The 115,037-nt window shown below is 59.4% G+C and carries 96 protein-coding genes, 4 tRNA genes and 3 pseudogenes (2 of these 103 running past the window's edge); 53 read left to right on the forward strand and 50 right to left on the reverse strand.

Annotated features, from left to right (window positions below; all coding sequences use genetic code 11):
- Positions 1–1,461, reverse strand: the 5' portion of a protein-coding gene (locus ACZRJ6_RS16805; RefSeq protein WP_463969446.1) for a glutamine--tRNA ligase/YqeY domain fusion protein. It extends 237 nt beyond the left edge of the window; the window shows 1,461 of its 1,698 coding nt (coding positions 1–1,461); its start codon is at positions 1,459–1,461; the stop codon falls past the left edge of the window.
- 247 nt (positions 1,462–1,708) lie between these two features.
- Between ACZRJ6_RS16805 and ACZRJ6_RS16810 the strand changes: the two genes are divergently transcribed.
- Entirely contained in the window at positions 1,709–2,215 is a 507-nt protein-coding gene (locus ACZRJ6_RS16810; RefSeq protein WP_149413975.1) for a peptidylprolyl isomerase, read from the forward strand.
- Positions 2,212–2,961: a UDP-2,3-diacylglucosamine diphosphatase gene (lpxH, locus tag ACZRJ6_RS16815; protein ID WP_463969445.1), complete on the forward strand. Its 750-nt coding sequence runs from the start codon at positions 2,212–2,214 to the stop codon at positions 2,959–2,961. The genes ACZRJ6_RS16810 and lpxH overlap by 4 nt, the downstream gene beginning before the upstream one ends.
- A gap of 72 nt (positions 2,962–3,033) precedes the next feature.
- On the opposite strand, the gene ACZRJ6_RS16820 is transcribed toward lpxH, so the two are convergent.
- From ACZRJ6_RS16820 to ACZRJ6_RS16850, 7 genes are all read right to left on the reverse strand, one after another.
- Complete coding sequence (locus ACZRJ6_RS16820) at positions 3,034–4,563, reverse strand: DHA2 family efflux MFS transporter permease subunit (protein ID WP_149413977.1); 1,530 nt, start codon at positions 4,561–4,563, stop codon at positions 3,034–3,036.
- On the reverse strand, positions 4,563–5,762 hold the full coding sequence (locus ACZRJ6_RS16825; protein ID WP_463969444.1) for an EmrA/EmrK family multidrug efflux transporter periplasmic adaptor subunit: 1,200 nt from the start codon (positions 5,760–5,762) through the stop codon (positions 4,563–4,565). Before ACZRJ6_RS16825 ends, ACZRJ6_RS16820 begins: the two co-directional genes overlap by 1 nt.
- A gap of 15 nt (positions 5,763–5,777) precedes the next feature.
- On the reverse strand, positions 5,778–7,229 hold the full coding sequence (locus ACZRJ6_RS16830) for an efflux transporter outer membrane subunit (protein WP_463969443.1): 1,452 nt from the start codon (positions 7,227–7,229) through the stop codon (positions 5,778–5,780).
- Positions 7,226–7,699 carry a MarR family winged helix-turn-helix transcriptional regulator gene (locus tag ACZRJ6_RS16835; protein ID WP_463969442.1) on the reverse strand — a complete coding sequence of 158 codons (474 nt, stop codon included), beginning with the start codon at positions 7,697–7,699 and terminating at the stop codon, positions 7,226–7,228. The genes ACZRJ6_RS16830 and ACZRJ6_RS16835 overlap by 4 nt, the downstream gene beginning before the upstream one ends.
- A gap of 154 nt (positions 7,700–7,853) precedes the next feature.
- A complete protein-coding gene (locus ACZRJ6_RS16840) occupies positions 7,854–11,525 on the reverse strand; it encodes a translocation/assembly module TamB domain-containing protein (RefSeq protein WP_463969441.1) in 3,672 nt (1,223 codons plus the stop codon).
- Positions 11,525–13,252: an autotransporter assembly complex protein TamA gene (locus ACZRJ6_RS16845; RefSeq protein ID WP_463969440.1), complete on the reverse strand. Its 1,728-nt coding sequence runs from the start codon at positions 13,250–13,252 to the stop codon at positions 11,525–11,527. The genes ACZRJ6_RS16840 and ACZRJ6_RS16845 overlap by 1 nt, the downstream gene beginning before the upstream one ends.
- Before the next feature lie 64 nt (positions 13,253–13,316).
- A complete protein-coding gene (locus ACZRJ6_RS16850) occupies positions 13,317–13,967 on the reverse strand; it encodes a GNAT family N-acetyltransferase (protein ID WP_463969439.1) in 651 nt (216 codons plus the stop codon).
- Between the two features lie 198 nt (positions 13,968–14,165).
- Here ACZRJ6_RS16850 and xthA point away from each other — a divergent pair, with 198 nt between their 5' ends.
- Both xthA and ACZRJ6_RS16860 read left to right on the forward strand, forming a co-directional pair.
- On the forward strand, positions 14,166–14,978 hold the full coding sequence (gene xthA, locus ACZRJ6_RS16855) for an exodeoxyribonuclease III (protein ID WP_149413984.1): 813 nt from the start codon (positions 14,166–14,168) through the stop codon (positions 14,976–14,978).
- Positions 14,979–15,082: 104 nt separating this feature from the next.
- Entirely contained in the window at positions 15,083–16,423 is a 1,341-nt protein-coding gene (locus ACZRJ6_RS16860) for a substrate-binding domain-containing protein (RefSeq protein WP_463969438.1), read from the forward strand.
- A gap of 66 nt (positions 16,424–16,489) precedes the next feature.
- Here the strand turns inward: ACZRJ6_RS16860 and ACZRJ6_RS16865 are convergent, their stop codons facing one another.
- Positions 16,490–17,719, reverse strand: coding sequence for an acyl-CoA dehydrogenase (locus ACZRJ6_RS16865; RefSeq protein WP_463969437.1), 1,230 nt, complete (start codon positions 17,717–17,719; stop codon positions 16,490–16,492).
- Positions 17,720–17,881: 162 nt separating this feature from the next.
- Here ACZRJ6_RS16865 and ACZRJ6_RS16870 point away from each other — a divergent pair, with 162 nt between their 5' ends.
- The 3 genes from ACZRJ6_RS16870 (at position 17,882) to ACZRJ6_RS16880 (ending at position 20,285) form a co-directional block, all read left to right on the forward strand.
- Positions 17,882–18,817, forward strand: coding sequence for a LysR family transcriptional regulator (locus tag ACZRJ6_RS16870; protein ID WP_463969436.1), 936 nt, complete (start codon positions 17,882–17,884; stop codon positions 18,815–18,817).
- Between the two features lie 154 nt (positions 18,818–18,971).
- Complete coding sequence (locus ACZRJ6_RS16875) at positions 18,972–19,373, forward strand: MerR family transcriptional regulator (protein WP_463969435.1); 402 nt, start codon at positions 18,972–18,974, stop codon at positions 19,371–19,373.
- Positions 19,374–19,385: 12 nt separating this feature from the next.
- Positions 19,386–20,285 carry a hydroxymethylglutaryl-CoA lyase gene (locus ACZRJ6_RS16880; RefSeq protein WP_463969434.1) on the forward strand — a complete coding sequence of 300 codons (900 nt, stop codon included), beginning with the start codon at positions 19,386–19,388 and terminating at the stop codon, positions 20,283–20,285.
- 569 nt (positions 20,286–20,854) lie between these two features.
- Here ACZRJ6_RS16880 and ACZRJ6_RS16885 read toward each other — a convergent pair.
- Positions 20,855–22,537, reverse strand: coding sequence for an AMP-binding protein (locus ACZRJ6_RS16885; RefSeq protein WP_463969433.1), 1,683 nt, complete (start codon positions 22,535–22,537; stop codon positions 20,855–20,857).
- A 172-nt stretch (positions 22,538–22,709) separates the two neighbouring features.
- On the opposite strand from ACZRJ6_RS16885, the gene ACZRJ6_RS16890 reads away from it, so the two are divergent.
- The 4 genes from ACZRJ6_RS16890 to ACZRJ6_RS16905 are packed head-to-tail and all read left to right on the forward strand — an operon-like array spanning position 22,710 to position 28,269.
- Positions 22,710–23,873 carry an isovaleryl-CoA dehydrogenase gene (locus ACZRJ6_RS16890; protein ID WP_463969432.1) on the forward strand — a complete coding sequence of 388 codons (1,164 nt, stop codon included), beginning with the start codon at positions 22,710–22,712 and terminating at the stop codon, positions 23,871–23,873.
- Between the two features lie 13 nt (positions 23,874–23,886).
- Positions 23,887–25,494 (forward strand): carboxyl transferase domain-containing protein, encoded by a 1,608-nt coding sequence (locus ACZRJ6_RS16895; RefSeq protein WP_463969431.1) that lies wholly within the window; start codon positions 23,887–23,889, stop codon positions 25,492–25,494.
- Positions 25,495–25,510: 16 nt separating this feature from the next.
- The gene (locus ACZRJ6_RS16900) at positions 25,511–26,317 is read left to right on the forward strand and encodes a gamma-carboxygeranoyl-CoA hydratase (RefSeq protein WP_463969430.1); all 807 of its coding nucleotides are present in this window, start codon (positions 25,511–25,513) and stop codon (positions 26,315–26,317) included.
- Positions 26,314–28,269 carry an acetyl/propionyl/methylcrotonyl-CoA carboxylase subunit alpha gene (locus ACZRJ6_RS16905; protein ID WP_463969429.1) on the forward strand — a complete coding sequence of 652 codons (1,956 nt, stop codon included), beginning with the start codon at positions 26,314–26,316 and terminating at the stop codon, positions 28,267–28,269. Before ACZRJ6_RS16900 ends, ACZRJ6_RS16905 begins: the two co-directional genes overlap by 4 nt.
- Here the strand turns inward: ACZRJ6_RS16905 and ACZRJ6_RS16910 are convergent.
- Positions 28,266–28,913 (reverse strand): LexA family protein, encoded by a 648-nt coding sequence (locus ACZRJ6_RS16910; RefSeq protein ID WP_463969428.1) that lies wholly within the window; start codon positions 28,911–28,913, stop codon positions 28,266–28,268. The two genes, ACZRJ6_RS16905 and ACZRJ6_RS16910, sit on opposite strands and share 4 nt — an antisense overlap.
- Positions 28,914–29,042: 129 nt before the next feature.
- Between ACZRJ6_RS16910 and ACZRJ6_RS16915 the strand changes: the two genes are divergently transcribed.
- Together ACZRJ6_RS16915 and ACZRJ6_RS16920 are read left to right on the forward strand one after the other, a co-directional pair.
- Positions 29,043–29,405, forward strand: coding sequence for a DUF6124 family protein (locus ACZRJ6_RS16915; protein ID WP_463969427.1), 363 nt, complete (start codon positions 29,043–29,045; stop codon positions 29,403–29,405).
- A 466-nt stretch (positions 29,406–29,871) separates the two neighbouring features.
- Entirely contained in the window at positions 29,872–31,023 is a 1,152-nt protein-coding gene (locus ACZRJ6_RS16920) for a M14 family metallopeptidase (RefSeq protein ID WP_463969426.1), read from the forward strand.
- A gap of 34 nt (positions 31,024–31,057) precedes the next feature.
- Here ACZRJ6_RS16920 and ACZRJ6_RS16925 read toward each other — a convergent pair whose 3' ends face one another.
- The gene (locus tag ACZRJ6_RS16925; RefSeq protein WP_463969425.1) at positions 31,058–31,504 is read right to left on the reverse strand and encodes a winged helix-turn-helix transcriptional regulator; all 447 of its coding nucleotides are present in this window, start codon (positions 31,502–31,504) and stop codon (positions 31,058–31,060) included.
- Between the two features lie 99 nt (positions 31,505–31,603).
- Here ACZRJ6_RS16925 and ACZRJ6_RS16930 point away from each other — a divergent pair, with 99 nt between their 5' ends.
- Positions 31,604–32,803, forward strand: a complete 1,200-nt coding sequence (locus ACZRJ6_RS16930) for an MFS transporter (protein ID WP_463969424.1) — start codon at positions 31,604–31,606, stop codon at positions 32,801–32,803.
- A gap of 6 nt (positions 32,804–32,809) precedes the next feature.
- Here the strand turns inward: ACZRJ6_RS16930 and ACZRJ6_RS16935 are convergent, their stop codons facing one another.
- Positions 32,810–33,349, reverse strand: coding sequence for a cytochrome b (locus ACZRJ6_RS16935; protein ID WP_463969423.1), 540 nt, complete (start codon positions 33,347–33,349; stop codon positions 32,810–32,812).
- The gene (locus tag ACZRJ6_RS16940) at positions 33,346–34,428 is read right to left on the reverse strand and encodes a catalase family peroxidase (protein WP_463969422.1); all 1,083 of its coding nucleotides are present in this window, start codon (positions 34,426–34,428) and stop codon (positions 33,346–33,348) included. The genes ACZRJ6_RS16935 and ACZRJ6_RS16940 overlap by 4 nt, the downstream gene beginning before the upstream one ends.
- 169 nt (positions 34,429–34,597) lie before the next feature.
- On the opposite strand from ACZRJ6_RS16940, the gene ACZRJ6_RS16945 reads away from it, so the two are divergent.
- The 3 genes from ACZRJ6_RS16945 (at position 34,598) to ACZRJ6_RS16955 (ending at position 37,289) form a co-directional block, all read left to right on the forward strand.
- A complete protein-coding gene (locus ACZRJ6_RS16945) occupies positions 34,598–35,104 on the forward strand; it encodes a sigma-70 family RNA polymerase sigma factor (protein ID WP_463969421.1) in 507 nt (168 codons plus the stop codon).
- Positions 35,101–35,856, forward strand: coding sequence for an anti-sigma factor family protein (locus ACZRJ6_RS16950; RefSeq protein ID WP_463969420.1), 756 nt, complete (start codon positions 35,101–35,103; stop codon positions 35,854–35,856). Before ACZRJ6_RS16945 ends, ACZRJ6_RS16950 begins: the two co-directional genes overlap by 4 nt.
- Before the next feature lie 125 nt (positions 35,857–35,981).
- Positions 35,982–37,289, forward strand: a complete 1,308-nt coding sequence (locus tag ACZRJ6_RS16955; RefSeq protein ID WP_463969419.1) for a leucine-rich repeat-containing protein kinase family protein — start codon at positions 35,982–35,984, stop codon at positions 37,287–37,289.
- A 45-nt stretch (positions 37,290–37,334) separates the two neighbouring features.
- Here ACZRJ6_RS16955 and ACZRJ6_RS16960 read toward each other — a convergent pair whose 3' ends face one another.
- Entirely contained in the window at positions 37,335–38,039 is a 705-nt protein-coding gene (locus ACZRJ6_RS16960) for a YebC/PmpR family DNA-binding transcriptional regulator (protein ID WP_463969418.1), read from the reverse strand.
- Between the two features lie 184 nt (positions 38,040–38,223).
- Entirely contained in the window at positions 38,224–39,084 is an 861-nt protein-coding gene (locus tag ACZRJ6_RS16965) for a LysR substrate-binding domain-containing protein (protein WP_463969417.1), read from the reverse strand.
- A gap of 112 nt (positions 39,085–39,196) precedes the next feature.
- On the opposite strand from ACZRJ6_RS16965, the gene ACZRJ6_RS16970 reads away from it, so the two are divergent.
- The 3 genes from ACZRJ6_RS16970 (at position 39,197) to ACZRJ6_RS16980 (ending at position 41,838) form a co-directional block, all read left to right on the forward strand.
- Positions 39,197–40,306 (forward strand): 2-aminoethylphosphonate--pyruvate transaminase, encoded by a 1,110-nt coding sequence (locus ACZRJ6_RS16970; RefSeq protein WP_463969416.1) that lies wholly within the window; start codon positions 39,197–39,199, stop codon positions 40,304–40,306.
- Positions 40,307–40,342: 36 nt separating this feature from the next.
- Complete coding sequence (gene phnX / locus ACZRJ6_RS16975; RefSeq protein ID WP_463969415.1) at positions 40,343–41,170, forward strand: phosphonoacetaldehyde hydrolase; 828 nt, start codon at positions 40,343–40,345, stop codon at positions 41,168–41,170.
- A 122-nt stretch (positions 41,171–41,292) separates the two neighbouring features.
- On the forward strand, positions 41,293–41,838 hold the full coding sequence (locus ACZRJ6_RS16980) for a cytochrome b (RefSeq protein WP_463969414.1): 546 nt from the start codon (positions 41,293–41,295) through the stop codon (positions 41,836–41,838).
- A 2-nt stretch (positions 41,839–41,840) separates the two neighbouring features.
- Here ACZRJ6_RS16980 and ACZRJ6_RS16985 read toward each other — a convergent pair whose 3' ends face one another.
- Both ACZRJ6_RS16985 and ACZRJ6_RS16990 read right to left on the reverse strand, forming a co-directional pair.
- Positions 41,841–42,734: a 1-aminocyclopropane-1-carboxylate deaminase/D-cysteine desulfhydrase gene (locus tag ACZRJ6_RS16985; protein WP_463969413.1), complete on the reverse strand. Its 894-nt coding sequence runs from the start codon at positions 42,732–42,734 to the stop codon at positions 41,841–41,843.
- Positions 42,735–42,791: 57 nt separating this feature from the next.
- Positions 42,792–44,831, reverse strand: coding sequence for an oxidoreductase (locus ACZRJ6_RS16990; RefSeq protein WP_463969412.1), 2,040 nt, complete (start codon positions 44,829–44,831; stop codon positions 42,792–42,794).
- Between the two features lie 316 nt (positions 44,832–45,147).
- Between ACZRJ6_RS16990 and ACZRJ6_RS16995 the strand changes: the two genes are divergently transcribed.
- The 3 genes from ACZRJ6_RS16995 to ACZRJ6_RS17005 all read left to right on the forward strand — a co-directional run bounded on the left by ACZRJ6_RS16995 (position 45,148) and on the right by ACZRJ6_RS17005 (position 50,270).
- A complete protein-coding gene (locus ACZRJ6_RS16995) occupies positions 45,148–47,814 on the forward strand; it encodes an autotransporter family protein (RefSeq protein ID WP_463969411.1) in 2,667 nt (888 codons plus the stop codon).
- Positions 47,815–48,095: 281 nt separating this feature from the next.
- On the forward strand, positions 48,096–49,226 hold the full coding sequence (locus ACZRJ6_RS17000; protein ID WP_463969410.1) for a carbon-nitrogen hydrolase family protein: 1,131 nt from the start codon (positions 48,096–48,098) through the stop codon (positions 49,224–49,226).
- 3 nt (positions 49,227–49,229) lie between these two features.
- Positions 49,230–50,270, forward strand: coding sequence for an AraC family transcriptional regulator (locus tag ACZRJ6_RS17005; protein ID WP_463969409.1), 1,041 nt, complete (start codon positions 49,230–49,232; stop codon positions 50,268–50,270).
- Between the two features lie 7 nt (positions 50,271–50,277).
- Here the strand turns inward: ACZRJ6_RS17005 and ACZRJ6_RS17010 are convergent, their stop codons facing one another.
- Entirely contained in the window at positions 50,278–50,415 is a 138-nt protein-coding gene (locus tag ACZRJ6_RS17010; protein WP_463969601.1) for a hypothetical protein, read from the reverse strand.
- 184 nt (positions 50,416–50,599) lie between these two features.
- Between ACZRJ6_RS17010 and ACZRJ6_RS17015 the strand changes: the two genes are divergently transcribed.
- Complete coding sequence (locus tag ACZRJ6_RS17015) at positions 50,600–51,631, forward strand: transketolase-like TK C-terminal-containing protein (RefSeq protein WP_463969408.1); 1,032 nt, start codon at positions 50,600–50,602, stop codon at positions 51,629–51,631.
- A gap of 1 nt (position 51,632) precedes the next feature.
- On the opposite strand, the gene ACZRJ6_RS17020 is transcribed toward ACZRJ6_RS17015, so the two are convergent.
- Positions 51,633–52,103: a MarR family winged helix-turn-helix transcriptional regulator gene (locus ACZRJ6_RS17020; protein ID WP_463969407.1), complete on the reverse strand. Its 471-nt coding sequence runs from the start codon at positions 52,101–52,103 to the stop codon at positions 51,633–51,635.
- Between the two features lie 155 nt (positions 52,104–52,258).
- On the opposite strand from ACZRJ6_RS17020, the gene aceE reads away from it, so the two are divergent.
- A complete protein-coding gene (gene aceE, locus ACZRJ6_RS17025) occupies positions 52,259–54,928 on the forward strand; it encodes a pyruvate dehydrogenase (acetyl-transferring), homodimeric type (protein WP_463969406.1) in 2,670 nt (889 codons plus the stop codon).
- Positions 54,929–54,934: 6 nt separating this feature from the next.
- Here aceE and ACZRJ6_RS17030 read toward each other — a convergent pair whose 3' ends face one another.
- Complete coding sequence (locus ACZRJ6_RS17030) at positions 54,935–55,765, reverse strand: DUF2242 domain-containing protein (protein WP_463969405.1); 831 nt, start codon at positions 55,763–55,765, stop codon at positions 54,935–54,937.
- Between the two features lie 327 nt (positions 55,766–56,092).
- On the opposite strand from ACZRJ6_RS17030, the gene nhaA reads away from it, so the two are divergent.
- A complete protein-coding gene (nhaA, locus tag ACZRJ6_RS17035) occupies positions 56,093–57,448 on the forward strand; it encodes a Na+/H+ antiporter NhaA (RefSeq protein WP_463969404.1) in 1,356 nt (451 codons plus the stop codon).
- Between the two features lie 63 nt (positions 57,449–57,511).
- Here the strand turns inward: nhaA and ACZRJ6_RS17040 are convergent, their stop codons facing one another.
- From ACZRJ6_RS17040 to ACZRJ6_RS17085, 10 genes and pseudogenes are all read right to left on the reverse strand, one after another.
- Positions 57,512–59,383, reverse strand: coding sequence for a SurA N-terminal domain-containing protein (locus ACZRJ6_RS17040; RefSeq protein ID WP_463993550.1), 1,872 nt, complete (start codon positions 59,381–59,383; stop codon positions 57,512–57,514).
- A 230-nt stretch (positions 59,384–59,613) separates the two neighbouring features.
- A complete protein-coding gene (locus ACZRJ6_RS17045) occupies positions 59,614–59,886 on the reverse strand; it encodes an HU family DNA-binding protein (RefSeq protein WP_074759350.1) in 273 nt (90 codons plus the stop codon).
- Between the two features lie 146 nt (positions 59,887–60,032).
- Positions 60,033–62,429, reverse strand: coding sequence for an endopeptidase La (gene lon, locus ACZRJ6_RS17050; protein WP_463969402.1), 2,397 nt, complete (start codon positions 62,427–62,429; stop codon positions 60,033–60,035).
- A 177-nt stretch (positions 62,430–62,606) separates the two neighbouring features.
- The gene (gene clpX / locus ACZRJ6_RS17055) at positions 62,607–63,890 is read right to left on the reverse strand and encodes an ATP-dependent Clp protease ATP-binding subunit ClpX (RefSeq protein ID WP_133100315.1); all 1,284 of its coding nucleotides are present in this window, start codon (positions 63,888–63,890) and stop codon (positions 62,607–62,609) included.
- 106 nt (positions 63,891–63,996) lie between these two features.
- Entirely contained in the window at positions 63,997–64,638 is a 642-nt protein-coding gene (clpP, locus tag ACZRJ6_RS17060) for an ATP-dependent Clp endopeptidase proteolytic subunit ClpP (RefSeq protein ID WP_133100316.1), read from the reverse strand.
- 92 nt (positions 64,639–64,730) lie between these two features.
- Positions 64,731–66,041, reverse strand: a pseudogene (tig, locus tag ACZRJ6_RS17065) (trigger factor).
- Between the two features lie 588 nt (positions 66,042–66,629).
- Positions 66,630–66,705, reverse strand: a tRNA-His gene (locus tag ACZRJ6_RS17070).
- Between the two features lie 85 nt (positions 66,706–66,790).
- Positions 66,791–66,875, reverse strand: a tRNA-Leu gene (locus ACZRJ6_RS17075).
- 55 nt (positions 66,876–66,930) lie between these two features.
- Positions 66,931–67,006: transfer RNA gene (locus ACZRJ6_RS17080), tRNA-His, on the reverse strand.
- Positions 67,007–67,038: 32 nt separating this feature from the next.
- Positions 67,039–67,115: transfer RNA gene (locus tag ACZRJ6_RS17085), tRNA-Arg, on the reverse strand.
- A gap of 275 nt (positions 67,116–67,390) precedes the next feature.
- On the opposite strand from ACZRJ6_RS17085, the gene folD reads away from it, so the two are divergent.
- Positions 67,391–68,245, forward strand: a complete 855-nt coding sequence (gene folD, locus ACZRJ6_RS17090; RefSeq protein WP_463969401.1) for a bifunctional methylenetetrahydrofolate dehydrogenase/methenyltetrahydrofolate cyclohydrolase FolD — start codon at positions 67,391–67,393, stop codon at positions 68,243–68,245.
- A 208-nt stretch (positions 68,246–68,453) separates the two neighbouring features.
- Positions 68,454–69,389, forward strand: coding sequence for a D-alanyl-D-alanine endopeptidase (gene pbpG, locus ACZRJ6_RS17095; protein ID WP_463969400.1), 936 nt, complete (start codon positions 68,454–68,456; stop codon positions 69,387–69,389).
- A 53-nt stretch (positions 69,390–69,442) separates the two neighbouring features.
- On the opposite strand, the gene ACZRJ6_RS17100 is transcribed toward pbpG, so the two are convergent.
- Positions 69,443–70,120, reverse strand: a complete 678-nt coding sequence (locus ACZRJ6_RS17100; protein ID WP_463969597.1) for a peptidase C39 family protein — start codon at positions 70,118–70,120, stop codon at positions 69,443–69,445.
- A gap of 210 nt (positions 70,121–70,330) precedes the next feature.
- Here ACZRJ6_RS17100 and ACZRJ6_RS17105 point away from each other — a divergent pair, with 210 nt between their 5' ends.
- Positions 70,331–70,492 (forward strand): hypothetical protein, encoded by a 162-nt coding sequence (locus tag ACZRJ6_RS17105; protein ID WP_463969399.1) that lies wholly within the window; start codon positions 70,331–70,333, stop codon positions 70,490–70,492.
- 149 nt (positions 70,493–70,641) lie between these two features.
- Here the strand turns inward: ACZRJ6_RS17105 and ACZRJ6_RS17110 are convergent, their stop codons facing one another.
- Together ACZRJ6_RS17110 and ACZRJ6_RS17115 are read right to left on the reverse strand one after the other, a co-directional pair.
- Positions 70,642–71,925 (reverse strand): Zn-dependent hydrolase, encoded by a 1,284-nt coding sequence (locus ACZRJ6_RS17110; RefSeq protein ID WP_463969398.1) that lies wholly within the window; start codon positions 71,923–71,925, stop codon positions 70,642–70,644.
- A gap of 32 nt (positions 71,926–71,957) precedes the next feature.
- The gene (locus ACZRJ6_RS17115) at positions 71,958–73,442 is read right to left on the reverse strand and encodes an NCS1 family nucleobase:cation symporter-1 (RefSeq protein WP_463969397.1); all 1,485 of its coding nucleotides are present in this window, start codon (positions 73,440–73,442) and stop codon (positions 71,958–71,960) included.
- 602 nt (positions 73,443–74,044) lie between these two features.
- On the opposite strand from ACZRJ6_RS17115, the gene hydA reads away from it, so the two are divergent.
- The 3 genes from hydA (at position 74,045) to preA (ending at position 78,220) form a co-directional block, all read left to right on the forward strand.
- A complete protein-coding gene (gene hydA, locus ACZRJ6_RS17120; protein WP_463969396.1) occupies positions 74,045–75,484 on the forward strand; it encodes a dihydropyrimidinase in 1,440 nt (479 codons plus the stop codon).
- 93 nt (positions 75,485–75,577) lie between these two features.
- Positions 75,578–76,945 carry an NAD(P)-dependent oxidoreductase gene (locus tag ACZRJ6_RS17125; RefSeq protein WP_463969395.1) on the forward strand — a complete coding sequence of 456 codons (1,368 nt, stop codon included), beginning with the start codon at positions 75,578–75,580 and terminating at the stop codon, positions 76,943–76,945.
- Positions 76,946–78,220, forward strand: a complete 1,275-nt coding sequence (gene preA, locus ACZRJ6_RS17130; RefSeq protein WP_463969394.1) for an NAD-dependent dihydropyrimidine dehydrogenase subunit PreA — start codon at positions 76,946–76,948, stop codon at positions 78,218–78,220. It abuts the gene before it with no gap.
- Between the two features lie 81 nt (positions 78,221–78,301).
- Here the strand turns inward: preA and ACZRJ6_RS17135 are convergent, their stop codons facing one another.
- On the reverse strand, positions 78,302–78,922 hold the full coding sequence (locus ACZRJ6_RS17135) for a TetR/AcrR family transcriptional regulator (protein WP_149415041.1): 621 nt from the start codon (positions 78,920–78,922) through the stop codon (positions 78,302–78,304).
- A 116-nt stretch (positions 78,923–79,038) separates the two neighbouring features.
- Here ACZRJ6_RS17135 and copC point away from each other — a divergent pair, with 116 nt between their 5' ends.
- Positions 79,039–79,404, forward strand: a complete 366-nt coding sequence (gene copC / locus ACZRJ6_RS17140) for a copper homeostasis periplasmic binding protein CopC (RefSeq protein ID WP_463969393.1) — start codon at positions 79,039–79,041, stop codon at positions 79,402–79,404.
- A 3-nt stretch (positions 79,405–79,407) separates the two neighbouring features.
- Entirely contained in the window at positions 79,408–80,265 is an 858-nt protein-coding gene (gene copD / locus ACZRJ6_RS17145) for a copper homeostasis membrane protein CopD (protein WP_463969392.1), read from the forward strand.
- 52 nt (positions 80,266–80,317) lie between these two features.
- Here copD and ACZRJ6_RS17150 read toward each other — a convergent pair whose 3' ends face one another.
- From ACZRJ6_RS17150 to ACZRJ6_RS17175, 6 genes are all read right to left on the reverse strand, one after another.
- Positions 80,318–81,463: an HlyD family secretion protein gene (locus ACZRJ6_RS17150; RefSeq protein WP_463969391.1), complete on the reverse strand. Its 1,146-nt coding sequence runs from the start codon at positions 81,461–81,463 to the stop codon at positions 80,318–80,320.
- Positions 81,460–83,118, reverse strand: coding sequence for an MFS transporter (locus tag ACZRJ6_RS17155; RefSeq protein WP_463969390.1), 1,659 nt, complete (start codon positions 83,116–83,118; stop codon positions 81,460–81,462). The genes ACZRJ6_RS17150 and ACZRJ6_RS17155 overlap by 4 nt, the downstream gene beginning before the upstream one ends.
- Before the next feature lie 142 nt (positions 83,119–83,260).
- Positions 83,261–83,773, reverse strand: a complete 513-nt coding sequence (locus tag ACZRJ6_RS17160) for a ClbS/DfsB family four-helix bundle protein (RefSeq protein ID WP_463969389.1) — start codon at positions 83,771–83,773, stop codon at positions 83,261–83,263.
- A gap of 18 nt (positions 83,774–83,791) precedes the next feature.
- The gene (locus ACZRJ6_RS17165) at positions 83,792–85,270 is read right to left on the reverse strand and encodes a DASS family sodium-coupled anion symporter (protein ID WP_463969388.1); all 1,479 of its coding nucleotides are present in this window, start codon (positions 85,268–85,270) and stop codon (positions 83,792–83,794) included.
- A 242-nt stretch (positions 85,271–85,512) separates the two neighbouring features.
- Complete coding sequence (locus ACZRJ6_RS17170) at positions 85,513–86,319, reverse strand: sulfite exporter TauE/SafE family protein (protein WP_463969387.1); 807 nt, start codon at positions 86,317–86,319, stop codon at positions 85,513–85,515.
- Positions 86,320–86,328: 9 nt separating this feature from the next.
- Positions 86,329–87,573 (reverse strand): NAD(P)/FAD-dependent oxidoreductase, encoded by a 1,245-nt coding sequence (locus ACZRJ6_RS17175; protein ID WP_463969386.1) that lies wholly within the window; start codon positions 87,571–87,573, stop codon positions 86,329–86,331.
- 189 nt (positions 87,574–87,762) lie between these two features.
- On the opposite strand from ACZRJ6_RS17175, the gene ACZRJ6_RS17180 reads away from it, so the two are divergent.
- Positions 87,763–88,626 (forward strand): MBL fold metallo-hydrolase, encoded by an 864-nt coding sequence (locus tag ACZRJ6_RS17180; RefSeq protein WP_463969385.1) that lies wholly within the window; start codon positions 87,763–87,765, stop codon positions 88,624–88,626.
- A 15-nt stretch (positions 88,627–88,641) separates the two neighbouring features.
- Here ACZRJ6_RS17180 and ACZRJ6_RS17185 read toward each other — a convergent pair whose 3' ends face one another.
- The 3 genes from ACZRJ6_RS17185 to ACZRJ6_RS17195 all read right to left on the reverse strand — a co-directional run bounded on the left by ACZRJ6_RS17185 (position 88,642) and on the right by ACZRJ6_RS17195 (position 92,423).
- Complete coding sequence (locus ACZRJ6_RS17185; RefSeq protein ID WP_463969384.1) at positions 88,642–89,853, reverse strand: HD-GYP domain-containing protein; 1,212 nt, start codon at positions 89,851–89,853, stop codon at positions 88,642–88,644.
- A gap of 18 nt (positions 89,854–89,871) precedes the next feature.
- Complete coding sequence (locus ACZRJ6_RS17190) at positions 89,872–91,497, reverse strand: methyl-accepting chemotaxis protein (RefSeq protein ID WP_463993551.1); 1,626 nt, start codon at positions 91,495–91,497, stop codon at positions 89,872–89,874.
- Between the two features lie 434 nt (positions 91,498–91,931).
- Complete coding sequence (locus ACZRJ6_RS17195; protein WP_133100380.1) at positions 91,932–92,423, reverse strand: Lrp/AsnC family transcriptional regulator; 492 nt, start codon at positions 92,421–92,423, stop codon at positions 91,932–91,934.
- Positions 92,424–92,619: 196 nt separating this feature from the next.
- Between ACZRJ6_RS17195 and ACZRJ6_RS17200 the strand changes: the two genes are divergently transcribed.
- The 5 genes from ACZRJ6_RS17200 to ACZRJ6_RS17220 all read left to right on the forward strand — a co-directional run bounded on the left by ACZRJ6_RS17200 (position 92,620) and on the right by ACZRJ6_RS17220 (position 98,690).
- Complete coding sequence (locus tag ACZRJ6_RS17200) at positions 92,620–93,855, forward strand: thiamine pyrophosphate-dependent enzyme (RefSeq protein WP_463969383.1); 1,236 nt, start codon at positions 92,620–92,622, stop codon at positions 93,853–93,855.
- A 1-nt stretch (position 93,856) separates the two neighbouring features.
- The gene (locus tag ACZRJ6_RS17205) at positions 93,857–94,915 is read left to right on the forward strand and encodes an alpha-ketoacid dehydrogenase subunit beta (protein WP_133100382.1); all 1,059 of its coding nucleotides are present in this window, start codon (positions 93,857–93,859) and stop codon (positions 94,913–94,915) included.
- The gene (locus tag ACZRJ6_RS17210; protein WP_463969382.1) at positions 94,916–96,184 is read left to right on the forward strand and encodes a dihydrolipoamide acetyltransferase family protein; all 1,269 of its coding nucleotides are present in this window, start codon (positions 94,916–94,918) and stop codon (positions 96,182–96,184) included.
- A 3-nt stretch (positions 96,185–96,187) separates the two neighbouring features.
- Positions 96,188–97,567, forward strand: coding sequence for a dihydrolipoyl dehydrogenase (gene lpdA, locus ACZRJ6_RS17215; RefSeq protein WP_463969381.1), 1,380 nt, complete (start codon positions 96,188–96,190; stop codon positions 97,565–97,567).
- Positions 97,568–97,670: 103 nt separating this feature from the next.
- Positions 97,671–98,690 (forward strand): branched-chain amino acid aminotransferase, encoded by a 1,020-nt coding sequence (locus ACZRJ6_RS17220; protein WP_133100385.1) that lies wholly within the window; start codon positions 97,671–97,673, stop codon positions 98,688–98,690.
- A gap of 50 nt (positions 98,691–98,740) precedes the next feature.
- Here ACZRJ6_RS17220 and ACZRJ6_RS17225 read toward each other — a convergent pair whose 3' ends face one another.
- Positions 98,741–99,628 (reverse strand): GNAT family acetyltransferase, encoded by an 888-nt coding sequence (locus ACZRJ6_RS17225; protein ID WP_463969380.1) that lies wholly within the window; start codon positions 99,626–99,628, stop codon positions 98,741–98,743.
- 209 nt (positions 99,629–99,837) lie between these two features.
- Here ACZRJ6_RS17225 and ctlX point away from each other — a divergent pair, with 209 nt between their 5' ends.
- From ctlX to ACZRJ6_RS17250, 5 genes and pseudogenes are all read left to right on the forward strand, one after another.
- A complete protein-coding gene (gene ctlX, locus ACZRJ6_RS17230; RefSeq protein ID WP_463969379.1) occupies positions 99,838–100,779 on the forward strand; it encodes a citrulline utilization hydrolase CtlX in 942 nt (313 codons plus the stop codon).
- Positions 100,776–101,822: an ornithine cyclodeaminase gene (locus ACZRJ6_RS17235; protein WP_463969378.1), complete on the forward strand. Its 1,047-nt coding sequence runs from the start codon at positions 100,776–100,778 to the stop codon at positions 101,820–101,822. Before ctlX ends, ACZRJ6_RS17235 begins: the two co-directional genes overlap by 4 nt.
- A gap of 277 nt (positions 101,823–102,099) precedes the next feature.
- A pseudogene (locus ACZRJ6_RS17240) lies at positions 102,100–102,390 on the forward strand (ABC transporter substrate-binding protein); the annotation flags it as partial.
- A 47-nt stretch (positions 102,391–102,437) separates the two neighbouring features.
- Positions 102,438–102,940 (forward strand): annotated as a pseudogene (locus ACZRJ6_RS17245) (ATP-binding cassette domain-containing protein).
- A 12-nt stretch (positions 102,941–102,952) separates the two neighbouring features.
- Positions 102,953–103,450 carry an Lrp/AsnC family transcriptional regulator gene (locus ACZRJ6_RS17250; RefSeq protein WP_463969377.1) on the forward strand — a complete coding sequence of 166 codons (498 nt, stop codon included), beginning with the start codon at positions 102,953–102,955 and terminating at the stop codon, positions 103,448–103,450.
- 133 nt (positions 103,451–103,583) lie between these two features.
- Here ACZRJ6_RS17250 and ACZRJ6_RS17255 read toward each other — a convergent pair whose 3' ends face one another.
- The 3 genes from ACZRJ6_RS17255 to ACZRJ6_RS17265 all read right to left on the reverse strand — a co-directional run bounded on the left by ACZRJ6_RS17255 (position 103,584) and on the right by ACZRJ6_RS17265 (position 106,111).
- A complete protein-coding gene (locus ACZRJ6_RS17255; RefSeq protein ID WP_463969376.1) occupies positions 103,584–104,417 on the reverse strand; it encodes a TIGR03915 family putative DNA repair protein in 834 nt (277 codons plus the stop codon).
- Positions 104,414–105,634, reverse strand: a complete 1,221-nt coding sequence (locus tag ACZRJ6_RS17260) for a putative DNA modification/repair radical SAM protein (protein ID WP_463969375.1) — start codon at positions 105,632–105,634, stop codon at positions 104,414–104,416. The genes ACZRJ6_RS17255 and ACZRJ6_RS17260 overlap by 4 nt, the downstream gene beginning before the upstream one ends.
- Positions 105,635–105,766: 132 nt before the next feature.
- Positions 105,767–106,111, reverse strand: a complete 345-nt coding sequence (locus ACZRJ6_RS17265; protein ID WP_463969374.1) for an FKBP-type peptidyl-prolyl cis-trans isomerase — start codon at positions 106,109–106,111, stop codon at positions 105,767–105,769.
- A 243-nt stretch (positions 106,112–106,354) separates the two neighbouring features.
- On the opposite strand from ACZRJ6_RS17265, the gene ACZRJ6_RS17270 reads away from it, so the two are divergent.
- The 3 genes from ACZRJ6_RS17270 (at position 106,355) to ACZRJ6_RS17280 (ending at position 108,508) form a co-directional block, all read left to right on the forward strand.
- Positions 106,355–107,851, forward strand: coding sequence for a PAS domain S-box protein (locus ACZRJ6_RS17270; RefSeq protein WP_463969373.1), 1,497 nt, complete (start codon positions 106,355–106,357; stop codon positions 107,849–107,851).
- Positions 107,852–107,973: 122 nt separating this feature from the next.
- Positions 107,974–108,225 carry a CsbD family protein gene (locus ACZRJ6_RS17275; protein WP_463969372.1) on the forward strand — a complete coding sequence of 84 codons (252 nt, stop codon included), beginning with the start codon at positions 107,974–107,976 and terminating at the stop codon, positions 108,223–108,225.
- A gap of 10 nt (positions 108,226–108,235) precedes the next feature.
- Complete coding sequence (locus ACZRJ6_RS17280; RefSeq protein WP_463969371.1) at positions 108,236–108,508, forward strand: DUF1652 domain-containing protein; 273 nt, start codon at positions 108,236–108,238, stop codon at positions 108,506–108,508.
- Here ACZRJ6_RS17280 and ACZRJ6_RS17285 read toward each other — a convergent pair.
- A complete protein-coding gene (locus ACZRJ6_RS17285) occupies positions 108,471–109,664 on the reverse strand; it encodes an MFS transporter (protein ID WP_463969370.1) in 1,194 nt (397 codons plus the stop codon). The genes ACZRJ6_RS17280 and ACZRJ6_RS17285 overlap by 38 nt on opposite strands.
- Positions 109,665–109,751: 87 nt before the next feature.
- Between ACZRJ6_RS17285 and ACZRJ6_RS17290 the strand changes: the two genes are divergently transcribed.
- The 4 genes from ACZRJ6_RS17290 to ACZRJ6_RS17305 are packed head-to-tail and all read left to right on the forward strand — an operon-like array spanning position 109,752 to position 113,042.
- Positions 109,752–109,898: a hypothetical protein gene (locus tag ACZRJ6_RS17290; protein ID WP_463993552.1), complete on the forward strand. Its 147-nt coding sequence runs from the start codon at positions 109,752–109,754 to the stop codon at positions 109,896–109,898.
- Between the two features lie 58 nt (positions 109,899–109,956).
- Positions 109,957–110,514 (forward strand): cupin domain-containing protein, encoded by a 558-nt coding sequence (locus ACZRJ6_RS17295; RefSeq protein WP_133100401.1) that lies wholly within the window; start codon positions 109,957–109,959, stop codon positions 110,512–110,514.
- Positions 110,515–110,547: 33 nt separating this feature from the next.
- A complete protein-coding gene (locus tag ACZRJ6_RS17300) occupies positions 110,548–111,894 on the forward strand; it encodes a glutamine synthetase family protein (RefSeq protein ID WP_463969369.1) in 1,347 nt (448 codons plus the stop codon).
- Between the two features lie 50 nt (positions 111,895–111,944).
- On the forward strand, positions 111,945–113,042 hold the full coding sequence (locus tag ACZRJ6_RS17305; RefSeq protein WP_463969368.1) for a DNA alkylation repair protein: 1,098 nt from the start codon (positions 111,945–111,947) through the stop codon (positions 113,040–113,042).
- 2 nt (positions 113,043–113,044) lie between these two features.
- On the opposite strand, the gene ACZRJ6_RS17310 is transcribed toward ACZRJ6_RS17305, so the two are convergent.
- Positions 113,045–113,932 (reverse strand): LysR family transcriptional regulator, encoded by an 888-nt coding sequence (locus tag ACZRJ6_RS17310; RefSeq protein ID WP_463969367.1) that lies wholly within the window; start codon positions 113,930–113,932, stop codon positions 113,045–113,047.
- Positions 113,933–114,062: 130 nt separating this feature from the next.
- Here ACZRJ6_RS17310 and ACZRJ6_RS17315 point away from each other — a divergent pair, with 130 nt between their 5' ends.
- Positions 114,063–115,037: the 5' portion of a GMC family oxidoreductase gene (locus ACZRJ6_RS17315; RefSeq protein WP_463969366.1), read on the forward strand. It continues 672 nt past the right edge of the window; only the first 975 of its 1,647 coding nucleotides appear in the window; the start codon lies at positions 114,063–114,065; its stop codon lies off the right edge, out of view.

Raw genomic sequence — 115,037 nt, forward strand, 5'->3', positions numbered from 1 at the left:
GAACAGACGATCGTACAGGCGCACTTCGCATTCGATGCTGGCCGCAGCCGGCACCCAGTGCACCACGCCCTTGACCTTGCGGCCTTCAGGGTTCTTGCCCAGGGTTTGCGGATCGTAGGAGCAACGCAACTCGACGATGTTGCCATCGGCGTCCTTGATCGCTTCGTCGGCACGGATCACGTAGCTGCCGCGCAGGCGCACTTCGCCGTTGGGCTCCAGGCGCTTGAAGCCTTTTGGCGGCTCTTCCATGAAGTCTGCACGGTCGATGTAGATTTCACGGGCAAACGGCAATACACGCACGCCCATGTCTTCTTTCGGGTGGCACGGCAGTTCGAGGTTCTCGACTTGGCCTTCCGGGTAGTTGGTGATCACAACTTTCAGCGGATGCAGCACGCACATGGCGCGTGGTGCGCTGTGGTCGAGATCGTCACGGATGCTGAATTCCAGCATGCCGAAGTCCACCACACCGTCGGAACGGTTGGTGCCGACCATGTCACAGAAGTTGCGGATCGATTTTGGCGTGTAGCCACGGCGGCGGAAACCCGACAGCGTGGACATGCGTGGGTCGTCCCAACCGAAGACGTGCTTTTCATCGACCAGTTGCTTGAGCTTGCGCTTGCTGGTGATGGTGTAGTTCAGGTTCAGGCGGCTGAACTCGTACTGACGCGGGTGCGCCGGTACGGGCAGGCTGTTGAGGAACCATTCGTACAGCGGGCGGTGGCTTTCGAACTCCAGGGTGCAGATGGAGTGGGTGATGCCTTCGATGGCGTCCGACTGACCGTGGGTGAAATCGTAGTTGGGATAGATGCACCACTTGTCACCGGTCTGGTGGTGGTGAGCGTGACGGATGCGGTACATGATCGGGTCGCGCAGGTTCATGTTCGGCGAGGCCATGTCGATCTTGGCCCGCAGTACACGATCGCCGTCCTTGAACTCGCCGGCTTTCATGCGGGCGAACCAGTCCAGGTTTTCTTCAACCGAACGGTCGCGGAACGGGCTGTTCTTGCCAGGCTCGGTCAGGCTGCCACGGTATTCCTTGGCTTGCTCCGGGCTCAGGTCGTCAACGTAGGCCTTGCCGGCCTTGATCAACTCGACGGCCCATGTGTACAGCTGGTCGAAATACTGCGAGGCATAGCGCACTTCACCGGACCATTCAAAGCCCAGCCACTTGATGTCGCTTTCAATGGCGTCGATGTATTCCTGGTCTTCCTTGGCCGGGTTGGTGTCGTCGAAACGCAGGTGCGTGACGCCACCGAACTCCTGGGCCAGGCCGAAGTTGACACAGATCGCCTTGGCGTGACCGATGTGCAGGTAGCCGTTGGGCTCTGGCGGGAAGCGGGTGACGATCTGCGTGTGCTTGCCCGAATCCAGGTCCGCCTGGATGATCGGGCGCAGGAAATTGACCGGGACGGCAGGTCCGGCCTTGGAATTCGAGGTAGGGTCGACAGTGGGCTTGCTCATAGGATCCTTGAACAGACGAAGTACGTGGCCGGGGTAGGCCTAAAACAAAGGGCTTATCATAGCCGATGCTGTCAATCACCTGACAGAGCGCGGCCAAAAACTGCTTCATTTATTGTATGGGCGGTAAAAAACCACCTCGAAATTCCTGCAGGTCACGCTAAACTGCGCACCTTGGCCGTCGTTTGGCCAAACAGGTAGCGGCGCCAAAAACGCCCGAACCCACGAATTCCTTGAAAGAGTAGCGAACATGACTCAAGTCAAACTGACCACCAACCATGGCGACATCGTTCTGGAACTGAACGCTGAAAAAGCACCGATTACCGTTGCCAACTTCATCGAATACGTTAAAGCAGGCCACTACGAAAACACTGTTTTCCACCGTGTCATCGGCAACTTCATGGTCCAGGGCGGCGGTTTCGAGCCGGGCATGAAAGAAAAGAAAGACAAGCGCCCAAGCATCCAGAACGAAGCGGACAACGGTCTGCCCAACGTGAAGTACTCTGTCGCCATGGCTCGTACCATGGAGCCGCATTCGGCCTCCGCTCAGTTCTTCATCAACGTGGCAGACAACAGCTTCCTCAACCACAGCGCCAAGACTACTCAGGGCTGGGGCTACGCGGTATTTGCCAAAGTAGTTGAAGGCACCGACGTCGTGGACAAGATCAAGGGTGTTTCCACCACCATGAAATCCGGCCACCAGGACGTACCCGCAGAAGACGTGATCGTCGAGAAAGCCGAGATCATCGAAGCGTGATACTGCTGATTTCAGATTTGCATCTGGAAGAGGAGCGCCCGGACATTACCCGGGCGTTTCTGGATTTACTGAAAGGCCGCGCTCGCTCCGCGCAGGCGTTGTACATTCTGGGGGACTTCTTCGAAGCCTGGATTGGCGACGATGCGATGACGCCCTTCCAGCGCTCCATTTGCACGGCTCTGCGTGAGCTGAGCGACAGCGGCACCCCGATTTTTCTGATGCACGGCAACCGTGATTTCCTGCTGGGCAAGGTGTTCTGTAAAGCTGCAGGCGCCACCTTGCTCAAGGACCCCACTGTCGTGCAGCTTTATGGCGAGCCAGTGCTATTGATGCACGGCGACAGCCTCTGCACCCGCGACATCGGCTATATGAAGCTGCGGCGCATCCTGCGCAACCCCATTACCCTGTTTATCCTGCGTCACCTGCCCTTGGGGGCCCGACACAAACTGGCGCGCAAGCTGCGCAGTGAAAGTCGTGCCCAGACGCGGATGAAAGCCAACGACATTGTCGATGTGACGCCCGAGGAAGTGCCGCGGGTGATGCAGGCGTTTGGCGTGCACACGCTGGTGCATGGGCATACCCATCGCCCGGCCATTCACAAGTTGCAGATTGGCGATCAAGCGGCCAAGCGCATTGTGCTGGGGGATTGGGACAAGCAGGGTTGGGCGTTGCAGGTGGATGAGCAAGGATTTCAGTTGGCGGCGTTTGATTTTGTGAATCCGCAGTTGGCGTTGCCTGGAAGCTGAATATCCCTGTGATGAGCGGGCTTGTTGTGGCGAGCAGGCAAGCCCGCTCGCCACAGTGTTAAAACACCGAACCTAGTGTCCGCTCGCCGCCGGCCCCGCCTTCGCGGTAAACGGTGGTTTGGCCAACCACACCAGCAGAATCAATCCCATGAACATCCACCCCATCAACGTGAAGTAATCCACGGTAGACATCATGTACGCCTGGCTGGTCAGTATCTGATCCAACTGCGCATACGCTTGGTGACTGGCACCGCCCAAAGTATTCAGGGCATCTCGTGTCGCAGAGTCGTAGGTACTCATGCTCTCGCTCATGTAGGCATGATGCTGATCCGCCCGGCGAATCCAGATCCAGGTAGTCAGCGACGCCGCAAAGCTGCCGCCCAAGGTCCGCAGGAAGGTCGCCAGGCCCGCGCCATCGGCGATCTGGTGCGGCGGCAGGTCGGACATCAGAATGCTCAAGGTCGGCATAAAAAACAGCGCCACACCGATGCCCATGAACAGCTGCACCAGAGCGATGTGCTGGAAGTCCACTTCATTGGTGAAGCCTGCGCGCATAAAGCAGCTCAGGCCAATCGCCAGGAATGCCAGCCCGGCCAACAGCCGCAGGTCGAACTTGTGGGCGTACTTGCCGACAAACGGCGACATCAACACCGGCAAAATGCCGATCGGTGCCACGGCCAGGCCTGCCCAGGTAGCGGTGTAGCCCATCTGGGTCTGCAACCATTGCGGCAGGATCAGGTTGATCCCGAAGAACCCCGCGTAGCCAAACACCAATACGATAGTGCCGATGCGGAAGTTGCGATGAGCAAACAGCCGCAGGTTGACCACCGGGTGTTTGTCGGTCATTTCCCAGATCACGAACACCGCCAGGGCAACCACCGAGATCACCGCGCCGATGATGATGAAGTTCGACTCGAACCAGTCCAGATCGTTGCCCTTGTCGAGGATGATCTGCAAAGCGCCGACCCCGACAATCAGGCTCAACAGCCCGACATAGTCCATCGGCTGGTAACTGGTGACCACCGGCCGCTTCCTTAACTGCGAGCGCACCACCATTACCGCAAAGATGCCGATGGGCACGTTGATAAAGAAGATCCACGGCCAGCTGTAGCTGTCGGTAATCCAGCCGCCGAGGATAGGCCCGGCAATCGGCGCCACCACCGTGACCATCGCCAGCAACGCCAGGGCCATACCGCGCCTGGCCGGCGGATAGACCGCGATCAACAACGTCTGGGTCATCGGGTACAAGGGCCCTGCAACCAGACCTTGCAGCACGCGAAAACCGATCAGCTCGGGCATCGACGTGGAGATGCCGCAGAGAAACGAGGCCAGCACGAACAGGATGGTGGCCCACAAAAACAGCTTAACCTCACCGAAGCGGCGGCTCAGCCAGCCGGTCAACGGCAAGGCAATAGCGTTGCTGACGGCGAACGAGGTGATGACCCAGGTGCCCTGCTCCGAACTCACCCCAAGGTTGCCGGAAATGGTCGGCAACGCCACGTTGGCGATGGTGGTGTCGAGCACCTGCATGAAGGTCGCCAGGGACAGGCCGATGGTGGCCATCAGCAAGCTGGGCGGCGTGAAGGAGGCGTTATTGCTCATTAGCGCTGCGCGGCCTTGGGAGCCGCCACACTGTTGTCATGAATCAGTTGGGTGATCATCGCGTCGGCTTCGACCAACTGCCGGTCGTACACGTTGGTGCTGAACGAGGCTTTTTGCGGCGGTTGTTGCGCCAGTACCGGGCCGCTCTGGTCGTGCAGATCGACATTGACCAGGGTCGACAAGCCGACTCGCAAAGGATTCCTGGCCAACTCTTCGGCATTGATATGGATCCGTACCGGCACCCGTTGCACAATCTTGATCCAGTTGCCGGTGGCGTTCTGCGCCGGCAGCAAGGCGAAGGCACTGCCGGTCCCGGCGCCGAGGCTGTCGATGGTGCCGCTGTACTTCACATCGCTGCCGTAGATATCAGCTTCGATGTCCACAGGCTGGCCAATGCGCATTTGGCGCAGTTGGGTTTCCTTGAAATTGGCGTCGATCCACAACTGGTCCAGCGGGATGACCGCCATCAGCGCGGTACCCGGCTGCACACGCTGGCCCAGTTGCACAGTGCGCTTGGCGACATAACCGGTGACCGGCGCGATCAAGGTACTGCGGGCGTTGCTCAGGTAGGCCTGACGCAGTTGCGCAGCGGCGGCCTGCACGTCTGGATGGGAGGAAATCACCGTATCATCCACCAGCGCACTGGAGGTCTTGAACTGCTGCTGAACGTTGGCCAGGGCATTCTGCGCCGAGGTCAGGTCGTCACGGGCATGGGACAGTTCTTCGAGGGAAATCGCCCCGCCCTGGGCCAGGTTTTTCCGACGGTTGTAGTTGTCCTGGGCCTTTTGCACTTCGGCTTTCTGCGCCAGGACCTGGGCTTTCATGCCGTCGACATTGCTGTACAAGCCCCGCACCTGGCGCACGGTGCGCGCCAGGTTGGCCTGGGCACTTTGCAGGCCGACGGCGGCATCGTTGGGGTCGAAGTTGATCAACACCTGGCCTTCATGAACCAGGTCGCCATCGTCGGCGCCGATGCTGACCACGGTGCCGGTGACCAGCGGGGTGATTTCCACCACGTTGCCGTTGACGTAGGCGTCGTCGGTGCTTTCGCTCCAGCGCCCGTAAAGTTCATGCCAGCCCCAGACGCCCACGATGCCGAGGATGACGATCAGCGCCAGGCCCAACAGCATGATTTTGCGCTTGCGCGGATTGCTGTCGTTGGGTTGTTCTGTGGTGTTGGTTGTTTGGGCAGTGGCCATGACAAGTACCTTGAATTATTCAGTGCGCGTGGCAGGAGTGGTCGACGCCACGTTATCGGTGTGAAAACCACCACCCAGGGCCTGCATCAATTGAATCGAAAGATCGATTTGCTCGGCATTCAGGCTGGCCAACTGGCGCTGGGCCTGCAGCAGTTGCTGTTCGATGCTGAGCACGTCCAGGTAATTACCGATACCTGAGCCGTAACGCTGAACCACGGTGTTGTAGGAATCCTGAGCAATGTCCGTGGCGTGTTGCTGAGCCTGGATCTGCCGACCGATGTCCCGCAGTTGCGAGAGGCTGTCGCTGACATCCCCCAACGCTTTCACCAGGCTTTTGTTGTACTGGGCCACCGCCAGGTCGTAGTCGGCGTCTCGGGAATCGAGATCGGCGCGCAGACGGCCACCGTCGAAAATCGGCAGGGACACAGTGGGGGCGATGTTGAAGAAGCGGCTGGCGGAACCGAACATGGCATCTCCCAGTAACGACTCAGCCCCGGCGCTCGCGCTCAGGTTGAGGTTGGGATAGAAGTTGGCCTTGCCGGCGACGATATTCTTGCTCGCCGCTTCGACTCGCCAACGGGCGGCCACCAGGTCAGGACGCCGGCCCAGCAGTTCGGCTGGCAGCACCGAAGGCACGGCGACTGCGCTGGGTGTCAGTACATTCGGGCGGGTCAACTCGTTGCCACGGTCCGGGCCTTTGCCGAGCAGTACCGCCAGGGCGATTTTCGCGCTCTGCAGTTGTTTCTCGGCGTCGATCAATTGCGACTCGGAGCTGGCTTGCAGGCTTTCGGTTTGCTGGTATTGATACTGGCTGTCGATCCCGGAACTCAGGCGGCGCTTGCTCAGGTTGAGCATCTGCCGCGTACGCTTGAGGTCGTCGTTGGCCAGGTCATGGAGAATATGGGCCTGACCAAGATCGCTGTAGGCCCGCGCCACGTCGGCGGCCAGGGTCAACTGCGCAGCCTGCTGGTCGACTTCGGCGGCGCGAGCCTGGCCGAGTGCCGCTTCCCAGGCAGCACGCTGGCCACCCCACAGGTCGAAGTTGTAATTGAAGCTGGCACCGACGTTACGCACGGTGGCGTAGGCATCACCCTGGCCCAACGGGTCCTGATCCTTGGCCAGGCGCGAGCGGCTAATACCAGCGCTGGCATCCAGGGTCGGCATGCGTGCGGCGTCTGCGGCGTAGGCCGCTGCTTCGGCCTGATGGGCTCGGGCGCTGGCCACTTGCATATCAGGGCTGTCGCGCAGGGCCTCCTGGATCAGGCCGTCGAGCTGTGGGTCGCCGAGGCTTTTCCACCAGTCGTTTTTTGGCCAGGCGGCTGGCGACAGGGGCACGCCACTGAGGGATTTACCCGCTTGCAGGTTATTGGCTTCGAGCGTTTTGCCTTGGGTGTCCAGGCCGCTGAAGTTGGCACAACCGGCAACACTCATGGCCACCAATATAAGGCAGAGGGCACGACTGTTCATTTATCACCTAAGCGCTGGATGGTGATGGGATCGCCCGCAGCTATCAGAATCTTCTTCAAAATATGTTCCAGGGTTTTCAATTCCCCCGGTTCCAAGGCCCCCGCCAGCTGGTTCAAGGCCTGCGCCCCGATGTGCGGGAGCATGTCCGCCAGATGCTGGCCTTCCACCGTCAGCACCAGTTGCACCTGACGCCGGTCCTGCTCGGAACGCTTGCGCGCCAGCAGGTCTTTTTGCTCCAGGCGGTCGAGCATGCGAGTCATGGAGCCGCTGTCCAGGGACAGGTGCGCGCATAGCTGCGCCGGGGTATCGACGCCAAACTGGGCCATGATGATCAACACCTTGAACTGCGCGGCGGTGATGCCGTGGGGTTCCATATGGGTGTCGATGATGCGGTCCTTGAGCAAGGCGGCGCGACCCAACAGGAGGCCGAGGTGGCAGTTGTGGAAGTTTTCGGGGGTGAAGTGTTTCATCGAGACCTACCTATTAACTGCCTAGGCAGTGAATGTATGACAAGATATTACTGCCTAAGCAGCCAATGTCAAACAAATAGTTAGGGTGCTTGGTATTCGACGGATAGAGGGTTATCCCTTATAGGAGCAAGCTCGCTCCTATAAGGGGCAGGGTTTAGAAATCCCGCTTGTAGAAGATATCCAGCGAACTGGCCACACCGCTGGCCACTTCCAGGTAAACCTTTTTACTCAGCAAGTAACGCAGCGCAATGGTACTGGCCGGTTCAAACACCCCGACGCCATAGCGCAAGCTGAGCTTTTCCGAGATCTTGCCGCTGGCCACCACGGCGGTGTTGTTGCCACTGCCCTGAGTGTCGAGTTCAAAGTCCTGGATTCCCAGGTTCTTGGCAATGTCCGAAGTCACCCCGGCGCTACCCATCAACCCCAGGCCCAGCGCCGCCTGGGCCAGCATGTTGTTGTCTTCGCCGGTGGTAGTCAGCGGGCGCCCCAGCACCAGGTAGGACAGCGCCTGCTCCTGGCTCATGGCCGGCTCCGAGAATATTTGCGTAGTGGGTTGTTCGGCGCTGCCGCTCAGGCGGATACCGGCGATTACGTCGTCGGTCTGGCGGATGGCTTCGATGTCCAGGTACGGCTGATCAAGGGGACCGGCAAACAACAGCCGCGCACGGCGCACGGTGAGGCGCTGGCCGTAGGCGCGGTAACGGCCATCGTTGAGCCACAGTTCGCCACGGGTGTCCATGTTATCGCCGATGTGTACATGGCCTTGCAGGTTGGCCGTCAAGCCGAACCCGGCAAAGCTCAATTTGTCCTCGCCCACTACCACGTCGATGTCCATGGCCATCGCCAACGGCGGCTTGCCCTCCTCGGTCTGGCTGCCGACGATCACCGTGTCATCGGAGACCTTGACCGTCGACGGCGGTAGCTCACGCACGGTGATCTCGCCCTTGGGAACCTGCACTTTGCCGGAGATGGTCAGCTTATCGTTGTTCATGGTGATCTTCAGATCGGGTGCCACTTCCAGGGCCGCATAGGGCTCGACGGTGACCGGCAGGTGCGTGCCTTGCAGGTTGATGTCCACGGCCAGGGTGTGGCCCCAGTCGATCTGGCCTTTGACCGTGCCCTGCCCGGCCTTGCCACTGCGCCAGCCGCCGTTGAGTTGCACGCTTTCGCCGGCGATCAAGGCCTGGATGTTCAGGCCCTCGAAGCTGGTGGGCAATTCAGGGCCGGAGATTTCGCCGCCGATCAGGTTGACGCTGCCGTTGACCTGAGGCGCCAAGAGGCTGCCGGAGATTCGCCCGTTACCATTGAGTTTGCCGTTGAGCTTCTCGACCATAGGCACAAACGGCCGCGCCACCGCCAGGTCGAGGCCGGTCAGGCTAAAATTGCCGGTCAACGGTTTGTTCTTCGGCAATGGATTGATTTGGGCCTGCAACAACAACTCGCCCAGCTTGCCACCCCGGAAACTCAGTTGGGTGTCGATACGCTTGGGGTTGAGGGTGGTTTCAAGCGTCAAGGTGTCGTAGGGAAAATCCAGCCATTGATCCTTGTCCTTGACCCGTAAGGTGCCGCCACTGGCATCCACCGAGACCACACCTTTGGGGCCGCTGGCCGGCAGGTCCAGTTGCACGTCCGCGTTGAGTTTGCCCTGCCAGGCGAAATCCTTGGGCAGCCATTGCGCCAGGCTGTCGATGGGGAATTGCTTGAGGTGGTAACGCAGCTTGGGCTCGGGCATCAAGCGTTGATCTTCGCCACACAAACTGGCCGCTCCGGAGACCCAGCAATGAGCGGAAAGGGTCAGCTTGCCATCAGCCATTCGCTCGATTTTCGCCGGAGCCTGTAGCTTCCAATCCTGCCCACCGGCTTGTACGTCACCGCTGGCCAGGCGGCCGCGCCAGTTGCCTTTGTCGAGATTGCCGTCCAGGGCCAGGGCCAGTTTGACCAGCGGGCCGACGAGGTCCACTTGCACTTTCTGGCTTTTGATATCGCCCTGGGCGCTGGCGGTGAAGGTCCCGACCTGGGTTTCGCCGGCCTGAATGCCACTGCCCTTGAGGTCGATTTTTGCCCGTTGGGCGTTGTCGAGGCTGGCATCCAGGGACAGGTTTTGCAGGCGATTGTCTTCAAATGCCAATTGCTGGCCCAACAGATTGAGCTTGCCCTGAGGCGCTTTCAACGTGCCGGCGACATCGAGGCGACCGTTGACCTGCCCGCGCAGTTGCGGCCACAGCTGGGCCAGGCGCGTCAGTTTGATGTCGATCTGCCCGGCCAAGCGCTGTTGCAAGCTGCCGCTGCCGTTGATGCGGTTGTCACCCAGGCGAATATCCAGGGCGCCGAGGGTCCATTGCTCGCCCGCGCCGTCGGCCTTGGCCTGCAACACCGCTGGCTGGCCGCGCAAACGGCCCTTGAGGTCTAGATCGGCGTTCAGCTTAAGCTGCCCGTTCTTCATTTCGCCTTTGCTGCGCAATGGGCCGGCCAGGGTGCCCGGTAATTGCGCGACCCAGTACGCCGGGTTGATTGCCGACAGGTCCAGCGCGGTATCCCAGGCAATGCCATCGGCAAACTGCAGGTTCAGGTGCCCTTCGGCCTTGCCTTGGCCGGCAGCCAGTTTCAACTGCGGCAGGAACACTTGCTTGAGGTCGCCGCTGAACGGGCTGACCAGGCTGAACTTGCCGGCCGGGCCGTCGAGGTCGGCCTTGAAGTTGCCCAGGTAGTTGCCGTCCTTGTAGAAGACTTCGCCGTCGAAGGCACGCAACACCACTTGGGGTTCGTCGATCAGCGGGTAGAGGCGATGCCAGGGGAAGTCCAGCCAGTGGATCTTGGCGTCAGCGCTGAAGCCTTGCTGCCAATCCAGTTGAGCGCTTAATTTGAGGCTTTGCTTGTCTGCGGCGTTCAAGTCCAGGCCCGCGAGCTGTGCACCCTTGGCGTCGACGCGGCCTTGCAGAAGCAAGTCCACCGGGCCTTTTTCCGCCGGCAGGACGGCTTTGCCCAGCAGTTGGTAGCCACTGCTCAGGTCGCCCTTGGCGGTGAGATCAAGCTGATTGAGTTGCAGGGTGTCGGGCAAATCGGCGCTGGCCTTGAAGCCGTCGGCGGTGATGTGCACTTGTGCTGGCAGGTTTTCCACCAGGGGTTGCAGCTCGCCGCTGAGTTTGCCTTGCAGATAGCCGCTGCTGTCGGCATCGAGCTTGAGGGTCTTGAGCAAGTCGCCATCGACTTTGAGCGCAATGGCCCAAGGTTCGCCACCGGGAGCGTAAGGCAAACTCAGGTTGCCGGTCGCACTCAACGGCCAATCGCCAATCGGCTGCAGCAAACCGGACAACTCCAGGGTCAGGTCATCCCGCTGCAAGTGCACCGAGTCGATTTTCATCCCCTCGGCTGTCCAGTGGGCTGCCAGTTGCAAGTCCTTGAGCTCTTCGCTGCCGTTGAACAACAGGCTACCGACGCGCACGTCACCCAGCTGGATCGCCAGCGGCAGTTTTAACTCCGGCAGGCTAATGGGGCCGCTGCTTTCATCGGTGCTAGGGGGAAATTGCAGGCTGACTTGTTCCACGTCCAACTGATCAATGCACAACGTCATGCGCATCAGGCACCCAGGTGACCAGTCGAACTTGGGCGCATTAAGTTCCACCCGGCTGCTGTCTTGCTGCCACAGGAGATGATCAGCGCTCCATTGCCCGCCCAGGCGACCCTGGAAGTTTTCGACGGTCAAGCCCGGTACTTGATTCAGCACCCAGCGACTGCCGACTTGCGTGCCCAGCACCGTCCACAGCGCCAGAAACAACACCGCAAAAACCGCAAGAACGGCCAGCCCCGCTATTTTCAAACCACGCATCACAGCTCAGGCCCCATGGAAAAGTGCAAACGAATGCCGCCCGGGTCTTCCAGGGCATGGGCCAGGTCGAGGCGGATCGGCCCTACCGGCGATACCCAACGCACACCGACGCCAACGCCGGTTTTCAGGCTCGGCAGCTCCAGGCTATTGAAGGAGTTACCTTGGTCGATAAAGGTCGCGATTCGCCATTTTTCGGCAATGGAGTATTGATATTCGGCGCTCACAGCCACCATGTAGCGACCACCGATGCGATCGCCCGCGGAGTTTTCCGGCGACAGGGTCTGGTACTCATAGCCACGCACGCTCTGATCGCCACCGGCAAAGAAGCGCAGGGACGGTGGCACTGATTTGTAGCCGTTGGTGGCACTGCCACCAAACTGTGCCCGAGCAAGGAAACGGTGGTTGTCCCACAGGGTGGTCAAGCCTTTGACTATCGCCGTGCCGTAAAGCAGGTTGGTGTCAGAGCCCAAGCCCTCCTTGGCGACCTTGGCATCAAACTGCAGGCGATAGCCGTTATGGGGATCGATACGGTTGTCACTGCGCAGGTAGGAATAGTTGACGCCAGGCATCAGCAGATTGCTCATGCCCGAGTCATCCCCCAGGCGATACTCTTCGCGCTGCAATTTGAGGGAGATCACCCGCGTCCAGCCACTGGGCAATTTGCTGTGCCATTCAGGGCCAAAGGTGAGCAGTTTACTCAGGGTGTCGGTGTTGGACAGTTCTTCATTTTGATAGCCACCAGCGAAACGCAGTTTGTCGGTCAGCGGCGGGTCAAGCGGAATGTCGTACCACAGACCGACGTTCTGCCTAGGCGCCGACAATTCGGCCTCCCAGCCATAGCTGTGCCCCTGCGAATTGGCCCAGTGGCGGGTCCAGTTGGCCTTGCCGCGTGGGCCGACGTCCGTGGAAAAGCCCAGGCCCAGGCCCATGGTTCGCGGCTTGCGGGTTTCCAACTGGACCGCTACTGGAATCACATCATTGGCCGCAGCAGCAGGTGCCGCATCGACACGCACGCCTTCAAAAAAGCCACTGGATTGCAGGGCCTGGTTGAGTTCGGCGATCAATTCGGAATCGTAGGGTGCGCCGCTCTGGAACGGCACCATGCGCTGCAACAGGTCTTCATCGAGCGGCGTGTTGCCGGCAAAGCTGACCTTGCCCAGGGTGTAGCGCGAGCCGCTGTCGTAGACGAGGTCGATATCGGCCACGCCCGCCTGGGGGTCGACCGATAGTTTTTGGCTGGTAAAGCGGCCACTGAAAAAGCCGTAACGGGAAGCCTGGTTCTGGATCAGGCGCTTGGCGTCTTCGTAGCTGCCGTGGTTGAGCACTGCACCGGGCTTGAGTTCATTGCTGTCAGGCACACGAAAGTATTTAAGGCTGGCAGCCTGGCCATCGACGCGAATGGTCACATTGCGCAAGTGCACCGGCTCGCCGGGGTCGATGGTGAGGATCAGGCGTGGGTTCTTCCCGCCCGTGACGTCACTGGCGATCTGCGGCTGATAAAAGCCCAGCGCCTGGGCGGCCTTGCGGGCCTGCTCTTCGGCACCGTGACTAAAGCGCAACAAGGCTTCTTCGTCACGATCGCCCACCCCGCCAATATAGCCTTCGATGTTGGCTTTCAGCACGTCGTTTGAAGGCTTGATCCGCACGTCCAATTCGCTTTGCGCCAACGCGCCGCAGCTTGTGAACAGCAGAATCAAGCCGCTGGTAAATCTTCCGGGAAACTTCATAGGCGCGGATGCTACACGAGCTTGGGAACATCTTAGAACCCGGAGTTGTCTGAATAATTCTGTCTTAAACCGTTGCTGCCTGTAACGCCTGTGGATTCGGATGAAAAAACACGTGTTCACGAATAGGTCCTACAGCGACCTCGCCAATTTCTGCATAACCCTGGCGTTTGTAGAAGTCCAGGTAGCGCGAATTGCCGGTGTCCAGCACCACTCCGGTGGAGTTGGGGTCTTCGGCGCACCAGTTATGCACCGCCTCAAGCAACTGTTCGCCAAAGTGCTTACCCTGAAATTGCGGGTGAATTCCCAGCAACGGCAGTACATGCACCGACTCCGACGGCAGGCACGCCAGCACTGCCTGATGGTATTCCAGATAGCGTCGGGTACCACGCACACCGGTGCTCAGCCACATGCGCAACTGCCAGGCCCAGCTTTCAGTGATCCCCAGGCGTCGTTGCGGCGGCGCGATCAGGGCGATGCCGATCAACCGGTCGTTGACCAGCAGGCCGATGGCCGGCAAGTTCTGGAAGAAGTGCTGCTTGACCAGTTCGCGCACCGTGGCGCGCACGCGCTGTTCGTATCCGGAGCGTTCGGCTTCAAAGATGTAGGCGAAGGTCGGCTCATGACGGTAGGCCTGGTACAACAGGGAACGGGCTTCGCGGGAATAGCCGCTGTCGAGCATATGAATCTGGGCGATGGCAGTCGAGGTGTCAGGCATAACGGTGTATCTCCCCTGGACGCAACTCAAATAGGCGCTACTCGAAAGGTTGCGCTCTAGTAGTACGAGCCCGCGACGGCTGACTCGTTCCCCGCATGCGGCACCTTGAAGGACATTAGCAGTGCATCTGTCCTACCGCCACGCTGGCTCCCGTCCGACTTGTCGGCTAGCATCGCACTTTTGCCAGGACTGCCGACCATGAAAATCGTCTCGTTCAACATCAACGGGCTGCGCGCCCGCCCTCATCAGTTGGCGGCGCTGATCGAGAAGCACCAGCCAGACGTGATCGGCCTGCAGGAAACCAAAGTCCACGACGACCAGTTTCCATTGGCCGAGGTCCAGGCCCTGGGTTATCACGTGTATTACCACGGGCAGAAAGGCCACTACGGTGTCGCCCTGCTCTCGCGCCAGGAGCCCCTGGCGCTGCACAAAGGTTTTGCCGGTGATGAAGAAGACGCCCAGCGGCGGTTTATCTGGGGCACATTCGCCGACGGCAATGGAAACCCGATCACCATCATGAACGGCTATTTCCCACAGGGTGAAAGCCGCGACCATCCCACCAAGTTCCCGGCCAAGCAGCGGTTCTACAATGACCTGCAACAGTTGCTGGAGACGCAGTTCAGCAATGACCAAGCGCTGGTGGTGATGGGCGACGTGAATATTTCCCCGCAAGATTGCGACATCGGCATCGGCGCCGACAACGCCAAGCGCTGGCTGAAAACCGGCAAGTGCAGCTTCCTCCCGGAAGAGCGTGAGTGGATGGCGCGCTTGAAGAACTGGGGTTTGGTCGACAGCTTCCGACACTTGAACCCGGACGTGGCCGATCGCTTCAGCTGGTTCGATTACCGCAGCCGTGGCTTTGAAGATGAACCCAAGCGTGGGCTGCGCATCGACTTGATCATGACGTCCCTGGGGTTGTTGCCCCGGGTCAAGGCGGCGGGTGTGGATTACGATCTGCGGAGCATGGAGAAGCCGTCCGACCATGCGCCGATCTGGCTGGAATTGAGCTGACACCCTCCCTTGCAGGAGCGAGCTTGCTCGCTCCTGCAGTCATATTTATGCAACCTTCCTGACTTAATCTCCCGGCACTCCCTTTGGCTTGAGAAGGTGCCGGCATGATGCTGCGCGTTCTGTACCTGCTGGCAATTTGCAGCGCCCTGCCCCTCCACGCGTTTTCTGCGCAACTCCCCTTTCCCGAACACAGCCCGGCCTTGCGTATCCAGGGCTCCAATACCATTGGCGCGGCGTTGGGTCCGGCGTTGGTCAAGGGCTTGATGGAGCAACAGGGTCTGCAGGATGTGCACAGTGAACCCAACGACAAAGCCAACGAGCAGCGCGTCGTTGGCAAAACCCGTCAAGGCAACCGGGTCACGGTGGAGATTGCCGCCCACGGTTCCAGCACCGGGTTTACTGCGTTAAAAAACGCCAGTGCCGACCTGGCGGCATCTTCGCGCCCGATCAAGGATCGCGAACTGGTGGACCTCGAACCCCTGGGCGACTTGAAAAGCGCCAATGCCGAACAGGTGATCGCCATTGATGGCTTGGCGATCATCCTTCATCCCCACAACCCGCTGAACACTTTGAACACTGAGCAACTGGCGCAGATTTTCAGTGGTGAAGTCAGTACCTGGGAGGCTTTGGGTGGCGTCGGTGGCGCCATTCATCTGTACGCTCGGGATGATCAATCCGGCACCTTCGACACCTTTAAGGAACTGGTGCTCAGCCGCCGAAGCAAACTTCTCGACGGCACGGCCAAACGCTTCGAGTCCAGCGAGCAGTTATCCGATGCCGTCAGCCACGACCCCCAAGGCATCGGTTTTATTGGCCTGCCCTATGTACGCCAGGCCAAGGCAGTGGCCATCAGCGATGGCGAATCACAACCCATGCTCCCGCTGAGCAGCCTGATTGCCACCGAAGACTACCCACTGTCACGCCGACTGTTCTTTTACCTGCCGCCCGGCAAGCAGAATCCCTGGGCCGAGGCGCTGGTGAACTTCGCCCAAAGTGCCAAGGGCCAGGCTATCGTTGCTGCCAATGGTTTTATCGCGCAACAGGTCCAGGCCATCAAAGTCGAGCCCCGCGTAGCAATGCCCGAGGGCTATCAGGCGATTGCCCGCCAGGCCCAGCGGTTGACGGTGAATTTTCGATTTGAGGAAGGCAGCGCCAGCCTCGATAGCAAGGCACGCCAGGACCTGATGCGGGTGTTGGCTTACCTGAGAAGCCACGGCAAGCTCGACAAGCAGGTAACACTGGTGGGGTTTGGTGATGCGAAGAATGATCCGCAACGGGCCGCCCTGCTGTCCAAGTTACGGGCGATGGCGGTGCGTCGGGAGTTGGTCAAGAGTGGTGTGGTGTTGCGCGACATTAGTGGGTTTGGCGCACAGATGCCGGTGGCGGCGAATACGGCGGATGAGGGAAGGATCAAGAATCGGCGGGTGGAGGTTTGGGTTTATTGAGGTATCGAGGTGACTCGTCAGGACTATTGTGGCGAGGGGGCTTGCCCCCTTGCCACAGAGGCCTGGTTACTGGCTGCTACGCATCATTTCCCGAGGCACATACTTGCCGATCTCGAACTTGCCAATCGCCGCGCGGTGTACTTCATCCGGGCCGTCGGCCAGGCGCAGGGTGCGTTGCATGGCGTACATGTAGGCCAGCGGGAAATCATTGGAAACTCCGGCGCCGCCGTGGATCTGGATCGCCCGGTCAATCACCTTCAAGGCCACGTTCGGCGCCACCACCTTGATCTGGGCAATTTCGCTTTTCGCCACTTTGTTGCCGGCGGTGTCCATCATGTAGGCCGCCTTCAAGGTCAGCAGCCGTGCCATGTCGATTTCCATCCTAGAGTCGGCGATCTTGTCGATATTGCCCCCCAGACGCGCCAGCGGCTTGCCAAAGGCGGTGCGGCTGATGGCGCGTTTGCACATCAATTCCAGCGCCCGTTCAGCCATGCCGATGGAACGCATGCAGTGGTGGATACGGCCAGGGCCAAGGCGGCCCTGGGCGATTTCGAAACCACGGCCTTCGCCCAGCAGGACGTTTTCGTACGGTACACGGACGTTTTCAAACAGCACTTCGGCGTGGCCGTGAGGTGCATCGTCGTAGCCAAACACCGGCAGCGGACGGACGATCTTCACGCCGGGAGCGTCCACTGGCACCAGGATCATCGAGTGTTGCTGATGACGCGGCGCATCGGGGTTGCTCAGGCCCATGAAGATCATGATCTTGCAGCGCGGATCACAGGCGCCGGAGGTCCACCATTTCTTGCCATTGATAACCCATTCGTCGCCATCGCGAACCGCGCGGGCGGCCATGTTGGTAGCGTCGGAAGAGGCCACGTCCGGTTCGGTCATGGCGAATGCCGAGCGGATCTCGCCCCGCAACAGCGGCTCCAGCCAGCGTTGTTTCTGCTCTTCGTTGGCGTAGCGCACCAGCACTTCCATGTTGCCGGTGTCCGGCGCCGAGCAGTTGAACGGTTCAGGCCCCAACAACGAACGGCCCATGATTTCCGCCAACGGTGCGTATTCCAGGTTGGTCAGGCCGGCGCCCAGTTTCGATTCCGGCAGAAACAGGTTCCACAACCCCTCGGTTTTGGCCTTGGCCTTGAGCTCCTCCATGATCGCGGTGGGCTGCCAGCGATCACCTTCGCTGACCTGGCGTTCAAACACCGGCTCGGCCGGGTAAACGTAAGCGTCCATGAACGCGGTGACGCGCTCACGCAGTTCCTGAACCTTGGGCGAATAAGCGAAATCCATGAGCAGTTACCTTCTCTTTCTCTTAGAACGGGAGGTTGTCGGGGTCATGAAACGATGCTAGAACAGCTACGAAAATTTACCTAGCCTATTCTCGGCGTGTATTAACATTCATCACCGATATATGATCAACCTATAAAAACCTAACAATAAGAGCGCAGCGAAATGAATCTGAGCAAGGTCGACCTCAACCTTTTCATCGTCTTTGACGCGATCTATACCGAAGCCAACCTGACCCGCGCCGGGCAGATCGTCGGCATTACCCAACCGGCGGTGTCGAACGCTCTGGCACGCCTGCGGGAAACCTTCAACGACCCGCTGTTCGTGCGCACAGCCCAAGGCATGGTGCCCACGCCCATGGCGCAAAACATCATCGGCCCGGTGCGTAACGCGCTGTCGTTGCTGCGGGTGTCGGTGCAGGAAAGCCGGATCTTCAACCCGTTGCAGGCGGCCAAGACCTACCGCATCAGCATGACCGACCTTACCGAAGCGGTGATCCTGCCACCGCTGTTCCAACGCCTGCGCCGCCTGGCACCGACGGTAATCATCGAGAGCTTCCTGTCCAAGCGCCGGGAAACCACCAAGGAACTGGCGGCCGGTCGTCTGGACTTCGCCGTGGATGCGCCGCTTAACACCGACCCGCAAGTGCGCCACGTCAAGCTGATGGAAGACCGCTACGTGTGCGCCATGCGCAAGGGTCATCCCATGGTGGGCAAGGAAAAATTCAGCCTGGATGATTACCTCTCGCTGACCCACATCCATATCTCCAGCCGCCGCAATGGCCTGGGCCATGTCGACCTGGCCCTGGGCAAGATGGGTATTCAGCGCAAGGTCGCCTTGCGCTCCCAGCACTACTTGATGGCGTCGCAAGTGCTGCAGCAGACCGATATGGTCATGACCGTGCCGGAGCGCTTTGCCCGGCGCAACGACCTGCATTCGTTCAACCTGCCGGTCAATGATGTGCCATCGGTGGAAACCCACCTCTACTGGCATGAAAGCACCGACCAGGACCCTGCCAACCGCTGGATGCGCGAGCAGATGATCGAGTTGTGCCAGCAGGTGACGGCCCATGAGAAGAAGCTGGACAAGCAGCAAGCTTGATCTGTTGTGAGGAGGTTTGTTGTGGCGAGCGGGCTTGTCGGATCGCCGCACCGCCACGTTGGGCTGCGTAGCAGCCCCAGCAACCTCATTGCGACTTGACGCTTACGTCAACCAGCCATTAGCTTAGCGCCCAAGACATCTTCTGGGCATCTGCATGAGCACGACCTACAGCATCTCCGACCTCGCCCGCGAGCTCGACATCACCACCCGCGCCATTCGCTTCTATGAAGAACAAGGCCTGCTGTCCCCGGAACGCCGGGGGCAGGAACGCATTTATACGCCTCGGGACAAAGTCAGTCTCAAGCTGATCCTGCGAGGCAAGCGCATCGGTTTTTCCCTGGCCGAATGCCGCGAGTTGATCGAACTCTACGACCCCACCAGCGGCAATCAGAAACAACTGCACAGCATGCTGGCGAAAATCACCGAGCGCCGCCAGCAGTTGGAGCAGCAGATGCTGGATATCGAGCAGATGAAGCTGGAACTCGATACCGCCGAAGAGCGCTGCACCCAGGCGCTGGAACAGACCATTCAGAGCCAGGTTGGCCAACAACTCTAAAAGGTAATCCCCATGTCTCTTCCTTCTCATGTACGCCTGGTAGAAGTCGGCCCACGCGACGGTCTGCAAAACGAAGCACAACCCATCAGTGTCGACGACAAGGTCCGGCTGGTAGACGCCCTAAGCGCTGCCGGCCTGGGCTATATCGAAGTGGGCAGTTTCGTCTCACCCAAATGGGTGCCGCAGATGGCCGGCTCCACCGAGGTGTTTGCCCGGATACAGCGCAAACCTGGCGTGACCTATGGCGCGCTGGCGCCGAACCTGCGGGGATTCGAGGACGCGATGGCAGCCGGGGTCAAGGAGGTCGCGGTGTTCGCGGCGGCGTCCGAGGTGTTTTCCCAGCGCAATATCAACTGCTCCATCAGCGAAAGCCTGGAGCGGTTCGCACCAATCATGGCGTCGGCAAAACAACATGGGATCACTGTGCGCGGTTACGTGTCCTGTGTGCTGGGTTGCCCGTACGAAGGCCAGATCGCACCGGAACAGGTGGCAGCCGTCGCCCGTGAGCTGTATGCCATGGGCTGTTATGAAGTGTCCCTGGGAGACACCATCGGCACCGGTACTGCGGGCGCTACGCGACGAATGTTTGAGGTGGTGGGCGCTCAAGTGCCGCGGGACAAGCTCGCTGGGCACTTCCACGATACCTATGGCCAAGCCATCGCCAATGTCTACGCCAGCTTGCAGGAAGGCATCCAGGTGTTCGACAGCTCTATCGCCGGCCTCGGCGGCTGCCCCTATGCCAAGGGCGCCAGCGGTAACGTCGCCACTGAGGACGTGCTGTACCTGCTCAATGGCCTGGGTATCGAGACCGGAATCGATTTGGATCAACTGCTGCTGGCCGGCCAGCAGATTTGTACGGTATTGGGCCGCCCGACCGGATCTCGGGTAGCCAAGGCGCGCAGTGGAGGTTGAGTACCGCATCTGGGCAGATGTGTTACCGCACGGATACACATCGAGTAACAAGGGAACATATTCTGTCGCACTTACTGAAAGATATTTCCTACAAAAAAAATCAAGCCATTGATTTTAAAGGAATTTAAAAAGTTGGCACGGCTTCTGCTATCTCTATGGCATAACAAGAATAAAACGTATCAAACCCAATAAAAATAAGACGTAACGACTCTGACATAACAAAAACAACACGGCAGAGACGCAGCTAACAGATTTTTTTGGAGAAGATGTGCTTCGCAGGGTACGGCAGATGCCGCCACTCGCAACCGGGCAGAGAACAATAAAACTACCTCAAGGTAGCTACCCACTGGTTGGATCGCGTGCGAAGAAGCAGATCAGCGCTCAAAAAAATACGTTTGCTCTTGACCCCGGATGGGGGTCGCCAAAAACAGCAGTAAAGGGCCACGGTTGCTAAAAACAACAATAGACCGCCCCTCAATAATAAAAAAAGAGCACGTAACAACAAATTAAAGGGGAGCCTCGGCTCCCCTTTGTGCTGTCTGGGCTTCAGGAAACAGCCCACCCCTACATCAATCCCTTCCCAGCAGCTCCTCAATCGTGATCTCACGCATGCGAAACTTCTGGATCTTGCCGGTCACCGTCATCGGAAATTCATCGACAAACTTGAAATGCTTGGGCGTCTTGAAGTGGGCAATCCGCCCCTTGCACCAGGTCTGCAGTTCCAGTTCATTGGCGACATGGCCAGGATGGAATTTGACCCAGGCGACGATCTCCTCGCCATAGCGTGCGTCGGGGATGCCGATGATCTGCACGTCAGCCACTGCCGGGTGGGTGAAGAAGAATTCCTCCAACTCCCTCGGGTACACGTTTTCGCCGCCGCGAATAATCATGTCCTTGTTGCGCCCGGCAATACATACGTAGCCCTGCTCGTCCATGGTCGCCAGGTCGCCGGTGTGCATCCAGCCGGCGTCGTCGATAGCTTCTCGGCTCCCTTGGGGGTTGTTCCAATAACCGAGCATGACGCTGTAGCCTCGGGTACACAGCTCGCCTATCTGCCCGCGCGCCACTGTGTTACCGGCCTCGTCGATGATCTTGCTTTCCAGTTGCGGCTGGGTGCGACCGACTGTAGTGACCCGCAATTCCAGGCCATCATCCGGCCCGGTCTGCAATGACACCGGGCTAGTTTCGGTCATGCCGTAGGCAATCTGCACCTCGCTCATGTGCATCTCGCTGATGACCCGGCGCATCACCTCGATTGGGCAGGTGGCGCCGGCCATGATCCCGGTGCGCAGGCTCGACAGGTCGAACTCGGCGCGGCGCGGGTGATCGAGCATGGCGATAAACATGGTGGGCACGCCGTACAGGCCGGTGGCTTGCTCTTGGGCGACGGCGGCCAGGGTCAGCAACGGGTCGAAGCCGTCATTGGGGTAAATCATGGTAGTGCCATGGGTGATGCAGCCCAGGTTGCCCATAACCATACCGAAGCAGTGGTAGAGCGGCACCGGAATCACCAGGCGATCTTGCGCCGTGAGCCCCAGGCTTTCGCCGACCATATAGCCGTTGTTGAGAATATTGTGGTGACTGAGGGTGGCGCCCTTGGGGAAGCCGGTGGTGCCGGAGGTGTACTGGATGTTGACGGCTTGATCGAAGTGCAGGCTGGCCTGGCGGGTGTGCAGTTGCTGCGGGGGGATGCCCGCTCCCATCGTCGACAGCTGCGACCAGGGCAGGAATCCCGAGGGCGGCCGCGGGGTGAGGCTGATAACTCCACGCAGTTCAGGCAACTTCTCGCAGTGCAATTGGCCGATGGACTGCTCCGCCAGTTCCGGTACCAGTTCTTGCAGCATGGCGTGGTAATCGGACGATTTGAACGCCCCCGCGCAGATCAACCATTGGCAGCCGGATTGCTTGAGCACGTATTCCAGTTCGCTGCTGCGGTAAGCCGGATTGATATTGACCAGGATCACACCCAGCTTGGCACTGGCCACCTGGCTGATAACCCACTCGGCACAGTTGGGCGCCCAGACACCCAGGCGATCTCCAGCCTGCAAGCCCAGCGCCAGCAGTGCCCGGGCGTGCAGGTCAACGGCATCGGCCAGTTGCTGCCAGGTGTAACGCAGGTTCTGGTGGCGCACTATTAATGCATCACCATCAGAATGCTGCGCGACCGTACGGTCAAACGCCTGACCAATGGTCATGGCCAGCAAGGCCTTGTCTTGGGAGCCACGGCTGTAGCTCTGATTCGGTTGATCCATAACGACCCCTATTGTCTTTTTTGTAGGTGGACGGTGCGCCAGGCAGGCGCGAGCTTGACGTTAACGTAAGCTACGATTGACAGTCGCGCAAGGCAAGCTTACGTTAACGTAAAGGTGAGTGCCCGGCCGGGCAATCAACTCCCACAAAAATAAAGCGTAAAGGTGCCCCGTCATGAGTTACCCCTCCCTGAACTTCGCCCTTGGTGAAACCATCGACATGCTGCGTGACCAGGTGCAGTCCTTTGTGGCCAAGGAACTGGCACCAAGAGCAGCGCAGATCGACATCGATAACCTGTTCCCCGTAGACATGTGGCGCAAGTTTGGTGACATGGGCCTCTTGGGCATTACCGTGCCAGAAGAATACGGCGGCGCCGGCCTGGGTTACCTCGCCCACGTGGTGGCCATGGAAGAAATCAGCCGGGGCTCGGCGTCGGTGGCGCTGTCCTATGGCGCCCACTCCAACCTCTGCGTCAACCAGATCAACCGCAACGGCAACCACGAACAGAAAACCAAATACCTGCCCAAGCTGATCAGCGGCGAGCACGTCGGCGCCCTTGCCATGAGCGAGCCGAATGCCGGTTCTGACGTGGTGTCGATGAAGCTGCGTGCCGATAAACGCGGCGATCACTACGTGCTCAATGGCAGCAAAACCTGGATCACCAACGGCCCCGACGCCACCACCTATGTGATCTACGCCAAGACCGACCTGGAAAAAGGCGCCCACGGCATCAGCGCGTTTATCGTCGAACGCGACTGGAAAGGCTTCAGCCGCAGTAACAAGTTCGACAAGCTGGGTATGCGCGGCTCCAACACCTGCGAGCTGTTTTTCGATGACGTTGAAGTGCCGGAAGAAAACCTGTTGGGCAAGCTCGACGGCGGCGTGCGGGTGTTGATGAGCGGCCTGGACTACGAACGCGTGGTGCTGTCTGGCGGCCCCACCGGGATCATGCAGGCGTGCATGGACGTCGTTGTCCCTTACATCCACGACCGTAAGCAATTTGGCCAGAGCATCGGCGAATTCCAGCTGATCCAGGGCAAGGTCGCTGACATGTACACCCAGCTCAACGCCAGCCGTGCCTACCTGTACGCCGTGGCTCAGGCCTGCGAGCGCGGCGAAACCACGCGCAAGGACGCCGCCGGGGTAATCCTCTACAGCGCCGAACGCGCCACGCAAATGGCCCTCGATGCGATCCAGATTCTGGGCGGTAACGGCTACATTAACGAGTTCCCGGCTGGCCGCCTGTTGCGCGACGCCAAGCTGTATGAAATCGGTGCGGGAACCAGTGAGATTCGTCGCATGTTGATTGGTCGCGAACTGTTTAACGAAACCCGCTAACGGAGCGCGCGCCATGGCAACCCTGCACACCCAACTCAACCCGCGCTCGGCGGAATTTGCCGCTAACAGCGCGGCGATGCTCAAACAGGTCGACGCCCTGCACACCCTGCTCGCCCAGGTACAGCAAGGCGGCGGCGCCAAGGCCCAGGAGCGCCATACCTCCCGTGGCAAACTGCTGCCTCGCGAGCGTATCAATCGTTTACTCGATCCCGGTTCAGCGTTTCTTGAACTCAGCCAGCTGGCCGCCTACCAGGTGTATGGCGAAGACGTGCCAGCCGCTGGCGTGATTGCCGGGATTGGCCGCGTCGAAGGCGTCGAGTGCATGATCGTCGCCAACGACGCCACGGTGAAAGGCGGCTCCTACTACCCGCTGACGGTCAAAAAACACCTGCGCGCCCAGACCATCGCCGAGCAGAACCGCCTGCCTTGCATCTATCTGGTGGATTCGGGCGGCGCCAACCTGCCGCGCCAGGATGAGGTGTTCCCCGATCGCGAGCACTTTGGGCGGATCTTCTTCAACCAGGCCAACATGAGTGCCCAGGGCATCCCGCAAATCGCGGTGGTCATGGGCTCCTGCACCGCTGGCGGTGCTTATGTGCCGGCCATGGCGGACGAAGCGATCATGGTCCGCCAGCAAGCCACTATTTTCCTGGCCGGCCCGCCGCTGGTGAAGGCCGCCACTGGTGAAGTGGTCAGCGCCGAAGACCTGGGCGGCGCCGATGTGCATTGCAAGATTTCCGGTGTGGCCGACCACTATGCCGACAGCGACGAACATGCGCTGGCCTTGGCCCGCCGTAGCGTGGCCAACCTCAACTGGCATAAACAGGGTCAGTTGCAGCAGCGCACACCTGTGGCGCCGCTCTATGGCAGCGATGAGTTGTATGGGGTGATTCCGGCCGACGCCAAGCAGCCATTCGATGTGCGCGAAGTCATCGCCCGACTGGTGGACGGTTCGGTGTTCGATGAATTCAAAGCACTGTTCGGCACCACCCTGGTGTGTGGTTTCGCCCACTTGCACGGCTACCCGATTGCGATCCTGGCCAACAACGGCATCCTCTTCGCCGAGGCTGCGCAAAAAGGCGCGCACTTTATCGAGCTGGCCTGCCAGCGCGGGATTCCCCTGCTGTTTTTGCAAAACATCACCGGGTTTATGGTCGGCCAGAAGTACGAGGCCGGCGGCATCGCCAAGCACGGCGCCAAGCTGGTGACGGCCGTGGCGTGCGCCAAGGTGCCAAAGTTTACGGTGATCATCGGTGGCAGCTTTGGCGCCGGGAACTATGGGATGTGCGGTCGCGCCTATGACCCGCGCTTCTTGTGGATGTGGCCCAACGCGCGGATCGGCGTGATGGGTGCCGAACAGGCGGCCGGCGTGCTGGTGCAGGTCAAGCGAGAGCAGGCAGAGCGCAGTGGCCAGCCGTTCAGTGCCCAGGAAGAGACCAACATCAAGCAACCGATCCTCGACCAATATGAGACCCAGGGCCACCCCTATTACTCCAGCGCTCGCCTGTGGGACGACGGCGTCATCGACCCGTTGCAGACCCGCGACGTGCTGGCCCTGGCCCTGTCTGCCTCGCTGAATGCCCCCATCGAGCCGAGCCGCTTCGGCGTGTTCCGCATGTGAAATGGAGCTGCACCCCATGAGCGATTTCAACACTCTCGAACTGGTTACCGACGCCCGTGGCTTCGCCACCCTGTGGCTGAGTCGAGAACACAAAAACAATGCCTTCAACGCCGAAATGATCCGCGAACTGATCATTGCCCTGGACCACGTCCAGGGTGATCCCGCCCTGCGCTTTCTGGTACTGCGCGGCCGTGGCAAGCACTTCAGCGCCGGCGCCGACCTGGCCTGGATGCAACAGTCGGCCGAGCTGGATTACCACACCAACCTGGATGACGCCCGGGAACTGGCGGAGCTGATGTACAACCTGGCCAAGCTGAAAATCCCGACGCTGGCGGTGGTTCAGGGCGCAGCCTACGGTGGCGCCCTCGGTTTGATCAGTTGCTGTGACATGGCCATTGGCACCAATGACGCGCAGTTCTGTCTGTCGGAAGTGCGCATTGGCCTGGCGCCAGCGGTCATCAGCCCGTTTGTGGTTCAGGCCATCGGTGAGCGTGCAGCCCGCCGTTATGCCCTGACTGCCGAGCGGTTCAGTGGTGAGCGCGCGCGGGAAATCGGCCTGTTGGCGGAAAGTTATCCGCCAGCCGAACTGGATCATCAAGTTGAACAGTGGATCGCCAACCTGCTGCTCAACAGCCCGGCGGCGATGCGTGCCAGCAAAGACTTGCTGCGCGAAGTCGCTCACGGCGCGCTTACCCCGGCGCTGCGGCGCTATTGCGAAAACTCCATCTCGCGCATCCGCGTCAGCGCCGAAGGCCAGGAAGGCTTGCGAGCCTTTCTGCAAAAACGTCCGCCCAGCTGGCAATCCCAGGAGCCGCGTTCATGAGTTCACCTGTTCTCACTACCGTGCTGGTGGCTAATCGCGGCGAAATTGCTTGCAGGGTCATGCGCACGGCCAAATCGTTGGGGCTGACCACGGTCGCCGTCCACAGCGCTACCGACCGCGACGCCCGCCACAGCCGCGAGGCCGATATCTGCGTCGACCTGGGCGGCAGCAAGGCTGCTGACAGCTACCTGCAAATCGACAAACTGATCGCTGCGGCCAAGGCCAGTGGTGCCCAGGCGATTCATCCCGGTTATGGCTTTCTGTCGGAAAACGCCGGATTTGCTCGAGCGATTGAAGCGGCCGGTTTGATCTTCCTCGGCCCGCCCGCCTCGGCCATCGATGCCATGGGCAGCAAATCCGCTGCCAAGGCCTTGATGGAAACCGCCGGGGTGCCGTTGGTGCCCGGCTACCATGGTGAAGCACAGGACCTGGCAACCTTTCGCGAAGCAGCCGAACGCATTGGTTACCCGGTGCTGCTCAAGGCCACCGCCGGTGGTGGCGGCAAGGGCATGAAAGTGGTCGAAGACGTCAGCCAACTGGCCGAAGCCCTGGCCTCGGCACAGCGTGAAGCCCTGTCGTCCTTTGGCAACGCGCAGATGCTGGTGGAGAAGTACCTGATCAAGCCGCGCCATGTGGAGATCCAGGTGTTCGCCGATCAACATGGGCATTGCCTGTACCTCAATGAGCGGGACTGCTCGATCCAGCGCCGTCATCAGAAGGTCGTTGAAGAAGCGCCAGCACCCGGTCTCAGCCCTTTGCTGCGCAAGGCCATGGGCGAATCTGCAGTACGTGCGGCCCAGGCCATCGGCTACGTCGGTGCTGGCACCGTGGAATTTTTGCTGGATGCACGGGGCGAATTTTTCTTCATGGAGATGAACACGCGGCTGCAGGTGGAGCACCCGGTGACCGAGGCTATCACTGGCCTTGACCTGGTGGCCTGGCAAATTCGTGTGGCTCAGGGCGAACCGTTGCCGATGACCCAGGAGCAGGTGCCGCTGCTCGGCCATGCCATTGAAGTACGCTTGTACGCCGAAGACCCTGCCAATGATTTTCTGCCGGCCACCGGGCACCTGGCGCTGTACCGTGAATCCGCGCCTGGGCCGGGCCGCAGGGTTGACAGTGGTGTCGAGCAAGGCGATAGCGTCTCGCCGTTTTACGACCCGATGCTTGGCAAGCTGATTGCCTGGGGCGAGGACCGCGAACAGGCGCGCCTGCGACTGTTGAGCATGCTGGATGAGTTCGCCATCGGTGGGCTGAAGACTAACCTGGGCTTTGTGCGACGTATCATCGGCCATCCGGCGTTTGCGGCGGCGCAACTGGATACCGGGTTTATTCCTCGCTATCAGGATGACCTGCTGCCCGCCGTCGGCGAATTGAGCGATGAGTTCTGGGAAGCAGCCGGCCATGGCTTTATGCAGAGTCAGCCTGCCAAGGTACGCGATGATGATCCTTGCTCGCCCTGGGCTCGCAGCAATGGCTTTCGTGCAGGCTTACCCGCCGAGACCTCGCTGCACTTGAGTTGCAACGGCCAGGATCGCCTCGTGACGCTGCGAGAAAGTGTTCACGCACCGCAACTGCGGGGCGAACAGTTGCTGATCGACCAGCAAGGCGTGCGGCGCTCGCACCTCGCCGTACGTGGCGAAGGGGTTTTCTTTCTGCGCTGGGACGGCGAGATGCACAGCGTGAGGCTGTTTGATCCGATCGCCGCGGTTGAGGCCAGCCAGTCTCATCAAGGCGGCCTGACCGCACCGATGAATGGCAGCATCGTGCGCGTGCTGGTGGAACTCGGGCAGGCCGTTGAGGCCGGCGCACAGTTGGTGGTGCTGGAGGCCATGAAAATGGAGCACAGCATCCGGGCGCCCCACGCCGGCATCGTCAAGGCGCTGTATTGCCAAGAAGGCGAAATGGTCGGCGAAGGCAGCGCGCTGGTAGAACTGGAGGCGCAGGCTTAGAACTTCACCGTCGCCTGTACCACTACGCCGATGATCCGGCATTCATCGGTGAACAGGGCTTTCGGATAGGTCGGGTTAAGCGGCACCAGGTAAAGCTGGCCGCTCTCCTCCATCAGTTTGCGGAAGGTCGCCTGGATGGCATCCGGCCATTGGGCGACTACCAGCTTGCCGGGCCCGGCTTCAATCGCCGGGTCGACCAGGATCATCATCCCTTCACCGATGCTCAAACCGCTGGGCGCGGTCATCGCGTCACCTGTCACCTGCAGCCAGAACGCAGCGCCGCGGGCGCGGTAGTCCGTCAGCTCGAAGCGCGCAGCGCCATAGGCCGGGCGCTCTTCGCGAACCTCGCCCACGCCCTTCCAGTCGCTCACCGGATAACGAAAATACGGGTTGTATTTCTCGGCCGGCAACTGCTCGTCTTCAGCCGGCTCGGTGGCTTTTTCGCGGATCACCAAGGCGACTTCGAGAACCCCCAGGCCGAGCTCCTCGATCACCCGATTCATGTCGGCGAGGCTCGGTATACGGCGTTTGTTCAGCCAATGGCCGACGCCGCCCTGGGACATGCCCAAGCGCTCTGCAAGCTGATCCTGTGTGACCTTGCGGTCTTTCATGCTGGTTTTGACCAACGCTATCCATTTGTCCATAGGGCCGACAATACGTTGTGTATTCAGGCCCACAATAAACAGTTTGTAGTAATCAATCAAATGACATAAATACAATACGTACTATTATTGAGTCCAGGCATTCCACTCCCCACCCAGAGCACCCACATCATGACCCTGTCCCCGGACCACCAGCCCTGTACACCCGACGAAGATGAACTGCTTTTCCTGCACAGCAGCGGTGCAGCCCAGCGTGCGCTGGATTATTACTTGAAAACGGATGTAACCGAATCGGTAACCGATGGCACCTTGTTCGAAGTCAAGGCCGAGGTCAGTGATGAAGAAGCCCTTCTCCACGCCTCTGACCTGCTGCGCAGCGCGGCCGCCACGGCTTATGAATCGGCGAATGGCACCCTCGGCAATAGCCGCGATCTGGCATTTTCGGTGGTTTATTTGATTGATATGGCCAGGGCCATGCTGGAACGGACACTGCAAGTCTCGGCTCGGGAAACCGATCACCAGAAAAGCGCGTAGAAGGCATGAACGACAAATATTTCTATCCGACGGATAAAAACATTTGACTTGCAAATGATAATGATTATTATTGCATGCAGCTGGTCGCGAGATCAGTCGATAGACCAAGGGACCTTAGGTCGGACTCTTGGAATATCTCCTCATCAGGCTAATCACGGTTTTTGACCCGGCTCTTTGGCCGGGTCTTTTTTTGCCAGTTTTTCCTGGCGTGGCTTCAGGCTAATGAAGACTGTGTGTTGCTTGATGGCTCGCATGGTAGCAAAAGACTATCGCCGAAAGAAAGCCGATCAAGCGCTCTGGCATCGATCTTTCCAAAATAGCACTTGAGAATCAATCTCATAGATTCTAAGCTACTGCGGCGTCATGGATGACGCCCCCCTCTTCCCACGCAAAAATTTGCGTCCGAGCTTTACCTCGCTCCTGTGTAAAATGCCAGCCACAACAATCATATTCAGGCAACCAGACTATGACCGTGGCCTTGACCTCCATCAAAATCAGCACCAACTTTGACAGTGGCAATATCCAGGTGCTCGACGCCAGCGATGCCCATCAATTGCTGCTGGCGATCAAACCAGATACTCGCAGCCAGCACTTCCAGTGGTTCCACTTCAAGGCCGAGGGCATGCATGTGGGCCACACCCACACCTTCCGCCTGAGCAACGCCGGCCAGTCCTCCTACAAACATGCCTGGACTGGCTACAGCGCCGTGGCATCCTACGACCACATCAATTGGTTCCGGGTGCCTACCCGCTTTGATGGCGAGACCCTGCACATCAGCCTTGAAACCCAGGAAAAACAAGCCTGGTTCGCCTACTTCGAACCCTACAGCCGCGAGCGTCATGACGGGTTGATCGACCAGGCGCTGAATCGCGCCGGCACTCAATTGCTGGCCACCGGCAAAAGTGTTGAAGGCCGCGACATTCCATTACTGCGTCGGGGCAAAGGCGGCAAAGGCAAGCGCAAGGTCTGGATCATTGCCCAGCAGCATCCGGGCGAGCACATGGCCGAATGGTTCATGGAAGGCATCATCGAGCGCCTGCAACAGGACGGCGATGATGAACTGAAAAAGCTCCTGGCCGCCGCCGATCTGTACCTGGTGCCCAACATGAACCCGGACGGAGCCTTCCACGGCCACCTGCGCACCAACGCCATGGGCCAGGACCTCAACCGCGCCTGGCAGAGCGCCAGCCAGGAAATCAGTCCGGAAGTGCTGTTCGTCCAGCAGCAGATGGAAAAATATGGCGTCGACCTGTTCCTGGATATCCACGGTGACGAAGAAATCCCCTACGTCTTCACCGCTGGTTGTGAAGGCAACCCTGGTTACACGCCGCGTATCGAACAGCTGGAAAAACACTTTCGCAGCCACTTGAGCGCATTGACCCGCGACTTCCAGACCGTCCACGGCTACACCCGTGATTTGCCGGGCGAAGCCAACATGACACTGGCCTGCAACAGCGTCGGCGAGAAGTTCGATTGCCTGTCACTGACCCTGGAAATGCCCTTCAAGGACAACGATGACTCACCTGATCCGCACACCGGCTGGTCGGGCAAACGCTCGATGCAGCTGGGCAAGGATGTGTTGAGTACGGTGGCGGATATCGTTGCAGTGTTGCGCTAACCCCCTGCTGGAGGGCCCTCTGGATTTGGGCCCTTTACTCGACGGCCACGCGTCGACAATCCTCTGGCCCCACCAGGCGGCCATCTGCCGACCGCAACTCCAGCGCCCGTAACGCAAGCCCCTGCTCGCAGTCCACCATCACCGAATGGTGTTCACCCTCAGCGTAGAAAAACCCCTCGCCCCATTGCCGTAATCCAATGATCACGGTGAACAACCCCCTGCCCTTTTCCGTCAACTGGTATTCCTGATACGCGCTGCCATCCGACGCCGGAACGATCTCGAAAACCCCATGGGCCACCAGGCTACGCAAACGCGTCGAAAGAATGTTCTTGGCCACCCCCAGACTGCGCTGGAACTCACCAAAGCGTCGGATGCCGTCGAAGGCATCACGAATGATCAACAGCGCCCAACCATCGCCAATGGCATCGAGGGAACGAGCCACCGGGCATTCGGCACCTTCAAAGCGGGTGAGCTTGACCATGGGGAGATGCCTGCCTTCGGAAAAATGTGGTTGCAATATAAAACCAGAATACCTACCGTACAACTGGTTTTAATTCGAAACCAGAATAGGGAAATCACGATGTCTCAATCCCCCTTGAGCGGCGCCGTAGTCTTGCTGTTCGCCATCGCCTGCGGCCTGTCGGTGGCGAACGTCTATTATGCCCAACCCTTGCTGGATGCCATGGCCGACACCTTCGCCATGGACCACGCCACGGTCGGTATCGTCATCACCCTGACCCAGATCGGTTATGGCGTCGGCCTGTTACTGCTGGTACCCCTGGGCGACTTGTTGAACCGGCGCCGCTTGATCGTCGGCCAGTTGCTGTTGTCGACTTTCGCGGTCCTGCTGGTGGCACTGTCCTCCAACCGCTTTTGGCTGCTGGCCGGCATGGTCCTCACCGGGTTGCTGGCGGTAGTGACCCAGGTGCTGGTGGCCTATGCCGCAAACCTGGCACGGCCCGAGCAACGCGGGCATGTAGTGGGGCTGGTCACCAGTGGCATCGTGGTCGGCCTGCTGCTGGCGCGCACGGTGTCGGGAACCATGGCTGACCTGGCCGGTTGGCGCTCGGTGTACGTGTTGTCGGCGGGATTGACCTTGCTGATGGCACTGATGCTTTGGCGGATCTTGCCCACAGCCGAACAGCCAAGGGCCAGCGAATCCTATGGTCAGTTGATCCGCTCGGTCTTCACCCTGTTCCGGGAAGAAAAGGTACTGCGGGATCGGGCGGTACTGGCGCTGCTGATTTTCGCCGCCGGCACCGTGCTGTGGACGCCACTGGTGTTGCCCTTGAGCGCCCCGCCGCTGTCGTTGTCCCACACGCAAATCGGCCTGTTCGGACTGGCCGGTGCAGCCGGTGCCCTTGGTGCCGCCCGCGCCGGGCATCTGGCCGACCGGGGCCTGGCCCAATGGACCAGCGGCGTTGCCCTGGTATTGATGCTGGTGTCCTGGCTGGCGATTGCCTTTACCCAATCCTCCCTGTGGGCGCTGTTGCTCGGCGTGATTACCTTCGACCTGGGCCTGCAAGCAGTACACGTCACCAGCCAAAGCCTGATCTACAGCGTACGCCCCGAAGCCCAGAGCCGGTTGGCGGCCGGCTACATGCTGTTCTATTCGGTGGGCAGCGCGCTGGGATCAGTGGGTGCAACCATGGTGTATGCCTGGGCGGGATGGATTGGAGTCTGCGCCCTCGGCGCCGGCATCAACATGCTGGCGCTGATCTACTGGCGGGTTACGCTGGACCCTGCAACGGCTGCACAAGCACAACCGTCACAGGGTTAACCATCATCAGTCCTTGGTCCCGGTCATGCTTTGCAGCACGCCATCACGGCGGATCAGCCCATGAAACAGCGCCGCCGCCAGATGCATCAGCACCGTCAGGAACAGCAAATAGGCAAGAAACCCATGAGCCTTACGCAACACCGCAAATAGCTGGGCATTGGCCGAGACCAGTGCAGGCAACTGCACGGAACTGCTGAGCATCACCGGATCACCCGCCGCCGAAATCATCCCCCAGCCCAGCAACGGCAAGATCAGCATCAACCCGTAAAGCACGATATGGGACGCCTTGGCCGCCAGCACCTGCCATAACGGCAAGTCGGCGGGCAACGGCGGCTGGCGAGTGGAAAAGCGCACTACCAGGCGCACGATCACCAGCGCCAGGATGGCGATCCCCAAAGGCTTGTGCAGATGCAGCAGCCACTCGTGCCGTTCCGAGACCGAGGCCGCCATGCCCGCGCCGATAAACAGCATGGCAATGACCATCAAGGCCATCAGCCAATGCAGCAGCCGCGCCAGCGGGGCAAAAAACCGGGGTTGGGCATTCATGGCTTCGACTCCTGAGGGGCACTGTGCAACTGACTGACTTCACTGGTACGGCGCAGGTAGGAACTGGCATATGCCGCCGAACGAGCGGCCAGCAGCGGGTCATTGGAGGCTTCGATGCCACTGGGCAGGATCAACGGATCAAAGTTGATATCGCGGCAATCACCGTCGACTTGCGGCTGACTGCTTTGCAGCACCAGGGTCCCGGCGTTCAACACCTTGTGCTCACCCGACCAGGCCTTGCTGGCGTCATCAGTGGGGTCGCCGGGATTGGCCAGGGTGATATTTAACTGCCAACGCAGGGGGCCGGCTACCAGGCGCTGTGCCAGGTCTTTTTCCAGGAAGTCAGCGCCTTCAGGCGCCGCAGCACCTGGCGCATCCTCACTCACAGGCACCACGCCCCAGCGAACGGCCTGACGTTGGCCACTGGCATTCACCAGGTAAAACGCATTGATGCCGTTATAAGTCTCTGTGGCATAGCTGGCGGACGGCTTAGCGGTCTTGACCCAGGCCAGAAACGGCGCCGTCTGCGGATGAGAAGCAAAGAATGCCGGCATATTGGCCGGGTTCGGCTTGCCGGTGGCAGGGTCCGGAGCGCCCGCCTTGAGCATCTGGTAGAACGCCTCGGGCGTGCCCACCGGGAACACCGGCATGCTGTTCATCCCAGTGCGCCATTGCTGGCCGTTGGCCAAGCTGAATTGCAGGGCAAAACTGCGGATCGGCACACTGCTGTCCGGCGCATAGGGGTTGCCACTGGGCAAGGCAAAGCGGCCAATCACTGGCGTACGCGCCTCGCTGAACACTTGGGCACTGGAATACTGGCGAACCGAAGGATCACTCTCGAAATAACCCGCCACGCATACACCTTTAGAGTGGTTTCGGCGGTAACCCGGATGCACGCCGCTGTTGGTTTCCAAGGCGTTGACCAGGGTTTTTGGGCGTAATCGTTGTGGGTCAAGGCTGCCGTTGACGTAGGCAAAAGCCCCGGCCACAACCGCAACCACCGCGCCGATGCTGGCTAACCGTGCTATCAAGCTTGCGGTACTGAGCGGCGGACGTGGCGGTGATGAGTGATCTACCATGAAGGAACTCCAGGGCCAATGGCCTCAGGTGTGAAAACAGAAGGTCGGAGCAATAGGACGAACCCCGGTAAACTCTATTCCCGGGCTGGCTGTTTATTTTTCAAGGCCTGGAATAACCTTCAACGCTGGACGTCTTCCTAGTCCCAGCGTAGTGACTAGCCTGAACCCCATGCACGAACTCGACGAACAGTTACGTGAACTCATTCCAAGGCTTCGGCGTTTTGCCGTGTCCCTGACGCGTAACTCCAACAGCGCCGACGACCTGGTACAGGCGAGCCTTGAGCGCGCGATCATCCGTTGGGCCGACAAGCGCCCCGAAGGCGATTTGCGCGCATGGCTGTTCTCGATCCTTTACCGGCAGTTTCTCGATGCACACCGGCGTTCCCGGCGCTATGCGCGGATGCTTGAGTTTTTTACCGGCCGCGATGACGCCCAGCCCTCGGTGGAGCGCACCGTGATTGCGCAATCGACCCTGCAAGCCTTCGACCAACTGAACACCGAACAACGCGCCCTGCTGCTGTGGGTCTCGGTAGAGGGCTTGAGCTACAAGGAAGTCGCCGACATCCTCGATGTGCCCGTCGGCACCGTGATGTCTCGCCTGTCCCGTGCGCGCCAGGCCTTGCGTCAGGTCAGCGACGGCGAAATCACCAGCCCTTCCCTGCGGATACTCAAATGATCAGCCTGCCTCCCAGCGAACGCGATTTGCATGCCTACGTCGATCACCAGCTTTTGGAGGCTGATCGTCGCCTACTCGATACCTGGCTGGCGGCCCACCCCGAGGTCGCGGCCCAGGTCCACGCCTGGCAACAGGATGCACAACACCTGCGCGCCGCCTTGAGCGGCGTGCTGCAACAACAACCCGCCAATCCTGACCTGGACCCGGCCGTGATTCGCCAGCGGATCAAGCGCCAGTCTCGCCGTCACCTCGCCACCGCCGCCGTGCTGTTGATAGCCGTCAGCGTCGGCGGCCTGGGCGGCTGGCAGGCACGGCAAGCGACCATGACCAGCGCGGTGCCACCGATGACCGATGCCATGCAGGCCTATCGCCTGTTTGCCCAGAACCAGATCATGCCCGCCGACTACAAAGTGCAAGACAACGGCGACATGCAAGCCTGGCTCGACCGCTACTTCACCCAGGCCCACCGCCTGCCGGACCTGACCCAGGCGGGTTTCAAGGCGGTCAGCGGGCGCTTGCTCACCACCGAACAGGGCGCGGCGGCCATGGTGCTGTACGAAGACCCCCAAGGCCGGCGCATCAGCTTCTACATCCGGCCACCAGGGCCGGGAAACAACCTGCTGCCACGGGGCAGTCGCAGTGCCGACGGGTTGCAGGCCGAGTACTGGTCGGGCGCCGGCTACAACTATGCGATGGTCAGCCCGGCGGATGAACCGACCACCCGGATGCTCAAGCAGACCATAAGGTTCTAGAACCCCACGCCCAACACCACATGTCAATATCGGTCCTTGCGGTACAGATCGCGCCCCTGCGCTTGTCAAACCGCTATCATCACCACCCGTTACGCCCTTCCTATTGCCGAGTGACCACGCTGTTCATGGATACCCTTGCCCAACTCAAGGCCGGCCAATTGGCTGGCATCAAGCGTCTGGACCTATCGTGCGGGCTGACCGAATTCCCCCGGGAAATCTTCGACCTGGCGGACTCCCTGGAAATTCTCAACCTGAGCGGCAACGCCCTGCACAGTCTGCCGGACGACCTGCACCGCCTGCCCCACTTGCGCGTGCTGTTTTGCTCCGACAATGCCTTCACCGAACTGCCCGAATGCCTGGGCCAGTGCACCCGGTTGAGCATGGTCGGTTTCAAGGCCAACCAAATAGAAAACGTCCCGGCCGCCGCCCTGCCGCCATTGCTGCGTTGGCTGATCCTCACCGACAACCGCATCAGCCGGTTGCCGGCCGAGTTGGGCGAAAGACCGCTGCTGCAAAAACTGATGCTGGCCGGCAATCACCTTGAACAGTTACCCGAGAGCCTGGCCCACTGCAAAAACCTTGAGTTGCTGCGTATCGCCTCCAACCGCTTGACCCACCTGCCGGGTTGGCTGCTGGCGCTGCCCAGCCTGACCTGGCTGGCCTATGCTGGCAACCCGGTGGAAATGGCCGTTGAGATGGCCGGCAACGACACGACACCCAATATTCCCTGGTCGCAACTCGACCTGGCCCAGGTGCTCGGCGAAGGCGCTTCCGGGATCATTCGCCAGGCGACCTGGACCCCAACGACGGGCCCGGCCAGGGCCGTCGCGGTCAAGCTCTACAAAGGCAGCATCACCAGCGACGGTTCTCCCTTGCACGAGATGCAGGCCTGCATCGCTGCCGGCCAACATGCCAATTTGATCAAGGTTGAAGGCCGCGTCATTGGACATCCCGAAGACCAGGCGGCGCTGGTGATGCAACTGATCGAGCCGAGCTACCGCAACCTCGCGGGCTTGCCGAGCCTGGCCTCTTGTACCCGCGACGTCTATGAACCCGGCACGCGTTTGCGCGCCGAGGTGGCCCTGCGCATGGTGAGCGGCATCGCCTCGGTGGCGGCGCATCTGCATCGCCAGGGCATCACCCACGGCGATCTCTACGGCCACAATATTTTGTGGAACGCAGCCGGTGATTGTTTGCTGGGGGACTTTGGTGCCGCCTCGTTCCATGCCACGGCTGACAGCCTCGAAACACAGGCCTTGCAGCGCATTGAAGTGCGGGCATTCGGGGTGTTGCTGGGGGAGTTGCTGGAGCGGATTGAGACCGGGTTGAGCGATGAAAATCGCCGGGCACTGGAGGTATTGCAGGAGCGTTGCTGTCAGCCGGATGTGCTGGCAAGGCCGGGATTCGCCGAGATCGAGGCGCTGTTAGCGTGACCGTATGATCATTCCCACACCGTGTGGGAATGATCAGTTAAAGGGTTAGCCCGCCAACCCGACAAACATGTCCTGCACGTCGTCATGGTTGTCCAGGCCTTCAAGGAAGGCTTCGACTTCAGCCATTTGCTCGTCGCTCAAACCGCTGACCGGGTTCTTCGGCTGATATCCCAGCTTGGCGGACAGCACGGTGAAACCCTGTTCAGGCAAGGCTTTCTGTACGGAGTCGAGGTCAGTAGGCTCGGTGATGAACAGGGTTGCGCCCTCTTCGCCTTCTTCAAAATCCTGAGCGCCGGCTTCAATGGCGGCCATTTCTGGATCGGCGTCCGGGGTGTCTGGCGTGGCTTCGATCATGCCGACATGGTTGAAGTCCCAGGCCACGGAGCCGGAAGCGCCCAGTTGACCCTTGCGAAACGCCACGCGGATTTCCGCCACGGTACGGTTGATGTTGTCGGTCACGCACTCAACGATCAATGGCACCTGATGCGGGGCAAAACCTTCGTAGGTCACGCGATGGTAGTGCACGGTCTCACCCAGCAGGCCAGCGCCTTTCTTGATAGCCCGGTCCAGTGTTTCCTTGGGCATCGAGGCCTTTTTGGCCTGTTCCACCACCAGACGCAGGTGCGCGTTGGTCGAGATATCGGCACCGTTGCGGGCGGCAATGGTGATCTCTTTCACCAGTTTGCCGAAAATCTTGCCCTTGGCATTGGATGCCGCTTCTTTGTGTTTAACCTTCCACTGTGCGCCCATGACTCGCTCTCTTTTGTCCATCGCGCCGAGACGTCTACTGGCCGGCGCTTTGGGGGCAGAGTTTATAGCGCAAAAACACTCTGATCCACCAAAAAACCGGCCGCTGACGCAGGAGGTCAGGTGCGCAATGGTTTGGAGTGGTGGCGACATTCCTGGAGATTGTCAGGGAAAGCCTGCTGGAGGATCAGCCCGGCGCCAACTCAAAAAACGCCTGAATCAAGCGCAACTCCCGGCGCCGCTCCATGCAACCGATCATGTGCCGGTTCACCAGCCCGTCGCCGCTGATGGGAATCGCTCGAACCCGTGGGTCGCGGCTGACCTCCACCGATGACACCACCCCCACCCCCAACTCAGCGGCCACGGCTTCCGTCACCGCTTCGCGGCTGTCCAGTTCCAGCAGCACCTTGGGCTGGACCCCCGCCTGGGTGCAGGCATCGTCGAAGGTGCGGCGGGTAATGGAACTGGGCTCGCGCAGCACCATGATCACCTGGTCCAGTTGCTCAAGGCGAATCCCTGCCGGGTCCGCCAACCAGGGATGCCCTGCCGGCACCAGCGCGCAGATCCGTGACTCACTCAAGGGTTGCAGGTGCAGGCCCTTGCGCGGCTCGACCTCGGTCAACACCGCCACGTCAGCGTGTTCGGACAGCAGTGCGGCGAGGGTTTCCTGAGCGTTGCCCAGGCGCAGGTTGACGGTGATCCCCGGATAACGGGCGCGCAGCTTCGCCAGCATCGGCATGACCATGTGCGGCCCGTCCGCCGCCACTTCCAGGCGCCCGGTGAGCAGTTGCCGGTTGGCCTCCAGCATCGCTTGCGCCTCATCCACCAGGCCAAAGATGGCCCGAGTGATCGCGGCGAGCTTGGTGCCCTCCTCGGTCAATTCCACCCGCCGGGCAGTGCGCCGCAACAGGGTGATCTGGTAGTGCTCCTCCAGCGCCTTGATGTGCCCGGTGACCGCCGGCTGGCTGATAAACAACCGCGCAGCGGCACGGGTAAAACTACCGTCACGGGCGACGGCATCAAATGCACGCAGTTGAAATAAATTCATAGCTATCGGTCTCACTGATGGCTGGCATAACAACAAACAATTTGATTGATGGCAAGGCAAACTGCAACTTATGTCCCGTAGCTTCACCCCAACGCTTTGCGAGGACATCAGAATGAGTACTGCCGCGCCGATCCTGCTCACCCCCGGCCCCTTGACCACCTCCGCCCGTACCCGCCAGGCGATGATGGTGGACTGGGGTTCATGGGATGACAGTTTCAATCAACTGACCGCCAGCCTCTGCAATCAGTTGCTGACCATCGTCAACGGCAGCAACAGCCATCACTGCGTGCCGTTGCAGGGCAGCGGTACTTTCGCGGTCGAAGCGGCCATCGGCACGCTGGTCCCACGGGACGGCAAGGTGCTGGTGCTAATCAATGGCGCCTATGGCAAGCGCCTGGCGAAGATATGCGAAGTGTTGGGCCGCTCATTCAGCACCTTTGAAACCGCCGAAGATGAACCCACCACCGCCGCCGACGTCGACCGCCTGCTGCAGGCTGACAGCCGTATCACCCACGTCGCACTGATCCATTGTGAAACCAGCACCGGCATCCTCAACCCACTACCGGAAATCGCCCAGGTCATCGCCCGCCACGGCAAGCGCCTGATCATCGACGCCATGAGTTCCTTTGGCGCGCTGCCCATCGATGCCCGCCAAGTACCTTTTGATGCGTTGATCGCCGCCTCCGGCAAATGCCTGGAAGGTGTGCCGGGAATGGGTTTTGTCTTCGCCGAAAAACAGGCACTGATAGCCTCCCAGGGCAACAGCCACTCCCTGGCCATGGATCTGTTTGATCAACACAGCTACATGGCCAAGACCGGCCAATGGCGCTTCACCCCGCCAACCCACGTCGTCGCCGCACTGCACGAAGCGTTGCTGCAATACAACGAAGAAGGCGGCTTGCCGGCTCGCCATCAGCGCTATGCCAACAACTGCCAGACACTGCTGGAGGGGATGGCCAAGCTCGGTGTGCGCAGCTTTCTACCCACCGCGATCCAGGCGCCGATCATCGTCACCTTCCACGCGCCAAAAGATCCGCGCTACCAGTTCAAGGACTTCTACGAACGGGTCAAGGCCAAGGGATTCATCCTCTACCCCGGCAAATTAACCCAAGTGGAAACCTTTCGCGTCGGCTGCATCGGCCATGTCAACCAGACCGAGATGCAGGCTGCCGTGGCAGCGATTGCCCAGGTGCTGCAAGAGATGGAAGTGCTGGAAATCTGATTACCCCCACTTATTTTGAACCACAGGATTTGAACCATGAACTACCAAAACCCAAGCAAACTCCAAGCCGCCATCCTCGACTGGGCCGGCACCGTGGTCGACTTCGGCTCCTTCGCCCCAACCCAGATCTTTGTCGAAGCCTTCGCCGAATTCGACGTCCAGGTCTCCATCGAAGAAGCGCGCGGCCCGATGGGCATGGGCAAGTGGGACCACATCCGCACCCTGTGTGACCAGCCGCAAGTGGCCGAGCGGTACCGCAAAGCGTTTGGCCGTACGCCGACCGATGACGACGTGACCGCCATCTACCAACGCTTCATGCCGTTGCAGATCGAAAAGATCGCCGATCACTCCGCCTTGATTCCCGGCGCCCTGGAGACCATCGCGCAGTTGCGTCAGCAAGGTATCAAGATCGGCTCCTGCTCCGGCTACCCTAAGCAGGTCATGGATAAGGTGGTGGAACTGGCCGCCCGTAACGGCTATGTCGCCGACCATGTGGTCGCCACCGACGAAGTGCCCAACGGCCGCCCATGGCCGGCCCAGGCGTTGGCTAACGTGATCGCGCTGGGGATAGATGATGTCGCCGCCTGCGTGAAGATCGACGATACCGTGCCGGGCATTCTGGAAGGCCGTCGTGCCGGGATGTGGACCGTGGCGCTGACCTGCTCGGGCAACGCGCTGGGCCTTACCTATGAACAATTTCGCGCATTGGACGGCGAAACACTGGCCAGCGAACGCGGCCGTATCCAGGGTCAGTTCGAAAGCTCACGCCCGCACTACATGATCGACACTATCAGCGACCTGCCTGCGGTCATTGCCGATATCAATAGCCGTCTGGCACGAGGTGAGATGCCGCAGAGCAACTGATCAAGATCAACATATCGCGACCTCACGCAGTTGCCACGGGCAAATCTGGAAAAAAGGCTTACATTGAAAGGACTTCGTCGCTGAAGAACGGAGGTTTGCCCTGATAAGTGAGGAACAAAGCGATGCCCTGGAAAAACACCGATTCGCGTTACAGTACGATGTCGATTGCCCTGCACTGGCTGATGCTGGTGCTACTGGTGATGGTCTACACCACCATTGAGTTTCGCGGGATATTCCCCAAGGGCAGTGGTGGCCGTACGTTAATCAAGGAGCTGCACTTTATGTTCGGCCTGACGGTATTCGTACTGGTCTGGCTGCGACTGTTCGCGCGCACCCTGGGTGTAGCACCGAAGATCGTGCCGGCGCCGCCGCAATGGCAGGCCTTGCTTGCCACCCTGATGCACGTGGCGCTCTATGTATTCATGATTGGCATGCCGATTTTTGGCTGGTTGATCGTTAGCGCCGAGGGACACTCGGTGCTGTTTTACGGGATTGAGTTACCGCCGCTGATTGGCGAGAACAAGGACCTGGCCAAGCAGATCGAAGGCTGGCACGTGCTGGGTGGCACCATCGGCTATTGGCTGATCGGCCTGCATGCCGTAGCGGGGCTTTATCACCATTACTTTATGCGTGACAACACCGTGCGGCGGATGATGCCTAAACGCTGACCCTACGCAAAACCCCGGCGGCCCTGTAAGCCGCCGGTGTGGATGAAGATCAGGCGTGTGCCTACGGCAAACCGGCCCGCCTCGACTTGCTCCTTCAACGCCAGCAACGCCTTGGCGGTGTAAAGAGGCTCAAGGGGCAAACCGCTGGCCTGTTCCGTGGCGTCGATAAACGCCAGCAGCACGGGATCAACCTGGGCAAATCCGCCTCGGCTGGCATCGAGCAGCTCGAACCCTCCTTGCACAATCTCGCGCACATGGCGCTCCACACCGTGATCCAGCGGCACCGCCAGCGCGCCATACACCGGGTGCGCGCCCGCCTCGGCCAGCACCAGCCCGGCCAACGTGGTGCCCGTCCCGGCTGCCAGCCACCAACCGTGATAATCCTCCCAACCCAGACCGCGTAACTGTGCCTGTGTCTGAAACACCAACTGCCTGCAGCCCATGGCCCCCGACAATCCTCCGCCACCCTCAGGCACCGGGTGCAAATGCGGATACTGTTCCTTCCACGGCAGCCAAAAATCAGGCTTATGGCGCGCCCGATATCCGCCATAGCCCAGCCAATGCAGCTGCATGCCGAAGGCCTTGAGGTCAACTACGGTGGGGGTTTCTTGAGGATGACCACGCAATAGCCCGACGGTGGCAAAGCCGAAGCGTTTGCCGGCTGCCGCCAACGCGTGCAGGTGGTTGGAGTAAGCACCGCCCAGGCTGATGATGCCGCTAGCGCCGGCTTGCTGAGCTTGAGCCAAATGCTCGGTCAGCTTGAACCACTTGTTACCGCTGATCAGCGGGTCGATACGATCCAGGCGTAGCACCGCAACCTCGATGCCTGCGCGAGCCAGCCAGTCCAGATGCAACGGTTCAAGCGGGGCGTGAGGGAGCCAGTCGAAGGGACCCATGGCAGCGAGTCTGCATGAAAAAAGGGGCGGTAGTCTAACACCGCCCCTTTAACGCACTTACAACTCAGCGGCGAGGCGCGAGCCCTGGTTGATGGCGCGCTTGGCATCCAGCTCGGCGGCAACATCGGCACCACCGATCAGATGCACATTCTGCCCGGCAGCGACCAGACCGTCCTGCAGTTCGCGCAGCGGGTCTTGGCCGGCACAGATGACAATGTTGTCCACCGCCAACACCTGGGGCTCGCCGTCGGCACCGATGCGGATGTGCAAACCTTCATCATCGATCTTCAAGTACTCGACGCTGTTGAGCATCTGCACCTGTTTGTTCTTCAGGCCGGCGCGGTGAATCCAGCCGGTGGTCTTGCCCAGGCCGTCGCCAACCTTGGAAGCCTTGCGCTGCAGCAGGAACACCTGGCGCGCCGGTGCATGAGGCTCAGCCTTGATTCCGGCCACGCCGCCCCGCGCCTCAAGGTGAGTATCAATGCCCCACTCTTTCCAGAACGCCTCACGGTTCAGGCTGGTAGACACGCCTTGGTGCACGAGGAATTCCGACACGTCAAAACCGATGCCACCGGCCCCGATTACCGCCACACGCTTGCCCACTGGCTTGCGCTCCAGGATCACGTCCAGGTAGCTGAGCACCTTGGCGTTCTCGACACCCGGAATCGCTGGGGTACGCGGCGCAATACCGGTGGCCAGGATGATTTCGTCATAGCCGCCAGCCACCAGATGCTCCACATCCACGCGGGTGTTGAGGCACAACTCGACATGGGTCGTCTGCAACTTGCGCTTGAAGTAGCGCAGGGTTTCAACAAACTCTTCCTTGCCCGGTACGCGCTTGGCGATATTGAACTGGCCGCCGATCTCGCTGGCGGAATCGAACAGCGTCACTTGATGTCCGCGTTCGGCTGCCACGGTCGCTGCAGCCAAACCCGCAGGCCCGGCGCCGACCACGGCGACTTTCTTGATCTGCTTGACAGGCAGATAGTTGAGTTCGGTCTCATGGCACGCCCGTGGGTTGACCAGGCAGGTGGTCAGTTTTCCGCTGAAGGTGTGATCCAGGCAGGCCTGATTGCAGCCAATACACGTATTGATCTCGTCAGCGCGGCCTTCAGCAGCCTTGTTGACGAAGTCCGCATCCGCCAGGAACGGCCGGGCCATGGAGACCATGTCGGCATCGCCTTCGGCCAGGATCTGCTCGGCGATTTGCGGGGTGTTGATACGGTTGGTGGTAATCAGCGGGATCTTCACCGAACCGCGCAGCTTGGCAGTCACTTTACTGAAGGCGCCACGGGGGACTTTGGTGGCGATGGTCGGGATGCGCGCTTCATGCCAGCCAATGCCGGTGTTGATAAGCGTCGCGCCAGCCTGCTCGATGGCCTTGGCCAACTGCACGATTTCTTCCCAGGTGCTGCCGCCTTCCACCAGATCGAGCATCGACAGGCGGAAGATGATGATGAAATTGGGCCCCACGGCTTCGCGCACCCGACGGACGATCTCCACCGGCAAGCGCATGCGGTTTTCGTAGGCACCGCCCCAACGGTCGGTGCGATGATTGGTGTGGGCGGCGAGAAACTGGTTAATGAAGTAGCCTTCAGAACCCATGATTTCCACACCGTCATACTCGGCGACCTGGGCCAGTACCGAGCAGGTGACGAAATCGCTGATCTGCTTTTCGATGCCCTCTTCGTCCAGCTCTTTAGGCTTGAACGGGTTGATCGGCGCCTGGATTGCGCTTGGCGCTACCTGCCTGGGGCTGTAGGCATAACGGCCGGCATGGAGAATCTGCATGCAGATCTTGCCACCCGCCTCGTGCACGGCATGCGTGACGATCTTGTGTTTTTGCGCCTCTTCCTCGGTGGTCAGCTTGGCCGCACCGGAATACACCCCGCCTTCATCGTTGGGGCCAATGCCGCCAGTGACCATCAGGCCAACGCCGCCACGGGCGCGCTCGGCAAAATAGGCCGCCATGCGCTCGAAACCACCGGGTTTTTCTTCAAGGCCAGTGTGCATCGAGCCCATCAGTGTGCGGTTGCGCAAGGTGGTAAAACCCAGGTCCAACGGGGCCAGCAGGTGCGGGTAGGCAGCAGCGGTCATGGTACAGCTCCACAACGGATCATCACGGGACGTGGGACGCTCGAACGGCACCCCATCGGTTTATGTCCCACAGACTAAGAGTCCACCCGCTGTCGCTCAATGACTGAAACTGACAACTTATTGATCCAAATGTGCAGCACCTCTTGACAAGTGTGTCTATCAGCCCTGCCCAAGCGCCGAACCCTCCATGAGTATTCACCAGGGTCTAAATTCTGTTCACTCACCCTTGAGCCAAGCCAGCGCACCCCATTAATTGCCAACCTGAACGACATGTACTAAACCCAGTACAGTTTTATAACTAGAGCAGGACGGCCTTATGTACACGGAACGGTTATTTACCAAGCCTGCTCTACTCGGCGTGAGCGTACTTTCCCTGATGAGCCTCGCCTTGCAGCAAGCCCAGGCCGCGTGTGTACTTACCCCAGGCCTCGGGGTTGATTCTTATGTGTGCGACAGCGGCACCAGCGCTACCGGCCTTACCGACTTGTTGGGCAACAACACCCTGACACTCCCCGCCGGCGGCACCGGCACCATCAACGGCAACATCACCTTCGGTCCGGGGGGTGACTTCGTCGACATAAACTCTGGCCGCATCGTGGGGACAGTCACCCAGGGTGACGGTGCCGATCGCTTCCAGATCAGTGCCGGCACGGTCACCGGGGCTGTTTCCCAAGGCAATGGTATCGATGACTTTGTAATGAGCGGCGGACAAATCCAGTCCCTGGCCCAAGGGGACGGCCGCGACACCTTCCTGATGACCGGGGGTACCATCGTCGGCGCCTTTGAAGACGGCGACGTGGCGCAGCAGACCAGCGGCACCATCGGCCGGGTCGACATGAAGCTGGATAACAATATCTACGACATGTCCGGTGGCTCGATTCTCGGCAACCTGGTGACCGGTTTTGGCACCGACCAGATTATCGTTTCCGGCGGCACTATCGGCGGCAATATCAGCGTCAGCGGTGGCAATGACAGCATCACAATCAGCGGCGGGATCATTAACGGCGAAATCCGCGCCAGCGTCGGCAACGACACACTCAACTGGATCAATGGCGGCCAGATCAAATCAGCAGTGCTGATGGGCGACGGCGACGATACCGCGCTGCTCAGCGGCCTGACTGAAAGCCTGTTAAGTACCACGCCGTCCATCGACGGTGGCCTGGGCAATGATCAACTGACCTTCGATAACACCACCTCCAGCACAGCATCGCGTTACATCGGCTGGGAAACCGTCAACCTCAACAACAATTCGCGCTTCGACCTGACGGGGGATTTTTTCCTCGGTGACAGCGCCAGCAATATCGGAACCTTTTCCATCGACAACAGCAGTGTGCTGGCCGTGACCCAGGGCAGCATCCGTCCCTATACCGCCGGCCAGTTGGCCACCCTCAGCAACGCCGGTACCATCGACATGACCACCGCCAGCAACAGCGCCACCGACTCGCTGACCGTGCACGGCAACTATGTTGGCAACAACGGCCAGTTGTGGCTGCAAACAGCGCTGGGGGACGATAACTCCGCCACGGACAAACTGGTGGTCTCGGACGGCACCATCAGCGGTAACACCCAATTGGCGGTGACCAACCTCGGTGGCCTCGGTGGCCTTACGCAAAACAATGGGATCGAGGTGGTGCAGGCGCTCAACGGCGCGGTCAGCACTACCGATGCCTTTGCCCTGAAAGGCTCGGTTTCTGCCGGGGCCTATGAGTACTATCTATTCAAGGGCGGGGTGACGGCGGGTTCGGAAAACAACTGGTACCTGCGCTCCTCGGTAGTGGCGGTGCAACCGCCCGTGGTACCGACGCCCCCACCAGTGCCGCCAGTCGTGGTGCCGATACCACCGATTCCACCGACACCACCCGTGGTCGCGCCCGATGAACCGCCCGTGGAGCCGCCGACCTCACAGCCTGTCGCGCCAGTCGAGCCCCCTGCTCCACCACCCACTCAAGTGCCGGCCGGAGCCTCGCCTGAGCCTGCCGTCACCACCCCACTACTGCCAACAGCGATCGCGGGCGCCGAGCCAATTCCCCTGTACCGCCTGGAAGTGCCCGTGTATTCGGTGGTGGTGCCGGCCGCACAGTTGATGACCTTGCAAGCGCTGGGTACGTTCCATGAACGCCAGGGCGAACAAAGCCTGCTGAGCGAAACCGGAGCCGTCCCGGCCGGTTGGGGTCGTGCGTATGGCAGTGACTTCAACAAGAGCTGGTCAGGCACCGTTTCGCCGAGTTTCGACGGTTCTGTCAAAGGCTATCAGGTGGGTCACGATCTCTACGCCTCTGAAACCAGTGGCGGGCAGACCCAACGCTTCGGTTTGTTCGTGGGTCAAAGCCGCTTACAGGGCGACGTCAAAGGCTTTGCCTTGGGCTTCCAGGACCGCCGCTCCGGTCGGGTCAAACTTGACGGGGACAACTTCGGTGCCTACTGGACCCTAACCGATCCCAAAGGCTGGTACGTGGACCTCGTGGCCATGGGTACCCGACTGGATGGCGACAACAAATCCGACCGTGGCGTGAAGATGGACAGCAAGGGCCACGCACTGGCGCTGTCGGCAGAAGCCGGGTATCCGATTACCGTGTCGGAACACTGGGTAGTGGAACCGCAGGTCCAGGTGATCAACCAGCAGATTGATATGGACAGCCAGAATGACGGCATTTCCAAGGTCTCATTCGACTCCCAGGATTACTGGACCGGGCGCGTCGGCGCACGCCTGAAAGGCCGTTACCTGGTGCAGAACACACCGATCGAACCTTATCTGCGAGCCAACGCCTGGCGCACCTTCGGTGGCAGCGATACGGTGACCTACGATGACGTTGACCGGATCAAGAGCGATCACAAGTCCTCCTCCGCCGACCTGGGCGTGGGCGTGGTTGCCCGCTTGTCCTCAACGGTGAGCGTGTACCTGGCGGCGGACTACAACACTAATCTGGATACCAACGAACTGGAGGGTGTCAGTGGTAACGCGGGGGTTCGGATCAGTTGGTAAATAATCCCAGTCAGTCAAGCGAGCACAAGGCTCAAAATAACGAAGATCTCATGTGAGTGTGCGCTTGCCCCTAACTTCACTTCGATGGGTTTGGGTGCAAGTGCAGATCACATTTGACACAACGCATCCTCCGTGTTGAATGAGACCGACATTCACCCCGCCGCAAAAATATGATTTCATATCAATCTTAAATTTTGCGCCCAACCATTGTTTTTCGTACCTGCGATACAGTTTTAAGAGAACATGCAAGATCATGCACACCGTCCGTTGTCATTTTCCCCATGCGTAAACTGCTTGCCTTAACCCTCACCATGGCCTTCGTCGCCGCCGTTTCCGCCTATCTGGTCTGGACCCAGGAGCGCCCCGTGGGGCATTACCTGTCGGACCTGCGGATCAACCTGGCAGTCGACGAAGGTATCCCCGCCGATCGCGGCAACCTGCTGGGCATCCAGCCGGAACTGTTTCCCGCCGACTACCAGAGCCTGGAACGCCTGCACCTGAAACTGTCGGCCTACCTGCGCAAAGCCCAGGACCAAGGCCTGCTTAACGAGAAAACCATCGTCGTATTGCCCGAACATGTCGGCACTTGGCTGATGCTCAGTGGCGAAAAAGACCAGTTGTACCAGGCCACCAGTCTTGAAGAGGCGATGAACTGGCTGTCGGCCAGCAACCCGCTGCTGTTCCTTCGCGCCCTGATCAGCGCCGAGGGCGCCAACCGTATGGACGACGCCTACCTGCGCATGAAAGCGCCGACCATGGCGCGCGACTATCAGATTCTGTTTGGCGGCCTGGCCAAAGAGTTCGGCATCACCCTGGTGGCCGGCTCCATTGCCTTGCCCAACCCCAGTGTCAGCCAAGGCCAATTGCAGGTCGGCCATGGCGCGCTGTACAACGCCAGCCTGGTATTTGGCCGTGATGGCTTTCCGTTGGGCCAACCCCAGCGCCAGCTCTACCCGATCTTCGATGAACGCGGTTTTATCCAACCCAGCGATGAAAACGCCATCAGCGTGATCGATACGCCTGCCGGCCGCCTGGGCATCCTGATTGGCAGCGACAGTTGGTACCCGGACAACTACCGCAAGCTCAATGAACAAGGCGCGCAATTGGTGGTGGTGCCGGCGTTCGTCATTGGCCGCGATACGTGGGACAAACCGTGGCGTGGCTTCAAGAGCGTATCTACGCCGCCGGAAGTCAGCCTCAAACCCGAAGAACTCAGTGAAGGCGAAGCCTGGCACCGCCTGACGCTGATCAGCCAACAACCCATCAGCCAAGCCACGGCCGGCATGAGTGTTTTCCTGCGCGGGCAGTTCTGGGACCAGAGCAGTGCCGGGCAGAGCTTTCTCACCCGCAATGGCGAAGTGTTCGCCGACAGCAACGCGCGTGGTGCGCGCATGCTGAACGTCTGGCTGTAAATCATGAAGCCTGCGCCAATGCGCCTCGGGGATTTATCGGTGGGCTTTGTCCACACACTGGCCGACGCCATCCTCAGCCATGGCCTGGACCCGCAACCACTGCTGCTGCAATACGGCCTGGACCCGGCACGCCTTGGCGAGGCCGGTGCTCGCTTGTCGATCCCCCGCTACATGCGCCTGGGCCACGCGGCCATTCAGTTGACCGGCGATCCGAGCCTGGGTTTGCGCATGGGCCAGCTCAGTCGCTTGAGCCAGGCAGGGTTGGCTGGTGTCACCGCCGCCCAGGCGCCCACCGTACGCGAGGCAGCCCGTACGCTGACCCGCTTCGAAGCGTTGTATGGCGCCAATTACCGTGGCCAGTCCAGCTTTCATGAAGACGCCCAGGGCGCGTGGTTACGTTTCTACTCCATCAGCCCCTACAACGCCTACAACCGCTTTGTGGTGGACTCGATCATCGCCGGCTGGCTGCATCAGCTGTCGAGCCTGAGCGCAGAACCGGTGCGGGCCGAACGGATCGAGATCGAATTCGCGGCGCCCGACTACAGTCCGTGCTACAGCGTTCTGGGAGACTGTCAGATTCAGTTTGGTGCCGAGGCCAATCAACTGCGCCTGAGCCAACACACCCTGGCACTGCGCAACCCCGCGCATTGCCCCAGTACCTGGCAAACGCTGTTGCAACTGTGTGAAAGGGAATTGGAGCAGTTGACCCGCACCCGCAGCCTGCGCGAGCGCATCACCCGTTTACTCGGGCCGATGCTCAATGGCGGCCGGGAACCCAACCTGGAAGAAGTGGCGGCACGCTTGAAGCTGCCAACCTGGACCTTGCGCCGCAAACTGGCCGAAGAAGGCACGCAGTTTCGGGCGATCCTCAACGATACCCGCCGCGACCTGGCCATGACCTATATTCGCGATACGGAACTGGCGTTCGGCGAAATCGCCTACTTGCTCGGCTTTGCCTCAGCCGAAGCCTTTCAACGGGCGTTCAAGCGTTGGAACAGCCAGACCCCAGGGGAATTTCGCCGCAGTCAGCGGCATTCAGCCTGACGTCCGGTTACAGCTCTGTGGCGTCATCAGCCGGGTCCAACGGGTCCAGTTCAAAGGCCTGGTACTCCAGCAATTCTTCCTGGTAATCGTCCATTGTCAGCTCCTTGTTGAGTGCAACGCGGTGGTTGCTTAATGACCTGCTCAACCAGCCTAAAGTGCCGTCATGACGAAAAAATGTACGGGCGATGACGTTCCTGCACCTGAATATTAAACGTAGCCGCGTTCTGCTGATTTAGCATGACTTAACGGATGCAATTGCAATCATTGCAATTGCAATAATATATAAAAATCCATTAGGGTGTGGGCCTACGTTGCCAGGCGACCCAACCATGACCACCCTCATCTCCCGAACCGCGCTAGCCGCCCAGATCTGCATCGATACTTTGAGCGCTTCGGATCAGCCCCGCAGTTCGCCGCTGTATACCGTCATGGCAATGGCCAACACCCTGGAGTTCAACCCAGCGACCCGCCGACAAGCGTGGGTCATTCGCGGCCAATCTCGATGCCGACGTAACGGCGCCTGGCCCAGCTGGTTCGCCCGTAACACCGGTGAAAAACCAATGTTGTACCTGCACAGCGCGGCGTCATCGGCCCAACTGCTGGCGCTGTCCGCCGAGACCGCCCAACGCGGCATCTTGTGCAACGACATCGAAACCCATCCCTCTATCTGGCCCAAAGGCACGCAGCCTTCCCTACCGATGTGGTTGGCGAGCAACCCTCAATGCACGCCTTATGACCCGGCGTCAGGAGAGGAAACCCGGGCGATTATCCTGGCGGGCTTGCGGACGCTGTATGTCGACGGCAAGCCGGGCTTTTATTACCTGGCGCTGCACGACCAGGACGAAGGTCCGGGATTGAGTCCACAGAATTGTGAAGATGCGCTCAAGGGCATGTATCGGGTCAAGCGAGAACAAATCGGGGATCTGAGCGTACGCCTGCTCGGCGCAGGCCGGGCGTTTGAGGAGGTGCTGGGCGCCGCAACGTTACTGGAAGAAGAATGGAGCATCGCCGTGCAACTCTGGAGTTGTCCCAGCTACACCCGGCTGGCCCGTGAAGCACGGGCTGCTGAACGCTGGAATCGCCTGCATCCGAGCACCTCAAGGCGCAGTTGCCATGTGCAGGACTGTCTGGTGGGGAATGATGCGCCGGTGATTGCCGTCACCGGGTACCCGCAATCGATTGTCGATCCGTTGGCGGGGTACGTGGATGCACGGTTTGTAGCGTTGGGAGCGGGCTCGGTGGGAGCCTCGACACCCAGCCGCTACTGGATCACTGCGTTGGCCTTGAAGGCGCTGGCAGATGATGGGTATATCGATGCCGCGCAGGTTGAAACAGCCCTGCGCCGGTATCGACTGAAATGAATCAGCTCTTGCGCCGCCCACGGGACTGTACACACACGCTCATCGCCAGGCCCGCCGTGCGCTCCAGCGCATCGGCAAACCCCTGGCGCTGCTCAGCGTCAAGCTGGGACAAAAACAGCTCATCCACTGTACTTTCGTAGATGCTCCACATCTTTTTGCGCAACACCCGGCCTTCTTCAGTGATTGAGACAAACGCCGCCCGCCCATCGCCGTCAGAGCGCGAACGCACCACCAGGCCATCTTTTTCCAGACGGTCCACCAGTCGCGTCAGGTTGTAGCGTTCGATAGCCAGCACATCCGCCAACTCATGCATGCGCCGGGTGCCATCAGGACCGCTTTCCAGGCCCCATAGCGCGTCATACCAGGCGTAAGGCGGCAGCCCTGCATTGGCCAGGCGCCGTTCAATTTCACGGATGACCGTCCTGTGGGCCCTGACAAACCGGAACCAGACATCAGGCTCTTTCGACGACATGCAACACCATCCGGGGAATTCAAGAAGGTTGCAATAGTAGCTCATCCCGCGCTAGATTCAGCCATGTAGTTGCAATTGCAACTACATTTGCAGCGTGCCACGCTGTCATCCCACAAGGACCCGCACGCGCAAATCCATTCACCCTGGAGCCCGACATGACCCAGAACACCGCAGCAAGACTCGACGACGATCCACAGGAAACCCGCGAATGGCTGGAGTCCATCGAATCGGTGCTGTCAGCCGAAGGCCGCCCGCGAGCCCATTACCTGATTGATCAGTTGCTGGATTTCGACGTGGCTCGGCATGGCGACTTCTACGGGCGCGTCACTACACCCTACGTCAACACCATCCCGGTGGATCGCCAACTGCCCTACCCCGGTGACCTGGCCGTCGAGCAACGTCTGAATGCGTTTATCCGTTGGAACGCCATGGCCATGGTCCTACGTGCCGGCAAACATTCCGGCGTCGGAGGACATATCGCCACGTATGCGTCGGCAGCGGTGCTCTACGACGTCGGCTTCGATCATTTTTTCCGTGGCCGCACCGACAGTTTCGACGGCGACCTTGTGTACATCCAGGGCCACTCGTCCCCAGGCATCTATGGGCGCGCCTACCTCGAAGGCCGGATCAGCGAAGCGCAACTGGACAACTTCCGCCGGGAAGCGGGCGGCGAAGGGTTGTCGTCCTATCCGCACCCACGGCTGATGCCGGACTTTTGGCAATTTCCTACGGTGTCGATGGGCTTGGGGCCGATCACCGCCGCCTACCAGGCACGCTTCATGCGCTACCTAGAATTTCGCGACCTCAAGCAGCACCAGGGCCGCAAAGTCTGGGCGTTCCTCGGTGACGGCGAGATGGACCAGCCGGAGTCCCTGGCGGCGATATCCCTGGCGGGCCGGGAAAAACTCGACAATCTGATCTTCGTGGTCAACTGCAACCTGCAACGCCTCGATGGCCCGGTACGCGGCAACGCCAAGGTAATTCAGGAGTTCGAAAGCCTGTACCGTGCTGCCGGCTGGAATGTGATCAAGGTGATCTGGGGCGGAGGCTGGGATGCGCTGCTGGAAAAGGACACCAGCGGCTTGCTGCGCCAGCGCATGATGGAGTGCGTGGACGGTGACTATCAGAACTACAAGTCGCAAAACGGTGCCTATGTGCGGGAACACTTCTTCGGCAAATACCCGCAACTGCTGACACTGGTTGCGGACCTTTCCGACGACGATATCTGGAAACTCTCGCGGGGCGGTCACGATCCGGACAAGGTCTACAACGCCTATGCCGCGGCCGTACGCCACAGCGGCCAGCCGACCGTTATCCTGGCAAAAACCGTCAAGGGCTTCGGCATGGGCGAGGCTGGCGAAGGGCAGAACATCAACCATCAGCTGAAAAAAATGGGCGACAATGCCGTGAAGGCCTTTCGTGATCGCTTCGGACTGGAAGTGGCCGATGACCAACTGGCGCAAATCCCCTACCTCAAACCCGCCGCCGATAGCGACGAAGCCCGTTACTTCGCCGCCCGGCGCCAGGCCTTGGGGGGCTATATTCCGGCGCGCACCAACAACGTCGAATCGTTGAAAATTCCGGAGCTTGAGGCGTTCGCAAACCAGCTCAATGACACCGGCGAGCGCTCGATTTCCACGACCATGGCCTTTGTACGCATCCTCGGCACCCTGCTCAAGGACCCCGACCTCGGCAAGCTGATCGTGCCCATCGTCCCGGACGAGTCCCGTACCTTCGGCATGGAAAGCCTGTTCCGTCAGATCGGTATTCATTCCGCCGTCGGGCAGCTATACACCCCGCAGGACGCAGGCCAGCTCAGCTACTACAAGGAAAGCAAGGACGGGCAGATCATGCAGGAAGGCCTGAATGAATCCGGTGCCATTTCCTCGTGGATCGCGGCGAGTACGTCCTACAGCAATCACGGTTTGATGACCGTACCGTTCTACATTTTCTATTCGATGTTCGGCTTCCAGCGTGTCGGCGACCTGGCATGGGCCGCCGGTGATGCCAGGGCCCGTGGCTTCCTGCTGGGAGCCACTGCCGGGCGAACGACATTGATGGGCGAAGGCTTGCAGCATGACGATGGCCACAGTCACGTGCTGTCTTCGGTGATCCCTTGTTGTATTTCCTACGACCCGACCTTCGCGTTCGAATTAGCGGTGATCATTCGCGAAGGAATGCGCCGCATGTACGTCGAACAAGAGGACATTTACTACTACATCACCCTGCTCAACGAAAACTACCCGCATCCGGCGATGCCCGAGGGCGTCGAGGATGGGATTCTCAAGGGCATGTACCGGCTACAAGCCGGCGAAGAAACCCAACAACCCCAAGTGCAACTGATGGGCAGTGGTTCGATCCTGCGGGAAGTGATCGCCGCCGCAGACTTGTTGCGCATGGACTTCGGTGTAGTCAGCAATGTGTGGAGTGTCACCAGCCTTACCGAACTGCGACGCGAAGGCCATGAGGTGGAACGCTGGAACCTACTGCACCCGCAGAGCGAGCCGCGCTTGAGCTATGTGGAACAGAGCCTGGCCAGTCAAGTCGGACCGGTGGTGGTCGCCACCGACTACATGAAGATCTTCGCCGACCAGATCCGCCCGTTCGTTGCTGGACGCCGCTTCGTGGCACTAGGCACCGACGGTTTCGGGCAATCGGATACACGGGAATCCCTTCGGGAGTTCTTCGAGGTAGATCGACATTTCATCGCGCTGGCCGCGCTGAAGGCCTTGGCCGACGACGGTCTGATCAGCCGCAGCCGCGTCAGCGAGGCCATAAGCCGCTACGGGATCGATGTCGACAAATCGAATCCCGTCGCGGTCTAGCTCAGCCTACTGTGCAGGTGTCGGCAGGGGCTCAATAGACTCTGTCGGCGCAGGCAACGTTGGCGCGGTTTCAACCGGTGCCGCTGGCTCAGAGGCTTGCTCTGGTGCAATCGGCGCAGCTTCCGGTGGCGGTGCCAACGGTTGCGATGCCTCGGGCTCTGCCGCAGGGGCGGGCGACATTACCGGCGCCAAGGGCGCGGGCACCGGGGGATTATCCGCCGCTGGGGCCGGCTCAGCCGGTGCCGCCGTGGGCTCCGGCACGCCCAGCTCGGCCTTGGGCTTTTCAGGAATATGCGCGGCCTTTTTCACTTCCTGTGGCAGAAAAACATCCACCAGCGCGAAATAACGGTCATAAAACTTGGGCGCAGACACTGTCTCACTGGCCACCTTGACCATCGAGTCATCGGTGGAGCCAATCGGCATCGACACCGACCCCAACACACCCACACCCAGGCTTGCGGAGTTGTTGACCTTCTTCAGTGCATAGCGATCCTGCAGGGCGTTGGCAAACATCGTCGAGTGATGATTCGCACTGCCATCGTCGGCGCACACCACGTTGAAACTAATCTGCAGGTGGGTTTCACCGGTCTGCTGGAAACTCTTGTTACCAACCACCAGCTTCGGATCGCTGCTGGTGATGATATAGCCCTGGCTTAGCAAGGCACGCCTGGCCGCTTCGCAAGCCGCGATATCACTGACCGGATAATCACGTGAAAACGTACCGGAGTCGTCGAAATTCTCATGTTCATAAATAGCGGTCTTGGGCGACGAGCAGCCCGCGGCGCCCGCCAGCACCAGCGCCACGCCGAGGGCACGCAAGTGAAATGATATAGACATTGAAAATCCTGAGGAAAACAGTCAGGGCGGTATTGTGCAACAGATCGTGGCGTCGGCGCGCGGATTCCTGTCAGTAAAACGTCACAGTCTTACGGGACGGTGTCTGCAGGAAAAAGCCGCTCGCCCATAGGGTCGATAAACACCCGCAACTTCGCCGAGGCATTGCGACTTGATGGCCCTGACGGCGACGCTTCGTTTAACCGATGTTTAACCAGCAACGTGACTCAGTGTCGGTTAACTCTTATGATCGTACTGGGTGCGCTGTTGCATACAGCACAGGGTAGGTTAAAGGATAAGCATTGGTCGGGCCGCCAATGGAGACTTGTCGTGCCTGATAAACGCCCTACTATTCCCCGCCCACAGGTTTTAACTGAGGGCGCCCTGTCTGTGCTGGAGCGGTTTTCACGCATCGAAGCGGTCAGCGGTATCGTACTGCTGCTGGCAGCAATTGTGGCGCTGATCTGGGCCAATAGCCCTGCCGCCGATTCCTACGAGCATTTCTGGAATACCCCACTCACTATTGGATTGGGGGACTTCACGGTCTCGCGCTCATTGCACTTCCTGGTGAACGACGGGCTGATGACCATCTTCTTCCTGGTGGTGGGTGCCGAGATTCGCCAGGAGATCAAGGACGGTGCACTCGCCAACCTGAAACTGGCTACCTTGCCGCTAGGGGCTGCACTGGGTGGAGTGCTGATGCCGGCGATCATTTATGCCCTGCTCAATCACGGTACCGAGGCCGCCAGCGGTTGGGCCGTGCCCACCGCCACTGATATCGCGTTCGCAGTGGGCGTGCTTGCGCTGTTGGGCAAGTCAATTCCCGGTGGCGTGCGCATCCTGTTGCTGGCCTTGGCAATCATTGATGACATCGTCGCTATCTTGATCATTGCCATCTTCTACACCGCCAGCCTGGACTACATGGGGTTGGTGATCGCGGCCTGCGGGTTGGCGCTGGTGCTGATTTTTCAGCGGATGGGCATTGGCAAAGCCGTTGTGTACGTTCTGCCGGGCGCAATTGTCTGGTTTGGCCTGCTCAAGACCGGTGTGCACCCGACGCTCGCGGGCGTCATGCTTGGCCTGATCACACCCGTCAGCTCCAGACCTACATCGGAACGGCCTCTGGACACCATCGGGCGCACGTTTCATGAACTGATTGAGCGACTTTCGCAATCAGCTGAAAGTGCGCATCAGGTCGCCAAACCGTTGAAGCAGTTGAGACAGGCCCAGCGCGAGATGTTACCGCCGGTGCAGCGCATTCAGGCGGGTTTACACCCATGGGTGGCCTTCGGGGTCATGCCGCTATTTGCCCTGGCCAACGCTGGGGTGAGTCTGCAAGGGTTCAACCTGGACGATCCGCTACCCCATGGTGTTTTCATGGGCGTCATCCTGGCTCTGGTACTCGGCAAGCCGCTGGGGGTAATACTGGCGAGCGTGGTGCTAGTCAAACTGAACATCTGCAAACTGCCTGAGGGCGTGACCTGGAACGGTGTCGGCCTGGTGGGCCTGCTGGCAGGGATTGGTTTTACCATGTCCATTTTCATATCCTCGCTGGCCTTCTCTGATCCGACGCTACTGTCGGCTGCCAAGCTGAGCGTGCTGACAGCTTCGTCCCTGGCAGCGGTGATTGGGCTGACCTGGGGCAAGCTCAAATTCTCGGGCAAGCGCCTGAATGGAAACGACTGACGGTCCATAAAAAAAGACCCCGGTTTTGAGGCCGGGGTCTTTTTATTCAGGCTGATAACGACATCAGAACTTCTTGATGTCAGCCTGGGCTTCCAACTGCTTGCGATAGGCAGCGAAGTCCTGCTGGCCAACACGGGACGCGAGGAAGCGACGATATTGCTCCTTCTCTTCGTCCGTCGGGGCAACTGCTTCGTTGACGGCGTTGAGACGCACAATCACCAAGCTACCATCAGACAGCGTCACGTCGCTGAACGTCGGCTTGTCCTTGGCGGCTGGCTTGGCCATGCGGAACAAGGCCTGCAGCACGGCTGGATCGATCCCTTCCTGACCACGGGTGGCCGCTTCGGTAACTTTCCATGCCTGACCATCGACCGCCTGATTCAGCGGCAACTTGCCATCGCGCAGGTTGGCAATCAGCTCATCGGCATGAGTCTTCGCCGCAGCGCTTGCGCGCTCCTTGGTCAACTGTGCACGGATGGCAGTGGCAACGCTTTCCAGCGGCAACTGTTCTGGCTTGCGATGCTCTTTGGCACGCAGCACCACGATGGTTTCCGGGTCCAGCTCGATGGCAGTGCTGCTGGCACCTTCATCCAATACTTCCGGGCTGAAAGCAGCGGTTACCACTGCGCGGTTTGCTGCAACACCTTCGCCACCTTCACGGCCAAATGGCGCTGAGGTGTGCACGGTCAGTTTCAGGTCCGAAGCCGGCTGAGCCAGATCGGAGGCCTCAAACGCGGCGTCTTCCAATTGCTTGGTCGCTTCGACGAAACGCTGCTCAACCTGTTGAGTCTTGATTTCGCGGGTCAGCTTGTCTTTCAGGCTGGCAAACGATGGCACTTGCGGTGCTTCAACACCCAACAGCTTGATCAAGTGCCAGCCGAAGGTGGTACGTACCGGCTCCGAGACCTGATCCTTGTTCAAGGCATACAGGGCTGTTTCGAAGTCTGGGTCGTAGACACCCGGACCCGCGTAACCCAAGTCACCGCCATTGCTGGCCGAACCTGGGTCCTGCGAAAACTCCTTGGCCAGGGCTTCAAAGCTTTCGCCCTTGGCCAGGCGGGCCTGCACTTCTTCGATCTTGGCCTTGGCTTGCGCCTCGTTCACCTTGTCGCTGACTTCAATCAGAATATGCGCGGCGCGACGCTGTTCAGCGAGGTTGGCGGTTTCTTTCTGATACTGCGCCTGCAGCTCATCGTCCTTGACGGTGACTTGGTCAAAGAAGGAAGACTTCTTCAACTCCAGGTAATCGATGACCACCTGATCCGGTGTCATGAACTCTTTGGCGTGCTGGTCGTAGTAAGCCTTGACCTCGTCATCGGTGAGTTTCACCGCAGCCGGGTTGGCCTTGACGCTTACAGTGGCGAAATCGCGGGTCTGTTTTTCCAGACGAGCAAATGCCAAAACCTGCGCATCGGTTACAAAACCGCTGCCGGCAATACCTGCACGCACTTGGCCGATAAGCATTTCCTGGGTCAGCATCTGACGGAATTGCATACGGCTGTAGCCCAGCTGACGGATCACCTGGTCGAAACGCTCAGCGTTGAACTTGCCATCGACCTGGAATTCCGGCGTCTGCAGGATCACTTGATCCAGCGCAGCTTCCGAGAAAGCGAATTTCGAGTCAGCCGCGCCTTGCAGCAGCAGCTTGCGATCGATCAGGCCTTTGAGGGCAGCGTCGCGCAGCATTTTTTCATCCAGCAAGGACGCGTCAAAGTCCTTGCCCAACTGTTGCATCAGCTGCCGACGTTGCGTGTCGACGGCCTGGCTCAGCTCGTTTTGACTGATTTCTTCACCATTGACCTTGGCCGCATCCTGGCTGTTGGTCGTGGCCTGAAAAATGGCCTCGATACCGGTGAAAGCCATCAATACAACGATGATCCCGATAATGGTCTTGGCAATCCAGCCTTGTGAATTGTCCCTGATATTTTGCAGCATGCGTCCCCCAGAAACGGTTGAACTTCAAAATTAGGCAACCGTGGAGCGTGGGTAGAGTCCGGATAGAAGAAAGGCGCATCCGAGGATGCGCCTTCTCGTAACTGGCGGAGCGATCGGGGGTTAGAACCCACACCCCCGGCGTGGCGACCCAACATAAGCTGGGTCTGGTGCCGCTCCGCTGCCAAGTCAGACTTGCGTGTGACCCGGATAGGCAAAAGCTTGAACGAAGCTTAGTTAACGGCTTCTTTCAGGGCTTTACCGGCTTTGAAACCTGGTTTTTTGGCTGCCGCGATTTTCAGGGCTTCGCCAGTCTGTGGGTTACGGCCAGTGCGAGCTGGACGATCGGTCACAGAGAAAGTACCGAAACCAACCAGTACCACAGAGTCGCCGGCCTTGAGAGCGCCAGTGACGGATTCGATTACTGCGTCCAGCGCCCGGCCAGCAGCGGCTTTCGGGATATCAGCAGATGCGGCGATAGCATCAATCAGTTCCGACTTGTTCACTCTAAGTCCCCTTATATCTATTGAGTATGATTCTAAGTTTTTTGGTGAAAGCAAAAACCAGTGCTGAATGGCCTACAGACACTTAAGAGCCGCTTTATAACAAGGGCTCTAAAAAACTGTCAAGGAAGCCCCCAAGCTTAAACGTATTAATGCGTGCTAATTCTTTCCTTAGAGTCAGTTTCGCGCTTTTCGTCCTTTGCAACTATCTCCGGAGCCACATCCGGCAAGGGCTCCGGCGCGTATTGCAGCGCAATTTGCAGGACCTCGTCAATCCATTTAACCGGTTTAATCTGAAGATCCTGCTTGATATTGTCAGGAATTTCCTTCAAGTCGCGAACATTCTCTTCCGGAATAATCACTGTCTTGATCCCGCCACGGTGCGCAGCCAGCAATTTCTCCTTGAGACCACCAATGGCCAGCACCTGGCCACGAAGGGTAATTTCCCCGGTCATGGCCACGTCGGCGCGCACTGGAATGCCGGTCAATGCCGAAACAAGGGCCGTGCACATGCCTACGCCTGCGCTAGGGCCGTCCTTGGGGGTTGCCCCTTCTGGCATATGGATGTGAGTGTCGCGCTTCTCATGGAAGTCCAGGGGGATGCCCAGACTCTTGGCACGACTGCGCACCACGGTCAGTGCAGCGGTGATGGACTCGACCATCACATCGCCAAGGGAACCGGTCTTGATCAATTGCCCCTTGCCTGGTACCACAGCGGCTTCGATGGTCAGCAACTCGCCACCCACCTGAGTCCAGGCAAGGCCCGTAACCTGGCCGATCTGATCCTGCTGCTCAGCCAGGCCATAACGGAATTTACGCACGCCCAGGAAATGCTCCAGCAAGTCAGCCGTAACCTTCACCGAGAAGCGTTTTTCAAGGGAATGCTCCTTGACCGTCTTGCGGCAGATCTTCGCCAATTGACGCTCAAGACCCCGTACACCGGCCTCGCGGGTGTAGTAGCGAATGATGTCGCGGATTGCCTCGGCATCAAATTCGATCTCGCCTTTTTTCAGGCCGTTGGCTGAAATCTGCTTGGGCGAAAGGTATTTGACGGCAATGTTGATCTTCTCGTCTTCGGTGTAGCCCGGCAGACGAATCACCTCCATCCGGTCCAGCAAGGCTGGCGGGATATTCATGGAGTTGGAGGTGCACAGGAACATCACATCGGAGAGGTCATAGTCGACTTCCAGGTAATGGTCGTTGAAATTGTGGTTCTGCTCAGGGTCGAGCACTTCCAGCAAGGCAGATGCCGGGTCGCCACGCATGTCGCTGCCCATTTTGTCGATTTCATCGAGCAGAAACAGCGGGTTGCGCACACCCACTTTTGTCATCTTTTGAATCAATCTTCCTGGCATCGAACCGATGTAAGTACGGCGATGACCACGAATTTCCGCTTCATCGCGCACGCCGCCGAGGGCCATGCGTACAAACTTACGGTTTGTTGCGTGGGCAATGGACTCAGCCAGGGAGGTTTTACCCACACCAGGAGGACCGACCAGACACAACACCGGCCCGCGAATTTTCTTCACCCGCTTCTGCACGGCGAGGTATTCGAGGATGCGTTCCTTGACCTCTTCCAGGCCATAGTGATCGGCGTCGAGAATATCTTCGGCGCGAGTCAGGTCCAGACGCACTTTGGTCTGGGCCTTCCACGGCACCTGGACCAGCCAGTCGATGTAGGAACGTACCACGGTGGCTTCAGCGGACATCGGCGACATCTGCTTGAGCTTATTCAGCTCGGCGGTCGCCTTGGTCAAGGCATCTTTCGGTAGGCCAGCAGCATCGATGCGCTTTTTCAGCTCTTCGATTTCGTTGTGGCCTTCTTCGCCGTCACCCAGTTCTTTCTGAATGGCCTTCATCTGCTCATTCAGGTAGTACTCGCGCTGGCTGCGCTCCATTTGCTTCTTGACTCGACCACGGATGCGCTTTTCAACCTGCAACAAGTCGATTTCGGCATCCAGCAATGCCAGGACATGCTCGACCCTGGCAGACAAATCGATAATTTCGAGGATGTCCTGCTTCTGGTCAATCTTCAGCGCCATGTGCGCGGCCATGGTGTCCACCAGGCGGCTTGGCTCATCAATACTGTTGAGGGAAGACAGGACTTCAGCTGGAACTTTCTTGCCCAGCTGTACATATTGTTCAAATTGGGAAAGCAAGCTGCGAACGAACACTTCGGATTCACGCTCGGGGGCATCGACTTCATCAATCAGCGCCACTTCAGCGCGCAGATGGCCGTCCACCTCCATGAAGCGCTCGACCGCGCCACGCTGCTCACCTTCGACCAGCACCTTTACAGTGCCGTCAGGCAGCTTGAGCAGTTGCAGAACAGTGGCAATGGTACCAACGCGATATAGGGCATCTTCGCCCGGATCGTCGTCGGCAGGATTTCTCTGGGCCAGCAGCAGAATCTGCTTGTCGCCCGTCATCGCGGCCTCGAGGGCTTCGATAGACTTCTCGCGCCCCACGAACAGCGGGATAACCATGTGCGGATACACAACGACATCACGCAATGGCAGGAGAGGCAATTCGATGGTTGTCTTCATGATTTCGCCTCTACGGCGACCCAAGGGGCCGTAAACAGATGGAAGTAGCCTGAAACCAAGATGGGGGCTGCCTGCAAAAAAAACAAGCTCAATGGCAGCAGTTAAACGCAGTAAAAACAAAGGGGCCCAAAGGCCCCCTTATTTTGTACAGCTGGTTCTATTGCAGCAGGACGACACTTACGCGTCAGGTGCAGCCTTGGCAGCCGGCTCACTGTTTTCATAGATATACAGTGGCTTGGACTTGCCTTCTATAACGCTTTCGTCGATCACGACTTTACTCACCTCAGACTGCGAGGGGATTTCGTACATCGTGTCGAGCAATACACCTTCGAGGATCGAACGCAAACCACGAGCGCCGGTCTTGCGCTCCAGTGCCCGCTTGGCCACCGATTTGAGCGCGTCAGCACGGAACTCAAGGTCCACGCCTTCCATCTCGAACAGCTTGGCGTACTGCTTGGTCAGGGCGTTTTTCGGCTCGGTGAGGATCTGCATCAATGCAGCCTCATCAAGCTCGTCCAGGGTCGCCAGGACAGGCAGGCGACCGACGAATTCCGGGATCAGACCGAACTTGACCAGATCGTCAGGCTCGACTTCACGCAGGGACTCACCGACTTTCTTGCCCTCTTCCTTACTGCGCACTTCTGCACCGAAGCCAATGCCACCACGGGTGGAACGGCTTTGAATAACCTTTTCCAGACCGGAGAACGCACCGCCGCAGATGAACAGGATATTGCGCGTGTCAACCTGAAGGAATTCCTGCTGGGGATGCTTGCGGCCGCCTTGTGGCGGTACGGAAGCAACCGTGCCTTCAATCAGTTTCAACAGTGCTTGCTGCACGCCTTCACCGGAAACGTCCCGGGTAATCGAAGGGTTGTCGGATTTGCGCGAAATCTTGTCGATTTCATCGATGTAGACAATGCCCATCTGGGCTTTTTCCACGTCGTAATCGCATTTCTGCAGCAGCTTCTGAATAATGTTCTCGACATCCTCACCTACGTAACCAGCCTCGGTGAGGGTGGTTGCATCGGCAATGGTGAAGGGAACGTTCAGCAGGCGAGCCAAGGTTTCTGCAAGTAGGGTTTTACCCGAACCTGTAGGACCAATCAGCAAGATGTTGCTTTTGCCGAGCTCGACATCGTCATTCTTTTTGTCACGCTGGTTCAGCCGCTTGTAGTGGTTGTACACCGCTACGGCCAAAACCTTTTTTGCACGCTCTTGACCAATCACATACTGATCAAGGATGCCGCTGATTTCTTTAGGCGAAGGCAATTTATGCGCGCTGCTTTCGGCCTGGGCTTCCTGCACCTCCTCACGGATGATGTCATTGCACAGGTCGACGCACTCGTCGCAGATAAAGACCGAGGGGCCGGCAATCAATTTGCGCACTTCATGCTGGCTTTTGCCACAGAAGGAGCAATAGAGCAATTTGCCGTTGTCCTCGCCGTTGCGGGTGTCAGTCATTCGATCGATCCAAATCCGATAGGCTTGCAACACAAGATGAAGGCTATTGCGGGCTTTTTCAAGTCCGCAGGTGGTCAGTTAAACCAACCACCTACATTTGGGCTGCTTAGGCAGGCATGTGACGCTTCTGCATGACCGAGTCGATCAGCCCGTATTCGGCTGCGCGCTCGGCACTCATGAAGTTATCACGTTCGGTGTCGCGCTCAATGGTTTCGAGGCTTTGACCAGTGTGATGGGCCAACAACGTATTGAGGCGCAGGCGAATATTCTTGATTTCCTCAGCATGAATGAGGATATCGGTCGCTTGCCCCTGGAAACCACCTAGCGGCTGGTGAATCATCATCCGCGAGTTCGGCAGGCAGAAACGCTTGCCCGCTGCGCCACCGGCGAGCAGAAAAGCACCCATGCTGCAGGCTTGGCCGATGCAGGTAGTGGAGACGTCAGGCTTGATGAACTGCATGGTGTCATAGATCGACATCCCCGCAGTGACCGAACCACCTGGCGAGTTAATGTAAAGATGGATGTCCTTGTCCGGATTTTCCGCTTCAAGGAACAGCAGTTGCGCCGCGACCAGGTTGGCCATGTAGTCTTCTACCGGGCCAATCAGGAAGATCACTCGTTCCTTGAGGAGGCGCGAGTAGATGTCATAGGCGCGCTCGCCACGGGCGGACTGCTCGATAACCATCGGGACCAGGCCGCCTGCGGCCTGGATGTCAGAACTCTGCTGATAATAAGAATTGCGGGACATGTCCTGCAGTCACTCCCAAATAGTCATGTCTTGAATACGCATAAGCCAGCGCGAGGCTGGCTTATGTGTGCATTTTCAAACGTGTCGGACAATCAGTCGGCTTGTGCTGCTTCCGCCGGCTTGACTGCTTCTTCGTAAGAGACCGATTTATCGGTCACGCTAGCCTTCTGCAGAACAGTATCCACAACTTGCTCTTCCAGCACAACCGAACGCACTTCGTTCAGCTGCTGGTCGTTCTTGTAGTACCAGGACACAACCTGCTCAGGTTCCTGGTAAGCCGAGGCCATTTCCTGGATCAGCTCACGAACGCGGGTTTCGTCAGGCTTGAGGTCGAACTGCTTGACCACTTCAGCCACAACCAGGCCCAGAACAACACGGCGCTTGGCTTGCTCTTCGAACAGCTCGGCCGGCAGTTGATCAGGCTTGATGTTGCCACCGAACTGCTGAACAGCCTGCACGCGCAGACGATCGACTTCGTTGGACAGCAGAGCCTTAGGCACTTCGATCGGGTTGGCGGCCAGCAGACCGTCCATGACCTGGTTCTTGACCTTGGACTTGATAGCCTGACGCAGTTCACGCTCCATGTTCTTGCGAACTTCGGTGCGGAAGCCTTCGATACCGGTTTCCTTGATACCGAACTGGTTGAAGAACTCTTCGTTCAGCTCTGGCAGCTTAGGCTCGGAAACGGTGTTGACCGTCACGGTGAACTCGGCGGCTTTGCCAGCCAAGTCCAGGTTCTGGTAGTCAGCCGGGAAAGTCAGGTTCAGAACACGCTCTTCGCCGGCTTTAGCGCCAACCAGACCATCTTCGAAACCAGGGATCATGCGGTTGGAGCCCAGCACCAACTGAGTACCCTTGGCGGAGCCGCCAGCGAATACTTCACCGTCAACCTTGCCAACGAAATCGATGTTCAACTAGTCTTCGTTCTGGGCGGCGCGCTCGGCCACTTCAAAGCGAGTGTTCTGCTTGCGCAGGATTTCCAGCATGTTGTCCAGATCCGAATCAGCCACTTCAGCGCTGAGGCGCTCGATGGCGATGGATTCGAAACCGGCAACGGTGAACTCAGGGAATACTTCGAAAACTGCAACGTATTCCAGATCCTTGCCCGCTTCCAGCGATTTAGGCTCGATGGAAGGCGCGCCAGCCGGGTTCAACTTTTGCTCGACAACAGCTTCGTAAAAGGAGGACTGGATTACGTCGCCTACAGCTTCCTGGCGCGCATCAGCACCAAAGCGGCGCTTGATTTCGCTCATCGGCACTTTGCCTGGACGGAAACCAGCGATCTTGGCCTTTTGGGCAGTCTGCTGCAGACGCTTGTTGACCTGAGTCTCGATGCGTTCAGCCGGCACGGTGATGCTCATGCGGCGCTCAAGAGCAGAAGTATTTTCAACAGAAACTTGCATGGATATTCCTCGTTGCACAGACGTTAGCCGGCCGTTTCCGACCCCAGAATCAAGGGCATGCATTCTAGTGGGTCAAACTCAAGAAGTCACCCTACTGAAAACGGGTAAAAAAACAGCAGGCCATTTATAGGAGCGAATGCAGGAATGCACCTCGCCCCGCTAGCAATACATCCCTTCACGCCAAGGCCCTGCGCCAACACTTCTATATATAGAAGCGATTGTCGATCAGCTCCCTGACAGCCGACCCACAAACGGGATCGGCGGACACGGCGGCATCATCGAGAAACATAAATACGACGAAACACCCTATCCCTGCAGCCCAATACCTGCGACCACGCTGAAACTCAAGCCACTTAAATAAAAACGGCACAGCCCTTTTTCAGGTGCTGCGCCGTTATCTGCTATTAAATAGCTGCACTGACCCCGATGTAACCGGATCAGCTCCATGCGTTCAAAACCGGCAGCGATTCTAACGCCAAGGCATTGAGAATGCTTGTTTTTTTCTTGACTTCGAGAATGCGCAACAACAAAGGCAGAAAAAACAGCATAAAAAAAGCGCCAGACTATTAATCTGGCGCTTTCTAAATATGGGGTGGACGAAGGGGATCGAACCCTCGACAACGGGAGTCACAATCCCGTGCTCTACCAACTGAGCTACGCCCACCATTGTAGCGTGACCAAAAAATCCCACTAGAACGGATTTTTTGTTGAGCTTTACTAAAGGCAGTAGACCCAAGTAAGGCTTGATTTGGTGCGGATGAAGAGACTCGAACTCTTACACCTTGCGGCGCTGGAACCTAAATCCAGTGTGTCTACCAATTCCACCACATCCGCGGTTGAAGCTCTTAAAGCAAAGGCGCCAGACTGTTAATCTGGCGCCTTTTAAATATGGGGTGGACGAAGGGGATCGAACCCTCGACAACGGGAGTCACAATCCCGTGCTCTACCAACTGAGCTACGCCCACCATATAGCGCTACTTGTGCCAAAGCTGCCTAATGGCGCACCCGGCAGGACTCGAACCTGCGACCATCCGCTTAGAAGGCGGATGCTCTATCCAGCTGAGCTACGGGCGCTTTATTAATCTGTACTCTTTGAGGATTACAAACTAAGTGCTTCCAGCCTTACAGAACAAACATTCTGCTCGACCTTCTTAACCAGTGCTAGGCTGTGCCCGACAAGTGCGACGAATAGTATAGACGCCCCCGGAACTCGTCAAATCCTTTTTAAAAAAAACTCATTTTATTTAAGGGGTTAGGGGAATTTACAGACCAAGCGCCTTTGCCCTCACGTCCTGGCGTGCGAGAATGCGCGCACTTTTCTTCCCCTTCTCGATGGTTAATCACGCGTAATGACTGCACAACTTATCGACGGCAAAACGATCGCCGCCAGCCTGCGCCAGCAGATCGCCAAACGTGTCGCTGAGCGTCGCCAGCAGGGCCTGCGCACGCCTGGCCTCTCGGTGATTCTGGTCGGCAGTGATCCCGCCTCTCAGGTTTATGTCTCGCACAAGCGTAAAGACTGTGAAGAGGTCGGCTTTATTTCCAAGGCCTATGACTTGCCTTCCGATACCACCCAGCAGGCACTCACCGACCTGATCGAGAGCCTCAACGACGACCCGAAGATCGACGGCATCCTGCTTCAGCTGCCGTTACCCCAGCATCTGGATGCGTCCAAACTGCTGGAATGCATTCGCCCGGATAAAGACGTCGACGGCTTCCATCCTTATAACGTCGGCCGCCTGGCCCAACGCATTCCGCTGCTGCGGCCCTGCACCCCGAAGGGCATCATGACCCTGCTGGAAAGCACCGGCGTCGACCTCTATGGTCTGGATGCGGTCGTAGTCGGCGCTTCCAACATTGTCGGTCGCCCGATGGCAATGGAATTGCTGCTGGCCGGTTGCACCGTGACCGTCACCCACCGTTTTACCAAGGACCTGGCCGGCCACGTCGGCCGGGCGGACCTGGTGGTGGTCGCCGCCGGCAAGCCAGGCCTGGTGAAAGGTGAATGGATCAAGGAAGGCGCCATCGTCATCGACGTCGGCATTAACCGTCAGGAAGACGGCAAGCTGGTGGGCGATGTGGTGTACGAAACCGCCCTGCCCCGTGCCGGCTGGATCACCCCGGTTCCGGGCGGCGTCGGCCCAATGACCCGTGCCTGCCTGCTGGAAAACACGCTGTATGCTGCAGAAACCCTGCACGACTAATAACCAGCCGCTCTGAAAAAGCCCTGCCTTATGGCGGGGCTTTTTATTGCCCCGAAAATAACTGCTTTTTTCTTTGTTTTTAAGAGCTTTAGTCTGGTTCTGGAAGAACATTCGACAGTTTCTGATCCATACTTCTAAAATGTAACGTCATTTTTCAGAAAGCCCGTTGCAGAACGGTATACCCCTACTTTTTAGCGAGTTCATCCGCGTGAAAATTCGTATCTCTATCATCAGCCTATTTTTTGCATTTACAGGCACCTTCGCCAGCGCCAGCGAAACCACCCTCGCCCCACGCGACACCTCGCAACTGCACCTTGCCTCCGGCAGTGCAATGCTGGTGGACCTGCAGACCAACAAAGTCATCTACGCCAGTAACCCCGATGTTGTCGTGCCCATCGCCTCCGTCACCAAATTGATGACCGGGATGGTCGTGCTGGATGCCAAGCAGAACATGGATGAGTACATCTCCATCAACATCACTGACACCCCGGAAATGAAAGGTGTGTTCTCGCGGGTCAAGATCAACAGCGAAATGCCTCGTAAAGAGATGCTGCTGATCACCCTGATGTCTTCGGAAAACCGCGCCGCGGCCAGCCTTGCCCATCATTATCCGGGCGGCTACGCAGCCTTTATCGCAGCGATGAACGCCAAGGCCAAGGCCCTGGGCATGACTAGCACCCATTATGTCGAGCCCACCGGCTTGTCGATTCATAACGTCTCGACCGCCAGGGACTTGAGCAAGCTGGTACAGGCTGCGCATAAATACCCGATGCTCACGCAACTGAGCACCACCAAGGAAAAAACCGTGTCTTTCCGCAAACCCAGCTACACCCTGGGTTTCTCCAACACCGACCACCTCGTCAACCGTGCCAACTGGGACATCAAGCTGACCAAGACCGGCTTTACCAATCAGGCCGGTCACTGCCTGGTGCTGGTCACCAGCATGGGTAACCGTCCGGTGTCGCTGGTGATCCTCGATGCCTTTGGCAAATTCACCCACTTTGCCGATGCCAGCCGCATTCGCAAATGGGTAGAGACCGGCAAAAGCGGCTCAGTGCCGGACGTAGCTCTGCAATACAAGGCCGACAAGAATCTCAAAAATCGCCAGAGCGGGACAGCCCAGGTTTCCGAGGCACACCGCTAATCAAAGCAGGCCCCCTGCAGGAGCAGGCTTGCTCCTGCACAAGACGGTTTTTACTATTTCATCGGTTTGCCGGCCAGCACCTTCAGTGCCTGGGCTGCAGCCTGTTCCTGCCCGGCCTGAGCAAGCTCGTTGGCTGCTTTCTGCCAGCGTCCGGCATCCACGTTCGCCGGCAGCTGACTTGGCCGCTGGATCAGGATCGCCCAGTGACCGGCGCTTTTCCAGGCAGACTCAAAGGCACTGAAGCCCATCAGCTGTCGCCGGTTCATTCCCACCCGAAACAACACCGTACTCTTCTGCTGGTTGTAGCCGACCAGCACGGCGTAGCGTGGCCCAGCCCAGAAGGTCGATCCCTCGGTGATCCGTACCATCACCGGATACCCGGCGGCCACTTGTGCCAACAGTGCCGGCAGCTTGGCATCCAGCGGATACACCAGCATCCCGTATTCGCGCGCCAGCACCTGCATATTGTGCTCAAGGTCAGCTTCCGCGCCTGGAAGGTGCAGCGGCTTATCCAGCAAACCCGGTGTAATCACAATGCCTTGTTGCGACAGCATGCTGGCCAAGGCAGCGGGACCGCTCTGATAGGCCTCACTGCGAAACACCGGCACGCCGTTGAGTTCAACACGCTCAGGCAAGCCCCGGATTTTCGAGGGTTGCCCGGCACAGGCTGCAAGTCCAAGGACACAGGCTGCCACCAGCAGGGAGGTTTTAACGTTCGGCAGTAAGCGCAACTTCTTCACTCTCTTGATCATCTGCAGGCGTGGGCCTCGATCATAGGGCGCTCTGGAACCTGGGTATAGCCTTGAGCCGCAGTAAATGGCCGGGGATAGAGCAAACAAGTTGCACGCTTCGACCATTGGTCAATAGCGCGCAACCACCCGGCAGCTAGACTGTCCATGAGAAGACAGTGCGTGCCCTGCAAAGGGCGAAAGGAGGCACTTATGAGCCTGACAACAACGATTTTTTTCTTGGTTTGTGGCTGGCTGGCCGTCGCCGGCGCCATGCTGTGGGGCGTATTACGCATTACCCGCCGCCACCATCATCCGCAAACCAGGCCCGCAGTAACCAGCAAGTCGCGCAAACCCACCGCGCACCATGCCTAGGGGATCACCCCGGTATGCAGTTGAAGTCCTGGGTCTGCACCACTTCCTGGCCGTGGCCGTCCGTCATCAATGCCCTTTGCGTCCACCCGCTCGGCCATCAGAAGGCTGATCGTTCCCGTTCACTCCGCGCGGGAACGATCATCCAGGAGTCAGGCAGCCAGCTTACCGCTGGCAATTGCCTGTGACGCCGCCACCATCGCCCGCAACAACACCGCACACCCCGCCGCCAGATCATCCGGCGCAGCATTTTCGATTTCGTTGTGGCTGATGCCACCTTCGCACGGCACGAAGATCATCCCGGCCGGGCCGAGTTCGGCGACGAAGATCGCGTCGTGCCCTGCCCCGCTGACGATGTCCATGCTCGACAGGCCCAAACCGTTAGCGGCATCACGCACGGCATCGACGCAGCCTTTGTCGAAGTACAGCGGCGGGAAGTCGGCGGTGGGTGTCATCTCGAACGTCAGGCCGTGTTTCTCGCAGGTATCGTCGATCACCTTGCGTACCTGGGCAATCATTGAATCAAGCCGTGCTGGCTCCAGGTGGCGGAAGTCCAACGTCATGCGCACTTCACCGGGGATGACGTTGCGTGAGCCGGGATAGGCTTGCAGGCATCCGACGGTGCCACAGGCATGGGGTTGATGACCAAGGGCGGCAGCGTTGACCGCGGCGACCACGGCGGCGGCGCCCACCAAGGCATCTTTACGCAGATGCATCGGCGTCGGGCCGGCGTGGGCTTCGACGCCGTGCAACTTCAGATCGAACCATTTCTGGCCGAGGGCGCCGAGCACCACGCCGATCGTTTTGCGTTCATCTTCGAGAATCGGGCCTTGTTCAATATGCGCCTCAAAATAGGCGCCCACCTTATGCCCGCTGACTGGCCGCGATCCGGCATAGCCAATGGCGTTCAGCGCATCACCCACCGTCACACCGTCAGCGTCGGTTTTGGCCAGGGTCTCTTCGAGAGTGAACTTCTCGGCAAACACCCCGGAACCCATCATGCACGGCGCAAAGCGCGAGCCTTCTTCGTTGGTCCACACAACAACTTCCAGTGGCGCTTCAGTTTCCACCTTGAGGTCGTTGAGTGTGCGCAACACTTCCACCCCGGCCAGCACGCCAAAACAACCGTCGAACTTGCCGCCGGTGGGTTGGGTGTCGATATGGCTGCCGGTCATCACCGGTGGCAGCGTGGGATTGCGCCCAGGGCGGCGGGCGAATATGTTGCCGACGCCATCGATGGTCACGGTACAGCCGGCTTCCTCGCACCACTTCACAAACAGGTCGCGAGCCTGGCGATCGAGGTCGGTCAGAGCCAGGCGGCAGACGCCGCCCTTGGGCGTGGCACCGAGCTTGGCCAGTTCCATCAGGGACAGCCACAAACGGTCGCGATTGATGTGCTGATGGGTGGATTGCAGAACGTCAAGGGCAGCGTTCATGGTGATTTCCTCAGGCTATTTCTTATGGTTTATTAAGGGGCTTTGACCGCCACCGGGCTGGCTCCGCGCTTCATGCACAAGCCGTAATACAACAACCCGCCCAGCGCTGAGCCGGTGAACCAGCCATAGCTGTAGAACCAGCTGAATGCATCACTGCCCAACGACAGCAACGTCAACACCACCGGCACGCCAAAGGCGATAAAGCCGTACCAATTCCACGCCGGATACACGTCATCGCGGTACAACCCAGCCAGGTCCAATTGCTGTTTCTTGATGATGAAGTAGTCCACCACCATGATCCCGGCAATCGGCCCCAACAGGCTTGAGTAACCCAGCAACCAATTGGAATAGACCGTTTCCAGGCTAACGTCGGAGACCAGCAGGCCAAGCTTTTTCAGCAGCTCATGGCCCATCAGCGCCAGCCCCACCAGGCCGGTGAGCACCACCGCCGTGGTGCGGTTGATCAACTTGGGCGCGATGTTCTGGAAGTCATTGGTGGGCGATACGATGTTCGCCGCGGTGTTGGTGGACAAGGTGGCAACGATGATCAGCAGCATGGCCACGGCCACCCACACCGGGCTCTGGATATGGCCGATCAAGGTCACCGGATCGGAAACGCTGACGCCCACCAGTTTCACCGATGCGGCGGTCATGATCACGCCGAGGGCAGCGAACAGGAACATGGTCAGCGGCAGGCCAAAAATCTGCCCGAGTATCTGGTCCTTCTGGCTTTTGGCATAGCGACTGAAGTCGGGAATATTCAGCGACAAGGTGGCCCAGAAACCGACCATCGCCGTCAGGCCCGCCATGAAGTAGCCGGTGAGGCTGGCGCCTTCGGGGCGCTTGGGCGGGATCGCCATCAACTCGGTCAGCGACACGTTGGGCAACGCCCACACCAGCAGGCCGACACCCACCAGCACCAACAGCGGCGCAGACAGGGTTTCCAGCCATTTGATCGACTCGGCGCCCCGCAGCACGACCCACAGGTTCAGCCCCCAGAAGATCATGAAACCGATCACTTCACCGGTGCCGCCCAACGATTTCCAACCCTCGAAAATCGAACCCAGGAACAGGTGAATCGCCAGCCCGCCAAACATCGTTTGGATACCGAACCAGCCGCACGCCACCAGGGCGCGAATCAGGCACGGCACGTTGGAGCCGATCACCCCGAAGGAGGAGCGCAGCAACACCGGAAATGGAATGCCGTACTTGGTACCGGGAAAGGCGTTGAGTGTCAGGGGAATGAGCACCACGACGTTGGCCAGCAGGATCGCTATCAACGCCTCGCCCACCGACAACCCAAAGTAGGCGGTGAGCACACCGCCAAGGGTGTAGGTCGGCACGCAGATCGACATACCGATCCACAGCGCGGTGATGTGCCATTTGTTCCAGGTGCGTTCGTGCACCTTGGTGGGTGCCATGTCGTGGTTGTAACGGGGGCTGTCGAGGACGTCGTCACCGACGTCGAGTTCGTACAGGCCGTCGCGTTCGATGACTTGCGATCTGTTCTGTTGCATGGCCGCTCCACGGTTTTTTCGAATTATTTTTGCTCATCCCACGCAGGACGCGGGATGGCCGGAGTACCTCGTTGACAACATGACATCACGGACCCGGCCAACCGCCACTGCACTCAATAACCGTGCCGCTAGCCGTCACTTCGTCCGCACCGCTTATATAACTCGCTGATGTTTATCAGCTTTATTGTTTCGACCGATCAACCCCTCGGTACTTGCAGCGTTACTCAGGCCAAATAACGCACAAGTTGTCCGAACCATCAGGACTCAATCTGGTGCAACACAATTATTTTTATTTCCTGCCCCCGTCAAGAGGCATGTCTCAAGCGCCTGATTTGCAATAAGAAATGTTGCTCATATTGGGAACCTGTCAAGTGCGTCAAAATGGTGAGAGGCCGCTACATTTTGGTGATTTTTATTTATTATCCTTATAAATCAACTACTTAATACACGCATAAGCTTATAAAAAATATTCTTGCTCATTCTAAAAACTCGGGCTAGCTTCTATTCCTGTCACCGCTGACAGGAATTAACCTTCCCAGCGGCGCGATGCATTACAACACTTAGAACTGGCATAAGCCGGTCAAGCCCGTGAGGAACTCGGCATGTCTCTGTTGATCCGTGGCGCCACCGTTATTACCCATGATGAAAGTTACCGAGCCGATGTCTTGTGCCTTGAGGGTCTAATCCGCGCTATTGGCACTGATCTGGATATTCCCGCTGGCACCGAGATACTCGACGGCAGCGGCCAATACCTGATGCCCGGCGGCATCGATCCCCATACCCATATGCAACTGCCCTTCATGGGCACCGTGGCCAGTGAAGACTTTTTCAGTGGTACGGCGGCAGGCCTGGCGGGCGGAACAACATCGATCATCGACTTTGTGATTCCCAACCCCCAGCAATCCTTGATGGACGCCTTTCACCAGTGGCGCGGCTGGGCGGAAAAATCAGCGGCCGACTACGGTTTTCACGTCGCCATCACCTGGTGGAGCGAGCAGGTGCGCGAAGAAATGGCCGAGCTGGTCAGCCATCACGGCATCAACAGCTTCAAGCATTTCATGGCTTACAAGAACGCAATCATGGCCGCCGACGACACCCTGGTGGCCAGCTTCGAACGCTGCCTGGAACTGGGCGCGGTGCCGACGGTGCATGCCGAAAACGGCGAGTTGGTCTATCACTTGCAACGCAAATTGATGGCCCAAGGCATCACCGGTCCCGAGGCTCATCCATTGTCCCGGCCTTCGCAGGTAGAAGGCGAAGCCGCCAGCCGCGCCATTCGCATCGCTGAAACCATCGGTACGCCGTTGTACCTGGTACACGTCTCGACCAAAGAGGCACTGGACGAAATCACCTACGCCCGCAGCAAGGGCCAACCGGTCTACGGCGAAGTCCTGGCCGGGCATTTGCTGCTGGACGACAGCGTCTACCAGCACCCCGACTGGCAAACCGCCGCCGGCTACGTGATGAGCCCGCCCTTCCGCCCGCGCGGGCATCAGGAAGCGTTATGGCATGGCCTGCAATCGGGCAACCTGCACACCACCGCCACCGACCATTGCTGCTTTTGCGCCGAGCAAAAAGCCGCTGGCCGTGACGATTTCAGCAAGATCCCCAACGGCACCGCCGGTATCGAAGACCGCATGGCGCTGTTGTGGGACGAAGGGGTCAATACCGGGCGGTTGTCGATGCAGGAGTTCGTCGCGCTGACCTCCACCAACACCGCGAAAATCTTCAACCTCTACCCGCGCAAAGGTGCGATCCGTGTCGGTGCCGATGCCGACCTGGTGCTCTGGGACCCCGAAGGCACGCGGACCATTTCCGCCAAGACCCACCATCAACAGGTGGACTTCAACATCTTCGAAGGCAAGACCGTGCGCGGCGTGCCCAGTCATACCATCAGCCAGGGCAAGTTGGTCTGGGTTGATGGCGATTTAAGAGCTGAGCGCGGTGCCGGACGCTATGTCGAACGGCCGGCGTATCCGTCGGTATTCGAGCAGTTGAGCAAGCGGGCTGAGCATTCCAGGCCAGTGGCTGTAAAACGCTGAGGCCGCCATTCGCGAGCAAGCCCGCGAAGGGGCCGGTACAAGCGACAAAAATGCCCGTTAGAGGCAATCCAAAAAAACCGTGAGGCCAATACCGTGATCCAGACCCTGAACCATCTTCCACACCCCCACGAAGATGCGGCCGCCCTCGCCGCCCATTTCACCGATCTGGCGCCGCCGCTCAACGCCCGGCAAGCGCAATTGGAAGCCTCGCGCTGCCTTTACTGCTATGACGCACCGTGCGTCAACGCATGCCCCAGCGAGATCGATATCCCGTCGTTCATTCGCAATATCCACACGGAAAACGTCCAGGGCGCGGCGCAGAAAATTCTCTCGGCCAACATCCTCGGCGGCAGTTGTGCCCGAGTGTGCCCGACAGAAATCCTCTGCCAGCAAGCCTGCGTGCGCAACAACGCCGAAGAATGCGCCCCGGTGCTGATCGGCCTGCTGCAGCGTTACGCCGTGGACAATGCGCACTTCAGCGAGCATCCGTTTCAGCGTGCCGCGCCCACCGGCAAGCGCATCGCCGTGGTCGGCGCAGGGCCGGCGGGTTTGTCCTGCGCCCATCGCAGCGCCCTGCACGGCCATGACGTGGTGATTTTCGAAGCGCGGGAAAAAGCTGGCGGCCTCAATGAATACGGGATCGCCAAGTACAAGCTGGTGGACGACTTCGCCCAGAAGGAACTGGACTTCCTCCTGCAGATCGGCGGCATCGAAATTCGCCATGGCCAGCGCCTGGGCGACAACCTGACCTTGAGTGAACTGCACCAGCAATTCGACGCGGTGTTCCTCGGCCTGGGTCTTGCCGCCAGCAAGCAATTGGGTCTACCTCACGAAGATGCGCCAGGCCTGGTCGCCGCCACCGACTATATCCGTGAACTGCGCCAGGCCGATGACCTCAGCCTACTGCCCTTGGCCGACCGCTGCATCGTCCTTGGCGCCGGCAACACCGCCATCGACATGGCCGTGCAAATGGCCCGCCTCGGCGCCCGCGACGTCAATCTGGTGTACCGCCGTGGCTTGAGCGAAATGGGCGCCACCGGCCATGAGCAAGACATCGCCAAGGCCAATCAGGTGCGCCTGCTGACGTGGGCCCAACCGGAGGAAATCTTGTTGGATGATCTGGGCCATGTGCGCGGCATGCGCTTTGCTCGCACACACATGGAAAATGGTCGCCTGCAGCCTACAGGCGAAACCTTCGAACTGGCCGCCGACGCCATCTTCAAGGCCATCGGCCAAGGTTTCGACGACGAGGCTCTGCACGATCCACTGGCCCACCAACTGCAACGCCAGGGCGACCGCATCTTCGTCGACGAACAGCTGCGCACCAGCATCCCCGGCGTGTATGCCGGCGGGGACTGCGTCAGTCTCGGCCAGGACCTCACCGTCCAGGCCGTCCAGCACGGCAAGTTGGCCGCCGAGGCCATGCACGCCCAACTCATGCTCAACGTGGAGGCTGCGTAAATGGCCGATCTCTCGATTGTCTTCGCCGGTATCAAAGCCCCCAATCCATTCTGGCTGGCCTCCGCGCCGCCCACCGACAAGGCCTACAACGTGGTCCGCGCCTTCGAAGCCGGCTGGGGTGGCGTGGTCTGGAAAACCCTTGGCGAGGACCCGGCGGCGGTCAACGTCTCGTCCCGTTACTCGGCGCACTATGGCGCCAATCGAGAAGTGCTGGGCATCAACAACATTGAGCTGATCACCGACCGTTCCCTAGAGATCAATCTGCGGGAAATCACCCAGGTGAAAAAAGACTGGCCGGATCGCGCCCTGATCGTGTCGTTGATGGTGCCGTGCATCGAAGAGTCCTGGAAACACATCCTGCCCCTGGTGGAAGCCACCGGCTGCGACGGCATCGAGCTGAACTTCGGCTGCCCCCACGGCATGCCGGAGCGGGGCATGGGCGCGGCGGTGGGCCAGGTACCGGAGTACGTGGAACAAGTGACACGCTGGTGCAAGACCTATTGCTCTCTGCCGGTGATCGTCAAGCTCACACCTAACATCACGGACATCCGCATCGCTGCCCGTGCGGCTTATCGCGGTGGCGCCGATGCGGTGTCGCTGATCAACACCATCAACTCCATCACCAGCGTCGACCTGGAACGCATGGTCGCCCTGCCGATGGTCGGCACCCAAAGTACCCACGGCGGCTACTGCGGTTCAGCAGTCAAGCCGATAGCCCTGAACATGGTCGCGGAAATCGCCCGCGACCCGCAGACCCAGGGCTTGCCGATCTGCGGGATTGGCGGCATTGGTAATTGGCGCGATGCGGCGGAGTTCGTCGCCATGGGCTGCGGCGCGGTGCAAGTGTGCACAGCGGCGATGCTCCATGGTTTTCGGATCGTCGAAGAAATGAAGGATGGGCTGTCGCGGTGGATGGACAGTCAGGGTTACGCCAATTTGCAGGAATTTTCCGGGCGGGCGGTGGGCAATACCACCGACTGGAAGTACCTGGACATCAACTATCAGGTGATTGCCAAGATTGATCAGGCCGCGTGTATTGGTTGTGGGCGCTGCCATATCGCTTGCGAAGACACCTCACACCAGGCCATTGCCAGCCTCAAGTTGCCAGATGGGACGCATAAATACGAAGTGATTGATGATGAGTGCGTGGGTTGCAATTTGTGCCAGATCACCTGCCCGGTGGCCGATTGCATAGAGATGGTGCCGGTGGATACAGGCAAGCCATTTCTCAACTGGACGCAGGACCCAAGGAATCCCTATCGGGAGGCGGTGTAATAACCTGACCTTCATCGGTGCCTGATAGGCACCGTTATCGCGGGCTTGCCCGCGATGAGGCCAGCGCTAATACCACAAGGCTCAAGGTTCCAAGCCAATCCCCCGCAAAATCACACTGGTCACCGTCTGCACCGCCCTTTCAAACTGCATGTCTGACAGCGGCGCGTGGTCGTTCAAAATCATCACCTGATGATCAAAGTCAGCATAGTGTTGGGTCGACGCCCAGATCATGTACAGCAGGCTCGACGGCTCCACCGGCAAGATGCGTTTGTCTTCCACCCATTGGCGAATTTTCGCCTCCTTCATCTTGGCCCAATCGTACAGGCTGGCGTCCAGCGCCTCACCGAGGGTCGGGGCACCGTGGATGATTTCGTTGGCCCAGACTTTCGAGCCATAGGGGCGACTGCGCGAATGCTGCATCTTGGCGCGGATGTAACTGCTGAGCACTACGCGGGGGTCATCGAACATCTCGAAGCACAGCGCGTCCTGCTTCCACACTTCCAGCAGGTCAAACAGCACCGCGCTGTACAGCTCACTTTTGGTGCTGAAGTAGTAATGCAGATTGGAGCGTGGCAGTTGCACTTCTTCGGCGATGTCGGCCATGGCGGTGCTGCCATAGCCCTTTTCGGCGAAGACCTTTTCAGCCGCCAGCAGAATCTTTTCGACGTTAACACGACGAATACCGATCTTGTGATTGCCCATAAGGGCTCCCTGACAACAACATGTCCCAGAGACTACCATCCGCTCTAGATCGGGGCGACAGGCCAAGCCGAAACTTCGTACACTGCCCCTCCTTTCCAGTTGATGGGTATTGAACCATGTTGATCAAGAAAACCCTCACCACCGTGGCCCTGCTCGCATCCTTGCTGGGTGCCTCGGCGGCATTTGCCCACGCGCACCTAAAAAGCGCTACCCCCGCAGCCGACAGCACTGTCGCCGCGCCGAAGGACGTGCGACTGACCTTCAGCGAAGGCATCGAAGCCACCTTCACCAAGGTCTCGCTGAGCAAGGACGGCACCGAAGTGGCGGTCAAGGGCCTGGAAACCCCGGACGCCGACAAGAAAGTCCTGGTGGTGACACCCGCTGCCCCCTTGGCCGCCGGCACCTACAAGGTCGAGTGGCACGCAGTGTCGGTCGACACCCACAAAAGCGAAGGCCGCTACAGCTTCAAGGTCGGCCAATAACCTATGGCCACGCTGCTGGTGCTGTGCCGTTTCCTGCATTTCATCGTCGTGCTGCTGATGTTCGGGGCCTGTGCATTCAGGCCCTGGCTGCTGGGCGCGAAACCGCAGCCGGTGCTGGACCGACAACTGACACGCATCACCCGTCTGCTGGCCTGGCTGGCCCTGGTTTCCGGGGTCGCCTGGCTATTGCTGATCACCGCCAGCATGGCGGGCTCCTGGCCAGCGGCGCTAGAGCTGTCGACCGTGCAGTTGGTGTTGGGCAAAACCTTCTTCGGTCAGGTCTGGACCTGGCACCTGCTGCTGAATGTTTTGCTGCTACTCAGTTTCATGATGCCCTGGACCGTCCTGCGCCTGCCGTTGAGCGCGCTGCTGCTGGCAACCCTGGCGCCGGTAGGCCATGGCGCCATGCTCGACGGTATCAGTGGGCAATTGTTGATCCTTAATCAAGTGCTGCATTTGGTCTGTGTCAGCGCCTGGCTCGGCGGTTTGCTGATGCTGGTGTTGATCCTCAGGCAATCTGCACACCCTCCACTGGAGCCGATCCTCAGACGCTTCAGCGGTGTTGGTTATGGCGTGGTGGCGGGCTTGCTGGTGACCGGTTTGATCAATGTTCGCGTCCTCACCGGGCAGTTCTGGCCGACGCCGCTGCTCACCGGTTTTGCCTTGATTCTGTTGATCAAAGTGCTGCTGGTGGCCGCAATGCTGGGGCTGGCGCTACTGAACCGACTGCGCATAAACAACTGCGAGCAGCGGCTGGCCACGCTGAGAGCCAGCGTGCTGCTGGAATGGCTACTGGGTGTGGCGGCCGTTGCGGCGGTTTCCCTGCTCGGCACCCTGCCGCCCATGGTCATGGCCGGATGAAACGGTGCTGCTTGTCGGTGCGGCGGTGGGCTAGCCAACATTTCTTCGCAGCTTAGGGAGGTGTGTTCTGGAGCCTTCCCGCCGTATCAATACTCACCACCACCGACAACCCCGGCCGCAAGCGCTCGCTCTGCTCCTGATCCGGGTCCACGGTAATCCTCACCGGCACCCGCTGGGCGATCTTGACGAAGTTGCCCGTGGCATTGTCCGCCTGCAACAAGCTGAACTCAGAACCGGTGGCCGGGGAAATACGCTGCACCGTGCCGTGAAACTTGCGGTGGTTCAGGGCATCAACGGTAAAGGTCACCGGCTGGCCCACTTGCACATTGTCCATTTGGGTTTCTTTCATATTGGCAATCACCCACAACTGGTTCGGCACCAGGGCCATCAACTGCGCGCCGGAGTTAACGTAAGCACCGAGGCGCACGCCAATCGGCCCCAGTTGCCCGTCGCGCGGGGCAACCACGCGGGTGTTGGACAGGTCGATTCGCGCCAGCTCCACCGCCGCATCGGCACTGGCCACGGCGGCTTCCAATGAACCGCGATTAACGATCACCGTCTGCAAATCCTGGCGGGCGATTTCCAGGCTGGCCTGGGCCTGGGCCACGGCAGCGATGGTTTGCGCGTTGGCGGCGCGGGTCACGTCCAGCTCGCGTTTGGACACTGAGCCGTCGCCGATCAACTCTTCATTGCGGCGCAGATCGGCGGTGCTTTTGCGGGCCTGGGCCTGGCTGTCGACCAAGGCGGCTTGCCGCAACTTGATGGTCGCCTCGGCGCTGTTGCGTTGCTGCACCACATTGGCCAGAGACGCCTGTTGCACTGCCAATTGTGCCAGGGCCTGGTCCAGGCGCTGCTTGTAGATTCGGTCGTCCAGGCGCACCAGCAAATCCCCAGCCTTGACGAACTGGAAGTCCTGCACCGGCACTTCATACACATAGCCGCTGAGCTGCGGCCCGATGATCGTCACCTGGCCACGCACCAGGGCATTTTCGGTGGTTTCCACGGCGCTGCTGAACGGCGGCAATTGCCAGGCATAGAGCACGATCAATACCCCGACGATGGCAATCGCGGCAAAGCCCAGGGACGAGATTATCCGCACCCACAACGAGCGTGGTTCGGTGGCCGCAATACTGGGCGGGGCGCTGCCTTGCGGGGTGGAAGCGATGGCGCTGGTAGTCGTAGTCGTCGGTTCGGTCATGAAGAAAGTGCACCGCTAGGTTGAACGGGAGGCGCTGCACTTACGGCAGCTTTGGTAGTACTCATCAGCCACAGGCTGCGGATGAAAATCCAGATCATGGTCAGTATCGCGATCACCGCAATCAGCATGAACACGTCGTTATAAGCCATGACATTGGCTTCACGGGTGGCCGCCGTGGCCAGACTGCGAATGCCCATCAGGTTGCGCAGTTCCGGGTCGGCGATCACCGAACCGTAAGCCGAGCCGCCGCTCTGCACCCGTGCGGCCACCCGCGGGTCCATCAAGGTCAGGTGCTCGACAATCATGCTGGAGTGAAACTTCTCCCGCACGATCTGAAAGGTGCCGAGCAACGCTGCGCCAATCAGCCCGCCAAGGTTCTGGCAAATCCCGAATAGCACCGAGAAACTCACCAGGTTGCTGGGGTTAGTCAACACGTTGCGCACGCCCAGGACCATGGTCGGGCCGAGAAAGAACGTGCCGCCGAAGCCTAACAGGAACTGGCTGATGTACATGTTCTGCGGCCGGGTCAGGTTGCTGGAGAAACTGTCGATCACTGAGCCGGTGGCCATCAGCGCCAGGGAAATGACCAGCGGCATCAGCAAATGGGCCGGGTTGATGGTCAGCGCGCTGGTGGCCAAACCAGCAATCGCCCCCAGTAGCATCACCAGATACAGGGTGCGCATCTGCTCGTTGCCCATGTTCAGCGCCTGCAAAAAGCCCACTGCACCGGTGGACTGCTCCGAGAGCACCATGCGGATAAGGATCACCGCCAACGCCAGGCGAATCATCACCCCGCTGCCCAGCCAGCGGGTCATCAGCATCGGGTTGGCGCGGTTATGCTCGATAGCCAGGCCGGCCATGATCAGCACCAGCGAACAGGCCGAAGCGATGCCGATCCACGGTGCTTCCAGCCACCAGTCAATCCTGCCCAGGGACAGCACCGCACACAGCAACGCCACGCCGGTAGACAGCAGGGCGAAGGTGAGGAAGTCGAGTTTTTCAAAGGTCTTGAAGCGATCACCCGGCGGCAATTTGAGCAGGAACACGCAGCCCAGGCAGGTCAGCGCCATGCCCAGTTCAAACAGGTACAGCCCGCGCCATTCGGCGATTTGCAGCAAGTCTTCGGAGAACAGCCGCGCCAATGGCAAGGCCAATTGCGAGGTGCCCAAGCCCAGTACCAGGGCCTTGAGCCGCCACTTTGCCGGGAACGCCTGAATCATGTAGTACAAGCCCAGGGAACTGAGCGCCGCACCGACCATGCCGTGGGCCGCCCGCACGGCAATGGCGGAGCTTAAGTCGTTGACGAACAAGTGGCCGAAGGTCACCAGCGCATACAGCACCAGGAACACCTCGGTAAACGCCCGCAGGCCAAACTGCTGGCGAAACTTCACCAGCAACAGGTTCATCGAGACATTGGTCATCACATAGGCGGCGGGCAGCCAGGCCATTTCGGCGGTGGTCGCGCCCAATGCGCCTTGTAGGTAAGGCAGGTTAGCGATTACCAGGGAGTTGCCCAGGCCGCCAGTGATAGCCACCAATAGGCCGACCAGGGCATAAGCCCAGCGTTTGCGGGTGGAATGCAGCGGCGTAGACGGCGAACCCGGCAGGGCCGGACGCTCGTGGGGCTGCCAAGTGCGCGGGGTGTATTGATCCATTCGGCGACCTTGATGATCGTGCCGCAACGCGCCGCACGGTAAAACCTCTGCAAAGGGACTCCTAAAGCTGAGCAGGGTTCATCTTGCCATTATGGCAGGTCAACCTTGTAGCGTTCTTATTCTGCGGGGCGGACCTGAACGGTCAGGCCAGGCCGTTGTGCCTTTTCCATTGCCGGACACGGGTTCGGGCATTGGCATACGGTGACGAGGTATTGAGCTGAATCATTCGTCCCAGGGTGTACTTTTCGTACCAAGGCGCGCCATAGAGTTCGCCGTCACTGGCGCGTTGAACCAGGGCGAGGATTTGCCGATGGGCCTGCTCCAGCCGTTCCAACCGCTGGGGATAGGACAGTACGGCGTAGTCGGCATAAAACTTTTGTGCCAAGCGTCCCAGTTCATTCCACTTGAACCCAACCTCGGGAAACGCCACCACCTGCCCATTGGCGCGGCCGGCACACCATTGCTGCACCAGAAGGTTCCAACCAATCAGGTAGGCCAGCAGATCACACAGGCTCATCCGTGTCCCTTTGACATGTCCTTCCAGGGAGCATTCCCCGGCACGTTCGAGGGGGATGGTGGCCAGATCGGCCACCAGGCGCCGATAGTTGAGGGTGATGGCATCGATCAATTGCTGCTTGTTCTGCGGGACAGCCATGGCAACGCTCCTTGTACTTCAGATCCAGCCCAACCAACTCCACCATGTGGCGGCGAACACCAGCATCAACAGGTAACCGATCAAGGTCACCAGCAACCCAACCTTGGCAAACTGCCGGGCGGTAAAGGTTCCGGTGCCCAGGCACACCATATTCTGCGGTGCGTTGATCGGCAGGATGAAGCCATAACTGACGACAAACCCCAGCAGCATGGTCATGCCCAACCGATTGATATCTCCCGGCAGGGTTTGCAGGACCGCAATCAGGATTGGCAACAACGCCGAAGTCAGCGCCGTGGCACTGGCAAACCCCAGGTGGATCACGATCAAGAACGCCCCAAGAATGGCAAACACCCCCAGCGGTCCCAGTTGATCAAGCCCGGTATGCCCTACCACCTGCGCGCCCAACCATTGCCCGGCATGGGTAGTCAGCAGCGCCGTACCGAGGCTGATGCCCACGCCAAACACAATCACCGTGCCCCACGGGATGCGCGGCTGCACATCTTTCCAGGTCATCACCCCGATTCCCGGCAGCAGCAAAAACACTAGCCCGACGTAGGTGGTCGAGGTGGTATCAAAACTGTGTAGCCGCCCTTCCGTGGCCCAGGCCAGCAACAGCAGCACCGACACCGTCAGCAGACGTTTTTGCGGACCGGTCATAGGCCCGATGTCCGCCAGGGACTGCGCCACCGCTTCCTTGCCGCCGGGAATGCTGTCGCTTTCCGGTGGCAGCAGTTTCAACACCAGGAACAACAGCACCGCCGACATGATCACTGCCCACGGCGCACCCGCGATCAGCCAGTCAATCCACGACACCCGCTGGCCGAGCATCTTGTCCATAAAACCGACGGTCAGCAGGTTTTGCGCGGCGGCGGTTTGGATGCCGACGTTCCAGATACTGGTGCCCTGGGCGACGACGATCATGATCCCGGCGGCGATGTTGGAGCGCTTGTCGACACCAAAGGCGGCGATCACCCCCATCATGATCGGCACCACACAGGCACTGCGGGCGGTGGCGCTGGGCACCACCAGGCTGAGCAGGATGGTCACGGCAATCGCCCCCACCAAAATCCCTCGGGTGCTGGTGCCGACGCGGGTCAAGGTCACCAGGGCGATGCGCCGATCCAGACCGGTGTGGGTCATGGCGGCGGCGATAAACAGCGCACCGACCACCAGGGCCAGGGCCGGGTTGGAAAAACCGGTCAGGGCCATGCCGATGGCCGGGCTGGAGCCGATCAGGTGAGTGGGGTCCTGCATCGACGGCGCGGTGCCCAGCAAAAAAGCCATGAGCGAGGTGATCATTATCGCGCTGGCCTCGTAGGACACCGCTTCGCTGATCCACACCACCACCGCAAACACGAGGATCGCCAGCATCCGATGCCCCGCCACCGGCAAGTCGGCAGGCAGCGGCAACAGCAGCACGCCGACCATCACCAGCACGGCGATGACCAGGCCCATGGGCAGCTTGTATGAGACTGCAGGTGTTGCAGGGGCGCCCATGGCGATCTCCGTCAGCCAAAATATTCTGGCCCGGAGCATGAGGCAAAGCGTCGCAGCGGGCCTTGACGGGTATCAAGGGGAAACCGATTGTCCGAGGGGGCACAGTTAAAAATGTGTGTGCGGACTTGCCTGCGATCGTGGTGGATCAGCAATTCCTGGCGACTGATATACCGTGGCCCTCAAGTTTCTCGCCAGCACGAGCTAGGCCAGGTCACCCTCGCTTCTGCAGTGAATGTGCGGTGTTAGATGAAGGCTCTGGACAGCATGCCGACGGCAACCAAAAAGCATAGGCTGGCGAAGCCCACTTGCAGGGTTCTGGCCTGAATCAGCGAGCAAAGGCGCCGACCCACAATCATCCCGACGATGCTGGAGACGATAAACACCCAGCCCACGGAGTCGATGGTGACACCGGCATGAAACGCGCCGACCACACCGATCAGGGAAATCAGGCTGATCACCATCAACGACGTGGCGACAATGCCGCGCATCTGCACATCGGTCAGTTGCTTGAATGCCGGCACAATCAGAAACCCGCCGCCAACACCGAGCAAACCCGAAACGGCACCCGTCACCGCGCCCAAGGCTGCCAGGGTGGCGGTGCACTTGGCGGTCCAGGAGAAGCGCCCGGTCTGTTGATCGAGCATGCAGTTCTTCTGGCCCCAGGAAGCGGCGCCATGGTCACTGGGCCCCGCCTCGACCTTCTCGCGCCGCAACATGCGCCAGGCCACCAGCACCATCAGCGCGCTGAACAGGCCCATCAGGAACTTGTCCGACAGTTGATGGGCCAGGAACACCCCCAGCGGCGAAAACAGCGCCCCCAACAAGGCGATCAGCAGCGCCGCGCGGTAGCGCACCAGGCCATGGCGCAAACCATCAATCGCCCCGACAGCGGCAGCCGCGCCCACGGCGAACAACGACACGGGCGCTGCTTGGGTCATGGTCAAGCCAAGCCCCAGCACCAGGGCCGGGACGCCGATGATTCCACCGCCAGCGCCGGTCAAGCCCATCACCAACCCCATGATCACGCCAAAAAAACTTGCCAGTAGCATAGGTTTCTCTCAATCCACCTTGGACAAACGGGTCAGCCATTCGCGGCCCTTGAGCATGCCGTTCCAGTAGAACCACGGCAGCAGCGTCGCCTTGAGAAACCACGCCGAACGCCGCGCCACTGTCGGGTCGAGGGGAAAGGTCGGCAGCAGCTTGCCGGCATAACCGAACTCGGCCAATACCACCTTGCCCCTCTCCACCGTCAGCGGGCAGGAACCGTAGCCATCGTACTTGAGGGGCAGCGGCTTATGCTTGCGCAGGGCCAGGAGATTTTGCGCGACCACAACGATTTGCTTGCGCACCGCTGCGGCGGTTTTGGCGTTGCTGGTGGAGCACACATCACCGAGGCCGAATATCTGCGAATAACGCACATGTTGCAGGTTGTGGGGGTTTACCTCGCACCAGCCGGCGGCGTCGGCCAATGGGCTCTGACGGATGAAATCAGGGGAGACTTGCGGCGGCACGACGTGCAGCAGGTCGAAGGATTTTACCTCGATGGTGACATTGCCTTCGCCGTCCTTGACCTCGAACCAGGCCTTGCGCGCCGGGCCGTCGACCTTGATCAGGTTGGAATTGAAGGCCAGTCGCGCCGAGTATTTTTCGACATACTTCATCAAGGGAGGAACGAAGGTTGCCACACCAAACAGCACGGCACCGGCCAGGTTGAATTCGACGTCGATATTTTTTAGCGCGCCCTGCCTGAGCCAGTGGTCGCAGGACAGGTACATGGCCTTTTGCGGCGCTCCGGCGCATTTGATCGGCATGGCCGGCTGGGTGAAAATCGCCTTGCCGCCCTTGAGTTGCTGCACCAGTTGCCAGGTATAGGCCGCGTGCTGGTAGCTGTAGTTGGAGGTGACACCGTTCTGGCCGAGGGATTCCTGTAAACCTTCGACTTTCTCCCAGGCCAGGCGCAGGCCGGGGCAGATGATCAGGTTGTTCCAGGTGACGCGCTGGCCGCTGTCGAGCACCAGGGTCTGTTCATCGGGCAACAACTCGCTGACCGCTGCTTGTACCCAGGTCACCCCGTCAGGCAATACTTTGGCCATAGGCCGGGCGGTTTTACTGATGTCATGGGCACCGCCACCCACCAGGGTCCAGGCGGGCTGGTAATAGTGTTCGTCGTTGGGTTCGATCAGGGTGATGTTCAGGTGAGGGTCGCGCTTGAGCAGGCTGGCCAGCAGGCCGATACCCGCGGAGCCGCCACCGATGACAACGATATCGCCACTGATGGTCGGTCCCCAGTGTTGGTCGTTCATGGTTTTTGGCCTTTTTTAGTCAATGCACACAAGGGTCGTTGCCGTATGGCATCACGCCCTGCTGTTTGCCACCACGATGCCATCCTTTGCCTCGAGTCCTTTAATTCACTTAAGCTCGCAAGGTTATGTGGAAAACACCATGAATGTAAGCCGCGATTTCCCGGCCCCCAGCCACTCAGGACGACCGTTATGTCAGCGTTGATTCAATCCTTTCTGGACGAGGCGTCGTCGACCTACACCTATGTCGTCTATGAACAGGACGGCGGCCAGTGCGCCATCGTCGACTCGGTGCTCAATTATGACCCAGCCTCGGGACGCACCGGCACGGCCCAGGCCGACCAGGTGATTGCCTTCGTGGGCGAGCACCGCTTGCAGGTGCAATGGCTGCTGGAGACCCACGCCCACGCCGATCACCTGTCCGCCGCGCCCTATCTGCGCCGGCAACTGGGGGGCAAGATCGCCATCGGCAAGTCCATCACCAAGGTACAGGGCGTATTCAAGAACCTGTTCAACCTTGAACCGGAGTTCCGTGTCGACGGTTCGCAATTCGATCATCTGTTCGCCCCGGATGAGGTATTCCACATTGGCAACCTCAAGGCCCGTGCCCTGCATGTGCCAGGCCATACGCCGGCGGACATGGCCTACCTGATCGACGATCAATTGATCCTGGTGGGCGACACGCTGTTCATGCCCGATGTCGGCACGGCGCGCTGTGACTTTCCCGGCGGCGACGCTCGCCAGCTCTACGCCTCGATGCGCAAGTTGCTGGCCTTCGCGCCGCAAACGCGCCTCTATGTCTGCCACGACTACCCGCCCGAAGGCAGGGCCGCCAAATGCCTGACGACGATTGCCGAGCAGCGGGCCGGAAATATTCATGTGCATGACGGGGTGGATGAGGCGACGTTTGTGACAATGCGCACCCAGCGTGATGCGGGCCTGGGTATGCCGACGCTGTTGCTGCCGGCGATTCAGGTCAATGTGCGGGCGGGAAATATGCCGCCAGCTGAAGATAATGGGGTGGTGTATTTGAAGATCCCATTGAATCAGCTTTAAGGCGACGCATAAGGCCTAGCCAAAATAGGATGTCTTAGGCTGGGCGAGCCCCGACCACAACTCGTCGACATGCTTGAACCCCCATTCCTCAGCGGACTCCCGGCTGATGATCTTGTCACGCTGTTCGGCCAGATTCACCACGGCCTGGACAATCGGCAAGCGAGAGCGCGCCGAAAAAAACACGTTGACCACCGGCGTGAGCAAGGACTTGGGGTTTTGCTCTATTACCACGCCAATACGACCACTCTCCAGGCGGACCAGAGCACCAACGGGGTAGATCCCCACACACCGAACAAACGCCTGGAACACCCTCTCGTCAAAATGGCCTTTCCACTCAGCCATTTTCTGAATCGCGTCGGCCGGCCCCCAGCCGTGTTTGTAGGGGCGCTCTGAAGTGATCGCATCGTAGACATCACACACAGCACCCATCTGCGCAAACAGGCTGATCTGATCCTGGACGAGGCCGTGGGGATAGCCGCTGCCGTTGCATTTCTCGTGGTGATGCAGACAGACATCCAGCACCAATGCACTGATATGCGGGCAGTTGCGCAACATTTTCGCGCCCTCCACCGGGTGACTGCGCACGATGTCGAACTCCGCCTCAGTCAGCGCCCCAGCCTTGTTCAAAATGCCCTCCGGGATGGCCATTTTCCCGACATCATGGAACAAGCCTGCCAGGCCCGCCTCCTGGACCAGTGCAGGCGAGAGGCTCAATTGCCGGGCCAGCGCGATCATCAATCCACTGACGGCAACCGAATGCATGTAGGTGTATTCATCAGACTTTTTCAAACGGGCCAGGCTAATCAATGCATGGGGATGGCGTAGCACCGACTGGGATATTTCCTCGACCAGGCTGGCCACTCGGGTTGGCTCAACCGCTCTACCCATGCGCAAATCACTGAACATCTCGATGACCGCGCCTTTGGCGACAGCGCACACCTTGACCGCGCGCGCCACCTCAGCCTTCATTTCCACACGAGGGGAAGCCACCGGGCGTTTCAAGGCAGGCGTCTTATGTGCGGCCTGCAGGTCCTGCGGTTTCAGGTCGCAACCTTTCTCGGTATCAATCCAGACACCCTGGACCTGTGATGCCAACAAGCGCTGCAAATCTTCGTTGCTATTGAGCAAAAAACTGCTCTTCCAAAAAGCATGATCGATCCATGAACCATCAAGCTTATGGATGTGCATACCCAGAGTCACCTGCGACGCAGGAATGCATTTCAACATACGTCATACCCCAATCAACTAACTCACGGAAAACTTTGAAACGATCTGCTTAAGATCCACCGCAAGCTTGGACAGCTCATTGCTGGCAATGGATGTCTGACCGGCGGCAGAAGAGCTCTGAATAGAAAGATCCCTGATGCTGATGAGGTTCTGATCAACGGAACGAGCCACATGGGCCTGCTCCTCCGATGCGGTCGCAATCAGCAGATTTCTTTCATTGATATCAGAGATGGCTTGGGTGATTTGGGTAATGGCGGCGCCTGCTTCATGGGCGATCTTTAACGAGTCCACGGCTTCACTGCGGTTCAACTCCATGGACAACACCGCCTCGCTTGAGCAGCTCTGGATTTTCGCAATCATCTGCTCAATTTCGTGGGTAGATGTTTGCGTTCTGTGGGCCAGCGCCCTGACTTCGTCGGCCACGACAGCAAAGCCGCGCCCCTGCTCTCCGGCCCTGGCCGCCTCGATCGCCGCATTCAAGGCAAGCAAGTTGGTTTGTTCGGCAATGGAACGGATAACCTCGACCACCTTGGCGATATCCTGGGCCTGCTTGGCGAGCCCTTCGACTTCCAGCCCGGTTTGCTGAACCGTTGTGCTCAACTTTTCAATCGAGGCAATGGTCTGGGCAACACGGTCCTGACCCACCTTTGCCGAGCGCTGGGAGTCTTGAGTCGACTGGGAAGCTGAGACAGCATTTCTGGCCACTTCCTCTACCGCCGCAGTCATCTCATTGACTGCCGTAGCGGCCTGATCAGTTTCCATGCTTTGTCGCTCAATGCCTGCACTTGACTCCTTGGTGATCGAACTCATCTCCTCCGCCGCCGCGGCCAGTTGCCCCGAAGCTTCGGAGATATGCTGCAAGGTGCTTTTCAGGTTCATTTGCATGGCCGCCGTAGACTGTTGCAGATCCGTCAACTCGTCCTTGCCACTGATATTAATGGCGACACGCAGGTCGCCTTGGGCAATCTTGGCCGTCGCCGCCAACAACTCCTTGACCGGCGTGATAATGCTTTTGGTGAACAGGTGCGCCACCACGACCGTCAACAAGACCGAGACCACCATCAGCACAATGGTAAGCAGGCGGGCGGCATCAAACTCATTGGAGGCCGTACCCGCGGCGGTTTGCGCACCGTTTTGGTTGATAGCCACCAGTTCACCGATCCACGATTGAAGTTTTAACGCCACGGGGCTGGCCTGGTCGCGGATAAACACGTTGATATCATTTATCGAACGAGATGCATCCATGGCCACCAGCTCATCAACCTTGAGATTATAACTCTGGACGCCTTTGACTATGTCTTCGTACTTGTTTTTCTCCTGCGGACTTGAAACAAATTTTGAGTACTTCTCTGTCACGTCAACCAATACGTTCCTCGCGTCCTTGATCGCGCCAGTGGAGCCCCCACTCAACCTATTGTTTTCCATCGCAAATCGACGCAGCTCCAGCCGGAGGTTTAGCAATGCGCTTTCTATTTCTCCTGCCTGGCGAATACTGGGAAGCCAATTAGTTTCAATCGCGACCGTCGAGGCATAAATCCTGTCAGCTTTTACCAGCGTCAGGCCCCCTTGTATCAACAGCAAAAGACAGACAACGCCAAAACACAAAGTGGTGCGCAAGTTCAGCCTTATCAATCGCATTGACATAACAACTCCCGATTTCCTTAGCTCTGCGGACCTTGCGCCCTGTGCAGAAGCTGTCAGATATCACTTTATTTAGAGGCGAGTGAAAAATACCGTATGGGCGTAAAGCCAAAACACCACCTGACACACTATTGAAAGTGCTCAATATGGCGCTTTATTTAATAAGAGGGTGCAATGCAAGTTGACCAGCGAAATCATAAAGCGCACGACAGACTAAACCTTGACGCTCCATGACTTAAGCTCTCGCTTAAAACTGGAGTTTAGCAGGTGCGTCAACGAGCGCAGGAAAAACCGATCTTATAATTTAAAGTATCGACAATTATAGGGCGTATTGGGGGTCATCAGCACTTATTGCCATCTAAACGAATAGATCGGAGGGAAACTTCACCTTATAACGCAGCGACGACGCCTCCCCCGTCGCTGGTCAAGGCTGGCGCTTACGGCTTGCTCAACATCAGGCCATCTGGCGGCAACGGCAGCGCCGTCTTGTAGCGCACCTGCTTGAGCGCGAAGCTGGAGCGGATATTCGCCACGCCGGGCACCTTGGTCAGAAAGTCCATCATGAAGCGCTCCAACGACTGGATGGTCGGCACCAATACCCGAATCAAATAGTCGGGATCGCCGGCCATCAAATAGCACTCCATCACCTCTGGCCGATCAGAAATCGCCCCTTCGAATTGCTGCAACGCCTCCTCGTTCTGCTTTTCCAGGCTGACATGGATGAACACATTGACGTGCAGCCCCAGCAGATCGGCGTCCAGCAGCGTCACCTGGTCGCGAATCAGCCCCAGTTCTTCCATGGCCTTGACCCGGTTAAAACACGGAGTGGGTGACAGGTTGACCGAGCGGGCAAGGTCGGCGTTGGTGATGCGGGCGTTCTCCTGGAGGCTGTTGAGAATCCCGATATCGATACGGTCCAGCTTACGCATGAGACAAAACCACCTGTTTATTATGCTTATGCAGTTTTTTTATCCTCAAATGAACTAAAGCGCAACGAAACAGAGAGAAATATTCTCCTACGCCCAGCCTATGATTGTTGTAGGACAAGATTTCTTCTACCCGAAGACTGACTGTCAGCTAAGCGCGCCCACTACAAGAAATTCACAAGATCGAGCGTAGAAAGCCATGAATCAGCAATATGAACCGCTGCGCCTGCACGTTCCCGAGCCTTCCGGCCGTCCAGGCTGCAAAACCGACTTTACCTACCTGCGTCTGACCGATGCAGGTACGGTGCGCAAACCCGCCATTGACGTTGAACCCGCCGACACCGCCGACTTGGCCAAAGGCCTGATCCGCGTGCTCGACGATCAGGGCCAGGCCCTTGGCCCATGGGCTGAAGGCGTGCCCGTCGAAATCCTGCGCAAGGGCATGCGTGCCATGCTCAAGACACGGATCTTCGACAACCGCATGGTGGTCGCCCAGCGTCAGAAAAAAATGTCGTTCTACATGCAAAGCCTTGGCGAAGAAGCCATCGGCAGCGCCCAGGCCCTGGCCTTGAATATTGACGACATGTGCTTCCCCACCTACCGCCAGCAAAGCATCCTGATGGCCCGCGAAGTGCCGCTGGTGGACCTGATCTGCCAACTGCTGTCCAACGAGCGCGACCCGCTCAAGGGCCGTCAGTTGCCGATCATGTACTCGGTGCGCGAAGCCGGCTTCTTCACCATTTCCGGCAACCTCGCGACCCAATTTGTACAGGGCGTGGGCTGGGGCATGGCCTCGGCGATCAAGGGCGATACCAAGATTGCCTCGGCCTGGATCGGTGATGGCGCCACAGCTGAATCAGACTTCCACACCGCCCTCACCTTCGCCCACGTCTATCGGGCGCCGGTGATTCTCAACGTGGTGAATAACCAGTGGGCGATCTCCACCTTCCAGGCCATCGCCGGCGGTGAAGCCACCACCTTTGCCGGACGCGGCGTGGGTTGCGGGATTGCCTCCCTGCGGGTAGACGGCAACGACTTTATCGCGGTATACGCCGCCTCCGCCTGGGCCGCCGAGCGCGCCCGGCGCAACCTGGGGCCGACCCTGATCGAATGGGTCACCTACCGCGCCGGCCCCCACTCCACCTCCGATGATCCGTCCAAGTACCGTCCCGCAGACGACTGGAGCCACTTCCCCCTGGGCGACCCAATCCTGCGCCTCAAGCAGCACTTGATCCGTATCGGCCAGTGGTCCGAAGAGGAACACACCGCCGTCAGCGCGGAACTGGAAGCCGAAGTGATCAAGGCCCAGAAAGAAGCCGAACAGTACGGCACCCTCGCCGGCGGCCAGATTCCAAGCGCCGCGACCATGTTCGAAGACGTCTATAAAGAGATGCCGGAGCACTTGAAGCGCCAGCGTCAAGAGTTGGGGGTCTGACATGAACGATCACAACAACACTATCGAGCTGGAAACCGCCATGACCACCACCACCATGACCATGATCCAGGCCCTGCGCTCGGCCATGGATGTGATGCTTGAGCGTGACGACAATGTCGTGGTGTTCGGCCAGGACGTCGGCTATTTCGGCGGTGTGTTCCGTTGCACCGAAGGCCTGCAAAACAAGTACGGCACCTCGCGGGTGTTCGACGCGCCGATCTCGGAAAGCGGCATCGTCGGTGTCGCCGTGGGCATGGGTGCCTATGGCCTGCGCCCGGTGGCGGAAATCCAGTTCGCCGACTACGTCTACCCGGCTTCCGACCAAATCATTTCCGAAGCGGCGCGCCTGCGTTATCGCTCGGCCGGCCAGTTCACCGCACCGATGACCCTGCGCATGCCTTGCGGCGGCGGCATCTACGGCGGCCAGACCCACAGCCAGAGTATTGAAGCGGTGTTCACCCAGGTCTGCGGCCTGCGCACGGTGATGCCGTCCAACCCTTACGACGCCAAGGGCCTGCTGATCGCCTCCATCGAAAACGATGACCCGGTGATCTTTCTCGAGCCCAAGCGCCTGTACAACGGCCCCTTCGACGGCCACCACGACCGCCCGGTAACCCCGTGGTCGAAACACCCCGCCGCGCAAGTCCCGGATGGTTACTACACCGTGCCGCTGGACGTCGCCGCCATCACTCGTCCGGGCTCGGAGGTGACCATCCTGACCTACGGCACCACGGTGTATGTGTCGCAAGTGGCTGCTGAAGAAAGCGGCATTGATGCCGAAGTCATCGACCTGCGAAGCCTGTGGCCGCTGGACCTGGAAACCATCGTCAACTCGGTGAAGAAAACCCGTCGTTGCGTGATTGTCCACGAAGCCACCCGCACCTGCGGTTTCGGCGCCGAGTTGGTGGCGCTGGTTCAGGAGCATTGCTTCCACTACCTGGAAGCGCCTATCGAGCGCGTCACCGGTTGGGATACCCCGTATCCCCACGCGCAAGAGTGGGCGTACTTCCCTGGTCCGTCCCGTGTGGGCGCGGCTTTGCATCGGGTTATGGAGGTCTGAATGGGCACGCACGTTATCAAGATGCCGGACATTGGCGAAGGCATCGCAGAAGTTGAACTATCGGTCTGGTACGTCAAGGTTGGCGATCTGGTGGTAGAGGATCAGGTGCTGGCGGACGTGATGACCGACAAGGCGATGGTGGATATTCCGTCGCCGGTCCATGGCAAGGTGATTTCCCTGGGCGGTGAGCCGGGTGAAGTGATGGCGGTGGGCAGCATTCTGATCAGTATTGAAGTGGAAGGCGCGGGCAATACTAAGGAATCGGCGTTGTCGGCGGTGGTAGAGGAAGCGGCACCTGTACCTGCGCCGAAGGTCGAAGCCAAGGCCCCGGCCATTGAAAGTAAACCGGCGACCAAGCCGATCGTTGCTCAAGCCCCGGTAGCCCGTGATGCCGACGAGCGTCCGCTGGCCTCCCCGGCCGTGCGCAAGCATGCGCTGGATGCAGGTATTCAACTACGTTTGGTCCAGGGCTCCGGCCCGGCCGGGCGGATTTTGCATGAAGACCTTGAGGCGTATTTGCTGCAGGGTCCGGCAAAAAGTTCGGCAGCATCCAATCCTTACGCCGAACGCAATGACGAACAGCAAATCCCGGTGATCGGCATGCGCCGCAAGATCGCCCAGCGCATGCAGGACGCCACCCGGCGTGCCGCGCATTTCAGCTACGTGGAAGAGATCGACGTCACTGCCCTCGACGAGTTGCGGGTACACCTCAATGAAAAACATGGCGCCACCCGCGGCAAGCTGACCTTGCTGCCGTTTCTGGTGCGGGCCATGGTCGTCGCGTTGCGGGACTTCCCGCAGATCAACGCGCGTTACGACGATGAAGCCCAGATCATCACTCGCCTGGGCGCGGTGCATGTCGGCGTCGCCACCCAAAGCGATATCGGCCTGATGGTTCCGGTGGTGCGTCACGCCGAGTCCCGCAGCCTGTGGGGCAATGCCGAAGAGATCACCCGCCTGGCCGCCGCCGCGCGCAATGGCAAGGCCAGCCGTGATGAGCTGTCGGGCTCGACCATCACGTTGACCAGCCTCGGCGCCTTGGGCGGGATTGTCAGCACACCGGTGCTGAACCTGCCGGAAGTGGCCATCGTCGGCGTCAACCGCATCGTTGAGCGCCCCATGGTGATCAAGGGGCAGATCGTGATCCGCAAGATGATGAACCTCTCCAGCTCCTTCGATCACCGGGTGGTCGATGGCATGGACGCGGCGCAATTCATCCAGGCCATCCGTGGCCTGCTCGAACAACCCGCCAGCCTGTTTCTGGAGTAAGGCATGTCTCAATCATTAAATACCACACTGCTGATTATCGGCGGCGGCCCTGGCGGTTACGTGGCGGCGATTCGCGCCGGCCAACTGGGCATCCCGACCATTCTGGTGGAGGGCCAGTCACTGGGCGGTACCTGCCTGAATATCGGCTGCATTCCGTCCAAGGCACTGATTCACGTTGCCGAACAGTTCCAGCAAACCGTGCACCACAGCCAGGGTTCCCACCTGGGGATCGACGTCGACGTACCCACCCTGGACATCGGCAAAAGCGTGGCATGGAAAGACGGCATCGTTGACCGCCTGACCACCGGTGTTGCCGCGCTGCTGAAGAAACACAAGGTGCAGGTCATCCAAGGCTGGGCCAAGGTCATCGATGGCAAGACTGTGGCGGTTGGCGACCAGCGCATCCAGTGCGAGCACCTGTTGCTGGCCACCGGTTCGAAAAGCGTCAACCTGCCAATGCTGCCAATTGGCGGGCCAATCATCTCTTCCACCGAGGCCTTGGCGCCGACGAAAGTACCCAGGCGCCTGATCGTAGTCGGCGGTGGTTACATCGGGCTGGAGCTGGGGATTGCCTATCGCAAGTTGGGTTCCGACGTCAGCGTGGTCGAGGCCCAGGACCGTATCCTGCCAGCCTACGACGCCGAGCTGACGCAACCGGTGGCCGAATCCCTCAAGCAACTGGGGGTCAAGCTGTACCTGAAACACAGCGTCACCGGCTTTGAACGCAACACCCTGCAAGTACGCGATCCCAACGGCGACACCCTGTCCCTGGAAACCGACCAGGTGCTAGTGGCCGTTGGTCGCAAACCCAATACCCAGGGCTGGAACCTGGAAGCGTTGAACCTGGACATGAACGGCTCGGCGATCAAGATCGACAGCCGCTGCCAGACCAGCATGCGCAATGTCTGGGCCATTGGCGACCTGAGCGGCGAGCCGATGCTCGCGCACCGCGCGATGGCCCAGGGCGAGATGGTCGCAGAGCTGATCAGCGGTAAAACCCGCGAATTCAACCCGGCGGCAATCCCAGCAGTGTGCTTTACCGATCCAGAACTGGTGGTGGTCGGCAAGACCCCGGACGAGGCTAAAGCCGCTGGCCTGGATTGCATCGTCACAAGCTTCCCGTTTGCTGCCAATGGCCGCGCCATGACCCTGGAGTCGAAAACCGGCTTCGTGCGGGTGGTGGCGCGGCGCGACAATCACCTGATTGTCGGTTGGCAGGCGGTAGGTGTCGGCGTGTCCGAGCTGTCCACCGCCTTTGGCCTGTGCCTGGAAATGGGCTCACGCCTGGAAGACGTGGCGGGCACCATCCACGCCCACCCGACCTTGGGTGAAGCGGTGCAGGAAGCGGCGTTGCGGGCCTTGGGGCATGCGTTGCACCTTTGAAGGGGGTGCGAATGCAGCGGGTAATGAAGTATTGTTGCGCCCATCCAGAAATAAACCACACGCCTGCCTTCGACCAGGCGGTTGACAAGAGATAGAGGGTGTCATGGGTAACGAAAGCATCAATTGGGACAAGCTGGGTTTTGACTACATCAAGACCGACAAGCGTTTTCTCCAGCACTGGCGTAATGGCGAGTGGGAAAAAGGCACCCTGACCGAAGATAACGTGCTGCACATCAGCGAGGGCTCCACCGCCCTGCACTACGGCCAGCAATGCTTCGAAGGCATGAAGGCCTATCGCTGCAAGGACGGTTCGATCAACCTGTTCCGCCCGGACCAGAACGCCCTGCGCATGCAGCGCAGCTGCGCACGCCTGCTGATGCCACAAGTGCCGACTGAAGATTTTATCGAAGCCTGCAAGGAAGTGGTCCGCGCCAACGAGCGTTTCATCCCGCCGTACGGCACCGGCGGTGCGTTGTACCTGCGTCCGTTCGTGATCGGTACCGGTGACAACATCGGTGTGCGCACTGCGCCCGAGTTCATCTTCTCGATCTTCTGCATCCCGGTGGGCGCCTACTTCAAGGGCGGCCTGACCCCGCACAACTTCCTGATTTCCGGCTACGACCGTGCAGCACCAAACGGCACTGGCGCGGCCAAGGTCGGCGGCAACTACGCCGCGAGCCTGATGCCGGGCTCCCAGGCGAAAAAGGCCAACTTTGCCGATTGCATCTACCTGGACCCGCAAACCCACTCGAAGATCGAGGAAGTCGGTTCGGCCAATTTCTTCGGGATTACCCACGACAACACGTTCGTCACCCCGAACTCGCCGTCGGTATTGCCAGGCATCACCCGCCTGTCGCTGATCGAACTGGCCAAGACCCGCCTGGGCCTGAAAGTGGTCGAAGGCGATGTGTTCGTCGACAAGCTGTCGGACTTCAAGGAAGCCGGCGCCTGCGGTACAGCGGCGGTGATCACGCCCATCGGCGGCATCGAATACAAAGACAAGCTGCACGTGTTCTACAGCGAAAAAGACGTCGGCCCGGTGACCCAGAAGCTCTATAAAGAGCTGACCGGTGTGCAATCGGGTGATGTTGAAGCGCCTGAGGGTTGGATCGTCAAGGTTTGATCCTGCACCTGTTTTAAACAGGAAACCCGCCTATTTGGCGGGTTTCTTGTTTATTCGGGGATGTTTTCCGGGATCTTCTTGCCCATGCTGATCCGCGGCTCCGCCCCGTAGCCCAGCGCCTCGTAAAAACCCACTACCGCATCATTGCCGCCAGTGATCTGCAGGTTGATCTTCATGCAGCCCAAGGCCGTTAATGCCTGCTCGGCATGCCGTACCAACGAGGCGCCCAAGCCTTGCCGGCGATAGTCGGGATGCACTGCCACCGAATACAACCAGCCGCGATGCCCGTCATAACCGGCGAGGATGGTGCCAATCACGGTTTTCTTGTCCGTAGCCACAAAAAACAACCCATCATTGACCGCCAGTTTTTTATCAATGACCAGGGTCGGCAGGTTGTGCGCCGTGTCATAACCAAAGGCCGCCTGCCACAGCGCTACCACCTGCGCACGGTGTGGGCGGTCGCGGTAGGGGCCAATGGGATGGCGTGACGACAATGCCTTCTCCATCACCAGGGTGCGTTCGTTACCGTGATAGACGTCGCGCACAGTAATGAAGCCTAACTTGATATAGAACAATTCGGCAGTCAGTGAGGAGGGTACATTCAATACCGTCACTCCGGCCTCGCGGGCACGCAGTTCGATTTCGATCATCAGTAGGCGGCCGATACCCTGGCCTTGCAACGTCGGATTGACGAACACCGAACGCACCACATTAGCGTCGAGTGCGGCGGTGGCGACGATCACTTGATCCTGGATCGCCACCAAGACGGTTCGGCGCTTAAGCAATTGCAGCACCGCGTCGGGAGTAAAGTTGCTCGCCACCCGCGCAATCACGTCGGCCGGGTAATCCTGGGCGTTGCTGTCGTGCAGGGCCGCGAGAATGACTTGGCTTATGCCTTCAGCATCGGCGGTTTTGGCGAGACGAACTTCGGTTGGCATGACTTCTCCTTCTTGACACCAATATCGTAGCGTGCAGCAGCATCGCATTTTTCACCGAAAAGATGCCACGCCTACCCTCAGCAGCCGATTTCGCTGCAAAACCCCGCTTTTCAGCTTTCCCGGCTGAGCCACGCCCCTACTTCAACCGGGATTCTGCCTCCATAGCGCACAAAATAGCTTTACTGCCCAACCCATGGACCCGTGCCCCCATGCAAACCACTAACACCGTTCTGATGATCCGCCCGGCACGCTTTGCCTTCAACCCGGACACCGCGATCAACAACCGCTTCCAGCAAGCGCCCCTAGACCCCTACAGCGCACAGCAGAAAGCGCTGGAAGAATTCGACGGCTATGTCAACACCCTGCGCCAGCACGGCGTGGAAGTACTGGTGGTGCAAGATACCCTCGCGCCCCACACCCCGGATTCGATCTTCCCCAACAACTGGTGGAGCAGCCACGCCGACGGCAGCCTGGTGCTGTACCCGATGGAGGGCCAGAACCGCCGCCTGGAACGCAGCAAAGGCGTGCTGCAAGTACTGGAGCAACGCTTTGCCATCCACGACACCATCGATTTCAGCCACCTCGAAGAACAGAACATGTTCCTCGAAGGCACCGGCAGCATGGTCCTCGACCGCCAGCACCGCATCAGCTACGCCTGTCACTCAGGGCGTACTCACTCCGATGCCTTGCGCCAGTTTGCCGAACGCCTGAACTACCAGGTCTGCGTATTTCACGCCGTCGACCGCCACCACGCACCGATCTACCACAGCAACGTGATGATGAGCGTGGGCCGCAACCTCGCCGTGGCCTGCCTGCAAGCGCTGCCCGAAGAGCACGAACGCCTGGCCCTGGAACACTCCCTGCGCGACACTGGCAAGGACATCCTGGCCCTGGACTTCGACCAGTTGGAAGCCTTCGCCGGCAACATGCTGGAAGTCCACGACCGCCACGGCCAGCCGCTGCTGGTGATGTCCGCCAGCGCCTGGCACTCCCTCAAGCCCACCCAACGCCTGCACGTGGAACGCCACACCCGGCCGGTGGTGGTGAACATCGACAACATCGAGCGCATCGGCGGCGGCAGTGCCCGCTGTATGTTGGCGGAAGTGCATCTGCCAGCCCGTCCCTCATACCAACAAGGAGTCTTCCCATGACCCGTTATATCGACGTCAACGACCTCAGCTATCTAGTTTCGCAAAAAGGTCTGCTGACCTGTATCGCCGAGATGGCCGAGTACATTCGCGCCGACTACCTGCGCTGGCATGACTTTGAAAAATGCGCACGCCTGGCCAACCACTCACCGGAAGGTGTGATCGAGTTGATGCCGGTTTCGGACGCCTCGCTGTACGCCTTCAAGTACGTCAACGGCCATCCGAAAAACACCCAAAGCGGCATGCTCACCGTCATGGCCTTCGGCGCCCTCGGCGATGTCGACACCGGCAAGCCGGTGCTGCTCAGCGAAATGACCCTGACCACCGCGATCCGCACCGCCGCCACCTCGGCGCTGGTCGCACGCTACCTGGCCCGGGAAGACAGCCGCAGCATGGCGTTGATCGGCAACGGTTCCCAGAGCGAGTTCCAGGCCCTGGCCTTTCATTCGATGCTGGGCATCAATGAGATCCGCCTGTTCGATATCGACGCCAAGGCCACCGCCAAGCTGGCGAACAACCTCAAGGCCTTCCCGGCGATCAAAGTGATCCTGGCCAGCAGCGTGGCTGACGCCGTACGCGGTGCCGACATCGTCACCACTGTCACCGCAGACAAGGCCTACGCCACGATCCTCACTGACGAGATGATCGAGCCCGGCATGCACCTCAATGCCGTCGGCGGCGACTGCCCCGGCAAGACCGAACTGGACCGACGAATCGTCGAGCGTGCGCGGGTGATCGTCGAGTACGAACCGCAAAGCCGCATCGAAGGCGAAATCCAGCAAATGCCGCAAGATTCCCCGGTGACTGAACTGTGGCAAGTCATCAACGGCCAAGTGGCTGGCCGGGAAAATCCGCGCCAGGTCACGCTGTTCGACTCGGTGGGTTTTGCAATCGAAGACTACTCAGCCCTGCGGTACGTACTGGACGTGGCCAAGGCCCTGGAAGTGGGCAGCGAACTGGAACTGGTTCCGGATCTGGCCGATCCCAAGGACCTGTTTGCACGGCTTGCGCAGCAGCCGTCCGCACAGCAGAAAAAACACGCCTGAGACCGCTCTGGCCTGCCGCTTTGCGCAAGGGGCAGGCTGGAAATAGTTGATCAACAAGCCAATTTAACGGGTATTTCAGCCGATTGCGCCGCCACTCGCGTTTTAACAGCCTATTGCGCGTGTCATCGCTGGGGTAAACGACACAAAAGGCGCACCACCTTGAAGCATTCTTTGTGACGAGCCCGCTCACCACACAAACCCACTTGCCATAAAAAAGCTCGCGACAACACCTTGTTTACTGCCCTGACATCTAATTACAAAATATAGGGAATACACCATGACTCCGCTCCGATCACTTTTCGCTGCGCTGCTCCTGCCTTTGTGCGCAACTGCAGCCCAGGCCCAGGAATGGAAAGAAATCCGCTTCGGGGTGTTCCTCAGCCCAACCTCAGTGATCACCCGCAAGAGCGCCGATTTCGGCGACACGCCTGAGTCGTTGAAAGGCAAACAGGTCGGCGTCCTCCAGGGATCGCTGCAAGAAGCCTACGCGCGTGCTCATCTGGCCAAACTCGGTGCCCAGGTCAAGGCCTACCAGTCCCAGGACCAGAACTACGCCGACCTGCAAAACCTACCGTCGTAGCGGAAAACGCCAACGTCAAACTCAAGGTCGAAGGCCTGCATAAAAGTTATGGCGAACATGAGGTGCTCAAGGGTGTCTCCCTCAATGCACGCAACGGCGATGTGATCAGCCTGATCGGCGCCGGGTGTTGGGCGTGAGCGCAGCAGAGGCGGATAAACGCGCGCGCATGTACCTCGACAAGGTGGGCTTGCCGGGGCGGGTGGCTGATCAATACCCGGCGTTTCTCTCCGGCGGCCAACAGCAACGAGTGGCCATCGCTCGTGCCCTGGCCATGGAGCCGGAGATCATCCTGTTCGACGAACCCACTTCAGCGCTAGACCCGGAGCTTGTAGGAGAAGTACTTAAAGTCATACAGACGTTGGCTGAGGAAGGTCGTACCATGCTTATGGTCACCCACGAAATGGGCTTTGCTCGGCAGGTGTCCAGCCAGGTGCTGTTTCTGCATCAGGGTCGGGTCGAGGAACAAGGCGGAGCCGAAATCCTCGATCACCCCAACAGCGAACGCTTGCAGCAATTTCTTTCCAACCGCTTGAAGTGAACACCAAACCCCATGGATACCAAGGCAAAAGGCCCTCATTCTTCCCCAGTGCTGGATCGCATCGACGAAGCCATCATCGATGTGCTGCGACATCAGGGGCGCATTACCTACGAGAAGCTGTCTTCCTTGGTGCACCTTACGCCCAGGCCTTGCCTGGAGCGGGTGCGCAAGCTGGAGCGACGTGGGGTGATCCGTGGTTATGGCGCCATCATCGATGTGCAAATGGTCTCGCCGGGGCTCTCCTTGCTAGTGCTGATCGCCCTCTCCAACCAGAGCGGTCGTTCGGCACAGAAAGCCTTCGAGGCCTGCGTCAAAGCTTGCCCGCAGGTGTTCGAGTGCCAATTGATCAGCGGCCCGTTCGACTACAGCCTGCGCATGCGCTGCCGGGACATGGAGCATTATCGGGTGCTGACGGAAACCTGGTTGAACAACGGCGAGCTGCACATCGATAAGCTGGTGGCGCATCCGGAGTTGGCGGTGGTGAAGAATACCGCGACCGAATTAGCCTGAAACCCGGTGTCTTAAACACTGGAGAACCCATGTGGGGCTGGCTTGTCGGGTCGCCGCATCGCTGCGATAGCATCAACTCGGTTCTGCTACTGGACCGAGTCGTCTGCATCGCGGGCAAGCCCGGCTCCCACACTTAACCGTGCCCGCTTGAAATCCGCTTGCCCGGCAGCGCCGCAATCAACTTCGCCTGCCCATCCCGCTGCTTACCCGTGCGAGCCTCACTGATCAACCCCGGTATCAACTTGCCCTCCGGCAGATTCTTCCAGAACCGACTGGGCAAATGCCCTTCCATGACTTTGGGGTTCAACCGTGCCGGGTTGAAGATATGGCTGTAGTAGGTCAGCCACATGGCGCTGTGGGGGTCTTCGACGTTTTGCGCCAACTGCCGCCATTGCGGCGGGCAACTGCGCTGATGAATCAGTTGCTGGCCGTCGTAATACACCCCATCCAAAGGCGTGGCGATCAACCAGCGATGCCGGCCCATTCGCCCAACAAAGTGCTGGCTCGCGCTGTGCAGAATGTCGTGGGCCGGTTCATGCCACGCCACGTACTCGGGCAACTCAGGCCCCGCCGCCGTGGGCAACGCGATGAACCGCACAAAGGCATGCAGGTGATGAGCCTCACGCTGCACCTGCTTCAACCGCCGATGCAACTCGCTGCCCAGCTTGTCCCCCGCCAGCATCGCCGTGCGATCACCATGACTGACGCGCCACAGCACTTCATACAGCAGGCTCCAGCGCTGTTCACCGTGATAACAGGCGGCGCTCTCCAACAGTTCCAACAGCGCCTTGGGAATCCGTGCCTGGAACGGTCCCGCGTGTGCCGGATACGCCTCGTCGGTAGCAAACAAGTCAGCCACTTCTGCCTCGCCCCAGCTCACATGGCTCGGATCAATCTGATGGCTGAGTAGCCAGCGCGCCTGCTCGCGCCACGTGCTGAATAGGTTGTCGCATTCCAGGCTGATCATCCCCACAACCCCATTTGTTGTGGTTGCGGGCGGTCCCGCAGTTGCTCACGCAGCAGCACGCTGGTGCTTTCCGCCTGCTGTGGGTGGTAGTCGCTGGTGATGAAAAATGGTTTGGCCTTGCTCAGCACGCAACGCATCCGTGCCAGGTCTTCATAACGGATCTTGCGTTGCCGGCGCAGGTCCACCAAACGCTGGGTGGTGCGCAGGCCAATCCCGGGAATTCGCGCGATCAGCGTCGGCTCGGCGCGGTTTAAATCCAGGGGGAATACATCGCGGTGTTCCAGGGCCCAGGCCAGCTTGGGGTCGATATCCAGGGCCAGGTGCCCCGGGCCCTGAAACAGCTCGCTGGCGCTGAAACCATAACTGCGCAAGAGGAAATCCGCTTGGTACAAACGGTGCTCGCGCATCAACGGCGGCGCGGCCAGGGGCACGCTTTTCGGGCTATTGGGGATGGGGCTGAAGGCCGAGTAGTAAACCCTGCGCAATTTGAAATTGCCGTACAACGACTCCGCGCTGTGGAGGATGGTGCTGTCGTCAGTGTCATCGGCGCCGACAATCATCTGCGTGCTTTGCCCGGCCGGGGCGAAACGCGGCGAGCGGGGTTCGTTGAGGACCGTTTGCTCGCCGGTAAAGATGGTCTGCATTGCCTGTTTGATCGAGACAATCTGCTTTTCTGGCGCGAGGATCTGCAAGCTCTTGTCCGTGGGTAACTCGATATTCACGCTCAGCCGATCGGCATAGCGGCCAGCCTCGGCAATCAACGCCGGGTCGGCTTCGGGGATGGTCTTGAGGTGGATATAACCGCGAAAGTCATGCTCTTCGCGCAGTAGCTTGGCCACCCGCACCAGTTGCTCCATGGTGTAGTCCGCCGAACGGATGATCCCGGAACTGAGAAACAGCCCGCTGACGCAATTGCGCCGGTAGAAATCCAGGGTCAGGGTCACCACTTCTTCCGGGCTGAACCGCGCGCGGGGCACGTCACTGGAGCGGCGGTTGACGCAGTATTGGCAATCGTAGAGGCAGAAGTTGGTGAGTAACACCTTGAGCAACGACACGCAGCGCCCATCCGGCGTATAGCTGTGGCAAATCCCCATGCCATCGGTCGAACCCAACCCCGCCTTGCCCTCGGAGCTGCGCTTGGGCGCACCGCTGCTGGCGCAAGACGCGTCGTACTTGGCGGCATCGGCAAGGATGCTGAGCTTTTCGATCAACTGCATGAGGGGCACCGATACTGGTTTTTTATACAGTACCAGCAGCGCTGCCGCAGGTTCAAGGGAATGGTGGTGAACGGTCGAACAATCTTTTAAGGCGCGTGCGTTCGATCCCGCAACACCAACCCCACCTATTCCTCAATCATCCCTTGTCAGCACTTCCAGCAATTGGATCTCGAAGCGCAAATGACTGTTGGGCTTGATATGCGCGCCCATGCTCCGCTCGCCATAGGCCAGGTGCGCCGGCACGGACAACGTGCGAATACCGCCGACCTGCATGCCCATCAACCCCAGATCCCAGCCCTTGATTACCCGGCCAGTACCGATCACACACTGGAACGGCTTGCCGCGCTCCCAGGATGAATCGAACACCGTGCCATCTTCCAGGGTGCCGGTGTATTGCGTAGTGATCAGGGCGCCCTTGACCACGGTTTTGCCGTCGCCCAAGCGCACGTCGGTGATTTGTAGATCTTCGCTGTTCATGGGGGATCTCGTTGGGTTTGCACAGACCGGGGTTTTCCCAGAATCAGCTGGTTTTGGCAAGCGCAGGAAAAATCCAATTCGAGACATTTTTGATCGTTCCCATACTCTGCATGGGAATGATCATCCGATTCAATCAGGCCAGCGGCACCCCTCGTGTAGCAATCGCCATACGCCCAGGACTTTCTCTGCACTATCCTGAGGCCCAGATGTCGTACTTCTCATGCGACCTACCCCGGAGAAACCATGAGCCAGGCCGTCCTCGCCAAAGAAACCAATCGCCGCCAATTGCAGCAGATCATCTCCGGGTTGTCCGACGGAGTGATTCTCGCCGAGGTCGACCAGACCATCCTCTGGGCCAACGACGCCGCGCTGACCATGCACGGCGTGGGTAGCATCGCCGGGCTGGGCGCCAATACCAGGGAATATGCCGCGCGCTTCGCCTTGCGCTACCGCAATAACCACCCGCTATTGCTGGAGAGCTACCCGCTGAGCCGGGTGGCGGACGGTGAGGAATTCAGCGACGTGGTGGTGGAAGTCACCCCCACCGGTAACGCCGAAAAAACCTGGGTCCATCGCCTGCGCAGCCTGGTGCTCACTGACACTGCTGGCGAGCCAGAGCTGCTGGTACTGATCCTCAGCGATGCTACCGAATGGGCCAGTGCTGAACAGCGTTTCGAAAAGACTTTCAACGCCAACCCGGCACCGGCGGTGATCTGCCGCCTGAGCGACCTGCGCTACATCAAGGTCAACCAGGGTTTCCTGGAGATGACCGGCTACAACCGCGACCAAGTAATCGGCCGCTCAGTGTACGAACTGGACGTGCTGGAACAGGCTGAACGCAAGGAGTTGGCGATCCAGCGCCTGGGCGAAGGTGCAACCATCCCGCAGATGCAGGCCGAGCTGAAGCTGCCCAAAGGCGGCAGCAAGCTAGTAATCGTCGCCGGCCAGCCCCTGGATATGAACGAGGAAGACTGCATGCTGTTTTCCTTCACTGACCTGGAGCCCCGGCGCAAGGCCGAAATTGCCCTGCGCCAGAGTGAAGAGCGCTTCGCCAAATCCTTCCGCCTGACACCGGTGCCGACGCTGGTGTGCTGCGCTGCCAACCAGCAGGTGGTGGACATCAACGAAGCCTTCATGACCATCACCGGCTACACCAGTGAAGAGTTGATCGGCAAATCCATCGAAAACATCGACTTTATCGACAGCCCCCAGGCCTGCACACAGTTGTTCGCTGCACTGGAAAAAGCCGGCAACCTCGACGGCCTGGACCTCAAGGTGCGCAAGAAAGGCAACGAGGTGATCGATTGCGTGCTGTCAGCCGACACCGTCAGCATCCAGGACGTGCCCTGCTACATGCTGGTGCTGATGAACATCACCGAACGCAAACGCTCGGAGCTTGAACTGGTGGCCGCCATCGAGGAAGTGATGCAGGACGCCTCCTGGTTCAGCCAGACCCTGATCGAAAAACTGGCCAACGCCAAGAGCGTCAACAGCCCCGATTTGCCGAGCGTCTCCTTCACCGACCTCACCGCCCGGGAGCGCGACGTACTGGGGTTGATCTGCGAAGGCCTGGCCGACAAGGAAATCGCCTTGCGCCTGAAGTTGGCGCCCAACACCGTGCGCAATCATGTGGCCACGGTGTATTCCAAACTTGGCGTGCACAGCCGCAGTGCCGCCATTGTCTGGGCGCGTGAACGCGGGCTATTTGCCGGCGAACGGCGGTTGAAAAGTAAGAAATAAGGTGCAAATGCACTAGTGCGATCAGTGCAAATTCGCCTTATTCAGCAGTTGTCTACTCCTTAACCTTGAAGGGTAAGCACAGGCTTCAGAGCCTGTGCCATAAGCCCTTGAAGGAGAACACCATGAAAAGCGAACAGGTCAAAGGCACCGTCGAAAAAGTCGCAGGCAAGGCACAAGGTTTCTTCGGTGAGTTGACCGGTGACGAACAGCTTCAAGCCGAAGGTGTTGCCCGCCAGGCCGCCGGCCAATTGCAGCAAACCTACGGCGATGCATTGGATAGCGTCGGTGATTTCGCCAAAAACAAACCGCTTGCCACCGTGGCGATTGTTGCCGGTGTGGGCCTGGTCCTGGGCCTATTGTTACGTCGTCGCTGAGGGCGCCCGCATGTTTACCCTCTCGCAACTGCGCAACTGCATCGAAGCAGGCTTGCTGCCTCTGAACTGCGAATTCACCCTGTGCCGCGATGCGTCATTGACCTTGAAAGTCTTTGATGCAGAAAGCGGCCGGGTGGACCTGGTGGTCACAGGAATCAGCATCAACAAGCTGAAAAACCCGCAAGACGTAGAAAACATGATCGAAGAACTGCGCTACGAGTTGCAAAGCAATACCGTAGGGCAGGTCAATCTGGCCGATCAGAGCGTATCGACGCACCAATAAAGTAGAACAAGCCCCCACCGACAATAAACGCCGCCAGCATGTAGAACATATAGTGGGCCGGCAGGCTGGCCAGCACCAGCCCGCACAATACCGGCCCCAGCGCAGCGCCAAGGTTGGAAAGGTTTTGCGCACCGTAGTACATGCCCCGCAGGTGGTCTGGGGCGATCCGGTCGATAAACATGTACTCGGCGGGAAACACGATAATTTCCCCCACGGTGAAAATCGCCATGGCCAGGACCCACCACCACACAGTGGTCGCCAGCGCAAAACCGATCACCCCCAGCATGAACATCCCCAGGCCCAGGATCAGCCAGCGACTCAGGTGGCGATGGGAAATACGCCGGCCAATAAAATACTGCAGGCTGATCACCATCAGTGCGTTGGTGGTTACCACCGAACTGATGATGGTGTAGGTGTATTGCGCAGTGGTGGTGGTCACCAGGTACAGGGACAAGTAGGCCGTGAACTGGCCGAACACCACGGCGCTGAGCAAGCCGCCGACGGTAAAGCAGACCAGCCGGTGATCGCGCAATAACAAGCCACCCACCGCCAGGAATGACACCGGTTTTTGCGTGATGTCGACGGTGGTGAGGTACCTGTCGCCCCAACGCCAGTAGAGCAAGAAAAACCCCGCCCCAAGTACCGCCGACAGCACAAACGGCAGGCTGATATCGAGCTTGGCCACCACTGCCCCGAGCGCCGGGCCTACCGCATACCCGATATTGGTCAGGGTGTACTTGATGGAAAATACTTCGCTGCGCGCCGCTTCAGGCAGCAGGCTGGCAAAGCCGGACTTCACCGCGATATCAATCACCGCATAAGCCAGGTTGATCAGGATCAGACAGCTGTAAAACAACCACAGGTCTCGCGCCAGCACGGTGCCGACAAAGCCCAGCACAAACACCAGGCTCAGGCCAAGCAACAGCCGATAGCTGTTGACCCGGTCCACCAGGAAGCCGCCGTACACACTCAACAGGGAACCGACGATCAGTGAACTGCCAATCACCAGGCCGACCTGGCTGATGTCCAGGGCAAAACGGCTGGACAGGTAGATCACCAGGTAGGGAAAGGTAATCGCCCTCGCCAGCGTGAGAATCAGCGTGGCTAACAGCAGTAGATTAACCGTGCGGGGGTAGTTTTTTATGGTGGCCAGCATCCTGCTCTCATGTCCTTAAGTCGATCGCCCAGGGAGCCATTGCAGCCAGCGGGCGCAGGTACCTTAACGCAAGTTGAGCGGCAAAAAATGCTGACCTATGCATTTATGCAAAATTTAAATGGGGTCGACAGCGAAGCAGATTCGGTATGGGAGCTGTCGAGCTTCAGCGAGGCTGCGATAGCGGTGGGCCAGGCAACATTTCTATTTGATGTGCTGACGTCATTGCGCACATGAAACTAATGATGTAATTTTTCATGAAATTTATTAAAGATAATTTCACGGCGCCTCCCCCATGGACAAACAAGAAGAACTCGACGCCCTGGCGATCCTGATCCACGACCTGCGCAAGTACAAGAAGCTCACCCTGGCCCAACTGGCGCAAAAGATCGACCGCTCCGTCGGCTTCCTGTCCCAGGTCGAGCGCGGTTTGTCCCGTCCGACGGTGGCCGACTTGACTGCCATCAGCCACGCGCTGGACGTGCCCACTACCTATTTCTACAGCCTGTCCAAGCCCAAGGCGGTGAACTGGGTGACCCGCCCTAACGAGCGGCGCACGGTGTATTACGCCAATGGGATCACCGACATCCTCGTCTCGCCGAGCATGCAGGGTGCTTTTTCGATCCTCGACAGCCTGCTGGAACCCGGCGCCAACAGTGGTGAACAGACCATGAGCGACCGCGCCGAACAGGCCGGTTACGTGCTGGAGGGCGAGTTGACGCTGTGGGTCGAGGGCGAGGCCGAGTCGGTCACGCTGGGCCCCGGCGACAGTTTTCACCTGGCCAGTTTTGCCCATTGCCGCTACGGCAACCTGACCGACCTGCCAGCCCGCGTGCTGTGGGTCTATAACTGAGCGCCGATCACGGCACACAAAGGAGCGTCACCCGTGCAAAGCAAGTCTTCCACGCTGCTGGCCGAAGTCCGGACTTTTCGCCAGAACCACCCTGACGTGCGTTACGTCGACCTGATTTCCCTGGATATTCCAGGGCACTTTTATGGCAAGCGCTACCCGGTGGAAATGCTGGAAAAAGTCGCCGCCGGCAGTCCCTTGAAGCTGCCGCAAAATGCCGTGCTGCTGGGGGTTCAGGGCGGCCTGTTCAAGATCGGCGACTATTGCTTCCACGACGGCGACCCGGACGCCAATCGGCGCCTGGTGCCCGGCACCCTCAAGCCGGTGAGTTGGGAAGCGCAACCCTTGGGGCAGATGCTGATCACCTCCGATGGCACCGAAGCGCCCATCGAATTCGAACCCCGCGAGGTATTGGCCAAGGTCCTGGAACGCTTGCAGCGCAAGGGCATTCACCCGGTGGTGGCCTTCGAGCTGGAGTTCTACTTGCTCGATAAAAAACTCGCTGACGGCCTGCCGCAATTTGCCCGCGACCCGTTGAGCGATGACCCTGACGACCAACCCAACCTGCACATCGAACGCCTGTCGCGCTTTGCCCCGGTGCTCGATGACATGGTGCAAACTGCCCAGGCCCAGGGCATCGACATTACGGTGATCACCGCCGAATTGGGCCCCGGCCAGTTCGAGATCAATTTCGGTCACCTCGACGACGGCCTGCGCGCTGCCGACTGGGCCGCCCTGTTCTGCCGCAGCACCCGTGGCGTGGCTCTCAAGCATGGTTATCGCGCCAGCTTTATGGCCAAGCCATACCTGCACCATCCGGGCAGTGGCATGCATGTGCATGTCAGCCTCTACGATGCCGCGGGCAACAACCTGCTGGCGGCGCACCAGCAGCAACCGTTGCGCCATGCCGTGGCCGGTTGCCTGGAACTGCTGCCTCATTGCATGCCGATTTTCTCCCCCAACCACAACGCCTTCCGCCGCCTGGGCGGTACGGTCAATGCAGCCACGAAAGCCTGTTGGGGTTATGAAGACCGCGACGCCTGCGTACGCATTCCCGAGTCCGACCCACGCAACCTGCGCATCGAGCATCGCCTGGCCAGTGCCGACGCCAATCCGTATCTGGTGCTAGCGGCGATCCTGGTGGGGCTTGAGCACGGCCTGCAAGCGGCTCGCGAACCCATCGCACCTCTGAATGAGGACCGTAACAGCGGCACGAATTTCCCCCTGGAGATGCTCGAAGCGGTGCGCGCCATGCAGCACCAACCGGCCCTGCGCGAAGGGCTGGGTGCGGAATTTGTCGACGTCTATTGCGAAAATAAACGCCAGGATCACCTGGCCTTCCAGCAGGAGATCAATGCGCGGGAATATCGCTGGTATCTCTAGGCGCTGATGGTTAGCCTTCCGGGCATCCCCAAGTACCTGCGGACTTGTCCATGACTGACCAAAGCGCTCCTGCCCTCAAGGAAATCTTCAACGTCGAACGCCTGCAACACATCGCCACGCAGATGACGGCGGTGTACCCGGCGTTCGACGCCAAGGGTTTTCTCAAGCATGCCAAGCAGGGCTTGGCCGAGTTGTCGGTGATGCAGCGCATGGCCCGGGTCAGCGAAAGCCTGCATGCAGTGATCCCGCAGGATTACCCACAATCGCTCAAGCTGCTGTACGCCCTGGCGCCACGGCTGAACAGCGGTTTTGTCAGCCTGTTCCTGGCGCACTACGTGGCGAGCTATGGCGCCCACGACTTCAAGCGCTCCATGGCGGCGCTCAAGTATTTCACCACCTTTGGCTCCGCCGAGTTTGCCGTGCGGCACTTTCTGCTCAAGGATTTCGACCGCACCCTGGCGGTGATGCACGAGTGGTCGCAGGATGACAACGAACACGTACGACGGCTCGCCAGTGAAGGGGCACGACCCAGGCTGCCGTGGTCGTTCCGCCTGGCTCAGGTGCAAGCGGACCCAAGCCTTTGCGCCTCGATCCTCGACAACCTCAAGGCCGACAACAGCCTGTACGTGCGCAAGTCCGTGGCCAATCACCTCAACGACATCACCAAGGACCACCCGGACTGGGTGCTGACCTTGATCGAAGGCTGGTCCCTGGACAATCCCCACACCGCCTGGATCGCCCGGCATGCCTTGCGCAGCTTGATCAAGCAGGGCAACACACGGGCATTAACGATCATCGGCGCGGGGGCCAAGGCCGAGGTGAAGATTCATCAGCTCAAAGTCGAGCCTGCGGTGATTAACCTGGGAGAGCGGATCAACCTGTCCTTCTGCCTGGAATCCATCGCCGACAGCCCGCAAAAGCTGGTGGTCGACTACGCCATCGACTATGTGAAAAGCGCCGGCCACAGTGCATCCAAGGTGTTCAAGCTGAAGTCATTTACCCTTGGCCCCGGTGAACACCACACCCTGCGCCGCGCCCAACATATTCGTGAACTGACCACACGCAAGCACTACCCCGGCAAGCATGCCGTGCATGTGCTGGTGAATGGTGAACGGCTGGGCAGCGCCGAGTTTGAGCTGCGGGGCTGAGACTACTCCCCCAACAACACTCCCTGCTCGCGCGCGCACAACTCCACCACGTAATCCCACAACACCCGCAACCTCACCGACTTGTGCAGCTCGCGCCTGGAGCTGATCCAGTAACTGCGCTGGATGCTCTCCTCCGGCAGCAGCGGCACCAGGTCCGGATCACCTGCCGCCATGAAGCACGGCAGCACCGCGATCCCCAACCCCGAGCGCGCCGCCTGGTGCTGAGCGATGACGCTGGTGCTATGGAATACCACTCTAGGGTTGCGGCAAAAGCTGCTGAGGAGTTTCAGTTCCTGGCTGAACAGCAGGTCGTCGACGTAATCAATCCAGGCATGCACGGCCAGATCTTCACGTTTTTCAATAGGCGGGGTGCGTTCCAGGTAGCTGCGGCTGGCGTAGAGGGCCAGGCGGTAGTTGGTGAGTTTACGGGTCACCAGTTGGTCGGCGCTGGGCCGCTCCAGGTGGATGCTGATTTCCGCCTCGCGGTTGAGGATGCTGACAAAACGCGGTACTGCCAGCAGCTCCACTTCCAGCCCCGGATAACGTTCGAATAGGCCGCCCATGCGACCGGCGAGGAACATCACCCCCAGGCCTTCCGCCACGCCGAGGCGGATTTTGCCCAGGGGCGCGGCGCAATGGGTCAACTCATCTTCGGCCAGCAGCGCGACGTTTTCCATGGCTTCGGCATGCTTGAGCAGCGCTTCGCCGGACGGCGTCAGTTCATAACCCTGGGCGTGCTGGACGAACAGTGCGGTGCCGAGGCTTTTTTCGATGGCCTCGATGTGCCGGGCCACGGTGGCGTGCGTGGTTTTCAGTCTTTGCGCCGCCGTGAGCAGGCGACCGCTGCGCTGTAATTCAAGAAAGAACCGCAGATCATTCCAATCGAACATGTCGCCTCCCCTCTCGCCCTTAAAAGCAGCACTGTCTAAAAACGCACAGCAGCTGGGTAAAAACTAACATTTTTAAGACGAAAACTAACAACTAGGATGGTGCCAATAAGAAAAACAAGCGAGACCACAGATGCCCATTGCAGCTGCTGAATACGATTACGTAGTGGTAGGCGCCGGTCCCGCAGGCTGCCTGCTGGCCAATAGACTGTCCGCCAACCCCGCCCATCGCGTATTGCTGCTTGAAGCTGGCGGTCGCGACAATTACCCCTGGATTCACATCCCCGTCGGCTACCTGTTCTGCATCGGTAACCCGCGCACCGACTGGTGCTTCAAGACCGAGGCCCAACAAGGCCTGCAAGGCCGCGCCTTGAGCTACCCACGGGGCAAGGTGCTGGGCGGCTGCTCCTCGATCAACGGCATGATCTACATGCGTGGTCAGGCCCAGGACTATGACGGCTGGGCCGCTGAAGGCAATACCGGCTGGGCCTGGAACGATGTGTTGCCGCTGTTCAAACAAAGCGAAAACCATTTTGCTGGCAGCTCCGAATTTCACGGTAATGGCGGTGAATGGCGCATCGAACAGCAGCGCTTGCACTGGCCAATCCTCGATGCCTTTCGTGAGGCGGCCAAGCAAAGTGGCATCGCCAGCATCGACGACTTTAACCAGGGCGACAACGAAGGCTGCGGCTACTTTCAGGTCAACCAGAAAGCCGGTGTGCGCTGGAATGCGGCCAAGGCTTTTCTCAAGCCGATTCGGCAACGGCCCAATCTGACGGTGTTGACTGAGGTTGAAGTCGACCGCGTCTTGCTGGAAAACGGCCGGGCCAGCGCGGTTATCGGGCGCCAGCACGGCCAGCCAGTCACCTGGCGGGCACACAAGGAAATTATCCTGTGCGCCGGTGCCGTCGGTTCGCCCGGCATCCTGCAACGCTCCGGCATTGGCCCGGCCAGCGTACTCAAGCCCTTGGGTATCGACGTGCTGCATGAATTGCCCGGTGTCGGCGGTAACCTGCAGGACCACCTGCAACTGCGGCTGATCTACAAGCTGGAAAACGCCCGAACCCTGAACCAGATCGCCGGCACCCTGTGGGGCAAGATGGGCATG

The organism is Pseudomonas sp. C321 (genome assembly GCF_055407105.1).

What these genes read in the sequence shown, in the direction of transcription:
- ACZRJ6_RS16810 (WP_149413975.1), top strand. Translation starts at nt 1,709, where the DNA reads ATGACTCAAGTCAAACTGACCACCAACCATGGCGACATCGTTCTGGAA.
- ACZRJ6_RS16820 (WP_149413977.1), bottom strand. Translation starts at nt 4,563, where the DNA reads ATGAGCAATAACGCCTCCTTCACGCCGCCCAGCTTGCTGATGGCCACC.
- ACZRJ6_RS16825 (WP_463969444.1), bottom strand. Translation starts at nt 5,762, where the DNA reads ATGGCCACTGCCCAAACAACCAACACCACAGAACAACCCAACGACAGC.
- ACZRJ6_RS16830 (WP_463969443.1), bottom strand. Translation starts at nt 7,229, where the DNA reads ATGAACAGTCGTGCCCTCTGCCTTATATTGGTGGCCATGAGTGTTGCC.
- ACZRJ6_RS16835 (WP_463969442.1), bottom strand. Translation starts at nt 7,699, where the DNA reads ATGAAACACTTCACCCCCGAAAACTTCCACAACTGCCACCTCGGCCTC.
- ACZRJ6_RS16840 (WP_463969441.1), bottom strand. Translation starts at nt 11,525, where the DNA reads ATGCGTGGTTTGAAAATAGCGGGGCTGGCCGTTCTTGCGGTTTTTGCG.
- ACZRJ6_RS16845 (WP_463969440.1), bottom strand. Translation starts at nt 13,252, where the DNA reads ATGAAGTTTCCCGGAAGATTTACCAGCGGCTTGATTCTGCTGTTCACA.
- ACZRJ6_RS16850 (WP_463969439.1), bottom strand. Translation starts at nt 13,967, where the DNA reads ATGCCTGACACCTCGACTGCCATCGCCCAGATTCATATGCTCGACAGC.
- xthA (WP_149413984.1), top strand. Translation starts at nt 14,166, where the DNA reads ATGAAAATCGTCTCGTTCAACATCAACGGGCTGCGCGCCCGCCCTCAT.
- ACZRJ6_RS16860 (WP_463969438.1), top strand. Translation starts at nt 15,083, where the DNA reads ATGATGCTGCGCGTTCTGTACCTGCTGGCAATTTGCAGCGCCCTGCCC.
- ACZRJ6_RS16865 (WP_463969437.1), bottom strand. Translation starts at nt 17,719, where the DNA reads ATGGATTTCGCTTATTCGCCCAAGGTTCAGGAACTGCGTGAGCGCGTC.
- ACZRJ6_RS16870 (WP_463969436.1), top strand. Translation starts at nt 17,882, where the DNA reads ATGAATCTGAGCAAGGTCGACCTCAACCTTTTCATCGTCTTTGACGCG.
- ACZRJ6_RS16875 (WP_463969435.1), top strand. Translation starts at nt 18,972, where the DNA reads ATGAGCACGACCTACAGCATCTCCGACCTCGCCCGCGAGCTCGACATC.
- ACZRJ6_RS16880 (WP_463969434.1), top strand. Translation starts at nt 19,386, where the DNA reads ATGTCTCTTCCTTCTCATGTACGCCTGGTAGAAGTCGGCCCACGCGAC.
- ACZRJ6_RS16885 (WP_463969433.1), bottom strand. Translation starts at nt 22,537, where the DNA reads ATGGATCAACCGAATCAGAGCTACAGCCGTGGCTCCCAAGACAAGGCC.
- ACZRJ6_RS16890 (WP_463969432.1), top strand. Translation starts at nt 22,710, where the DNA reads ATGAGTTACCCCTCCCTGAACTTCGCCCTTGGTGAAACCATCGACATG.
- ACZRJ6_RS16895 (WP_463969431.1), top strand. Translation starts at nt 23,887, where the DNA reads ATGGCAACCCTGCACACCCAACTCAACCCGCGCTCGGCGGAATTTGCC.
- ACZRJ6_RS16900 (WP_463969430.1), top strand. Translation starts at nt 25,511, where the DNA reads ATGAGCGATTTCAACACTCTCGAACTGGTTACCGACGCCCGTGGCTTC.
- ACZRJ6_RS16905 (WP_463969429.1), top strand. Translation starts at nt 26,314, where the DNA reads ATGAGTTCACCTGTTCTCACTACCGTGCTGGTGGCTAATCGCGGCGAA.
- ACZRJ6_RS16910 (WP_463969428.1), bottom strand. Translation starts at nt 28,913, where the DNA reads ATGGACAAATGGATAGCGTTGGTCAAAACCAGCATGAAAGACCGCAAG.
- ACZRJ6_RS16915 (WP_463969427.1), top strand. Translation starts at nt 29,043, where the DNA reads ATGACCCTGTCCCCGGACCACCAGCCCTGTACACCCGACGAAGATGAA.
- ACZRJ6_RS16920 (WP_463969426.1), top strand. Translation starts at nt 29,872, where the DNA reads ATGACCGTGGCCTTGACCTCCATCAAAATCAGCACCAACTTTGACAGT.
- ACZRJ6_RS16925 (WP_463969425.1), bottom strand. Translation starts at nt 31,504, where the DNA reads ATGGTCAAGCTCACCCGCTTTGAAGGTGCCGAATGCCCGGTGGCTCGT.
- ACZRJ6_RS16930 (WP_463969424.1), top strand. Translation starts at nt 31,604, where the DNA reads ATGTCTCAATCCCCCTTGAGCGGCGCCGTAGTCTTGCTGTTCGCCATC.
- ACZRJ6_RS16935 (WP_463969423.1), bottom strand. Translation starts at nt 33,349, where the DNA reads ATGAATGCCCAACCCCGGTTTTTTGCCCCGCTGGCGCGGCTGCTGCAT.
- ACZRJ6_RS16940 (WP_463969422.1), bottom strand. Translation starts at nt 34,428, where the DNA reads ATGGTAGATCACTCATCACCGCCACGTCCGCCGCTCAGTACCGCAAGC.
- ACZRJ6_RS16945 (WP_463969421.1), top strand. Translation starts at nt 34,598, where the DNA reads ATGCACGAACTCGACGAACAGTTACGTGAACTCATTCCAAGGCTTCGG.
- ACZRJ6_RS16950 (WP_463969420.1), top strand. Translation starts at nt 35,101, where the DNA reads ATGATCAGCCTGCCTCCCAGCGAACGCGATTTGCATGCCTACGTCGAT.
- ACZRJ6_RS16955 (WP_463969419.1), top strand. Translation starts at nt 35,982, where the DNA reads ATGGATACCCTTGCCCAACTCAAGGCCGGCCAATTGGCTGGCATCAAG.
- ACZRJ6_RS16960 (WP_463969418.1), bottom strand. Translation starts at nt 38,039, where the DNA reads ATGGGCGCACAGTGGAAGGTTAAACACAAAGAAGCGGCATCCAATGCC.
- ACZRJ6_RS16965 (WP_463969417.1), bottom strand. Translation starts at nt 39,084, where the DNA reads ATGAATTTATTTCAACTGCGTGCATTTGATGCCGTCGCCCGTGACGGT.
- ACZRJ6_RS16970 (WP_463969416.1), top strand. Translation starts at nt 39,197, where the DNA reads ATGAGTACTGCCGCGCCGATCCTGCTCACCCCCGGCCCCTTGACCACC.
- phnX (WP_463969415.1), top strand. Translation starts at nt 40,343, where the DNA reads ATGAACTACCAAAACCCAAGCAAACTCCAAGCCGCCATCCTCGACTGG.
- ACZRJ6_RS16980 (WP_463969414.1), top strand. Translation starts at nt 41,293, where the DNA reads ATGCCCTGGAAAAACACCGATTCGCGTTACAGTACGATGTCGATTGCC.
- ACZRJ6_RS16985 (WP_463969413.1), bottom strand. Translation starts at nt 42,734, where the DNA reads ATGGGTCCCTTCGACTGGCTCCCTCACGCCCCGCTTGAACCGTTGCAT.
- ACZRJ6_RS16990 (WP_463969412.1), bottom strand. Translation starts at nt 44,831, where the DNA reads ATGACCGCTGCTGCCTACCCGCACCTGCTGGCCCCGTTGGACCTGGGT.
- ACZRJ6_RS16995 (WP_463969411.1), top strand. Translation starts at nt 45,148, where the DNA reads ATGTACACGGAACGGTTATTTACCAAGCCTGCTCTACTCGGCGTGAGC.
- ACZRJ6_RS17000 (WP_463969410.1), top strand. Translation starts at nt 48,096, where the DNA reads ATGCGTAAACTGCTTGCCTTAACCCTCACCATGGCCTTCGTCGCCGCC.
- ACZRJ6_RS17005 (WP_463969409.1), top strand. Translation starts at nt 49,230, where the DNA reads ATGAAGCCTGCGCCAATGCGCCTCGGGGATTTATCGGTGGGCTTTGTC.
- ACZRJ6_RS17015 (WP_463969408.1), top strand. Translation starts at nt 50,600, where the DNA reads ATGACCACCCTCATCTCCCGAACCGCGCTAGCCGCCCAGATCTGCATC.
- ACZRJ6_RS17020 (WP_463969407.1), bottom strand. Translation starts at nt 52,103, where the DNA reads ATGTCGTCGAAAGAGCCTGATGTCTGGTTCCGGTTTGTCAGGGCCCAC.
- aceE (WP_463969406.1), top strand. Translation starts at nt 52,259, where the DNA reads ATGACCCAGAACACCGCAGCAAGACTCGACGACGATCCACAGGAAACC.
- ACZRJ6_RS17030 (WP_463969405.1), bottom strand. Translation starts at nt 55,765, where the DNA reads ATGTCTATATCATTTCACTTGCGTGCCCTCGGCGTGGCGCTGGTGCTG.
- ACZRJ6_RS17040 (WP_463993550.1), bottom strand. Translation starts at nt 59,383, where the DNA reads ATGCTGCAAAATATCAGGGACAATTCACAAGGCTGGATTGCCAAGACC.
- lon (WP_463969402.1), bottom strand. Translation starts at nt 62,429, where the DNA reads ATGAAGACAACCATCGAATTGCCTCTCCTGCCATTGCGTGATGTCGTT.
- clpX (WP_133100315.1), bottom strand. Translation starts at nt 63,890, where the DNA reads ATGACTGACACCCGCAACGGCGAGGACAACGGCAAATTGCTCTATTGC.
- clpP (WP_133100316.1), bottom strand. Translation starts at nt 64,638, where the DNA reads ATGTCCCGCAATTCTTATTATCAGCAGAGTTCTGACATCCAGGCCGCA.
- folD (WP_463969401.1), top strand. Translation starts at nt 67,391, where the DNA reads ATGACTGCACAACTTATCGACGGCAAAACGATCGCCGCCAGCCTGCGC.
- ACZRJ6_RS17105 (WP_463969399.1), top strand. Translation starts at nt 70,331, where the DNA reads ATGAGCCTGACAACAACGATTTTTTTCTTGGTTTGTGGCTGGCTGGCC.
- ACZRJ6_RS17110 (WP_463969398.1), bottom strand. Translation starts at nt 71,925, where the DNA reads ATGAACGCTGCCCTTGACGTTCTGCAATCCACCCATCAGCACATCAAT.
- ACZRJ6_RS17115 (WP_463969397.1), bottom strand. Translation starts at nt 73,442, where the DNA reads ATGCAACAGAACAGATCGCAAGTCATCGAACGCGACGGCCTGTACGAA.
- hydA (WP_463969396.1), top strand. Translation starts at nt 74,045, where the DNA reads ATGTCTCTGTTGATCCGTGGCGCCACCGTTATTACCCATGATGAAAGT.
- preA (WP_463969394.1), top strand. Translation starts at nt 76,946, where the DNA reads ATGGCCGATCTCTCGATTGTCTTCGCCGGTATCAAAGCCCCCAATCCA.
- ACZRJ6_RS17135 (WP_149415041.1), bottom strand. Translation starts at nt 78,922, where the DNA reads ATGGGCAATCACAAGATCGGTATTCGTCGTGTTAACGTCGAAAAGATT.
- copC (WP_463969393.1), top strand. Translation starts at nt 79,039, where the DNA reads ATGTTGATCAAGAAAACCCTCACCACCGTGGCCCTGCTCGCATCCTTG.
- copD (WP_463969392.1), top strand. Translation starts at nt 79,408, where the DNA reads ATGGCCACGCTGCTGGTGCTGTGCCGTTTCCTGCATTTCATCGTCGTG.
- ACZRJ6_RS17150 (WP_463969391.1), bottom strand. Translation starts at nt 81,463, where the DNA reads ATGACCGAACCGACGACTACGACTACCAGCGCCATCGCTTCCACCCCG.
- ACZRJ6_RS17155 (WP_463969390.1), bottom strand. Translation starts at nt 83,118, where the DNA reads ATGGATCAATACACCCCGCGCACTTGGCAGCCCCACGAGCGTCCGGCC.
- ACZRJ6_RS17160 (WP_463969389.1), bottom strand. Translation starts at nt 83,773, where the DNA reads ATGGCTGTCCCGCAGAACAAGCAGCAATTGATCGATGCCATCACCCTC.
- ACZRJ6_RS17165 (WP_463969388.1), bottom strand. Translation starts at nt 85,270, where the DNA reads ATGGGCGCCCCTGCAACACCTGCAGTCTCATACAAGCTGCCCATGGGC.
- ACZRJ6_RS17170 (WP_463969387.1), bottom strand. Translation starts at nt 86,319, where the DNA reads ATGCTACTGGCAAGTTTTTTTGGCGTGATCATGGGGTTGGTGATGGGC.
- ACZRJ6_RS17175 (WP_463969386.1), bottom strand. Translation starts at nt 87,573, where the DNA reads ATGAACGACCAACACTGGGGACCGACCATCAGTGGCGATATCGTTGTC.
- ACZRJ6_RS17180 (WP_463969385.1), top strand. Translation starts at nt 87,763, where the DNA reads ATGTCAGCGTTGATTCAATCCTTTCTGGACGAGGCGTCGTCGACCTAC.
- ACZRJ6_RS17185 (WP_463969384.1), bottom strand. Translation starts at nt 89,853, where the DNA reads ATGTTGAAATGCATTCCTGCGTCGCAGGTGACTCTGGGTATGCACATC.
- ACZRJ6_RS17190 (WP_463993551.1), bottom strand. Translation starts at nt 91,497, where the DNA reads ATGTCAATGCGATTGATAAGGCTGAACTTGCGCACCACTTTGTGTTTT.
- ACZRJ6_RS17195 (WP_133100380.1), bottom strand. Translation starts at nt 92,423, where the DNA reads ATGCGTAAGCTGGACCGTATCGATATCGGGATTCTCAACAGCCTCCAG.
- ACZRJ6_RS17200 (WP_463969383.1), top strand. Translation starts at nt 92,620, where the DNA reads ATGAATCAGCAATATGAACCGCTGCGCCTGCACGTTCCCGAGCCTTCC.
- ACZRJ6_RS17205 (WP_133100382.1), top strand. Translation starts at nt 93,857, where the DNA reads ATGAACGATCACAACAACACTATCGAGCTGGAAACCGCCATGACCACC.
- ACZRJ6_RS17210 (WP_463969382.1), top strand. Translation starts at nt 94,916, where the DNA reads ATGGGCACGCACGTTATCAAGATGCCGGACATTGGCGAAGGCATCGCA.
- lpdA (WP_463969381.1), top strand. Translation starts at nt 96,188, where the DNA reads ATGTCTCAATCATTAAATACCACACTGCTGATTATCGGCGGCGGCCCT.
- ACZRJ6_RS17220 (WP_133100385.1), top strand. Translation starts at nt 97,671, where the DNA reads ATGGGTAACGAAAGCATCAATTGGGACAAGCTGGGTTTTGACTACATC.
- ACZRJ6_RS17225 (WP_463969380.1), bottom strand. Translation starts at nt 99,628, where the DNA reads ATGCCAACCGAAGTTCGTCTCGCCAAAACCGCCGATGCTGAAGGCATA.
- ctlX (WP_463969379.1), top strand. Translation starts at nt 99,838, where the DNA reads ATGCAAACCACTAACACCGTTCTGATGATCCGCCCGGCACGCTTTGCC.
- ACZRJ6_RS17235 (WP_463969378.1), top strand. Translation starts at nt 100,776, where the DNA reads ATGACCCGTTATATCGACGTCAACGACCTCAGCTATCTAGTTTCGCAA.
- ACZRJ6_RS17250 (WP_463969377.1), top strand. Translation starts at nt 102,953, where the DNA reads ATGGATACCAAGGCAAAAGGCCCTCATTCTTCCCCAGTGCTGGATCGC.
- ACZRJ6_RS17255 (WP_463969376.1), bottom strand. Translation starts at nt 104,417, where the DNA reads ATGATCAGCCTGGAATGCGACAACCTATTCAGCACGTGGCGCGAGCAG.
- ACZRJ6_RS17260 (WP_463969375.1), bottom strand. Translation starts at nt 105,634, where the DNA reads ATGCAGTTGATCGAAAAGCTCAGCATCCTTGCCGATGCCGCCAAGTAC.
- ACZRJ6_RS17265 (WP_463969374.1), bottom strand. Translation starts at nt 106,111, where the DNA reads ATGAACAGCGAAGATCTACAAATCACCGACGTGCGCTTGGGCGACGGC.
- ACZRJ6_RS17270 (WP_463969373.1), top strand. Translation starts at nt 106,355, where the DNA reads ATGAGCCAGGCCGTCCTCGCCAAAGAAACCAATCGCCGCCAATTGCAG.
- ACZRJ6_RS17275 (WP_463969372.1), top strand. Translation starts at nt 107,974, where the DNA reads ATGAAAAGCGAACAGGTCAAAGGCACCGTCGAAAAAGTCGCAGGCAAG.
- ACZRJ6_RS17280 (WP_463969371.1), top strand. Translation starts at nt 108,236, where the DNA reads ATGTTTACCCTCTCGCAACTGCGCAACTGCATCGAAGCAGGCTTGCTG.
- ACZRJ6_RS17285 (WP_463969370.1), bottom strand. Translation starts at nt 109,664, where the DNA reads ATGCTGGCCACCATAAAAAACTACCCCCGCACGGTTAATCTACTGCTG.
- ACZRJ6_RS17290 (WP_463993552.1), top strand. Translation starts at nt 109,752, where the DNA reads ATGCTGACCTATGCATTTATGCAAAATTTAAATGGGGTCGACAGCGAA.
- ACZRJ6_RS17295 (WP_133100401.1), top strand. Translation starts at nt 109,957, where the DNA reads ATGGACAAACAAGAAGAACTCGACGCCCTGGCGATCCTGATCCACGAC.
- ACZRJ6_RS17305 (WP_463969368.1), top strand. Translation starts at nt 111,945, where the DNA reads ATGACTGACCAAAGCGCTCCTGCCCTCAAGGAAATCTTCAACGTCGAA.
- ACZRJ6_RS17310 (WP_463969367.1), bottom strand. Translation starts at nt 113,932, where the DNA reads ATGTTCGATTGGAATGATCTGCGGTTCTTTCTTGAATTACAGCGCAGC.